The following is a 115,343-nucleotide window of genomic DNA, read 5'->3' as shown; positions in this document are numbered from 1 at the left end:
GGTACGGGGCTGGAGGCCGTCGGCTGGACCCTGGACACCGGCCACCCGGTCGCGCTGTGGCTCGCGGAGGGCCACGGCGAGCGGGACTGCGACCGGGTGTGCGACGAGTTCCACCGTGAGGTGTCCCAACTGCTCGGCGCGCCGAAGTCGGTCGCCGAGATCCCCGAACTGGTGCGGGAGCTGCGGGCCAAGGCTGCCGAGGGCGGCGTCTCCTGGGCCCGTGACCTCGTGCTCCTCTACGACGACCCGGACAACCCGATACCCCAACTCTTCTCCAGCACCACGCAATTGTCGCCCCCATGACGTCCCCCGAGACCGGAAAACGCCCCGCATCCTTCCGTCCGGCTGGCTACTGTCCTAGCGTCGTGAGAGATTGCTAGGGGGACGGGTCCGGGGGAGGGTGGGAAGCGGATGCCGACGCTTGCCGGGAATGCTCTTCCGCGGCCCCTTCGCCCCTGCCCGATGGCCGGCCGGCGACGAGGAGTTCCGACGTGAGCGACTGGCTCATCTACCGTGGCGCGGGGGCTCCGCACGACGGCATCGAGCAGTTACCACCGCCCCCTCCCTGGCGGGATTTCGACGGCGGCCCGCCGGTGGCGCCGCCCGCCGCCCTCGACCACGCCTCCGAGCGCAGGCTCGGCGTGCAGCGCCGCGAGGCCAGCTACCACCGGCCGGGCGAGACCGAGCGCGAGCTGGTCAACGCCGCGCTCTACCTGCGCCGTCCGCTGCTGGTCACCGGCGCCCCGGGCAGCGGCAAGTCCACCCTCGCGCATTCGGTCGCCTACGAGCTGGGCCTGGGCCGGGTGCTGAACTGGTCCATCGTCAGCCGCAGTTCGCTGCGCGACGGGCTGTACGAGTACGACGCCATCGGCCGCCTCCAGGACCTCCAGATCGCCCGCGCCGCCCAGCCGCAGCCCGGCCCCGGCCCGGCCGAGGGACGCCCGCGCACACCGGACGAGCCGGGCGGCGGCATCGGCCGCTACATCCGCCTCGGCCCGCTCGGCACGGCCCTGCTGCCCGCCGAGAAGCCCCGCGTCCTGCTCGTCGACGAGCTGGACAAGAGCGACATCGACCTGCCGAACGACCTGCTCAACGTCCTGGAGGAAGGGGAGTTCAGGATTCCGGAGCTGGAACGGCTGGCCGGATCCGCCCCCGAGGTGCCGGTGCTCAGCGACGACGGCGGCCAGGTCACCGTCCGCGACGGCCGGGTGCGCTGTCGCGCCTTCCCGTTCATCGTCCTGACCAGCAACGGGGAACGGGACTTCCCGGCCCCCCTGCTGCGCCGCTGCATCCATCTGAACATCCCCACGCCGGACCGGGAACGGCTCGCCGACATGGTCCGGGCGCACTTCGGTGAGAGCGCGGCCGCCGACTACGCGTCGCTGATCGACCGCTTCCTGGACCGCGAGCCCGGCGACGTGCGCGCCGTCGACCAGCTGCTCAACGCCATCCACCTGACGCAGAAGGCCGGCTGGGCGGACGAGGACGAGGAGGAGACGCGGCGGCGCCTGACGGCCGAACTGCTGCGGCCCCTGGATCGGACCAGGTGACCCGCGGTGCCGGCCGGCGGACCGGGCTTCGGCCCTCTCGGTGAGATCGTCGCGCGGCTGCGCGCGGCCGGGCTGCCCGCCGACGCCCGCTCCATGGCGGACGCGCTCTGGCTGGCCCGGTGGATCACCCCCGCGCCCTCCGGGGGCGACGAGGAACCCGCCGACGGGACCGTTCCGGCCGCCACGCAGAGGCCAAAACCAGCCACATTCTCCGTGGACCCCCGCAGCCGCGAGCCGGCCCGCGACACGCCGACCCGTACGGAGCCCGCCGCGCGTGACCGCCCCCGCCGCCCGGAGGTGGACCTGCTGCCCGCGCAGGACGACCGTGCCCTCGGCCCCGGCCAGGGGCGGCTGGGCGAGGTCGGCATTCCCGTCGCCTCCGCCTTCCCCGGACTGCTGCCGCTGCAGCGCGCCCTGCGGCCGGTCCAGCGCTACCACCCACCGGTCGCCCCGGCCCGCCAGGAGCTGGACGAGGACGCCACCGCCGACCTCTCCGCACACGCCGAACTGATCATCCCGGTGCTGCGCGGCGTCCGCCGCCGCGCGGCGAGCCTGCGGCTGCTGATGGACGGCTCCTCCTCCATGGCCGTGTGGGAGCAGATGCTGCACGACCTGCGGCAGGTCTGCGAACGGGTCGGCGCCTTCCGCGACGTCACGGTGCACTACCTCCACCCGCACGGCGACGAGGTCGGCGTCGCCGCCGGCCCCGGCCGGGACGCCCCGCTGCGCCCCGCCGACCAACTGCACGACCCCACGGGCCACCACCTCACCCTCGTCGTCAGCGACTGCGCGGGCCCGCTGTGGCGCGACGGACGCATCCAGCGGCTGCTGTACCGCTGGGCGGCCGACGCGCCGCTCGCCGTGGTGCAGCCGCTGCCGCAGCGGATGTGGGCCCGCACCCTGCTCCCGGCCGTCGCGGGCACCCTCGTGCGGCGCCAGGGCCCGTACAGCGCCCTCGGCTTCCGGCCCGCCCGGCGCCGCCGCCGCGCCCCGTCCCCGAGCGGGCACCCGCAGGGCGACGTACGCGAGCGCGCCGTGCCGGTCCTGTCGGCCGCGCCCGCCGCCCTCGGCTCCTGGGCCCGGCTGGCCGCGGCAGAGTCGGGCCTCTCGCTGCGCGGCGCCGCCGCCGTCGTCCGCTGCGACCACGGCCTCGGTACGGACCTCGCCCACCGCGCCGAACGACCCGAACCCGGCCGCCTGGTGAGCGACTTCGAGCAGATCGCCTCCCCGGACGCCCGGCACCTGGCCGTGCACCTGTCGGCCGTACCGCTCGCCCTGCCCGTCATCCAGCTCGTCCAGCGCGCCATGCTGCCCCAGACCGGCCCCGCCGAACTGGCGGAGGTGCTGCTCAGCGGCCTGGTCGAGCAGCTGCCCGACCCGCCGGGCGGGTCCGCCCGTGACGGCGCGGCCGGCGGCCCCTGGTACGAGTTCGCACCCGGCGTACGGGACGAGCTGCTGAGCCGCCTGAGCGCCGGTGAGGCGGCCCTCGTCCTCAAGCACTGCTCCCTGTACATCGAGCGCACGTTCGGCCGCAGTGCCCGGAACTTCCCGGCCGTGGCGGTCGCCATGCTCTCCGGCAGCGGCCGGGAGCCGGCCACCGGGCAGCGTGCCGTGCCCGAGCCGTTCGCGCGGATCTCCGAACGGGTCCTGCGCCGGTTCGAACCGGCCCTCAGGACGCCCGTCCCGCCGCCGTACGCGCCCGACGGGCCCGCCGCCGAGGGCGCCGCGCTGCTGGACCGCTACGAACAGGGCGGCACGGTACGCGACTTGATCGAAGCGGTGCGCCTGCTGCGCGCCGCGACCCGGCAACTGCCCGCCGCGGGCACCGACCTCGCCCGCGCGCTGCTGCACGGCTGGGCGGAGTGGCGGCAGCCGGACGCCCTGGAAGAGGCGGAACGGTCGGTCCGGGCGGCGGCGGAAGCCGTCGGCGGCGACGACCCGGCACGGACGCCGGACGGGGACGGCGACGCACGCGTCAGAGCCCTGATCGTGCTCGCCCGGGTGCGCTACGCCGGCGCGCAGGAACGCGGCGCCGCGGGGTACCCGGACGGTGAACGGAGCGCGCTGGAGGACGCCGCGCGCCACCTGGACGCCGCCTGCGGGCTGATGGGCCTGCTGGACCCCCGCGTATTGGAGAGCATGGTGCTGCGTACCGAAGTGCTGCGGCGGCTGGCCGCGCTGCCCCCGGCCACCGGAGCCGCCGGGCGCCCCGGCGACCCGCTCGACGAGGCCGAGCACGCCCTGACCACCCTCCTCGAACAGTGGCCCAGCGGCGAACAGGTGCCCGGCGAGATCTACGCCGCCCGCGGCGGTGTCCTGCTGGACCAGGCGCGCCGCGCCGCCGGCACGGACACCGGCACCGAGGCGTACACCGGTGCGCTCGCCCTGCGCGCCACCGCCGACCTGGACACCGCCACGGTCCTGCTGCGGCGCAAGGGCGGCACCGCCGACCGCAAGGTCTGCGAGACGCTGCTGGAGCTGGCCCAGGCCCGCTCGCTGCTCGGCGCCGGCACCGGGCCGGACGCCGTCCTGCCCGTCCTCGCACGGGCCCGCGCCCTCGCCCGCGAACTGCGCGACCCGGCCCTGGAGGCGGAGAGCCTGAGCCGTACGGCCGCCGCGCACCGCGCCGTGCACACCCGCACCGGCGACGCCGGCGCCCTGGACAAGGCGATCGAGGCGCTGGCCGCCGCACTGCGCCTGACCACCCCCGACTCGCCCGAACACAGCTCCCTGCTGGCCGAGCGCGGCGCGGCCCTGCTGCTGCGCGCCCGGCTGGAGTCCTCCGGCGAACAGGGCAAACGGCTGGCGAACGAGGCGGTGCACGTCCTGCGCGAAGCGCTCGGCCGGGTCGCCCCGAACGACCCCGAACTGGGCTCCCACCGGCTGCTGTTCGGCCGTGCCCTGCGGCTGCGCCACGACCGGCAGCCCTCGCTGGCCGACCTGCACGAGGCCGACTGGGTCCTGGAGCTGGCCGCGCGCAGCTCGCCCGACCCGGCCGTCGCCGCCGAGGCCTGGCTGGAGGTCGGTGACGTCCAGCTCGCGCTCGACCGGCGCTTCGGCTCCCGGGAGCGGCACGACCGCGCCGCCGCCTGCTACCGCCGGGCCGCGGCCGACGCCGACCGCGCGGGCAGCCCCCTGCTGGCGGCGCGCGCCCACCACCGGCGGGCCGGGGTGCTGGAGGACACGGCCGGACCGCAGGCAGCCCTGGTGGCGTACCGGGAGAGCTGGGAACAGTGGCAGCACGCGTCCGAGGAGAACGGCCCCGAGGCCCGGCGCACGAGGGAGCGGATGCACGCCCTGGTCCCGTCCGAATGACCGGCTGACCCGGCCGGTCCGGGTGTTTCCGTTCCCGGACGCGCGGGAAACACCCGTCCACCCGGACCAGAGGAGAACAGCGTGGCGACAGTCCCCGTCACCGGTACGGCCCCGGCCGCACCGGCCGAGCCGTCCGGCCCGTCGGCCGAGCCACTGCCGGACTTCGGCGGTGTCGATGTGGCCGCGGTGGCCGCAGGGACGGACCACCGGGTGCTGGGGGAGGTGACGGCCCTCCTGCTGCGCACCTGGGTCCCCGCCGAGCGGGCGGTGGCGTACTACGACGACGGCCCGGGGGACCCCGAAGACGACCGCTGAGAGGCGTGCGCCGACCGCGCCTGAGCAGCGGTATCCGGACAACCAGGCCGCGTATCCGGCCAGTTGTCGATGCCCTGTGCATGTCTCCCGGCGGCCGAGCCATGTATGGCGACAGCGGGCCGGCTCCGGGGTGCCCGGATGTCGGACGCGGGCAGGGGGGCGGCGTCGTGGTGTGCCAGAGCCTTGAGCGGGCCGCGATCCCCTTCCGGCAGTTCGTCCTCAAGACGCACAGCCGCTGCAACCTCGCCTGCACCTACTGCTACATCTACACGAGCCCGGACCGCAGCTGGCGCGAGCGCCCGCCGCACGCCCCGCCCGGCACCGTACGCCAGACCGCCCGGCGCATAGCGGAACACGTGCGCGCCCACGGCCTGGACGAGATACGCATCGACCTGCACGGCGGCGAGCCCCTGCTCACCGGCCCGGGGCCGCTCCTCGACCAGGCGGCCGCGCTGCGCGCCGAGCTTCCCGCCGGCTGCCGCGCGCACCTGGGCGTACAGACCAACGGCACCCTCCTCACCCCGGCGGCCCTCGACACCCTGGCCGGCGCGGGCTTCCGTGTCGGCCTCAGCCTGGACGGCGGTACCCCCGGCCTCAACCGCCGCCGCGTCGACCACGCGGGCCGCCCCTCCTGGCCCGCGGCGTCCCGCGCCGCCCGGTTGCTGGCCGGCCGCCCCGGCGTCTTCGCCGGCATCCTGTGCACCGTCGACCTCACCTCCGACCCCGCCCGGGTCTACGGCACGCTGCGCGCACTCGGCCCGCCGATGCTCGACTTCCTCCTCCCGCACGCCAACTGGACCAGCCGCCCGCCGCTGCCGCCCGGCCCGGCGGGCCCCACCCCGTACGGCGACTGGCTGTGCACCGTCTTCGACCTGTGGTGGGCCGAGCGGGAGCCGGCGCCCCGCGTCCGCCTCTTCACCGAGATCATCGGACTGCTGCTGGGCCGCCCCAGCACCAGCGAGGCGGTCGGCCTGTCACCCGTCGTCGCGCTCATCGTCGACACCGACGGCGCCATCGAGCAGGTCGACTCCCTCAAATCGGCGTACGAGGGCGCCGCCGCCACCGGCCTGGACGTCTTCCGCAACAGCTTCGACGAGGCGCTCCGCCACCCCGGGATGACCGCCCGGCGGCTGGGTGCGGACGGCCTGTGCGACCGGTGCCGCGGCTGCGCGCTGATGGCGGTCTGCGGCGGCGGCAACTACGCCCACCGCTACCGGGCCGGCGGCAGCGGCTTCCGTAACCCGTCCGTGTACTGCGCCGACCTGGAACGGGTGATCCGGCACATCGCCGCCCGGCTGGACGCCGAGGTCCGTGCGGGCCGACCGGCCCCACCGGTCCCCGCGCCGACCGCCGTGTCCGTCAACTGGCGTACGGCGAACAAGACCTGACGTGGCGTCGCCGTGCGGGGCGATACTTGGGCTATCGTGCCGAACAGCCAGCTCGCGCCCGCGCGAACCACCGCATACCGAGGAGACGGTCGCATGGTCGATCAGTCCGGTAACACCGGCTCCGCAGAGCACATCACCATCAGCTATGCGGGCTTCAACCGGCCGTGGGCGGCGTGGATTTCGCACCAGCTGGAACAGCTCGGCCACGGCACCACCATGCTGCGCTGGGACCCCCCGGCCGACAGCCCCCTCACCGAGGAGCTGGCCGGTCTGCTCGCGGCCGAGGGCCGCCTGCTGATGGTGCTGGACGACTGGTACTTCAAACTCGGCCCCAAGACGCACGACGAGTGGACGACCGCCCTCCAGGAGGTCGTACCGGACCACGCCGACCGGTTCGCCGCCGTCAGCGTCGCCACCCAGCGGCTGCCCGCCACCGCCTCCGTGCTGCGCCCCGCCGACCTGCGCGACCTGGACGCCGTCGAGGCCAACCGCCGCGTCCTGAACCGCCTCGGCGTCCCGGCCGGCGCCCGCCGCCCCGCCGAGCCCGCCGCCAACGCGCCGCGCTTCCCCAACGACCCGCCCGAGATCTGGAACATCCCCCGCCGCAACAACCGCTTCACCGGCCGCGACACCGCGCTGGAGGAGCTGCACGGCAAGCTGGCGGGCCCGGTGCCCGGCAGCGGCCAGCCGCTGGAGACCCGGATCGCCCTGTACGGCATCTCCGGCGTCGGCAAGAGCCAGATCGCCGCCGAGTACGCCCACCGCTTCGGCAACGACTACGACGTCGTGTGGTGGATCAGCGCCACCAACCGGGGCGCGGCCCGCGAACAGCTCGCCGAGCTGGCCACCCGTCTCGGGCTGCCGGTCGGCCAGGAACTGGGCGACCGCATCCGCGCCGTCCACGAGGCGCTGCGGATCGGCCGCCCGTACCGCCGCTGGCTGCTGATCTTCGACAGCGCCGACGACATGGAGCAGATCGAGGACCTGGTGCCGGACGGCCGCGGCCACGTCCTGATCACCACCCTCACCCGCGACTGGTCCGGCTCCGGCAGCGCCCAGGAGATCGAGGTGCTGCCCTTCGCCCGGATCGAGTCCGTCGCCTACGCACGGCGGCGCGCGCCCCGGCTGACCACCATGGAAGCCGACCTGCTCGCCGACGCCGTGCAGGACCTGCCGCTGCTGCTCGCCCAGACCGCCGCCTGGCTGGACGCCAACCCGATGGCGCCCAAGGAGTACATCGAGCTGATCCGCCGCGGTGAGCCGAGCCTGGTCGGCATCCGCATCTCCACCGACTACCCGATGGCCTTCCAGACCAGTTGGGCCATAACGCTGAACACGCTGCGCGAACGCAGCCCCGCCGCCGTCGAACTGCTCAAACTGTTCGCGTTCTTCGCACCGGACGCGATCCCGGTGCCGATGCTCGCCCGCGCCCGCCGCGGCGACCTGCCCGAATACCTCGCCGACCTCGCCGCCGAGCCCATCGCCTGGAACACCGCCCTGCGCCGGCTCACCGAGTCCACCGCCGTACGCCTGGACTACCAGGTCGCGCAGACCACCACGGACCCCGCCGTGGAGATCGCGCAGATGCACCGGCTCTACCACCGCTTCCTGCGCAGCGACATGGCGGAGGACGAGCGGGACGCGATGTCCGCCACGGCCTGCCGGGTGCTGGCCACCGCCGACCCGCAGAGCCCCTCCGACACCCGGACCTGGGAGCAGTACGCCGCCCTCATCCCGCACCTGGAGCCGGCCGGTGTCCTGGACAGCCCGGAGACCGCCGTTCAGGAACTGCTGCTGAACTGCGTCGAGTACCTGCGGGTCCGCGGCGAGTACCGCATCGGCCTGCGGCTGTGCGAACAGTTCCTCTCCCGCTGGCGCAACCGCATCGCCCCCACCCAGCGCACCATGCTCGTCGTCACCCACCAGCACGCCAACATGCTGCGCAGGCTGGGCCGCTACCGCGAGGCCGAAGCGGTCGGCAGCGCCATCGTCGAGGAACTGGCCGCCGAACGGGAGCCGGGCGACGGCGCGCTGCTGCGCGCCCAGGACGGCCTCGCCGGCACCCTGATGGCGCTGGGGTCCTACGGGCAGGCGCTGGAGATGTTCGAGGCGGTCGTCCGGGGCCGTACGGAACTCCTCGGGCCCGAGGCGCCGCTCACCCTCTCCTCACGCAGCAACCTCGCCTCGGCGCTCAGTGCCCTGGGCCGCTACCAGGACGCCCTCGAACTCTTCGGCGAAGTGCTGCTCGTCTGGGAACGCGAACTGCGCGCCCGCCACCACCTCACCCTCGGCGCCGCCTACTCCTACGCCCGGATGCTGCGCCTGCTCGGCCGCTACACCGACGCACTGTCCCGCCAGGAGCTGAACGTACGGCTCTACCGGCAGATCATGGGCAAGCACACCCCGCTGACCCTGCGCGCCGAGCACAACCTCGCGCTGTGCCTGCGCCGCTCCGGCGCCGTCACCCAGGCCGACGCCCTGATGGGCGACGTCGTCGAGCGCTCCCGCCGGGTGCACGGCCCCCGGCACCCGGAGACGCTCATGATGCAGGCCAACTACGCCACGTTCCTGCGCGAGCACGGCGACCTCGGCAAGGCCAGGGAACTGGGCGAGGAGGCCGCCGAGCGGTACCGCACCCTGGTCGGCGAGGCCCATCCGTTCGCGGTCGGCACGCTCGGCAACACCGGACTGGTGTGCTGGGAGTTCGGCGAGCGGGACAACGCGCTGGCCATCGCTGAGGAGGCGCTCCGGGGCATGACCCGGGCGGTGGGCGCCGACCACCCCTGGACGCTGGGCTGCGCCCTGAACGCCGCCGGCGCCCGCAACCGCGTCGACGACGAGGAGAGCGCCGCACAGCTCAGCCGGGAGACCCTGGAGCGCGCCAAGCGGGTGCTCGGCGACACCCACCCGCTGACGCTCTCCGCCAAGACGGCGCTCGCCGACGACCTGCGGGCGCTGCGGCGCGGCCAGGAAGCCTCCAAGCTGGAGCAGCAGGCCGTACAGCAGCTCAGGGAGACGCTGGGGGCCGAACACCCGCACACCCTCTCCGCCCGCCGCAGGCGCCGCCCGTACTGGGACTTCGAACCCCAGCCGGTCTGACCCCGCCGCACGGAACGGCCCGGGGCCCCGCAGCGAACGTCGGTCGTTCGCGGCGGGGCCCCGGGCCGTCACACCCGTGCGTACGGGTTACGCGTCGAACGCCTCGGCGATCAGCGCGGCCTGCTCGGCCTGGTGGCGCTTGGCGGAACCCACGGCCGGCGACGAGGAGTGCGGCCGCGAGATGCGGCGCAGCCGCTCACCGTGCGGCACGTCGGCGCCGACGGACAGGTCGAGGTGGTCGATCAGGTTCAGACCCAGGAACGGCCACGCACCCTGGTTCGCCGGCTCCTCCTGCACCCACAGGTACTTGCCCGCGTTCGGGTACTTGGCGATCTCCGCCTGGAGCTCCTTGCCGGGCAGCGGGTACAGCCGCTCGATACGGACCAGCGCCGTGTCGAACGCGCCGCGCTTGACCCGCTCCGCCTCCAGGTCGTAGTAGACCTTGCCGGAGCAGAAGACGACCTTGGTGACGTCCGCGGCCTTCGCCGCGTCGTCCGAGATCACCGGACGGAAGCCGCCCGTGGTGAACTCCGCCGTCTTCGACGCCGCGGCCTTCAGACGCAGCATCGACTTCGGGGTGAAGACGACCAGCGGCTTGTGGTGCGGGTTGTGCACCTGCCAGCGCAGCAGGTGGAAGTAGTTCGACGGGAGCGTCGGCATGGCGACGGTCATGTTGTTCTGCGCGCACAGCTGGAGGAAGCGCTCGATACGGGCCGAGGAGTGGTCCGGGCCCTGGCCCTCGTAGCCGTGCGGCAGCAGCAGCGTGACGCCGGAGGTCTGGCCCCACTTCTGCTCCGCCGAGGAGATGAACTCGTCGACGATGGTCTGCGCGCCGTTGACGAAGTCACCGAACTGCGCCTCCCACATGACCAGCGCCTCGGGACGGGCGAGCGAGTAGCCGTACTCGAAGCCCATCGCCGCGTACTCGCTCAGCAGCGAGTCGTAGACGTTGAAGCGCGCCTGGTCCTCGGACAGGTAGAGCAGCGGGGTGTAGTCCTCGCCGGTCTCCCGGTCCACCAGCACCGCGTGGCGCTGGCCGAAGGTGCCGCGGCGGGAGTCCTGGCCCGAGAGGCGGACCGGGGTGCCCTCCATCAGCAGGGAGCCGAAGGCGAGGGTCTCGCCCGTACCCCAGTCGATGGTGTCGTCCTCCACCTGGGCCGCGCGGCGCTGCAACTGCGGCAGCAGGCGCGGGTGGACGGTGACCCGCTCCGGGATGTTGACCTGGGACTCGGCGATCCGCTTGACGACCTCCTGGGAGATCGCGGTGTCCACGGCGACCGGGAACTCGGCCTGCGGCTCCGGCACCTCGGGGGCGGCCGGGGCGGTGGTGGCCTCGCGGACCTCCGTGAAGACCTTCTCCAACTGGCCCTGGAAGTCCTGGAGGGCCTGCTCGGCCTCCTCCAGCGTGATGTCGCCGCGGCCGATCAGCGACTCGGTGTAGAGCTTGCGCACCGAGCGCTTCTTGTCGATCAGGTCGTACATCAGCGGCTGCGTGAAGCCCGGGTTGTCGGTCTCGTTGTGACCGCGGCGCCGGTAGCAGATCAGGTCGATGACGACGTCCTTGTTGAACGCCTGGCGGAACTCGAAGGCGAGCCGCGCGACCCGCACCACGGCCTCCGGGTCGTCACCGTTCACGTGGAAGATCGGCGCCTCGATCATGCGGGCCACGTCCGTGGCGTACATGGAGGAGCGGGCCGACTCCGGCGCGGCGGTGAAGCCGACCTGGTTGTTGATGACGATGTGCACCGTGCCGCCGGTGCGGTAGCCGCGCAGCTGCGACATGTTCAGCGTCTCGGCGACCACACCCTGGCCCGCGAAGGCCGCGTCGCCGTGGAGCTGGACCGGCAGGACGGTGAAGTCCGTGCCGCCCTTGCCGATGATGTCCTGCTTGGCGCGGGCGATGCCCTCGACGATCGGGTCGACCGCTTCGAGGTGCGAGGGGTTGGCGGCCAGCGAGACCTTGATCTGCTCGCCGTCCAGGCCGGTGAAGGTGCCCTCGGCGCCCAGGTGGTACTTCACGTCGCCGGAGCCGTGCATCGACTTCGGGTCGAGGTTGCCCTCGAACTCGCGGAAGATCTGCGCGTACGACTTGCCGACGATGTTGGCGAGCACGTTCAGACGGCCGCGGTGGGCCATGCCGATGACGACCTCGTCCAGGCGCGACTCGGCGGCCGAGTCGATGACCGCGTCCAGCAGCGGGATGACGGACTCGCCGCCCTCCAGGGAGAACCGCTTCTGGCCGACGTACTTCGTCTGGAGGAACGTCTCGAACGCCTCGGCGGAGTTCAGCCGGCGCAGGATGCGCAGCTGCTCCTCGCGCTCCGGCTTGGAGTGCCCGCGCTCGACCCGGTCCTGGATCCACTTGCGCTGCTTGGGGTCCTGGATGTGCATGAACTCGATGCCGGTGGTGCGGCAGTACGAGTCGCGCAGCACGCCCAGGATGTCGCGCAGCTTCATCATGGTCTTGCCGGCGAAGCCGCCGACGGCGAACTCGCGCTCCAGGTCCCACAGCGTCAGCCCGTGCTCGATGATGTCGAGGTCGGGGTGCTTGCGCTGCTCGTACTCCAGCGGGTCGGTGTCGGCCATGACGTGGCCGCGCACCCGGTAGGCGTGGATCAGGTCGAAGACCCGGGCCGCCTTGGTGACGTCGTCGTCGTGGCTGACGTCGATGTCGCGCAGCCAGCGCACCGGCTCGTAGGGGATGCGCAGCGACTTGAAGATGTCGTCGAAGAAGTCGTTCTCGCCGAGCAGCAGCTGGTTCATGATGCGCAGGAACTCGCCGGAGGCGGCGCCCTGGATCACGCGGTGGTCGTACGTGCTGGTCAGCGTCATGACCTTGGCGATGCCCAGCTTGTTCAGGGTGTCCTGCGAGGTGCCCTGGAACTCGGCCGGGTAGTCCATCGCGCCGACGCCGATGATGAGGCCCTGGCCGGGCATCAGGCGGGGCACGGAGTGGACGGTGCCGATGCCGCCCGGGTTGGTCAGCGACGCGGTGACTCCGGTGAAGTCGTCCATCGTCAGCTTGTTGTTGCGGGCGCGGCGGACGATGTCCTCGTACGCCTGCCAGAACTCGAAGAAGCTGAGCGTCTCCGCCTTCTTGATGGCGGCGACGACGAGCTGGCGGTCACCGTTGGGCTTCACCAGGTCGATGGCCAGGCCCAGGTTGACGTGCTCGGGCTTGACCAGGGTCGGCTTGCCGTCCTTCTCCTGGAAGGAGTAGTTCATCGACGGCATGGCCTTGAGGGCCTGCACCATCGCGTACCCGATGAGGTGGGTGAAGGAGACCTTCCCGCCACGGGCGCGCTTGAGGTGGTTGTTGATGACGATGCGGTTGTCGAACAGCAGCTTCACCGGGACGGCGCGCACGGACGTGGCCGTGGGCAGCTCCAGAGAGGCGTTCATGTTCTTCGCCACGGCGGCGGAGGGGCCACGGAGGGTGACCAGTTCCGGGCCTGCGGGCGCCTCGTCGGGCTTCACATCGTCCTTCTTGGCAGCGGGCTTGGCGGTGGGCTGAGCGGGCTTCGCGGGTTCGGCCTTCGCCGGGGCGGCCTTGGCGGGCGCCGGGGCGCTCGCGGCAGGCCGGGCCGGAGCGGCGGGCTGCGCGGCGGCGGGCTGTGGCGCGGCGGGGGCCGCCGGCGTGCTCGGCGCCGCGGGGGCGGCCTGGGCCGTTCCGGCGGCGGGAGTGGCGGGGCTGCCGTCACTCGCCGGGGCCGACGCGGCGGCGCCCGCTCCCGGCTTGTAGTCGGCGAAGAAGTCCCACCAGGCTCGGTCTACCGAGTTCGGGTCCTGGAGGTACTGCTGGTAGATCTCGTCGACGAGCCACTCGTTCGGACCGAACGCGGCAGCAGGGTTCTTACCCTGCCCCTCTTGGTCAGTCGAAGTGCTCGAACTGTTGGGGGACTGTGGCGACACGGCGGCAACCGCCCTCTTCCGCTTCCTAAGGTGGTGGACAGCGGGAATAAAGGCTACGCCTCTCGGGACCTTTGGTGCAGTCCGGGGCCGTCAGTCGTCGTGCACGTCACATTCGGCAAGGGGTTTCGAGGCATGACTCGACGGGAAACACACCAGGTTTGCCTGCGTTCGGGTACGCGGCATCGCCGCCGCACCCACGGAGTGTGTGCTTCCACCACCGACCCTACGACACCCGGCGTCAACCTCGAACGGAGTCGCTTCCCGGAAGGGTGACGCGGATACGGCAGCCGCGCGGCGATTCGGCCACCCGGATCCGTCCCCCGTGCAGATCCACCGCCCAGCGCGCGATCGCCAGGCCCAGCCCCGTACCGCCGTCGCTGCCCGGACCCGACGCCGCCGGGTCGCCCCGGTTGAACCGTTCGAAGACGTGGTGCCGCTCGGATTCCGGGATGCCCGGGCCCTCGTCCTGCACCTCCAGCTCCAGGCCCCCGGGCGTCTCGCCGCCCCGTGCCAGCACCGTGACCCGGCCGTGCCGCGGGCTGTGCTTGATGGCGTTGTCGATCAGGTTCGCCACGACCTGGTGGAGCCGCTCGGCGTCCGCGTACGCGGCCAGTTCCGGCGGCGAGACGTCCAGGTGCAGATGGACGTCCGTACGGGTGTGGGTGCCGGAGCCGGCGAGCCCCCGGAGCGTGGAGGCGCCGCGGCTCATGTTGGCCTCCTTGAGCACCCCCGACAGGTACGGCCACACCTCGAAGCGGCGGGCGTGCAGCGGCACCACGCCGTTGTCCAGCCGCGACAGGTCCAGCAGGTGCTCCACCAGCCGCCCCAGCCGCTCCGTCTGCTTCAGGGCCGTCCGCATCGTCTCCGGATCGGGCTCGCAGACCCCGTCCACCACGTTCTCCAGGACGGCGCGCAGGGCCGCTATCGGGGTGCGCAGCTCGTGCGAGACGTTGGCGACCAACTCCTTGCGGTGGGTGTCCACCGCCTCCAGATCGGCGGCCATCCGGTTGAACGCGTCGGCCAGGTCGCCGAACTCGTCGCGCCGCCCGCCGCGCACCCGCCGGGTGTAGTCGCCGTCCGCCATCGCCCGGGTCACGTCCGTCATGTCGTCCAGCGGCGCCGTCAGACCCTGCGCGACGAACTGGGTGACCAGCAGCGAGGCGATGATCGAGAAGACCGTGATGACCCGCAGCTCGGTGTCGGAGTGGATGGCGACGAACACCAGCAGCGTGGTGATGATCACCGAGACGATGACCAGCGCGCCGAGCGCCGCCTTGACCGAGCGGTACGGGTCCAGCGGGCGCAGCCCCTCCCAGACCCGCCGCCAGAACGGGACCCAGACCCGCTCCCGCAGGGCGGCCGGACCGTCCCGCAGACTCTCCCTGGCCCGGTCGCGGGCCTGGCGTCCGGCCCGCTCCTTCTCGGCGGCCGGCCGGCGGCGGGTGGGGGCCGTCATACCGGCGGGGTCTCCAGCGCGTACCCGACACCGTGCACCGTACGGATGCGCTCCGCACCGATCTTGCGGCGCAGCGCCTTGATGTGGCTGTCGACCGTACGGGTGCCGGAGGCGTCCGCCCAGTCCCACACCTCGGCCAGCAACTGCTCACGGGAGAGCACCGCGCGCGGCGTGTTGGCCAGACACACCAGCAGGTCGAACTCGGTCGGTGTCAGGTGCACGTCGGTGCCGCGCACCCGCACCCGGCGCTGCGCGTGGTCGATCTCCAGCTCGCCCAGGCGCAGGATGCCGCTGCGCGGGGTGTGCGCGGCCAGCGCCGCCCGCTCCACGCGGCGCAGCAGCACATGCACCCGGGCCGCCAGCTCCCGCATGGAGAACGGTTTGGTCATGTAGTCGTCCGCGCCGACCCCGAGACCGACCAGCATGTCCGTCTCGTCGTCCCGCGCGGTGAGCATCATGACGGGCACCGGGCGCCGCGCCTGCACCCGGCGGCACACCTCCAGCCCGTCGAAGCCCGGCAGCATCACGTCCAGGACCAGCAGGTCCGGCTGCCACGCCTCGGCGGTGTCCACCGCGGCCGGGCCGTCGGTGGCCGTCTGCACCTGGAAGCCCTCGGCGCGCAGCCGGGCCGCGATGGCGTCGACGATCGTCGGGTCGTCCTCCACGACGAGGATCCGGCGCTGGGCGCCGGGCGTGGCCGCGGCGGTGCCGCCCTGGGTGGTCTGCGTCTGATCCATCGCCCGCCCCTGCGTGTCCCCGTGCTGCATGGTCGCGTACTGCTGGGCAGCAGCGTAAGGGCAGGGTATGACCATCGGCTACGCGCCCTTGCGCGCGAGGTGCACCACGTCGGGGACGCCTCGGACAACGGGGATCTCTTCGGTACGTACGCCGGTGAACCCGGCATTTCGCAGCGCTTCTTCGAACGCGGACGACGGCTGCGCCGACCACACCGCGAGCACGCCGCCGGGCGTCAGGCGCGCCCGGCAGGCCGCCAGACCGGCGGGGGAGTAGAGGCCGCCGTTGTCCTCCGTGACGGTCCACTCCGGCCCGTTGTCGATGTCCAGGCACAGCGCGTCGAACGTGCGCGGCCCGGCGCCCTCGCGCACGTACGCGACCAGGTCGGCGGCGACGATCTCGGTACGGGGATCGGCGAGCGCCGCCCCGGACACCGCCGACAGCGGCCCGGCACGGTGCCAGTCGATGACCGCGGCCTCCCGCTCCACCACCGTGATCTGGCCCCATCGGGCCTCCTCCGCCGCCCTGACCAGGGAGAACCCGACCCCGAGCCCGCCGATCAGCACACGGTGCGGTGCCTCCGTGCCCCCCAGCTCCGCCAGTGCCGCGTCCACCAGCAGCCGTTCGGACCGCCCGTCCGAGGTGTCCATCAGAAAACACCCGTTGGCGATGATCTCGAAGTGCTCGCCCCGCTGCCGCAGCACCACCTCCCCGTACGGGCCCTCTCGGCGGTCGAGGACCCGCGGTCCGCCGCCGGGCGCGGGCGGGCCGGACACGTGCACGGGGTGGTCGGGCATGGCGTGCGCGGGATGAGACATGGCGGCCATCCTGGCCAACCGGGGCGGGACGGGTCCAACCGGTTTACGGACCGGACCGGGCCGCGCCGCCCGTGACGCAGGTCACGGGCACAGCTCGCTCATGGGTTGAACGTGCAGGCTGTCCCGTACGTAGATCCTCAGTGGCGGACGCCCCGACGGCGCCGACAGCCACGGACGGAAGGGGCCAGCCACCAGTGAGCCGGGTGAACACGGCAGCAGCCTCCGCAAAGACGCCACCCGACGAGGGAGCCCCCACTGCCCGAACGGCCCCTTTCGCGGGAGGCGGGGCCGATGAGGCGGCGCCGCTGGAAGGGGTGCCGCTGGAGGGGGTGCCCAGGCAGGGGGCGAGGGCCGGGGCGGGCGGTGGCGTCGGCGCCGGGGCTGCGGCGGTCGCCCGTCCCGCGCCGGTCTCCGGTGGGGTGCCGTCCGCCGATTCCGTACCGGCTTCCGGGGGTGTGCCACCCGCCGGTTCCGCGCCGGCGACGGGGCCCGTTCCGGTGTCGCGGCCGACGTGGCCCGGCCGGAGCCCGAGCCGGTGGCCCAAGCCCTGGCGCCTGCTCCCCGGCCCCCTCGCCACCCCCTTCACCTTCGGCTACACCCTCCTCCTCGTCGCGACCTCGCTCTTCGCCGAGCACGCCGACCCGGAACTGGTCCACAGCCTGCTCCAGGCCTCCAGTACGGACGTCGAGCACCTGGCGCAGGCGCCCCTGCTGGTGCTCGTCGCCAGCGCCCTGTGGATCGCCGGCGGTCCGACCTCCGCGTACGCCGTCGCCTTCCTGGTCGTCCTGACGGCCCTGGAGCGCCGGGCCGGCGCCCTGCGGACGGCCGCGGTCTTCTTCGGCGGCCACGTGGTCGCGACGCTCGCCACCGAACTCCCGGTCGGTGCCGCGGTCGCCCTCGGCCACCTCCCCGTCGACTCGCTGCAACGCCTCGACTACGGCATCAGCTTCGGCGTGATGGCCTGTACCGGCGCGCTGGCGGGCCTGCTGCCCGGCTGGGTCCGGTGGCCGCTCCTGGCAGGCGTGACCTGGTTCGCCGTCAGCAATCTGCTGCTCTCCGGCGACCCCGTCAGCGACTCGGGCCACTTCCTCGCCCTCGTCCTCGGAACCCTCACCCGGCCCCTCCTGCGACGCTCCCGCGGGCCTCGCCCGGCGGCGATTGACAGTGGGCGTTGCTAGCTTCCTGAGCACGCTTCTCCACGGCTTCACGGGGAGGTGGAGCGAGGGTTGCACCCGGCCGCGGAGGCCGGGGCCCCGCTCCGTCAGGAAGAGGCATCCGTCATGCGCATGATCTTCGTGAACCTGCCGGTCAAGGACATCGCCGTGTCCCGCGAGTTCTTCACCCGCCTCGGCTTCGCCTTCAACCCCGACTTCTCCGACGAGCACACCCTGTGCATGGTCGTCGAGGAGAACATCTGCGTCATGCTCCTCCAGGAGGACCGCTTCCGGGACTTCATCAACGGCGACATCAGCGACGCCGCGAAGACGAAGGAAGTCCTCACGTGTCTGTCCTGCGACAGCCGGGAAGAGGCCGACGCCACCCTGGCCAAGGCGTTGGCCGCCGGCGCGAGTGCGTGGAAGCCGGTGATGGAAGCGGGGCCCATGTACGGCGTCAGCTTCCAGGACCCTGACGGGCACGTCTGGGAGTTCATGCACATGGCTCAGGGCTGAGCGCGCGCGGGCGCGCTTCGCGCGAGGTTTTGTGCTGACGCACGGCTCGCATTGGTTGCCATCTCTCCCCCGGCCGGAGGCTGGGGGAGAGTGACCCCGGAGTGGCCCCGAGCCCCCACCCTCCGGCCCCATCGCGCACGACGCGCACCCCACCAGCCCCCACCAAAGGGCCCGGCAGCGCCACCCCAAGCCCGTCCGGCGATTGAGGACAACAGGAACCCCAGCCACAACGCCGCGAGAGTGATCGCTCACAGCGAACAGGGACCAGGGAACATCCGCGCACCCCCAAGCATTGAGTGGGTATTGCTCAACTTGCCTGCCGAAGGGGAGATCATGGCTTCGACGTCCACCTCGCTCACTCTGCCCGTGCTGCCCCTCGACGACGAGGTCGTGCTGCCCGGCATGGTGGTGCCGCTGGACCTTTCCGAGGCGGACGTACGGGCCGCGGTCGAGGCCGCGCAGTCCGCCGCCTCACCGGGTAACAAGCCGCGCGTGCTTCTTGTGCCGCGGATCGACGGCGCGTACGCGGCGATCGGTGTGCTCGGCCGCGTCGAGCAGGTCGGACGGCTGTCCGACGGCGACCCCGGCGCGCTCATCCGCGGGCTCGGCCGCGTGAAGATCGGCGCCGGGACCACCGGCCCCGGCGCCGCCCTGTGGGTGGAGGGCACCACCGTCGACGAGACGGCGCCCGAGCCCCTGCCCGGGGCGGTCACCGAGCTGGTCAAGGAGTACAAGGCGCTGGCCACCGACTGGCTCAAGAAGCGCGGCGCCTGGCAGGTCGTGGACCGCGTCCAGCAGATCGAGGACGTGTCGCAGCTCGCGGACAACTCCGGTTACTCGCCGTTCCTGAGCACCGAGCAGAAGGTGCGGCTGCTGGAGACCACCGACCCGGTGGCCCGCCTGAAGCAGGCCACCGAAGCGCTGCGCGAGCACCTCGCCGAGCAGGACGTGGCGGAGGCCATCGCCAAGGACGTCCAGGAGGGCGTCGACAAGCAGCAGCGCGAGTTCCTGCTGCGCCGCCAGATGGAGGCCGTCCGCAAGGAGCTGGCCGAGCTGAACGGCGACCCGGAGGACGAGGGCGAGGACTACCGCGCCCGCGTCGAGGCGGCCCGGCTGCCCGAGGACGTCCGCAAGGCGGCCCTCAAGGAGGTCGACAAGCTGGAGCGGTCCAGCGACCAGAGCCCCGAGGGAAGCTGGATCAGGACCTGGCTGGACACGGTGCTGGAGCTGCCGTGGAACGAGCGCACGGAGGACGCGTACGACATCCCCGGCGCCAAGGAGGTCCTGGACGCCGACCACGCCGGTCTGGAGGACGTCAAGGAGCGCATCACCGAGTACCTGGCCGTGCGCAAGCGGCGCGCGGACCGTGGTCCGGGCCTGGTCGGCGGGCCGGCAGCAGGGGCATCGCGCAGCGATTCCGGCAAGGGTGGCGGTGGGCGACGGGCGGGCGGCGCCGTGCTGGCGCTGGTCGGGCCGCCCGGCGTCGGCAAGACGTCGCTGGGCGAGTCCGTGGCCCGTTCCATGGGGCGCAAGTTCGTCCGGGTCGCGCTCGGCGGCGTACGGGACGAGGCGGAGATCCGCGGCCACCGGCGTACGTACGTCGGCGCGCTGCCCGGCCGCATCGTGCGGGCGATCAAGGAGGCCGGCTCGATGAACCCGGTCGTCCTGCTCGACGAGATCGACAAGGTCGGCTCGGACTTCCGGGGCGACCCGGCCGCCGCCCTCCTCGAAGTCCTCGACCCGGCGCAGAACCACACCTTCCGGGACCATTACCTGGAGGTCGAGCTCGACCTGAGCGACGTGGTCTTCCTGGCCACCGCCAACGTCCTGGAGGCCATACCGGAGCCGCTGCTCGACCGCATGGAGCTGGTCCGGCTCGACGGTTACACCCAGGACGAGAAGGTCGTCATCGCCCGCGATCATCTGCTGCCGCGCCAACTGGAGCGGGCCGGGCTGGAGCCCGACGAGGTCACGTTCACGGACGAGGCGCTGCACAAGCTCGCCGGTGAGTACACCCGCGAGGCGGGCGTACGGAACCTGGAGCGGGCCGTCGGGCGGCTGCTGCGCAAGGTCGCGGCCCAGAGCGAACTGGGCGAGCGCGAGCTGCCCTTCACGGTCGGCGTGGACGAACTGCGCCCGCTGATCGGGCGCCCGCACCACACCCCCGAGTCGGCGCAGGACCCCGCCGAACGGCGCACGTCCGTACCCGGCGTGGTCACCGGCCTCGCGGTCACCGGCGCGGGCGGCGACGTGCTGTACGTGGAAGCCTCGCTCGCCGACCCGGAGACCGGCGCGTCCGGGCTCCAGCTCACCGGCCAGTTGGGCGACGTGATGAAGGAGTCCGCGCACATCGCGCTGTCCTTCCTGCGCTCGCACGGCGCGGAACTGGAGCTGCCGGTCGGTGACTTGAAGGAGCGCGGCGTCCACCTGCACGTACCGGCGGGCGCGGTACCGAAGGACGGCCCGAGCGCGGGCGTGACGATGACGACGGCGCTGGCCTCGCTGCTCTCCGGGCGGCAGGTGCGCCCGGACGTGGCGATGACCGGCGAGGTCTCACTGACCGGGCGGGTACTGCCGATCGGCGGCGTCAAGCAGAAGCTGCTCGCGGCGCACCGGGCGGGCATCACGACCGTGGTCATCCCCAAGCGCAACGAGCCGGACCTGGACGACGTCCCCGCCGAGATCCTGGAGAAGCTGGACGTCCACCCGGTCTCCGACGTCCGCCAGGTCCTCGACCTGGCCCTGACCCCGGCCTCGGCCCCGGCCGCCCCGGAGGTCCCGGTCGCGGCGTGACGGACGCGATCGGCCACAGCGGCCCGGAGCCCCTGACACGGGGCGCCGGGCCGCGCGTGTCCCGGTCACCGTGCGTAACGTCGTACTGCGCGACTGCCCGCACATCGCGGCGGTGGGGAGGAGCGCACGGTGACCGTCGAGCTGACCGACAACAGGATCGAGATCGAGATGGCCGACAGCGACGTGCTCAGCCCGGACATGATGTTCGACTGGCTGGAGCGGATGCCCGTCCCCGAGGGCTACAAGGCAGAGATCGTCGAGGGGGCCGTTTTCATGTCGCCGCAAGGGGACAACCACTGGGACATCATCGCCGCGATTCACGATCAATTGAGGTCCCACCACCCGCGGAAGCGAGTGAAGTCCGGTGCCCGCTTGGACTTCCCCGGCCACCTCAACGGTTTCGCTTGCGACGTGGTCGCGCTGCGGGACGGTGCGGAGAAGGACGACAAGGGGCGCTGGCGGTACCAGGACATCGAATTCGTCGCCGAAGTCATCTCCAGGGACACGTCGCGCAACGTCCATGGCCCCAAGAAGGACGCTTACGCCATGGCGGGAGTGCCCGTCCACCTCATTGCCGATCCGTACCTGGGGCAGTGCCACCTTTACACGGCCCCCAAGGACGGCACCTACCGCCTCGGTCCGGCCATCAAGTCCGGCGACCCGGTCGACCTGACCGACACGGTCGTCGGCCTCTCGCTGGACAGGCGGAATCCGGCCGGGAGTGACGGCGCATCGACGCATGAGCCGGGTGACGGCAGCGACCGCGCTTCAAGCTGTCGGACGGGGCGGAGCCGGACGGCGAAGGGCATTGGCGTTATCGGGACGTCGAATTCGTCCTTGAGGTCATCTCTCGTGAAACCGGGCCCTACGATTACGGGCCGAAGAGAGCCGCCTGTGCCGAGGGCCATGTCCCCGTCCACCTGATCGTGGACCCCCGTACACCGCGAAGTGGCACCTCCACGCCCTCCCCGAGAACGGCGCGTACCGGTCGCGGCTGAGCGGGGAATTCGGCGCTCCCGTCGGCCTGACGAGCACGGCACTCGGGCTGACGTTGGAAACCGACGGGTTTCCCCGGGGCTGCCGGCGATGAAGGGGCCCCGGCGGTATCCCGCCCCGGGACCCACCGCCTCATCCGTCAGCCAGCGCCCTCAGCCGCTCGTACGACCCGTTGAACCGGTTCCGGTCGCCGACCGTGGGGCCCGACGACGTGTACTGCCAGACGGTGTGGAAGGCCCAGCCCGCCGGGAGTTCGCCGGCCGAGGAGCCGTAGCGGGGGATCCACAGGGGGTTGACGGAGCCGAAGCCGGCGTAGTTGCCGGTGCACTGTTTCCACCAGGTGGTGGAGGTGTAGATGAGGGCGTCCCTGCCGGTGCGTGCCTTGTAGGTGGCGAAGAAGTCCTTGATCCAGCCGACCAGGCCGGCCGCGCTCTTGCCGTAGCAGGTGGAGCCGTACGGGTTGTACTCCATGTCGAGGGCGCCGGGCAGGGTGCGGCCGTCCTTGGACCAGCCGCCGCCGTGGTCCACGAAGTGGTCGGCCTGGGCGGCGCCGCCGGAGGTGTCCGGGGTGGCGAAGTGGTACGCGCCGCGGATCATGCCGACGTCGTAGGAGCCGTTGTACTGCTGGGCGAAGTACGGGTTGGTGTAGCCGGTGGACTCGGTGGCCTTCACGTAGGCGAAGCGGACCCCGGAGTCCCACAGGGTCTGCCAGGGGACGTTGCCGTTGTGGCTGCTGACGTCGACACCTTCGACGGAGGCGAGGGTGGGCGGTGGCGCCTCGCCCGGCGCGTCGCCCTCGTGGCGGGCGACCTGGGAGCCGGCCCAGTCCAGGCCGGGGTGGGCGGGTTCGGGGACGGCGCCGTACGGGGCGGCGCCGGCGGTGCCCGGCAGCCCGAGGAGGAGGGCGGCGACGGTGAGGAACGTCCCCGCCAGGGCCGCGAAGGAGCGCGGGCGGCGGACGGCGGGGCGGCCGGATCTGTGCACGGGCATACGTGCCTCCGAGCATCTCGGTGAACTGACCTGAGGGGGCCGGCCGGGCGGGCCACGGCGCGCCGCGGGGCGCGCGGAGCCGAACGGGGGGAAACGAGGGGAGTGGCGCGGCCGTACCGGGCTGTGTGGTGTGAGCATGCCAAGAACGTGCCGCTGACGGTACGCGCGTAGATGCACAGGGCAAAGAGGGGAGCCGGGCTTCCGTTGGTCTAATCCTGCGAAATACTGGACAAGCTGCGGCTTCGGCCGCCGCCGCAGGAAACTTTCACGGTACGGAAAGCGGGAGAGGGCGCCGACGTGCACAACACCAGACCCGACAGCGTGGCAGGGACGGACGAACCCGGTGGTGTGGACCAGGTGTTCCTCTCCCTGGAGCGGGAGCTGGCGGTCTTCCTGCGCCGTGCCCGGGCCACCTCCGGCGAGCTGGCCCGGGAGGTGCACCCGGAGCTGGAGGCGGCCGCGTACGGCCTGCTCGTCCGCCTCGCCGACGCGGGGCAGCAGCGCGCCACCGAACTGGCCGGTTACTTCGGCGTGGGCAAGGCGACCATGAGCCGGCAACTGCGCGCCCTGGAGGACCTCGGTCTGATCGACCGCGAGCCGGACCCGGCCGACGGCCGGGCCGTGCTGGTCCGCCTCACCGACGAGGGGCACGACCGGTTCGGCCGGGTACGCAACAGCCGCCGCGCCCAGTACGCGCGGCGGCTCGCCTCCTGGGACCGCCGCGAGGTCGCGGAACTGGCGCGCCTGCTCCACCGGTTGAACGCGGAGCAGGACGCGGAAGAGGGGTGCGGGGCGGCCGCCAGGGGCGAGCGCGGCGGCAAGGGCGGGAACGGCTGAGCGCCGGCGGGCCGGGGGCGGGCGCGCCGCGCCGGGCGGCGGGCGCGGGGGCGGGGGGCCGGCAGGCGCGCCGCGCCGGGCGGGCCCCCGGGGCCGCCCGGGGGGCCCCCGCGCGCGCCGCGGGGCGGGGCCGCGCGCCGGCGCTCAGCCGGCCGTCCGTGGCGGCCGCCTCCTCCGCGGGCGGCCGGCAGCGTGTACGGGACCCTCCGCACGGGCCTCCCCGCACGGGCCTCCCCGCACGGGCCTTCCCGTGCGCGCCTCTCCGTGCAGGACGCTCCGTACCGGCTCTCCGTACGGCTCAGCTCTCCGCATGCAGCCTCAGCGGCAGCCGCCGCAGGCGCCAGGCGCCGGGCTGCCGCAGGCGTTCCTGCTCCTCCAACTGTTCCGGCGTGAGGGCGAGGGCCAGGTCCGGGTAGCGGGTGAGCAGCTTGCCGAAGGCCACCTCGGCCTCCTGCCGGGCGAGGGAGGCACCCAGGCAGTAGTGCATCCCGTGCCCGAAGCCGACGTGATCCTCGGCGCGGCCGGCCGGCTGCCGCGTCAGGTCGAGCCGCTCCGGCCCGGTGTAGTGCCGCGGGTCGTGGTTGGCCGCGACGAGGCTGAACATCAGGGCGTCGCCTTGGCGGACCTGCACACCGGCGACCTCGGTGTCCTCGGTGGCGTACCGCAACTGGGTGGCCTGGATCGGCCCGCACCAGCGCATCAGCTCGTGGACCGCGCGCGACAGCAGCGCCGGGTCCTCGTCGAGCAGCCGCCGCTGGTCGGGGTGGGTGAGCAGGGCGAGGGTGCCGTTGCTGATGAGGTGGGCGGTGGTCTCGTGACCGGCCAGCACCAGGGTCAGGACCATGGTGACCATCTCGACGTCGCTCAGCCGGCCGCCGTCGTCGTCGTGCGCCCGGATGAGCCCGCTGAGCAGGTCGTCCCGCAGGGCACCGCGCCGCTCGTCGATCACCTCGTGGATGTGCGCGATCATCTCCGGCATGGTGGCGCCGATGCGCTTGGGGTTCAGCGAGGCGAGGTCGGTACCGAACCGCCGCCACAGCGTCCGGTCCTCCTCGTCGATGCCGACCAGCTCGCAGATGACCGTGATGGGCAGCGGGTACGCGAAGTGCTCGACGAGGTCGACGACGCCGTCCTCGGCGTGGCCCGGCAACTGCTCCAGCAGCTCGTCGGTGATCCGCTCGACGCGCGGCCGCAAGTCCTGGATACGGCGTGCGGTGAAGGCGCGCGAGACCAGGCGGCGCAGCCGGGTGTGGTCCGGCGGGTCGCTGGTGAGGATGGTGTCGGCGAGGTACGGGGTCAGGCGCTCGGGGATGCCGAACAGCTCCATCAGCCGGGCGCGCGGGTCCTGGCCCACGCCGATACCGGGCACCAGGGTCGGGTTGTTGACGAACCGCGGGTCACGCATCACCTCGCGCACCACGTCGAAGCGGGTCACCAGCCAGATGGGCGAGTCGTCGAGGAACCGGGCGCGGACGAGCGGGGCCTGCTCACGCAGTGCGCCGTAGCCGGTGTACGGGTCGTCCAGCAGTTCCGGTTCCATCAGGTTCGGCTCGCCCGGGTGGAGGCCGACGTAGGAGGGCAGCGTGGTGCCGTCGGTGGTGACCGAAGGGGTGGCGGCCGAAGGGGTGGCGGCCGGGGCGGAAGCGGTCGAGGGGGAGGCGGTGGAGTCGGGCGGGGTGGCCGCTCGGGACTCGGCGGGCGATGTGGTCATCGTGCGTTCTCCTCCTGATCAGGTGTGACCGGGGTCACGGACGGAGCCGGCGCCGTACTTCCTGTCGGCTCAGCTCCTCCAGACGCGCGTAGCGCGTGATGACGGCGGGGGCCGCCGCGGTGAGGGCCTCCGGGTCGGGGTCGCCGGCCGGCTCCAGCGCGGTGCGGACCGTGTGGCACAGCAGGTCGGCCCGCTCCTCCGGAGCGCCCGGAGCGCGGTCGGGAAGCAGCACCTCGGCCTGGACGTAACCGTTGACCGTCGCCATGCAGACGTATATCTGCTGGTCGACGCTGAGGTCTTCGCGCACCAGGCCGTGGGCGCGCAGGGTGGACAGTTGCGAGCGCAGCGTCTCGTGGCTCGCCTCCATCAGTTCCACGAGTTCTTTCTTGGCGACGTCGTTCAGGCGCCCGAGGATGTCGGAGTCGTCGAGGTGGAGGGCGCGCAGCACCGGGTCGTCCATGAAGTCCAGGAGGGACCCGCGCAGCGCCCGGCTGGGCAGGATGCAGCGGTTGTCGGTCCGCATCCGGTCCAACTGCCTGCGGTGGTACGTCGCCTTGGCGCGGAGCACCACGGCCAGCAGCAGCGCGTCCTTGTTCTTCCAGTGCAGGTAGACCGTGCCTTTGCCGACGTCCGCCCGGCGGGCGATCTCGTCGGCGGTCACGCGGCGGTAGCCCCAGGCGAGCAGCAGCTCGCACGCGGCGTCCAGGATGCGCTCGCCCCGTTCCGCGCGTTCGTCGGCCTGCACGGCTCCTCCTGACTGCGTGACCAGATGTCGAAACTGGTCACGTAGTCGAAGCTAGGCCGGACGGCGCCCACCGTGACAGGCCCTTTCCAGCCGTACGGGAGGGCCTGCGGCAACTGCCGCCCCGACCGGCCGGATCACGGCTCGACCAGTACCACCGTCGCGTCGTCCCGGGACTTGCCGCGAGGGAAACGCGCGCCGTGCGGATCGGTGTCCTCCAGTGCCCGCACCCGGTCGACCAGCGCTTGCGGCCCCTCCTTGCGCACCACCGCGAAGCAGTCCGCCCACGTGCCTTCGCCGAACACCTCGACCCATCGTGACGCGCCGTCACTGAGCGCGGTCAGCGCCCGTACTCCGGTGCGTGGCAGGGAGCCGGTGACCGCGCGCGCCGCCACCGCCGGGTCGGCCGCGGCGGTGAAGAACCCGCCCTCGGCGTTGCGCAGCGCTTCCACGGCCGCTCCGTACTCGCGGCCTGCGGCGACGCGTTCGGCGGAGCCGCGTGGCAGGGCCCGTACGGTGTCGCGCAGGGCCTGCACGGCGGGCGGCAGTTCGTCGAGGCGGGTGTCCAGAATCGGCCGTACCGTACCGTCCGGATGCTCGGCGAGCAGGACGGAATCGGACAGCACCAGGTACTCGACGGTGGCCGGCGACCACCGGACGGCCACCACGGTTGCCTGCGGTGTACGGGGGTGAGAAAGGTCACAGCCTGACCGGTGAACTTCGGCCGTCCGGGAGATGGCGGCCGAAAGCACCTCAGGGAGCGTCATATCCCGGAACGAACCGGACAGTTCGAGCATGGCTCCGCCGAGCCGCGCGGTGTACCACGGCACCCCGTGCGTGCAGCCGGTCCCGTCCGGGGGCGGGGTCACGCCGTCCAGGAGGACCATGACTCCGCCCTGGCCGGAGGCGGGCAGGGCGACGGACGCGTAGTCCTCGTTCGGGTGTTGGGGGTCTCCCGGCTCGGTGGCCAGTTCGATGCGCATGGCGGCAAGTCTGCCGCAGCGCGTCCGGTTTCCCGCGGTGTGCGGACTTCGCCGGGCTCCGGGGTGTATCAGCAGGTCAGAGGCGTGAGGTGGGGCTGAAAATCGCGGTCTCCCGGGGTGCGGGCGGGCATCTTTCCAGGAGCCGCACGGTTCTCCAAACCCGCTCGGGGGTTGCGCGAGGTTGCATCCCGGAGCGGCCGTGATCGGAAGTTGATGGTCAACTTCCGATTGATGTTCACTCATTCGAGTGGCCGGGTGTACGTTGCCGGGCCGCTGCGCGATGCCGGTGGAATGGTCGTGGCCCGGATCATGGGAGGCGCCAGCTCACTCGTCGCGACGCGCAGAGCCGGGCTGCTTCCCTCGCGGACGTGTGAATCGCTGCGGTTTTCGCACAGGTACGCGCCGCGAGCGAGAGCGAACCGGGTCCGCGGGACCACACGGTGTGGGCAGGCGAGACAGGAATGCGAGCAGCGGTGCGGAAGAAGCGGCTTCGGGACGGCGCGGTCGGGCCGGGAACACCGGCCGGTTCGTTCTCGGGTACGGCGCCGGGCGCGGGACCGGGCGTGCCGCCGGGGGCCGGTGCGCCTCCCGGGACGGCCACGACGCCCCCTGTGACCGACGCCATGACCGACACGGCCGGCCCGGCGCGCACCCCTGACAACCACCCCGGGAACGCCCCGAAGAAGGCCCCGGCGGTCCCTGCCTCCACCGTCCCTGCCCCCGCTCCCGCCCCGGCCGGCCGGCGCGCGCGCGTGCGCAACCGGCTCGTGGGCGCCGTGGCCGTCGCCGCGCTCGCCGTCCTCGGGGCCGGCGCGCCCGCCGTCGTCTCCGCCCTGGACGACGTCCACGACTCCCAGCAGCTGGTCGACCTGGCCGGCCTGAACGCGCACGCGGTCACCCTCGCCCACTCCCTGGCCGACGAGCGCGACGCGATGACCGAGTACGTCGCGGGCGGCCGCTCCGCCAAGTCCGGCGGCGCCGGGCTCCCGGAGGCCCAGCGGGCCCGGGTGGACCGGCAGATCGCCGAACTGCGGGCCGCGTCCCACGGCGCCGCCGGCGCCACCGAGACGTACCGGGCGGCCGACAAGCTCCTCGCCGCGCTGCCGCAGACCCGCCAGAAGGCGCTGTCCGGGCCGGGCCAGGTCACCGAGACCTTCGGCGCCTACACGGCCGCCGTCCAGGCGCTCGGCGCGCTCTCCGACGCCATCGCCCGCGACCTGCCCGCCCGCGCGAGCGACGTCGCCCCGGACGTACGGGCCCTGCCGCAGCTCGGCCGCGCCACCGACCAGGCCGCCGCGACCCGCGCCCTGCTCGTCCCGGCCCTCGCCGCCGGCGGTCCGCAGGCCCGGCTGACCGCCGCCGCACAGCAGGCGTACGTACGGGAACAGGCCGCGCTGGCCGCGTTCAAGCAGTCCGCGAGCACCAAGGCCCGGGACGCCTACGACCGCACCGTCAACGGCGGCGACGTGAACGCCGCCGACAGCTACCTCGCCAAGCTCACCGACCAGCCCCGCCTGGACGCCGACGACCAGCGGCTGAGCAGCGCCCGCGTGAAGACCGCGCTCACCGCCCGGATCGGCCTGATGCGCGGCGTCGAGGCGTCGATGGCCACCGCCGACATCGACCGGCTGAGCGCGCTGCGCGACGACGACGTGACGGCGATGGAGATCCGTATCGCCCTGGTCGGCGTCTGCCTGCTGCTGGCGGTCGGCGCCAGCGTCTCCGCATGGCGCTCGGTGACCCGGCCGCTCGCGGCGCTGCGGTTGGGCGCCGGGCGGGTGGCGGCCGACCCGGCGGGCGAGCCGCCGGTCACCTTCAAGGGCCGCAACGACGAGTTCGCCGACGCCGTACGGTCCGTCAACGCCCTGCACGCCCAGGTGGGCGAGGCCGCCCGCCGGGCCGCCGAACTGGAGGGCGAACGCGCCCGGCTGGTCGGCGGGCGCAAGCGGCTGGCCGCCGAGCGCGAGGTGCTCCAGGAGGAGCGGGAGTCGCTGCGCCAGGAGGTCGCGGACCTCACCGAGCGGATGGCGGCCCTGCGCACCGGTGTGCACGGCCGGTTCGTCAACCTCGCGCTGCGCACCCTGAACCTCGTCGAGCGCCAGCTGACCGTCATCGAGTCGCTGGAGCAGAAGGAACAGGACCCGGACCGCCTGGAGACCCTCTTCAAGCTGGACCACTTCGCCGCCCGGATGCGGCGCAACAGCGAGAACCTGCTGGTCCTGGCCGGTACGGAGCACAGCGCCGGGCAGCCGGGGCCGGTGCCGCTGCTGGACGTGCTGCGCGCGTCGATCAGCGAGATCGAGCAGTACGAGCGGGTGCGCGTCCAGTCGCTGCCGCCGCACTCCCAGGTCGCCGGGTTCGCCGCCGACGACATCAGCCACCTCGTCGCGGAACTCCTGGAGAACGCCACCGCGTTCTCCCCGCCGGACGCCCATGTCGAGCTGTCCGGCTGGCTGCTGGAGAGCGGCGAGGTCATGCTCTCCGTGCAGGACGAGGGCATAGGGATGACCGCGGACCGGCTGGCGGAGCTGAACGGCCGCCTCGCGGACGGGTCCGGGAGCGGCGACAGCCTGGACACGGCGGACGAGACGCTGGGCCTCGGCCTGTACGTCGTCGTACGGCTCGCCGCCCGCCACGGTGTACGCGTACAACTGCGCGACCAGAAGCAGGGCGGGATCACGGCCGTCGTCGTGCTGCCCGCCGCCATCCTGCCCACCCGCCCCGCGCCGGGCTCCGTCGCGCCTCCGCCGCCCGGCGAGGCCGTCCAGAACCTGCCGGGCTCGGTCGCCGAGGCCAACTCCAACACGCTCCAGACGCGGCTGCCGCGCCTGGAACAGGGCGGTAGGGACGCCGGGCGGCCGCACGCCGGCACGGGCGCGAACGCGGACGACCCCTTGGTCGAGGCGGCGGAACGCGCGGTGGGGGCGGCCACGCCCGAGGCGCCCGCGGGCACCGGTTCGAGCACCGGTCCCGAGGCGTCCATCGGCACCGGTGTGCCCGCCGGTCCCGAGGCGCCCGCAGGCACCGACGTGCCCACCGGCTCCGGGACGCCCGCAGGCACCGCACCGGGTGACGACCCTGTGGCGGGCGACGCCCAGGCGCCCGCGACCAGCCCGTACGGTCCGCGGTCGCCCGGCCCGTACGCCAAGGAGACCGCGGAGCACGACCGGCCCGCGGAAGCGGCGCCCCAGGCGCCCGGAGCGGCACCTTCCGGCGTCGCGGCCCCGGCCTCGGACACGACCGGCGGCCCCGGCACGGCCGTCCCGTACGCCACCGGAACCGGCGAGCACGCCCGGCCCGGCGCCGCACCCGCCGAGGACGAGAGCGCCGACGCACCGCGCCGGCCCCGGTTGACCGACCAGGGCCTGCCCAAGCGCACACCGCGCATCGTGGCGCGGAAGCCGCCCGCCACCCCCCGTACGGGCAACGCGGCGGCCACCGCCGAGTCGCTGCGGGCCCGGCTCGGCGGCTTCCAGCAGGGGGCGCGGGACGGCCGGCGCGACGTCGAGGCCGAGATCGCGGAACGTACAGCGGAGCAGACCATCCCACAGACGGACACCGACGGAGCGGGGGCCCCGGGACAGAGCCACGTTGTCGAGGAGGCACGCGATTGAAGGCGCAAGCGCCGACTGCTTACGGACTGAGCAGTGAGGCACGGAATCTGCACTGGTTGCTGACCAACCTGGTCGACGAGGTGCCGGGCATCCGCTCGGTGGCCGTGGTCTCCTCCGACGGGCTGCTGCTGCTCTCCTCCGACCCGGGAGCGGCCTCGGCGGCCGCCCCGGCCGGACGGCCCGGTGCCCCGGCGGGTCCCCGCGGGTCCAGCGCGGACCTGGCGACCATCGTCTCCGGGCTGGGCAGCCTCACCACGGGTGCCGCCAGGCTGATGGACGGCGGAACGGTCAAGCAGACCATGGTCGCGATGGAGGAGGGCAGCCTCTTCGTCATGTCGGTCAGCGACGGCTCGCTGCTCGGGGTGCACGCCACGCCGGACTGCGACATGAGCGTCATCGCCTACCACATGGCGCTGTTCGTCGGCCGGGCCGGCCACGTCCTGACCCCCGAACTCCGCAGCGAGCTGCGCAAGTCGATGGAGAGCGCCCAGTGAGCACCGCACCCCAGCTCCCGGTACGCGGCGGGGACCGGAAACCCTCGCGCGTGCGCCCGTACTCGCTGACCGGCGGGCGCACCCGCTTCGGCCACGTCCTGCTCGTGGAGACGTTCGTGGCGGCGCTGGACGCTCCCGAGGAGCGGCGGGAGCTGACGTCCGGCGGCTGGGGCGACCGGGTGATGCCGGAGATGCGGGCGATCGTGGAGCTGTGCCGCCGGATGCGTTCGGTGGCGGAGATCTCCGCGCTGCTCAAGATGCCGCTGGGCGTGGTCCGCGTCCTGCTCAGCGACCTCGCCGACCAAGGAAAGATCCGCGTCTACGGCACCGGGCACGGCACCGGCCGGCCGGACCGCGCGCTGCTCGAAAGGGTATTGGGTGGACTTCGCAGGCTCTGACACGATGACGGCCGGTACGGCCGGGGTGGCCGGAGCGCCGCGTGAATCCGCCGGGGCCGGGGCGCCCGCCGTCGACGACGAGGCGGGGCTGCAGAGCTGGCAGACGGATCGTTCCCGCGCCCCCATCGCGACCAAGATCGTGGTGGCGGGCGGCTTCGGCGTGGGCAAGACGACGTTCGTGGGCTCGGTCTCGGAGATCACCCCCCTGCAGACCGAAGCGGTGATGACGCAGGCCAGCGAGGGGACGGACGATCTGTCCGCCACCCCGCACAAGACCACCACCACGGTCGCGATGGACTTCGGGCGGATCACGCTCGACTCCGACCTGGTGCTGTACCTGTTCGGTACGCCGGGGCAGCAGCGGTTCTGGTTCATGTGGGACGACCTGGTGCGCGGCGCGATCGGCGCCGTCGTGATGGCCGACACCCGCCGGCTGGACGACTGCTTCCCCGCGCTCGACTACTTCGAGAGCTGCGGCCTGCCGTACATCGTCGCCGTCAACCACTTCGAGGGGACGGCCGCGTACGCCGTCGAGGACGTGCGCGAGGCGCTGACCGTGCCGCCGCACGTGCCCGTCGTGGTCATGGACGCGCGTCGGCGGATCACGGTCGTCGAGTCGCTGCTCGCCCTCGTCGCCCACGCCCTCGAAGCCACTCCCGAATAGCCCCCGAGCCGCCCCCGTACCGCCGCCCCCCGTATCTGGGAAGAGAGCACCACCATGCGGAAGATACTCATCGTCGGAGCCGGCCAGTCCGGTCTCCAGCTCGCCCTCGGGCTCCAGGCCCAGGGCTATGAGGTCACCCTCATGTCCAACCGCACCGCGGACGAGATCCGCTCCGGCCGGGTCATGTCCACGCAGTGCATGTTCCACACCGCGCTCCAGCACGAGCGCGACCTCGCGCTGAACTTCTGGGAGAGCCAGGCCCCGCGCATCGAGGGCCTCGGCGTCTCGGTGGCCGCCCCCGGAAGCCACGCGGAGCCCGGCGGCACCCAGCGCGCCGTCGACTGGGTCGGCAAGCTGGACGGCTACGCCCAGTCCGTCGACCAGCGCCTGAAGATGGCCGGCTGGATGGAGACCTTCGCACAGCGCGGCGGGCAGTTGGTCATCCACGGGGCCGCCGTCTCCGACCTCGACTTCTTCGCGAGCCGCTACGACCTGACGCTGGTCTCCGCCGGCAAGGGCGAACTGGTGTCGATGTTCGGCCGGGACGCCTCCCGTTCCCCCTACGACGCCCCGCAGCGCGCGCTGTCCGTCGCGTACGTGCACGGCCTGGCCCCCCGCCCCGAGCACCCCGACTTCGACGCGGTGCGCTGCAACCTCGTACCGGGCGTCGGCGAGCTGTTCATCATGCCGACGCTGACCAACTCCGGCCGCGCCGACATCCTCTTCTGGGAGGGCATACCCGGCGGCCCGCTGGACGTCTTCGCGGGCGTGCGGGACCCCGACGAGCACCTGGCGACGACCCTGGAACTCATGGAGCGCTTCACCCCCTGGGAGTACGCGCGCGCCACCAAGGTCGAGCTGACCGACGCCAACGGCACCCTGGCCGGGCGGTACGCCCCCACCGTGCGCAACCCCGTCGGCCGGCTCCCCTCCGGCGGCCTGGTCCTCGGCGTCGCGGACGTCGTCGTCGCCAACGACCCGATCACCGGCCAGGGCTCCAACTCGGCGTCCAAGTGCGCCGCTTCCTACCTCGCCTCCATCATCGAGCACGGCGACCGCCCCTTCGACGCGGAGTGGATGCAGACCGCCTTCGACCGCTACTGGCAGACCGCCCGGCACGTCACCAGGTGGACCAACGCGATGCTGGCGCCGCCGCCCGAGCACGTACTCAACCTGATCGGGGCAGCGGGCCAACTCCAGCCCGTCGCCGACCGCTTCGCGAACGGCTTCAACGACCCGGCGGACTTCGACAACTTCTTCTTCGAGCCGGAGAAGGCGGAGGCGTACCTGGCTTCGGTGACCGGAGCCTGACGGGTCCCTGGCCGGCAACAGGGCGAGGGCGCCCGGCGAACCCTCGGCGCCCCCGCCCTGTGCCTGCCCCGGGCCGAAGCCGGTGAAGAGAACGTCGCGCAGCGCGTCCTCGCCTTCTCCTCTCAGAGAAGAGTTTTCAGCGCTCTGCGGAGTGCGTAGGACGCGAGTGCGGCCAGTGGGACGGCAGTGACGGCCACGAGGAGCCACTGCTGGGCGTAGTGCGTGGCCATGGTGGGGGTCCTGCTGAAGGAGATCATCGGCTTCCACGTGTAGTAGGCCAGGACCATGATCACCTGGGAGAGCGTCGCCCGGGCCACGGCGTGTACGGCGCCGGGGGCGGTGACGCCGAGCACGAAGACGATCACCGCGTACGGGAGGTAGCCGGAGGCCAGGCGGGAAGCGGCGTCGACGGTCATGCCGTCCCCGTCGCCGGCGATGGCGATGTAGGCGGACAGGGCGCCTGCGGCGGTGCCCGTGGCGAGGGTGACGACGGTGCGGGGCAGCCCTCGAAGGAGTGGGCCGCCGGGCCTGGCGGGAGCGGGTACGGGGGCGGTCACGGAGGCGGAGGCATCGGCGGGGGCAGCGATCGGGGGAGCTGTGGGATTCGAAGCCATGGGGCAAGTTCACGGCGGGAATGTGCGCGCACGGTGCCCTCTGGATGACCGATTGGCTGCAAAGGTGTAGGCGTCGTGCAACCGCTCGCCCGCCCGCGTCCGGGTCGTCGTTCCTCCTCGGGGGCGCGTACGGGCGTGCTGCGCCCGTGCCCGCTCGGTCAGGCCGGGCCCGTCGCCGAGCCGTAGCCCGTGTCGCTGCCCGCCGTCGCGTCGTCCGGCAGCGGCGGCGGGGCGTAGGCGCGCAGGGGCGAAGCGCCGCGGTCCGGGCGGACGGCGCCCAGCAGGGGGTTCGACGCGACGGGGGAGACCTTGACCCGGGCGCCGGGGCGGGGCGCCTGGACCACCATGCCGTCGCCCAGGTACATCGCGACGTGCGTGGCACCGGGGAAGTAGATCACCAGGTCGCCCGGGCGCAGCGCCCGCAGCGGTACGTGCGGCAGCCGCCGCCACTGTTCCTGGCTGGTGCGCGGGATGGGACGCCCGGCGTGTGACCATGCCTGCGAGGTGAGGCCGGAGCAGTCGAAGGAGCCGGGGCCCTGCGCTCCCCAGACGTACGGCTTGCCGACCTGCCGGAGGCCGTACCGCACGGCCCGGTCGCCGTGCGCCGACGGTGCCCGGGACCCGCTCAGCTCCCCGGAGGACAGCAGGCTGCGCTGTGCCTCGTCCGTGCCCTGCTGTTCCATCCGGCCCAGTTCGGCGAGCTGGTCCTCGGAGAGCGTGGAGAGCAGTTCCTCGACCTCCTTGAGGCGGCCCTCGACCGCGTCCCGCTGCCGGCGGCGCCGCTCGGTGAGCACCTGCTGCTCGTCCAGCGCGGCGCGTGCCGCCTTCGCCAGCTCGTCGGCCCGCTTCTCGTTGCCGGTGAGCCGGGCGACGGTGGCGGCCTGGCTGCCGGCCGCCTCCTTGAAGAGGTGGCCCTCCTCCAGTACCTCCCGCGGGTCGGCGGAGAGCAGCATGCGCAGGTACGTGGAGAGTCCGGCGGCGGCGCCGCCCTGGTACTGCTGGCGGGCGAGCCGTCCCGCGTCGGCCTGACCGTCGGCGAGCCGGGTCCGGGCCCGGGCCAGCCGGACGTTGAGGTCCTGCGACTCCTTGCGCTGGGCCTTGAGGTCCTCCTCGGTGGCGTTGTACGCCTCGGTGGCCTGCTCGGTCCGCCGGTACAGGTCCTGGAGGCGGGTCAGCAGGCGACGGAGAGACGGGTCCTCGCCGGAGTCGGTTGCTTCAGGGTCCTCGGGTCCGTCCGGTCCGTCCGGTCCGACGGGTGAATCCGGGGCGGCTGGTCCGTCCGGTGTGTCCGGTCCGTCCGGCAGTTCCAGGGCTCCGGTCGCGGCCGGGTCCGGTTCCGGTACGGCGTGCACGGGCGCGGCGGGCAGGGCCAGGGCGACCGCGCCCGCCAGCGCCGTCGCGCAGACCGACCGTACGAGCCGGGACGGCCCCGGCCGCCAAGGTCCCGGCCGCCCCGGGCCGGACCGATCGTGCCCGGCCCGTCCCGGCCCGGACCGCTCCGACGTGCACCGCTGCGACACGAACCCACCTCCGACGGACAGCTACGACTCCGGCGGACCCGCGGTCCGCCGCCCGGTTCGTTCGGATCGTGCCACGGTGGTCGTATCTTCGCCGTGGGGGTGGGGCCACCGGAGCGGTACGGTCACCCGATCGGCGGCCGGGGGCGTGTCCCGGCGCCCGGTGGCGGCACGGACGTGCTGCTGAGGGGCTGTCAGCGCCCGTAATACGCGTCGAAGTTCCTCTGGAACTCCCACCTGCCGAACCGGTCCCAGTTGACGGACCAGGTCATCAGGCCGCGCATGCCGGGCCAGCGGCCGTGGGTCCGGTAGCTGCCGCAGTCGGTGCCCCGGGTGAGGCAGTTGAGGGCCTTGGTGACCTCGGCGGGGGCGGTGTACCCGTTGCCCGCGTACGGGGAGGCGGGCAGGCCGATGGCGACCTGGGACGGCTTGAGCGCGGGGAAGACGTTGTTCTGGTTGCCGGCCACCGGGAAGCCGGTCAGCAGCATGTCGGTCATCGCGATGTGGAAGTCCGCGCTGCCCATGAAGTGGTACTGGTTGTCCAGGCCCATGACCGGGCCGGAGTTGTAGTCCTGTACGTGCAGCAGGGTCAGGTCGTCCCGCAGGGCGTGGACGACGGGCAGGTACGCGCCGGCGCGCGGGTCCTGGCCGCCCCAGGGCCCCGAACCGTAGAACTGGTAGCCGAGCTGGACGAAGAAGGTCTCCGGCGCCATGGTCAGGGTGAACCCGGCGCCGTACCGGGCCTTGAGGGTCTTGACCGCCGAGATCAGGTTGACGATCGAGGGGGTCTTCGGGTGCTTGAAGTCGGTGTCGCCGGTGGCCAGTGAGAGGGAGTGGCCCTCGAAGTCGATGTCCAGACCGTCCAGCCCGTACCGGTCGATGATCGCGCCGACCGACTGGACGAACCGGTCGCGGGCGGCGGCGGTGGTGAGCTGCACCTGCCCGTTCTGCCCGCCGATCGAGATCTGCACCTTCTTGCCCGCGGCCTGCTTCGTTTTGACCGCGGCCGTGAACTCGGCCTCGGTCTCCACGCCCGGACACTCGGTCTTCGGGCAGAGCGAGAAGCGGATGTCGCCGGAGGTGACGGAGGTCGGCTCGCCGAAGGCGAGGTTGACGACGTCCCAACTGTCCGGGACGTCGGCCAGGCGGGTGTACCCGGAGCCGTTGGCGAAGCTCGCGTGGAGGTAGCCGACGAGGGCGTGCTCGGGGAGGGCCTGGGTGCGGGCGGCCGGTGCGGCGGTGGCGGCCGCTGCGGGCGGCGGGCCGGCCTGGGCGGGGGTGACGAACAGGGCCGTGGCGCCGAGGAGACCGGCGGCCGCGGCGGCGAGGGTGGCGGTCAGCGGTCTCCTGGACGGGCCGGGTCCGGGACTGCGGGTACGGCTGCGGCACATGGGGGCTCCTTGTCGACGGCGGTACGGAGGGGACGTACGCGGATGCCGAAGGTGCTGGAGGGGGCCGCCCCTGCGGGGTGGGGCCTTGCCAGGGAGGCGCAGAAGCGGCTCCCCCTGGGCAGGCAGCAAACAGGACTAGACCAGTAGTGTCAATGGTCCGGACCAAGTGGGGGTGGCGGGCGGCCGAGGTTACCGCCCCGTACGGCCGGTGCGCGTCGGCCGTGCGGTCAACGACGCCTCGTCCACGGCCACTTCGGGCCGCCCGGCGGCCGGCCCGCCGGGTCGTACTCGTACTTCCAGCCCCGGGGCAGGCCCAGCCGCCCCACCCGGCCCGGCGCACGCCGGTACAGGTGCACCGTCGGCGGGCGGCCGTCGTCGTTCGGTACCGGGATCTCGTACGTCTTCGGCGGCTGGCCGGTCGCGCCGACGAGGACCGGCAGCACCCGCCCGTCCAGCGGGCCGCCGACGAACGGGGTGTTCTCGCTTCTCACCCCACCAGTCTCACATCGATGGACAGCCCGGTGAAAGCGCAGGTCAGGCCAGCCGGAGCGGAAACGCGCCGGAGTGGCCCCGGCTCACAGGAGATGGGCCGCGTCGGCCACGATCGGCAGGATCCGCCGGGCCAGCTCGCCGACCGGCCCCTCGGCGGTCTCCATCGCCAGCGCCGACCGCGCCACCCGCGCGGCCTGCTCGTCGGTGGCCGCCGTCGCGGTCAGCAGCGCGACGAAGTGGTCGACGAGCCAGTCCCGCAGTTCGTCCAGCGGCGGCTGCTTGTCCTCGTCCAGCCAGATCAGGGAGGCGGCCTCGACGGCCGTGATCCACGTACGGACCGCCATCCGCAGCCGGGGCGAGGGGGACGCGGCGCCGAGGTGGTGCAGGATCTGCTCGGCGGCGGTGCGCCGCACCTCGTCGACGATCGCGGACGTCCGGGCCGTCTCGACGACGCTGCCGCCCTGGAGGAGGGCGCTGAACCCCGCGTCGTGCTCGTCGACGAACGCCAGATAGCGGTCGAGCGCCCGCCCGAGGCGTCGGGTCAGCGGACCGTCCTCCGGCTCGTCGAAGCAGCCCTCCAGTATGTCGGCCGCGCTGCGCAGGGCGGCCTCGTACAACTGCTGTTTGCCGCCGGGGAAGTAGCGGTAGACCAGCGGCCGGGACACCTGCGCGGCGGCCGCCACGTCGTCCAGCGACACGTCCTCGGGGGCACGCTGGGCGAACAGGCTCAGGGCGGCGGTCAGGAGTTGGGAGCGGCGCTGCTCGACGCTGAGCCTGCGGTAGGCGGGTCGGGGTACTGCTGGGGCGGTGCCGCTGCCGTTCATTCCAGCAGCGTAACCGGCCTGCGGGGAAAGCGCCGGGGCGGGTACGGGGGGCCGGGTGCGTCCGCGTGCGCGGTCCGCGTCGCGCCGGTGCGCCCCGGGCCCGCACCGGACCCGGGGCACGCCGGTGCGGCGCCGGGCGCTCCGGCCCGAATCGCCGCCGCGGTCCGGCGGTTACGCCAGCAGCCCCGAACTCTTCCAGAGCTTGCGGCCCACGCCGCGCAGGACGCCGATGTCGTCGAGGAACTCCGTCAGCCGGCCCGCGCCGGACTGCATCACCTCGCGGCGGTGGCCGCTGGCCTTCACCTGGGCGACCGCCTCCCGCCGGTCCAGCCCGACGTTCGTGTAGACCTGCGGGTTGACGAAGGCGATGGAGAAGACGCGGGCCGCCTCGCCGCAGCTGACGCGGGTCAGTTCCTGCTCCCAGCGCGGCGCGGTGACCATCTGGCGGCGCAGTTCCTCGCGGGCGTACCGGACGTGACGGGCCTCCTCGACGACGTGGATGCGGGTGACGCCGCGCACGATCGTCTGGACCCGCTCGTCCGGGAAGGTCAGCCGCTGCATCCAGTCCAGGATCTCCTCGCCGAGCAGCGTGCAGGCGAACGAACCGGGCGTCGTGGAGACCGTCTTGAGGATGCGCGCGAGATTGTGGTTGAGGCGGGAGACGGGGTACGCGGGCGCCTCGCCCTTCTGGATCATGCGCGCGAACATCTTCGAGTGCCGGCACTCGTCGGCTATCTCGGTCAGGGCGTAGCGGACGTGTGCGCTGGTGACGGACTTGTCGTAGATGTGCCGTACCAGTAGCTGCATCAGGATGATCTCGAACCAGATGCCCAGCGAGGCCAGGGAGGCGGCCTCGTGCCGGGACAGCTCCATCCGCTGCTCCTCGGACATCTTCTTCCACATCGGGGTGTCGTAGAGGGACACCAGCTCCGGCGGCCAGAACCACTTGCCCTCTTCCAGGGGCGCGTCCCAGTCGAGTTCGGTGTCCGGGTCGAAGGAGTGCTTCGCGGAGGAGTCGAGCAGTCGTTCCGCCACCTGCTCGCGGTCCTTGAGCAGCCCGAGGGCGTCCCGGAGGACGTCCGGCTCCGTCACGGTGTTCGCTGTCGTCACGGTCGTCATGGCTGTGGCTACCTCGCTCGTGGGTTACCCGCGGTCACGTCTTATGAGACTGCTTGTCAGCAAGCCCGTCAATCCCCTGCGCGCGAATTGTTGACCCGCCGGTAAGTCCGTGTGAGCCTGCCAACGACCGTCTCCGGTACGGGGGCCGGGAAGCGAAGCGAGGAGGCACAGGTGTCGAGCCGCGAGCTGTACACACAGGACCCGGGCGCGGAGCGGTGGACCGTACCGGCGGGCAGTCCGGCCCGTCTGAGCTGGGAGTACGACGACGGCCGCGAGCGGCTGCTGGCCCTCTACCAGAAGGGCAAGGACAAGCAGTGGGACGCCGGCCTGCGCATCGACTGGGCGCAGGAGGTGGACCCGTACGACCCGCTCGGTACCCCGGACGAATCGGTTTCCCTGTACGGCACGCCGTACTGGGACCGGATGTCGGACAAGGAACGCGGTGAACTGCGGCAGCACTACGCGGCCTGGCAGTTCAGCCAGTTCCTGCACGGTGAGCAGGGCGCGATGGTCTGCGCCGCGCGGATCGTGGAGACCGTCCCCGACCTCGACGCGAAGTTCTACTCCGCGACCCAGACCATGGACGAGGCCCGGCACGCCGAGATCTACAGCCGTTTCCTCAAGGACAAGATCGGGATGCTCTACCCGGTCAACGACAACCTCCAGGCGCTCCTGGGCGACACCCTCAGGGACTCCCGCTGGGACATGCCCTACCTCGGGATGCAGGTACTGATCGAGGGCCTCGCGCTGGCCGCCTTCGGCATGATCCGCGACACCACCACCCAGCCGCTCCCCCGGCAGATCCTGACCTATGTCATGCAGGACGAGGCCCGGCACGTCGCCTTCGGGCGGCTGGCACTGCGCGACTACTACAAGCAGCTCTCCGACGCCGAACTGCGCGAACGCGAGGAATTCGTCATCGAGGGCTGCTACTTGATGCGCGACCGGCTGCGCGGCCTGGAAGTCCTGGAGAACTTCGGCGTCCCCCGCCGGGAAGCCGCCGACCTCACCGAGAACTCGGAATTCCTCCACCTCTTCCGCAAACTGCTCTTCAGCCGCATCGTCCCGTGCGTCAAGGACATCGGCCTGTGGGGCGAACGCCTCCAGCGCGCGTACGTGGACATGGGCGTCTTCGACCTCGGTGACTCCAACCTGGATCAGCTGATGGCCCAGGACGAGGAACTGGCCGAACGGCTCGACGCGGAGCGCTTCGCGGAGGAGGAGCGCGCGCGGGCCGGTGAGGTGACGGAGACGATCGCACGGGGGGAGGAAGGGGAAGACGGGGACCCGGCCTGAGAGCGCGGCCCGGCCGCGTACCGCGCCGCGCTGTCAAGGCTGCTCAGTTGGACGGTCAGCGGCGCCCCGAGCGCGCCAGCCACCGGCCGTCGTGGCGGGTCACCTCCACGGGCCGGCCGAAGCACGCCGTCATGCGCTCGCCGGTGAGGACGTCCGCCACCGGGCCCTGTGCCTGCACGCGGCCCTCGCGCAGCAGCAGTGCGTGGCCGATGGCGGGGGAGAGCTCCTCCAAGTGGTGGGTGACGGTGACCGTCGACAGGCCGGGGCGGCCTTCGGCCAGGCGGTGCATGGTGTCGATCAGGTCCTCCCGGGACGGCAGGTCGAGTGCGTTGAACGGCTCGTCCAGGAGGAGCAGCGACGGGTCGGCCATCAGCGCACGGGCGATGAGGAGACGGGCCCGCTGGCCGCCGGAACACACACCGTACGGCCGGTCCGCCAGATCCTTGCACTCCAGCTCGGCCAGCAGTTCGTGCGCGCGCTCACGGGTGGTGTCGTCGTACTTCCCCCAGAGCGGCTGCACGGTGCCGGTCGCACCGGTCAGCACCACGGTGTGGCCGGCCGCGTCCTGAGGCACCTTCTGCGCGCTGGACACCAGGCCGATCGCGGCGCGCAGTTCGCGTACGTCGACGGTGCCGAGGCGGTGGCCGAGCACCTCGACCGCACCGGTCGTGGGGAACATCAGCGCGCCGACCAGCCGCAGGACGGTGGTCTTGCCCGCGCCGTTGGCGCCGAGCAGGGCCCAGTGCTCGCCGGTGCGTACGGTCCAGTCGATGCTGTCGAGGATGACCTGCCCGGTGGTGAGACGGCGGACGCTCGCGTCGTGGAGGGCCGCGACGACCCGGCTTCCGGGGGCCGAGGGGGCTGAAGGGGCCGAGGGGGCTGAAGGGGCCGAGGGAGTGGTGGGGGCGGTGGGGTCCGAGGGCTCCGAGGTGGTCATGGCGGGCAGGCTAGCTGTAGGGGGCAGCTTTGTGGGGGTGGTGTCCGGGGTGTGGACCGGGGGCGGGCCGGGCGGCGCCGGTGGCGTCTCGCGCCGACGCCGGGAGCCGGCCCCGGGCACCCCGGCGGCGCCTCACGCCAGCCCCAGCAGCCCCCGGACCCGGCGGTACTTCACGGTCAGCCGCTCCCGCGTCGCGGCGTCCAGCACCGCGAGCCGCGCCGGGTCCGCGTTGTGCGCCAGGTCCGCTTCCTTGATCAGCAGCGCGCCCGGCGTGGCCAGGATGCGGGCCGTGTACGCCTCGACCGGTTCCCCCGGTCGCTTGGTCACCGCGCGGACCATCGCCTTGGTGCGCGCGGTGAGCGCGGCGCCGGCCAGCCACGCGGGCGTGAGCGCGCCGTCCTCGACCGCGTCGTGCAGCCAGGCTGCGGCAACCTGCTCGTCGCTGCCGCCGCGCGCCCGTACGCCCGCGGCCACCGCCGCGAGGTGCTCCGCGTACGGGCGGCCGGCCTTGTCCGTCTGCCCCTCGTGGGCCCGGCGGGCCAGCGCCTCCACCTCGGTGAGCGTCAGGAGGGCCCGGTCACCGGCCCGCTGTCGGTGTCCCGGCTGTCCTGGACGTGCGTGTCCCGGCTGTCCCATGCGTCCCCCTGCGCATCGTGGCTTCGGCTTTCCGCGCGCTCCCGTGCGTTCCCGTACGCCCCCGTACGTCACCGTAGCGCGGCCCGCATCACCGCGCGGGCGATCGGCGCCGCGCTGCCGCCGCCGCTGATGTCCGCGCGGTCGGCGGCCGCGTCCTCGACGACCACCGCCACGGCCACCGCCGGGTCGGCCGCGCCGTCCTTCTTCGCCCAGGAGACGAACCAGGCGTACGGCGTGCCCTTGTTGTCCACCCCGTGCTGGGCGGTGCCGGTCTTGCCGCCGACCGTGGCGCCGTCGATCGCGGCGCCGGTGCCGGTACCCCGCGTGACCACGCCGGTCATCATCTCCTGGAGGTGCCGCGCGGTGCCGCGGCTCATGGCCCGGTGCAAGGTCTTCTGCCGGGTGACGGAGACCGTGGCGCCGTGCGCGTCGGTCACCTTGTCCACCAGATAGGGGGATCTGACCTCGCCGTCGTTGGCCACGGCCGCGGCGACCATCGCCATCTGGAGCGGGGTGGCCGTCGTGTCGTACTGGCCGATGGCCGAGAGGGCCAGCTGCGCGTCGTCCATGTCGGTGTCGAAGACGCTGCGGGCCGCGGTGGAGGGGATCTTCAGGTCCGCGTCGTTGAAGCCGAACTTCTCCGCGGTCCCGGCCATGCCGTCCAGACCGACGGCCACGCCCAGGCGGGCGAAGACGGTGTTGCAGGAGACCTCGAAGGCGTGCCGCAGCGACGCGTTCGCGCAGCCGCCCGCCTCGTTGGTGAGCCGGGTCGACGTCCCCGGAAGGGTGTACGGGTCCGGAGCGCCGGTGGCCGCGTCGATGTCGGTGACCTTCCGGTGGTCCAGCGCCGCCGCGGCCGTGACCACCTTGAAGGTGGAGCCCGGCGGGTACGTCTGCTTCAGGGCCCGGTTGATCATCGGCTGGCGGTCGCTCCGGTTGAGCCGGTTCCAGGTGTCGGCCACGGACCGCTCGGTGCCGGACAGGTCGTTCGGGTCGTACGACGGCGTGCTGACCAGCGCGAGGATCTTGCCGGTGCGCGGCTGCACGGCGGCCACCGCGCCCTTCTTGCCGCCCAGCCCCTCGAACCCGGCCTGCTGCACCGCCGCGTCGACCGTGCTGACCACGTCCCCGCCCGGCTGCTGCGCGCGGCTGATGTCGGTCCACAGCGGGACCGGCGCGAGCTGCGGGTCGGTGCCGGACAGCACGTCGTCCTCGGCGTTCTCCAGCAGCGAGGTGCCGTAGACCTGGGAGGCATAGCCGGTGACGGGCGCGTACAGCGGCCCCTCGGCGTACGTCCGCTCGTACCGTAGCTGTCCGCCGCTGTCGCGCGAGCCGGTCACCGGCTCGCCGTCGACGAGGATGTCCCCGCGCGGCTGGCTGTAACGGGCCAGCGCGGCGCGCCGGTTGGCGGGATTGTCGTCGTAGCGCCCGGCCTCGAAGACCTGGACGCGGGCGGCGTTCAGGAGCAGCGCCACGAGCAGGATCAGGCAGAAGACGCTGGCGCGGCGGATGTAGCGGTTCACCGGTGGCTGCCTTGGTCGTCGGAGGCGTCTTGGTCATCGGGGGCGTCGGGGGTGTCGTCGCGGTCGTCCTCGGCTCCGCCGCCGCCCCTGTATCCGTATCCGTACGGGAGGTCGTCCTCCTCGCACGGTGGGGCGGAGGCGCCGGTCCGGGCGCCTGCGGGGCCCGCCGCCGCGATCACCCCGGTCTCCGTGGCGTCCGGGTGCGGTCTGCGGGCGCTGTCGCTGACCCGGATGAGCAGCGCCACGATGACCCAGTTGGTGACGACGGACGAGCCGCCCTGGGCGAGGAACGGCATCGCCATGCCGGTCAGCGGGATCAGGCCCATCACGCCGCCCGCGATGACGAAGACCTGGACGGCCAGGAGGGAGGCGAGGCCCACGGCCAGCAGCCGGCCGAACGGGTCGCGCAGCGCCAGTCCGGCCCGGAAGCCGCGGGCCACCAGGAGCGCGTAGAGGAGGAAGAGGGCGGTGAGGCCGGTCAGGCCCAGTTCCTCGCCGTAGGTGGCCAGGATGAAGTCCGACTTCATGGCGAAGCCGATGAGGGCGGAGTGGCCCTCGCCCAGGCCGGTGCCGAGCAGGCCGCCGGCGGCGAAGGCGAACAGCGACTGGGCGAGCTGGCTCGCGCCCCGGCCCGCCGTGATGCTCGCGAACGGGTGCAGCCAGTCCGCGACCCGGCTGTGCACATGCGGTTCGAGGACACCGACGGCGGCGGCACCGGCGGCGGCGAGCAGCAGGCCCACCGCGATCCAGCCGGTGCGGCCGGTGGCCACGTACAGCAGGACGACGAAGACGCCGAAGAAGAGGAGCGAGGTGCCCAGGTCGCGTTCGAGGACCAGGACGCCGACGCTGACCAGCCAGACGGCGACGACCGGGCCGAGCACCCGGCCGGTGGGGAACTGGAGCTTCCACATCCGCTTGCCCGTGTGGGCGAGGGCGTTGCGGTTGGCCGCCAGGTACGCGGCGAAGAAGACGGTGATGAGGATCTTCGCGAACTCGCCGGGCTGGAAGGAGAAGCCCGCCACCCGGATCCAGATCTTGGCCCCGTTCACGGCGGGGAAGAAGATCGGGACGACCATCAGGGCCAGGCCGGCGGCGACCGACACATAGGCGTAGCGCTGGAGAGTGCGGTGGTCCCGCAGCAGCAGGACGACGGCGGCGAACAGGCCGACGCCGAGTGCGGACCAGACGAGCTGGGTGGGGGAGGCCCGGTCCGCGGGCGTCTCCAGGTCGAGCCGGAAGATCAGCAGCAGTCCGAGCCCGTTCAGCAGGATGGCGATGGGGAGCAGCAGGGGGTCGGCGTACGGTGCGCGGAACCTGACGGCGAGGTGACCCAGGAGGGCCAGCGCGGCCAGGCCCGCCCCGTAGCTCGCGGCGTCGCCCGGGACGGCGTTCTGCCGGGCGAGCCCGACGTCGATGTACCCGCAGACGCTGATCAGGACGGCGCCGGCGAGGAGGGCCAGTTCGGTGCCCCGGCGTCCGGGCATCCTCAGGCCCGGTGGGGGAGCGTCCGCCGTGGGTGCGGTCATGACAGGCAACGTAGCAAGCGTTGGGGCTTATGTCCTTTATGTCGGGTTGGGCGGGGTGGGTGTGGTGCGGCGTGGCCGCCGGTCGGTGGGTCGTGTCCGCCGACCGGGGGAGTGGTGGGTGGGCAGGAGTCGCGCGCACGGCTGTGCGCAAGGGGCGTACGGGCGCGGTCGCCCGGAGAGCGGGCCCGGCGGCGCCCCGGGCCGCGGGGGCGGGCGGGCACGATGCCGGGGCCGGGCGGGTACGGTTTCCGCGGCCGTACGGCGTCGGACGGGCCCGGTGGTGTCCGGCCACCTCCCCGGCCGGGCGGGGTGGACGCGTGGAACGGTGCGCGGGTTGCCTCGTTCGCCCGTGACGGAAACGGTGGGCCGCGCACCCCGCGTACGGTTGGCTTTCATCCATGACGCCCGGCAGCTTCACGACCCCGGCGGCGCGTCGTGGCGCGGCGGCCTACTGGCCCGCGAGCAGGGCCGGTTCGCGCGGACCGGGCCGTGCCGCGGCCGCCTCCGGGGAAGCCCCTAGGGGGCGAACAGGGGTTGTTCCGTGATTGCGCGCAATGGCAGTTTGTAAACTCGCCCTCAAGACCACGCGCACACATATACAAGGCTGAGCTCGTCACGCTGGATGCGGCCGACCGGTCCATGGCGCACGTCACATCCGCGAACGCCGAGCGGATGTCCCGGCGTTCGGCAGCCCTTACCGGGGCCCGCCGAGGGCGGGTGACCGTCCCCCTCGACGAAAGGCAGTATTAGCGTCATGACGACTCTCCGTTCCCGGATCATCGCCTGGGCCGGCCGCCTGTATATGGCAAGGACACGGAAGAAGGGCTTCGACCTGTCTCGGATGTCTTTCTTGCCCGAGTCTGTGTTGATGCCGCTGCGGCGGGACGGACTGGACCCGGTGGGCGAGCTGGCCACGGTGCGGGAGAAGGAGCCCATCAGCAAGCTGCCGGTGCCGATCGCCGCCAATGTGTGGCTGGTCACCGGTTACGACGAGGTCAAGGCCGTCCTGGGCAAGGGCAACGCCTTCAGCTCCGACTTCACCAACCTCATCGGGCAGGCCGGCGCCAGCACCGACCAGAACCCCGGCGGCCTCGGTTTCGCCGACCCGCCGGTGCACACCCGGCTGCGCCGTCTGCTGACGCCCGAATTCACCATGCGCCGCCTCAACCGGCTCACGCCCCGTATCCACGAGATCGTGGAGGAGCGGCTGGACGCCATGGAGAAGGCCGGCGCCTCCGGCGACCCGGTCGACCTGGTGGAGATGTTCGCCCTGCCCATTCCCTCGCTGGTCATTTGCGAACTCCTCGGAGTTCCGTACGAGGACCGCGCGGACTTCGAGCGGCTGAGCGCCGCCCGCTTCGACCTTTTCAGCGGCGCCAACGCCTCCTTCGGCGCCATATCGGAATCGCTCTCGTATTTCCGTGAGGTGGTCAAGAAGCAGCGGCAGAACCCGGGCGACGGCCTGCTCGGCATGATCGTCAAGGAACACGGCGACTCGGTCAGCGACGAGGAGCTGGCGGGCCTGGCCGACGGCGTCCTGACCGGCGGCTTCGAGACGACCGCCAGCATGCTCGCGCTGGGCGCCCTGGTGCTCCTCCAGGACGACTCGCACTTCGCGGCCCTCAAGGACGGCGACGAGGCGGCCGACCGCTACGTGGAGGAGCTGCTGCGCTACCTCACCGTCGTGCAGGTGGCCTTCCCCCGGTTCGCGCGCGAGGACCTGGAGATCGCCGGCGTGCCGATCGCCAAGGGCGACGTGGTGCTGTGCTCGCTGAGCGGTGCCGACCGGGACGGCAAGCTGGGCCCCGACATGGAGCGCTTCGACCCGTCCCGCAACGTGCCCTCGCACCTCGCCTTCGGCTACGGCATCCACCGCTGCGTCGGCGCCGAGCTGGCCAAGATGGAGCTGCGCGCCGCCTACCCGGCGCTGGTGCGGCGCTTCCCCGCCATGCGCCTCGCGGTGCGGCCCGAGGAACTGGCGTTCCGCAAGCTGTCGATCGTGTACGGGATCGAGTCGCTGCCGGTCCGCGTCGACGGCTGAGCCGGGTTTTCCGCGCCTTGCACGCTTAGTCGGATTCAGCGCGTTTCCTCCGCTTCACCTGCTTCGCCGGAAGGGCGAGATTCCGCCCTTCCGGTGCAGCGCAATTCACTGCTTCGACAATCGCATATTTCCCGTAAACGACTGTCCGCGACGACCGGGCACCCGGCCGCAAGGCCGAGGGCCCGGTCGTCGCGCTTCGTCTCCCGGCAGGCGGAAGTACTCCGCCCGTCCCCGGTCTCACTCCGCCCGCAGGGCCACCGGCAGGCTCGTGACGCCGCTCAGCAGGTTGGAGTAGTTGCGGCGGGTGTCGCCGCGCAGTTCCACCGAGGCGACGAGCTCGCGCAGACCGGTCAGCATGGCGGCGATCTCCGCCCGGCCGAGGTAGGCGCCGAGGCAGAAGTGCGGGCCGTACCCGAAGGACAGGTGCTTGTTGGGGGTGCGGCCGAGCAGGAACCGCTCCGGGGCGTCGAAGACCTCCTCGTCCATGTTGGCCGAGTCGCTCCACAGCGTGACGACGTCCCCGGCCCTGATCACCTGCCCCTGCCCGCCGACCGGGACGTCCTCCAGGGCCGTACGGCCGAAGTGCAGCGCGGGCGTCGTCCAGCGCAGGATCTCGTCGACGGCGGTGGCGATGTCCGCCTCGCCGCTCTTCAGGGCCCGCCACTGGGCGGGGTGTTCGACGAGGGCGAGCACCCCGCCGGTCATCGACATCCGGCTGGTCTCGTCACCGCCGATGATCAGGCTGTAGCAGTTGACCACGATCTCGTCCATGGTCAGCGGCCGGCCCTCGATGAGACCGGTGGCCAGCACGCTGACCGCGTCGTCACCCGGGTTCCTGCGCCGCTCCTCGGCCAGCGTGCCGAAGTACGCCAGGATGTCGTTGCGCGCCTGCCAGGCCGCGACGGGCGACTGGGCGGCGCCGTCGTTGCCGAGGGCCGTCGCGGTCAGCTCCAGCACCTTCGCGCGGTCCGCCTCGGGCACGCCCATCAGGTCGCAGATCGCGGTGAGCGGGATGTCCGCCGCGACGTCCCGGGCGAAGTCGCACTCCTCGCGGGCCACCGCGTCGCGGAGCAGTGTGCGGGTGGACTGCCTGATGTGGTCCACCACGCCTTCCAGCGCGCGCGGCGAGAACGCCTTGAGCAGAATCTTGCGGATGTCGGCGTGCCGCGGTCCGTCCGTCACCGCGGCCATCATGCCCGCGGCGGAATCCCCGCCCATCAGCAGCGTGGTGAGGACATTTCCCTTCTCGGACGTGAACCGCTTGTCGTCCCGGTAGATTTCGGAGACGTCCGCGTGCCGGGAAACGACCCAGAATCCCGGTGCTCCGCCGACGGAGGGGTGCCAGTAGAACGGCTGCGTCCTGCGCAGGTGGCGCCAGACCTCGCTCAGGTCGTACTCGGCGTGGGTACGCGGGTCCGTCAGGTCCAGCGTCGCTATGTCCCCCGGGCTCAGCATGATGCGGCTGGGCATGGATTCCCCCTGCTCCTTGGGCTCTTCGGCCGGAGTCGCCCAGGCGGCCGCTCCGCATTCGCACAGTAGCAACTCGCCGCGTGGCGGCGGAGGTCGTGGCCGGAGTCCCTGGACGCACTCCGCCGCCGGACTCCGTTTCCCCGCAGCACGTCCGGCCGACGGGTGCGGTAAATCGCCGCGAGGTATTCCCGGGCCATTTCCGCAGCCCCGGTTCCCGTCACCTGCCCGAGCCCTGGGCGACGCCTCTCCGTGGTGTGCTGCCCCGCGCCGGCCGGCGGACTTCGGGGCATCGGCGCCGACGGCGACGAGGGGCGTGACCCGGTGCGCGCCCGGCGGCCGTTGCCGGTGCGGTGCGCCGGTGCCGCCCGCGGGCGGACGGCTCCGCGCCGTGTCCGCCGGGCGTGCGCCGCCGTGCTGTCCACGCCGTCCGCCCGGCCCGTCCGGCCCGTTCGGACCACCCGCTCCCGCTTTCGGTCGCTTCGTCCAACTACCCCCTCTGAGCTGGGACTACGTGGTCGGACGCGACGGCATCAGGCGACATTTCGCCATACGGTGCGCTCAGCGGCGCGTGCTAGCATCCCGGTGTTCGACAGGGCCGGAACAAGGTCGTCAGGATCGTTGGCCGACGGGGGCGCGAATGATGGCAATCGACGAGAGAGCGGACGCGGTGCCCGGCACCGGTGCCCGCTTCGACGGCGCGATCCGGTGTGCGACCGGCCGCCGTACCGCACCACCACGCCGCCCGGCGGCCACCGCCTCGTAGGGCCCCGGACCGCCCCTCCCGACCGGATCACCGACAGCCTTCCCTCCCGTGAGCGGACCGTGCCCTGCCCGGAACGGCAGCGGCCGGCACGCGCACCGGTGCGCGGCGCGGCAGAAAGCAGGAAAGGCCGCTCCGCACCCGCACCGTGCGCCCGTCACGGCTCGACCACCACTGCGGACCACGGAATGTCGCGCCGGGTCCTTTCCGCGGAAGAAGACCGAAGCTCTTCCGGCCCCGCGGGCGGGACACGCACCGACTAGGAGCGGAACCATCCATGACCAGTCAAATCAGCCTCGGGCTGCTGGTGGACCAGGCGTTCTACGGTTCCCCGTACCAGGGCAAGGACGCGTGGCGGGCCGCCGCCGAACTGGGCGCCGAATGGATCTGCATCGTCGAAGAGGCGATGGAAATGGCGCCGGAACGGCTGCTGCAATTCCGCGACGACGCCGACGCGGTGGGCCTGCCCATCAGCCTGACGGCCTGTCACGCATTCGGCCTCAGCGATTTCCGCGACGTCGTGCGGGAATTCCACCTCAAGCGCGCCGAAGCCCATGTCGACCTCACCAGGGAACTGGGCGGCGAGGTCATGAAACTGCTCCTCGGCGACTGGTTCTGGCGCGCCATGTGGCCCGAGGAGGCGCAGTGGCAGTTGCTCGCCGCCTCGGTCCGGCGGCTCGCCGACTACGCCGAGGCGCGCGGCATCGCGCTCAGCGTCAAGCCCGAGCCGATGGAGACCTCCCTGGTCACCGACGTCGACGACCTCGTACGGCTGCTGGACGACGTCGCCTCCCCGGCCCTGCGGGCCAACGTCGACGTCTCCCACCTCGTCGTCGCCGGTGTGGCCGCCTCCGAGGTGGGACGGCTGCCCGGCCGGGTCAACAGCGTCGACTACTCCGACTCCAACGGCACGTACCACGAGCACCTGGTGCCGGGCGAGGGCGTCGCGGACATGGCCGCCTTCACCGACCAACTGCTCGCCGTCGACGCCGCCTGGATCGGCGTCGAGGTCGGCCCGTTCGCCGACCCGGAGAACGCCTACGACAAGGTCGGCCGGGCCATGGCCCGGTCCCGCGACTTCTTCGACACCGCGGCGGCGCGGCGTGTCTGACACCGAAACCCTCCCGGAGGACCCCGTGGCGAACCCCGAAGACAGCGCGTCCATACCCGCGGACCCGCTCCAGCTCGTCCGCCAGGCGTGGCGGGACGTCCTGGGCACCGACGAGGTGCCGCTGGACACCGGCTTCTTCGACGCGGGCGGCAACTCGATGCTGCTGGTGATGCTCAGCGACGAACTGTCCGACCGGACCGGCCGCGAGCTGGAGGTCGCCGAGCTGTTCCGGCACGACACGGTGCGCGCCCAGGCCCGGCTGCTGGACCCGTCGGACGAGCCCGAGCCGCCGGCCCCCGCCGCGGCGGCCCCGGCCGGCCGCGGCCGGCTGCTCGGCAGCGCCCGCCGCGGCCGTACGGACACCGCGGACGCGGCCGGCCCGCAGCAGCCGGAAGGGTCCGCCGCGCGATGAACAGCGAGACCGCCGTAGCGGTGGTGGGCGTCGGCTGCCGGTTCCCGGAGGCCGCCACCCCGGAGGAGTTCTGGAGCAACCTCGACAAGGGCGTGGTCTCGCTCCGCGACATCCCCGCCGAGGAACTGCGCCGCTGCGGTGTGTCACCGGAGACGGCCGCCGCGCCGGGCTTCGTGACCCGGTCCGGCCGGCTCGCCGACCCGGAGCTGTTCGCCGCCGAGTTCTTCGGCCACACCCCCGTCGAGGCCGAGCTGATCGACCCGCAGCAGCGCCTCTTCCTGGAGGCCTGCCGGGACGGCCTGGAGCGCGCCGGGCACCTGCCCAACGGTGAGCACGGGCCGCAGGTCGGCGTGTTCGCCGGGGCGAGCAACAGCACGTACAACACGCTGCTCCAGTACGCCCGCGCCCGTACGGAAGGCCCCGCCGCCTTCGACGACCTGGCCACCCAACTGGGCGGCGGCATCGACTTCATGGCCCCCCGGGTCTCGTACAAGCTCGGTCTGCGCGGCCCGTCCCTGGCCGTGCAGACCGCCTGCTCCTCCTCGCTGACCGCCGTGCACTACGCGGTCCTGAGCCTGCTGTCGGAGGAGTGCGACATCGCCCTGGCGGGCGGCAGCGGACTGTCGTACCCGTCCGTCGGCTACCAGTACCAGCCCGGCGGCGTGCTCTCCGAGGACGGCTTCTGCCGCGCCTTCGACATCCGCTCCACCGGCACCGGCGCGGGCTCCGGCATCGGCGTCGTCGTGCTGCGCCGCCTCGCCGACGCGCTCGCCGACGGCGACCCGGTGCTCGCGGTGATCGGCGGCAGCGCGGTCGGCAACGACGGCGCCCGCCGGCCCGGCTTCACCGCGCCCAGTCCGGACGGCCTGGCCTCGGTCGTCGCCGCCGCGCTCACGGTGGCCGGGACCGACCCGGCGGACCTGCGCTACGCCGAGGCGCACGGCTCCGGCACGCCCCTGGGCGACCAGGTCGAACTGCGCGGCCTGATCGACGGGCTGCGCGCGGCGGGCGCCCGCGCGTCCGACCGCGGCCACTGCGCGCTCGGCACGGTCAAGGCGAACATCGGGCACGCCGGGTCGGCCGCCGGCATCGCCGGGCTGATCAAGGCGATCCACGTCGTGCGCACCGGCCACCTGGTGCCGCACCCGATGTTCGAGCACGCCCGGGACCCCGGCGTGCTCGCCGACAGCCCCTTCCGCGTCCCCACCGAGCTGGAACGGTGCACCGACGCCGGCCGCCGGGTGCTGGTGAACTCGATGGGCCTGGGCGGCGCCAACGCCTGCGTCGTCCTCGCCCCGCCGCCGGAGCCGGTGCGCCCGTCCGCGCCCGCCCGGCCCGTCGTACGGCTCCAGCTCTCCGCCCGGACCCGCACCGAACTCGACGCGCTCTCCCGCAGCCTGGCCGACGAGATCGACCAGGACCGCGCGGCGCCCGGGGACATCGCCCACACCCTGCGCGTCGGACGGCAGGACTTCGCCGAGCGCCGGGTGGTCACGGCGGCCCCCGACCGGCTGGCCGCCGCCCTGCGTCTGCCCCGGCCGCCCGCCGCCCGTACGGTCCGCGCCGCAACGCGCCGCCCCGTCCTGGCCGTCACGGCGGACGGTGAGCGCGCGGAGGCGGTGCGCACCACGCTGCTGGCGGCCCTCGGCAGCCGTACCGAGCAGCACGACACCGTGCCCGCCGCCCTGCCCGCCGACGCCTACCTGATCGTCGTCGGCGAGGGGGAGAGCGGCCCCGGCCGGTACGTGATCCCGGCAGCGGACGGCGCCGGCCCCGGCGACCGGATCGCCGCCGCGCTCGCCGACGCCTGGCTGCACGGCGTCCCGGTGGACGCCCGCGCGCTCGACGACGGGACGGGCCGCCGCGTCCCGCTGCCCACGTACCCGTACACCCGGCGCCGCTGCTCCGCGCTGGACGACTCGGTCTTCACCGTGCCGGGCAGCACCACCACCGAACAGCCCGCGGCCCGCAGTGCGGCTGCCGCGCCCGCCGACGCGCCCACCGGCCTCGAAGGCGAACTGGCCGCCCTCTGGGAGGAACTGTTCGGGATCGACGGCATCGGCCCGCACGACGAGTTCGGCGCCCTCGGCGGCACGTCCCTGCTCGGCCTGCGGATGACGCTGGAGGTGCAGGAGCGGTACGGCACTCTGCTCAACCTCCACCGCACCGGCGGCAGCCGGGCCACCGTCACCCGCGTCGCCGAAGCGATCCGCGGCGCGTCCGGCCGTACGGAGACGCAAGGCGCCGCCGGTGGTACGGCCACCGGCCCCACCACCGGTGAGACGCCCGGCACCCACCCCTCCGACGCCGCCCTCATCGACGCCGACCTCGCCCTCGAACTCCCGCCCCTCGCCCCGCGCGCCACCCCGCCCGGCACCGACGTGCTGCTCACCGGCGCCACCGGCTTCGTCGGCGCCTTCCTCCTGCACGAACTCCTCCAGGACCCCGGCCACCGCGACAGCCGCGTCTACTGCCTGGTCCGCGCCGACGACGAGGACCACGGCCACCGGCGCCTGCGTGAGACCGCCGCACGCTTCCGGCTCCCCGAGCCCGACCCGGAACGCGTCCACGTCGTCCCCGGCGACCTGCGGGACGTCGCCGAGGTGTGCGAGACCTACCGTGACGGCGAACTGGCCCGCCGCACCCGCCACGTCGTGCACTGCGGCGCCCACGTCGTCTTCACCGAGCCGTACGAGGTGCTGCGCCCGGCCAACACCCTGGCCACGTACCACCTCCTCGGCTGGATGCGCCGCCACGGCATCACCGACATCAGTTACATCTCCACCCTCGCCGCCTGCGGCCAGGCCCTCGGCTCCGAAGGCCGGCTGCTGGAGCGCCGGGAGCAGCCCCTGGACCCCGAGGCAGGCGGCTACGGCATCTCCAAGTGGGTCAGCGAACGCCTCCTGGACAAGGCCGAACGGGACGGGATGCGGGTACGGGTCTTCCGCCCCGGCCTGATCGGCGGCGACACCGCCACCGGTGCCTGCAACGACCTGGACATGCTCTGGCGGCTGGTGGCCGCGTGCCTGGCCGTCGGCGCCCACCCGGCGGACGACATGCCGCTGCCGGTGGCACCGATCGATCTGGTGGCCCGCGCGGTCGTCCAGCTCGGCCGGGAGCCCGGCTCGGCGGGCCGCGCGTACCACCTGGTCGGCGAGGAGGCCACCACGTTCGCCGCGCTCTTCGCCGAACTGGGCGCGCTCGGCGCGCCGACCCGCCCCGTCCCGGTCGCCGAGTGGGCGCGGCTGGCCGGCCGGCGGGCGCTGGAGACCGGCGACCCGGTGCTGTCGACGATGGCCCTGTACGAGACCCACGATCTGGACACGCCGCGGGTGGACGTGGAGGGCCGGCTGTGGGGGGAGTGGCTGGACGAGCACGGTCTGGACCCCCGCCTGGACGGCGGGCGGGCCCTTCAGGCCGTACGCCACCTCGCCGAGAACCCCACTTTCGCGGGCTTGTTGACCGATGTGACGGAAGGCGTCTGACCCAGTGACCACCGACGGGACCACCGACGTGTCCACCGATGCGACGACAGCGACGACAGACGGGACGACGAGGGACGACGGACAGGACGACGGACAGGACGACGGGTGGGGCGACGGCCGGCTGGCCGTAGTCGGCGCCGGGGTCATGGGCACCGCGCTGGCCACGCTCGCCGTGGGCCGCGGCCTTCCGGTCCTGCTGATCGACGTGTCCGATGCGCAGTTGGAGCGCGCCCGCGGCACGGTGCGCCGGCAACTGCGGCACGCCCGGCTGCTGGGCAAGCTGCCCAAGGGCCCGGACGGCGAACTGACCCTGAGCACCTCGTACGCGCGGCTGGACACCGCGGCGGCCGTCGTCGAGGCGGTCACCGAGACCACCGACGCCAAGGTCGAGGCGCTGGGCGCCGTCTCGGCGGCGGTACGCCCCGGCACGCTGATCGCCTCCAACACCTCGGCCGTACCGGTCGACGAGCTGGCGGGCTACACCCAGCGCCCGGCGGACGTCGTCGGCACCCACTTCATGAACCCGCCCTACCTGATCCGGGCGGTCGAGGTGATCCGCGGCCCGCGCACCGGCGACGCGGCCATGGCGGCCCTGGACCGGCTGCTGAGCGCCCTGGACCGGGAGGCCGTCGTCGTCGGCGACGGACCCGGCTTCGTCTCCAACCGCATCCTGATGCGGGTGATCAACGACGCGGCCCGGCTGGTCGCCGAGGGCCGCGCCGCCGCCGAGTCCGTGGACCGCGTCTTCACCGGCTGCTTCGGGCACCGTACGGGGCCGCTGGCCACCGCGGACCTGATCGGCCTGGACAACATCGTCGACACCCTCAAGGTGCTGCACGACCGCACCGGCGACGACGGATACCTCGCCTGCGACCTGCTCCTGGACAAGGTGCGGGCCGGCGACTTCGGCCACAAGACCGGCAACGGCTTCTACTCCTACGGAGGAACGCGCGCATGACCACCGTCGACAACCAGGCCGACGCGGCGACCGGGCCCGGCGCCGGAGACGTCCAGCAGCGCCTGGTGGCGTTCCTCGGCTCCCGTACCGGCGGTGACTGGGCCGTGGACCAGGACCTGTTCGCCTCCGGAGCGTTCTCCTCGCTGTTCTCCCTGGAACTGCTCCAGCACGTCGAGCAGGAGTTCCAGGTCACCGTCGAGGGCGACGACCTGACCCTGGACAACTTCCGTACCGTGCCGGCCATCACCGCCCTGGTGCGGCGGCTGCGCGGCGAAGGAGCGGCGGGGCAGTGACGGCACAGGCGACCGCGGACGCCCGCACCGCGCTCGGCGACCTCGTCGGCGACCGCGCCGAGGAGTGGGACCTGGCCGGCCGGATTCCCGGGGAGACGGTACGGGAGGCGTCCCGGCGCGGCCTGCTGTGCGCCCAGGTCGCCGCGGAACACGGCGGCCTGGGCCTGGACAGCCGGGCCAACGGCGAACTGACCGCGCACGCCGGGTCCCTGTGCGGTTCCCTGCGGTCCCTGATGACCTCGCAGGGCATGGCCGCCTGGACCGTGCAGCGCTTCGGCACCGCCGCGCAGCGCGGCACGTTCCTGCCCCGGCTCACCGGAGGAGAGACGGCCGGCGTCGCGTTCTCCGAGAGCGGCGCGGGCAGCGACCTGTCGGCGATGCGCACGGAGATCCGCCGGGACGGTGACACCGTGCACGTCACCGGCGCGAAGGTCTGGGTGACCGGCGCCGCCTACGCGAGCCTGCTGGTGGTCTTCGGGACCTACGGGGACGGGGCCGCCGTCGTCGTGGTGCCCGCCGACGCCCCGGGCGTACGGATCGACCGGGTGCCGGACCCGATGGGCTGCCGGGCCGCCGGCCACGCCGACGTGGACCTCGACGGCGTCCGCGTACCGGCCGGCCACCTGCTGTCCGGCGCCGGCCTGCCGGTCGCCCTGCTCGCCACCGCCGCGCTCACCTACGGGCGGCTCTCGGTCGCCTGGGGCTGCGCGGGCATCCTGCGCGCGTGCCTGGACAGCACGGCGGCGCACACCCGCACCCGGGAACAGTTCGGCAAGCCGCTCGCCGACCACCAGCTCGTCGCCCGGCACCTGGCCGAACTGGCCGTCGCCGAGCAGGTCGCCCTCCGGTGCTGCGAGCACGCCAGCGCCTGCTGGGACGAGAACCGGCCGGAGCTGGGCACCCAGGCCGTCGTCGCCAAGTACGTCGCCTCCCGGGAAGCCACCCGGGGCGCCGCCACGGCCGTCCAGGTGCTGGCCTCCCGCGGCGCCCGCGACGGCCACCCGGTGGCGCGGGCCTACCGCGACGCCAAACTCATGGAGATCATCGAGGGCAGCACGGAGATCAGCCAGCTGCTCCTCGCGGACCACGTACGGACGGGCCGGGGATGACGACGACGGACACGGGCAGCAGCGCGGACACGGCCGTCGGGGTGGGGGCGGTGCACTGCCTCCTGCCCGGCGAGCCGGTGCCCGTCGGGAAGCTGGACGAGATCGCCGGACTGCCGCGCGAGGAGGCCGAGTTCGCGCGCGACTGCGGCATCCGCACGGTCGGCCGGTTCGACGACGGGGCGACGGCCGCGGGGCTCGCCGCCCAGGCCGTACGGGAACTGCGCGCGAAGGACCCGGCCGCCCCGGACCCCGACATCCTGGTGGTCGTCGGCGCCCGCGCCCCCGAGGTGCTGCTCGGCTCCGGTTCCGGCCACGTCGCGCACGAGGCCGGGCTCACCCCGTCGTTCTCCTTCGTCCTGGACGGCCTGGGCTGTACGGGCTCCAGCGCGGCCTGGGCCCTGGCCAGGGACCTCCTCGTCGCCGACCCGGCCCGGCAGTCCGTGATGATCGCGCACGCCAGCCGCCCGGTCGCCCTGGACCGGGTACGCCACCCGGTCACCGTCGTCGGCGACGGCGCCTTCGCCATGACCCTGGTGCGCGGCGGCCGACCCGTACTGCGTGCCCACCGCCAGCACACCGACGGCCGGTTCCACGACCTCCTCCAGGTCGACTACAAGAACGCCCCCTGGTACGAGTGGCGCGAGGAGGTCAGCTCCGCCGACCGCTACCGCTTCGAACTGGCCCTGCACAGCCAGCAGCACCTCAAGCGCCTGGTCGGGCAGGTGCTGGACGACGCGGGTGTGGAGCGGCAGCGGATCGCCGCCACCCTCATGCAGAACGTCACCGCGCCGGCCTTCCAGTTCTACGAGACCCTGCTCGGCCTGCCGGTCCACCCGGTGTGCGGCGAGAACCTCCAGGCGTACGGCCACACCGGCGCCATGGACGTGGTGCTCAACCTCGACCGGCTGCTGGCCCGCGGCGACCTGGCCCCGGGCGACCTCGTCCTCGTCCTGAACAACAGCCCCGTCGCGGCCTGGGCCGTGACCCTCTGGGAGGTATGACCGGCATGGCGGCCACCGAGACGGCGGAGACCGGCACCCCCACGGACGCGGCGGAGGCCGCCGTACGTCCCGCGGTGAAGTGCCTGGTCTGGGACCTGGACAACACCCTGTGGCAGGGGACCCTGCTGGAGCACGACGAACTCGTCCTGCGGCCCGGCGTCCTGGAGACGCTGAAGGCCCTGGACGAGCGTGGCATCCTCCAGTCGGTGGCCAGCCGCAACGAGTACGACGACGCCTGGACCCGGCTGGAGAGCCTCGGCGTCGCCGAGTACTTCGTCCTGCCGCACATCGGCTGGGGCCGCAAGTCCGACGCCGTACGCGCCGTCGCCGAACGGCTGAACTTCGCACAGAACACCCTCGCGTTCATCGACGACCAGCGCACCGAGCGCGCCGAGGTCGCCCACCACCTGCCGGACGTGCGCTGCTACGACGCTCCCGCGGCGGCCGGGCTGCCGGACCTGCCGGACTTCGCGCCCACCGTCACCGCCGACGCCCGCCGCCGCCGGGCCGTGTACCAGGAGAAGTTCCGGCGCGAGACCGCCCAGAGCGAGTTCAACGGCCCGGACGAGGACTTCCTGCGCTCCCTGGACATGCGGATGCGCATCGCCCGCGCCCACGAGGACGACCTCGCCCGCGTCGAGGAACTGACCCTGCGCACCAGCCAGATGAACGCGACCGGCGTGCACTACTCCGACGCCGACCTGCGCGCCCTGCTCACCGACCCGGACCACGAGGTGCTGATCACGACCGTCGAGGACCGCTTCGGCTCGCACGGCGCGGTCGGCGTCGCCCTGCTGGAGCGGCAGCCGGGCCGCTGGCGCCTGAAGCTGCTCGCCACCTCCTGCCGGGTGGTCAACTTCGGCATCGGTACGCAGCTGCTGCGCTGGACCGCCGACCAGGCCACCCGGGCCGGAGTCCACCTGGAGGCCGACTTCCGGCGCACCGACCGCAACCGGATCATGGAGGTCGCGTACCGGTTCGCGGGCTTCGACGCGAAGCCGTGCGCGTGCCAGGAGGACGGCCGGGAGGCGGCTGCCGGAACCCCGGCGGACGTCCAGCGCCTGCACCTGGTCCCGCGGCGGCAGACCGCACCGACGACCCTGACCGTCACCGGCCCCGCCCTGTGGTCCGGCGACGGCACCGGGAAACCGTGGGCATGACGGGCGGGGCCGTGGCGGGCCCCGGCCGGGGCGCCTTCGGACGGCTGTGGGCGTCCACCGCGGTCTCCGCGCTGGGCGACGGCGTACGGCTGACCGCCCTGCCGCTGCTCGCCCTCTCGCTCACCACCGACCCACTGCTGATCTCCCTGGTGACGGTCGCCAACTGGCTGCCGCTGCTGCTGTCGCCGCTGGCCGGAGTCTGGGCGGACCTGGCCGACCGGCGCGCGCTGCTCATCGGCGTCGACCTGATGCGCGCGGCCGCGGTCCTGGCCCTCACGCTGACGGTGGTGACCGGCGTGGTGAGCCTGCCGGTGGTCTGCGCGGTGGCGGCGGTGCTCGGGCTGGGCGAGACGGTGCACATCGTGGCGTCCCAGTCGTACCTGCCGATGGTGGTGGACACCTCCCGGCTCGCCGCCGCCAACGGGCGGCTGCACGTGGCCCAGCTCATCTTCCGCGACTCCGCCGGACAGCCGCTCGGCAGTCTCGCCTTCGTCGCCGGGGCGGGCCTGCCGTTCCTGATCGACGGGGTGTCGTTCCTGTTCGGCGTGGCCCTGCTGGTCACCCTCCCGCGCTCGCCCGGACCGTCCGCCGGGCCCGCCGAGCCGGGCGCCGCGCCGCGATGGCGCACCATGATCCTGGACGGCGTGCGCCTGCTGCGCGCCGACCGGCTGCTGGCCACCCTGGCGGGCATGCTCGGGGCGCTGAACTTCTGCATGGCCGTCACCGGCACCCTCGAAGTCCTCTACGTCGTGCGCTGGCTCGGCCTCCCGGAAGCCGCCTTCGGCGTGTTCCTGGCCGTCGGCGCGCTCGGCGGCATCGTCGGCGGACTGCTCAACGCGCGCTTGGCGGACCGGTTCGGCACCTTCCCGGCGGCCCTCGGCGGCATGGTCCTGATGGGCGTCGCGATGCTGCTGACCGGCCTGGTGCACCACGCGTTCGTCGCGGCCGCCGGCTTCGCCCTGATGGCGCTCGGCGCCGCCGTCTACCAGGCGCTGACCGTCTCCTTCCGCCAGGCCACCACCCCGCCCGACCAGCTCGGCCGGCTCAACGGCGTCTACCGGCTGGTGGGCACCGGCACCATCCCGCTGGGCGCGCTGGCGGGCGGCGCGCTCGCCAAGGCGGTCGAGGTCAACGTCCCGTACACGGCCGCCGGAGCCGTGGTGCTGCTGCTGTTCGCGGTGGTCGCGCGCCCGGTCGTCCGGATGGGGACGGCGCAGGAGCGCTGCGCCGGGGCCCCGGACGCACCGGCGGAGGCCGCCTCGTGAACCGCACGCGCGCCGTCGGCACCCCTCCCGTCCCGCCCACCGAGGACCCCGTACGCCAGGAGCCCGCCTTGGAAGACCGCACCCTCTACCAGTGGTTCGCCGACTCGGCCCGCCGGTGGCCGGACGCCCCGGCCCTCGAACTGGGCGAGCAGACCCTGACCTACGGCGCACTGCACCGCCGGGTGCTGGCCCTGGCGGCCCGCGTCCTCGCCGGGCAGCCCGCGGGCGACGGCCCGGCCCGTCCGCCGGCCCGGATCGCGCTGATCACCACCCGGACCGTGGCCGCGTACGTGGCGTACCTGGCCGTGCAGCGCCTCGGCTCCTGCGCCGTCCCCCTCAACGCCGACCACCCGCTGCCCCGCACCCTCGACATCGCGCGCCGCGCCGGGGTCGGCGCCGTCCTCGTCGGCGAGGAGCACCGCGACACGTTCGCCGGGCTGCCCGCGGACTTCCGGCCGCCGGTGACCGTCGTACCGGACGACGCCGACGGCCTCCCGGAGCCGCCCGCCGACGCCCTGCCCGCCCATCCCGGCGACCCGGAGGCCGAGGCGTACCTGCTGTTCACCTCCGGCTCCACCGGCCGCCCCAAGGGCGTGCCGGTCCGCCACCGCAACGTCTCCCCGTACGTGGCGTACAACATCGCCCGCTACGAGGCGGGACCCGGCTGCCGCATGTCGCAGACGTTCGGCCTGACCTTCGACCCGTCCGTGTACGACCTGTTCGTCGCGTGGGGCTCCGGCGCCACCGTCGTCGTACCGGACAAGGACGAGCTGTACCGGCCCGTGGACTACGTGGTGCGCCGCCGCCTCACCCACTGGTTCTCCGTACCGTCGCTGGTCACCACCGCCGAGCGGTACGGCAACCTGCCGCCCGGCCGGGTCACCACGCTGCGCCACAGTTGCTTCAGCGCCGAGCCGGTCACCGCGCGGCTGACCGCGCGCTGGCACGAGGTCGCGCCCGGCAGTCGTATCCACAACCTGTACGGGCCGACCGAACTGACCATCACCTGCACCGACCACGAACTCGCCGGCGGCGGGACCGCCGCGACGGGCAGTGCCAACGGCACAGTGCCCATCGGACGCCCGTACCCGCACATGGAGGCGGTCCTCCTGGACGAGGCGGGGCGGCCCTGCGACGACGGTGAACTGTGCGTGCGCGGCGCCCAGCGCTTCGACGGCTACCTGGACCCGGCCGACAACGCCGGGCGCTTCGTCCGGTACGAACCCGGCGCGCCCGCCGCCCCGTACGACGGCACCGGACCGCTCACCCGCGACCACTGGTACCGCACCGGCGACCGGGTGCGCCGCGAGGACGGCCTGCTGGTGCACCGCGGCCGGCTGGACAACCAGGTCAAGATCATGGGGCACCGGGTGGAGCTGGGCGAGGTGGAGGCCGCGATGCGGCGCCACCCCGAGGTGACCGAGGCGGCCGTGGTGGCCGTCACGGTCAAGGACGAGGTGCGTCTGCTGGCCGCCTACCTGGGCAAGGAGATACGGGCGCTCGAGTTCGGCCACTGGCTGCGGCAGCACGTGCCGCTGCACATGGTGCCGCGCCGCATCCGGCGCCTGGAGGAGCTGCCGCACAACGACAACGGCAAGCTCGACCGGCAGCGGCTCGCCGAGCTGCTGGCGTGAGGGGCGGCGGTCAGGTGCTCCGGCGTGCCGGGTCGGCGGGGGGTTCCGGGCCGGTGTGCGGGACCGCCGCGCCGATGCGGGGCCGCGCCGTGCTCACCACGGCCGCCACGGCGTCCCGGCGTACGTCCGTGTGGTCGAGCACGTACAGGTCGCCGTGGCGGGACGGGCTGCCGTGGCGGGACGGGGCGCCGCTCCGGTCGGGCAGGCCCGAGAGGTCCAGGGCGGCCAGCCCGCCCAGCGTGGTCCTGCCCAGCTTGACGAAGCACTCCTTGCGGACCCACTGGCGCAGGAAGTACGCGTCGGGGTCGGCGTGTTCGCGCATCGCCGCCCGCTCGGCCGCGCTCAGCACCCGGTCCCCCGCGCCCCGCACGCTGTCCGGCAGCGCCCGCCGCTCGACATCCACGCCGACCGGCTCGTGGCCCACCGCGGCGGCCACCACGCCCGTCGTGTGCGACAGGCTCACGTACACCTGCGGCAGCCCGGCGAGGCCCGGCCTGCCGTGCTCGTCGGAGCCGCAGCCGGGGCAGTGCTGCTCCAGTACGAGGGAGTCCGCCGCCCGGTCCAGCAGCTTGGCGGCGCAGAGCCGCACCAGGACGTGCGCGGCGATGAAGTCGGCCCGCAGCGCCGGGGTGAGGAACGCGTCAGCACGCCGCCGCTCCACGCCGGTGAGCAGCCGCCCGTACGCCGGGACCCACCCCAGCACCTCGTCCGTACCCGCCACCACCGCCGTCGGCTGCCCGTCCGTCCCCGTCACGGAGAGCACCTTTCCAGTGCGGCCACGGCCCGGGCAAGCCACCCCCATCAGCGCATTCGCATCTGTTGAACGGCCCGCTCCAGGCGTCGGCCGACGAGTGGAGGACCAGTGAACGACATGACGCAGGCGACGGTTTCCGCCGAACCCTTCCCGGCACTCTTCGCCCGGCAGGCGGCCCGGACTCCGGACGCCACGGCGCTGGCCTTCGAGGACACCACCCTGTCGTACCGCGAGCTGGACGCGCGGGCCAACCGCCTGGCGCACTGGCTCACCGGGCGGGGCGTGGGCCCGGAGACCCGCGTGGCGCTGGTCCTGCCGCGTTCGGTGGAGCTGGCCGTGGCCCTGCTCGCCGTCCTGAAGGCGGGCGGCGCGTACGTACCCGTCGACCCGGAGTACCCGCGGGCCCGCCGCGCCTTCCTCCTCGACGACACGGCCCCCGTCCTCGTCCTCGACGAGGAGACCCTGCCCCGCGACCTGTCCGGCCACCCCGCGACCGACCCCGGCGCGCGCCTCACGCCCGGCCACGCCGCGTACGTCATCCACACCTCCGGCTCGACGGGCGTGCCCAAGGGCGTCGTCGTCCCGCACGCGGGCCTCGCCGGGCTGGCGGCCGCGCAGGCCGAACGGTTCGCGGTGACGCCCGGGAGCCGGGTCCTGCAGTTCGCGTCACCCAGCTTCGACGCGTCCGTCGCGGAGATCTGCGGCGCCTGGCTGACCGGCGCCACCCTCGTCATGGCGCCCGCCGCCCGCCTGCTGCCCGGCGCGGGCCTCGCCGAACTGGTCGCCGAACAGCGCGTCACCCACGCCACCCTGCCGCCGTCCGTCCTGGCCGCCCTCCCGCCGCACACCACCCTGCCGCAGATCACCGCGCTGGCGGTGGCGGGCGAGGCGTGCCCGCCCGACGTGGCCGAACGCTGGTCGGCCGGACGGCGCCTGGTCAACGCGTACGGCCCGACGGAGACCACGGTCTGCGCGACGGTGAGCGCGCCGCTGTCCGGCCGCGTGGTGCCCGGCCTCGGCACACCGGTCGCCGACGTGCGCCTGTACGTGCTCGACGCGGCGCTGCGCCCCGTCCCGGACGGCGGCACCGGCGAGCTGTACGTCACCGGCACCGGCCTGGCGCGTGGCTACCTCGGCCGCTCCGGGCTGACGGCGGAGCGCTTCGTGGCCTGCCCGTTCGGCCCGGCGGACGCGCGGATGTACCGCACCGGCGACGTGGTGCGCCGCCGGACCGACGGCGCGCTGGAGTTCGTCGGCCGCGCCGACGACCAGGTCAAGGTACGCGGCCACCGCGTCGAGCCGGGCGAGGTCGAGCAGGTGCTCGGCGCCCACCCGGCGGTCGGACAGGCCGTGGTCACCGCCCGCGAGGACCGGCCCGGCGACGCCCGCCTGGTCGGCTACGTCGTACCGGCCGACGGCCCCGCGCCGGACGCCGGGGCCGACGCGCACCAGGTCGGCGAGTGGCAGGAGATGCACGACCTGGTCTACGCCGACGAGGCAAAGGCGCAGGACGACGAGCCGCCGTTCGGCGAGGACTTCGGCGGCTGGAACAGCAGCTACGACGGCACCCCGATCCCCGTCGCGGAGATGCGCGACTGGCGCGCCGAGACCGTCCGGCGCATCCTCGCCCTGAAGCCCCGCCGGGTGCTGGAGACGGGCGTCGGCAGCGGCCTGCTGCTCTCGCAGGTGGCGCCCGCCTGCGAGGCGTACTGGGGAGCGGACTTCTCCGCCCCGGCCGTCGAGCGGCTGCGCCGCCAGGTCGCCGCCGTACCGGAGCTGGCCGGCAAGGTCGAGCTGAGCTGCCGGCCCGCCGACGTGACCGAGGGCCTGCCCACCGGGTACTTCGACACCATCGTGATCAACTCGGTCACCCAGTACTTCCCCAACGCCGCCTACTTCCTGCGCGTCCTGCGCAACGCCGTGGACCTGCTGGCCCCCGGCGGCCGGGTCTTCGTCGGCGACATCCGCAACCGGCGCCTGCTGCGGCTCTTCCGTACGGCCGTCGAACTGCACCGCGCCGGAGCGGACACCGAACCGGGCGCCCTCGGCGCGGCCGTCGACCAGAGCGTCCGCCTGGAGAAGGAACTCCTGGTCGACCCCGACTTCTTCGCCGCACTGCCCGCCGCACTGCCGGACGTGACGGGCGCCGAACTCCAGCTCAAGGGCACCCGCCACCACAACGAGCTGACCCGCCACCGCTACGACGCCGTCCTGTACAAGCGGCCCGCCCGCACGGTCTCCTTCGCCGACGTACCGAGCCTGGTCTGGGGCCGGGACGTCACCGACGCGACCACCCTCGAACAGGCCCTGCGCGGCCGGCCCGGACAGCGGCTGCGCCTGACCGGGGTGCCCAACCCGCGCCTGGCGGGCGAAGCGGCGGCCGAGGCGGCCGTCACGGCGGGCCTGCCGGTGGACGAGGCGCGCTCCCGGCTGGCCGCCCCCGGCACCACCGCCGGAGCCGAACCCGAGCAGCTCACCGGACTGGGCACCCGCCTCGGCCTGTGGGCGGCCGCCACCTGGGCGCCGGACAGCCCGGAAGGCCGATGCCGGTACGACGTCCTGTTCGCACCGCGGGAAGACCTCGCCTCGGCGGCCGCCGTCGGCCTCTGCCGTCCGGCCGGCGACCTCACCGGCCCGCTCGCCGCCCACACCACCGACCCCGGCGCGGCCCTGACCACCGCCGCCCTGGTCACCGCCCTCCACCGGCACCTGCGCGACCGGCTGCCCGCCCACCTCGTCCCGTCCGCCCTCGTCGCGCTGGACACCCTGCCCCTGACCCCCAACGGCAAGGTCGACCGCGCGGCACTGCCCGCGCCCGGCCTGACCCACCTCGGCGACGGAACCGGCGGCCGGGCCCCGCGCACCCCGCGCGAGGGCGTGCTGTGCGAGCTGTACGCCGACGTCCTCGGCGTGCCGCGGGTCGGCATCGACGACAACTTCTTCACCCTGGGCGGCCACTCGCTGCTCGCCACCCGCCTGATCGGCCGCATCCGCACCGCCCTGGACGTGGACCTGCCGATCACCGCCGTGTTCGAGGCGCCCACGGTCGCCGCGCTCGCCGGGCACGTCGACGCCGCCGCCTCCGGGGGCCGCCCGGCCCTGCGGCCGGTCCCGCGCCCCGACGTGCTGCCGCTGTCGTACGCCCAGCGCCGCCTGTGGTTCCTGCACCGGCTGGAGGGGCCGAGCGCCACGTACAACGTCCCGACGGCGCTGCACCTGTCCGGCGAACTGGACCACGAAGCACTGCGCGCCGCGCTGGGCGATCTGCTAGCCCGGCACGAGAGCCTGCGCACGGTCTTCCACGAGACGGCCGACGGCACCCCGCACCAGGTCGTCCTCGGACCGGACGACGTGGCCGGAATGCCGTCCGTGCTCTCCGTGGTGCGGACCGGCCCCGACGACGTACGGCGCCTGCTCCGCGAGGCCACCCGCCACACCTTCGACATCGCCGCCGAACTGCCGCTGCGCGCCACGCTGTTCCGCACCGGGCCCGACGAACACGTGCTGCTCCTGCTGCTGCACCACATCGCGGGTGACGGCTGGTCGGCGGCACCGCTCTCACGCGACCTGGCGGCGGCGTACGACGCGCGCCGCCAGGGCCGGGCCCCGCAGTGGGCCCCGCTGCCGGTCCAGTACGCCGACTACACCCTCTGGCAGCGGGACTTCCTCGGCGACCCGCGGGACCCGTCCAGTGTCCAAGCGCGGGAACTCGATTACTGGAAACGGCAGTTGACCGGCCTCCCCGAGGAGATCGCGCTGCCGTACGACCGCCCGCGCCCCCGGCACGCCACCTACCGGGGCGACGCGCTCGACCTCACCCTGTCCGCCGCACTGCACGCGAACCTGCACGCCCTGGCACGCGACACCGGCACCAGCCTGTTCATGATCGTGCAGGCGGGCCTGGCGGCCCTGCTCACCCGCCTCGGCGCCGGCACCGACATCCCGCTCGGCAGCCCCGTCGCCGGCCGCACCGACCAGGCCCTGGACGACCTGGTGGGCTTCTTCGTCAACACCCTCGTGCTGCGGACGGACACCTCCGGCAACCCGACCTTCCGCGACCTGCTGCGCCGCGTCCGCGACACCGACCTCGCCGCCTGGTCCCACCAGGACCTGCCCTTCGAGCAGCTCGTCGAGGCCCTCAACCCGGTGCGGTCGGCGGGCCGGCAGCCCCTGTTCCAGGTGGTCGCCGCCGTGCAGAACGCCCCCGAGGGCGGCTTCGACCGGCTCGGCGTCCGCACCCGCACCGAGCTGGTCAGCACCGGCACCGCCAAGTACGACCTCTTCCTCAGCCTCTGGGAGCGCCAGGGCCCGCAGGGCGAACCGCGCGGCCTGGACGGCTTCGTCGAGTTCAGCACCGACCTCTTCGACCGCTCCACGGTCGCCACGCTCGCCGCCCGGCTCGTGCGCGTCCTGGAGACGGCCGTCGCCACCCCCGACGTGCCGCTCGCCCACCTCGACGTGCTGACCGGCGAGGAGCACGGGCGGCTACGGCAGGCCGCGTCGGCCGCCCGCCCGGCGGTGCGGCACAGCACCCTGCCCGAACTGTTCGCCGAGCAGGCGGCCCGTACACCGGACGCCACGGCACTGGTCTTCGAGGACGTCTCGCTCACCTACGGCGAGCTGAACGCCCGCGCCAACCGCCTCGCGCACTGGCTGACCGGCCAGGGCGTGGGCCCGGAGACGCTGGTGGCCGTGGCGCTGCCGCGCTCGGCGGAACTGGCGGTCGCGCTGCTCGCCGTCCTGAAGGCGGGCGGCGCCTACGTACCCGTGGACCCGGACTACCCGGCCGAGCGGCGCGCCTTCGTCCTCGCCGACACCGCGCCCGCCCTCGTCCTGGACGCCGCCGCGCTGCGCCGGGACCTGGCGGACCTGTCGGCGTATCCGGACACCGACCCCGCCACCGGCCTGCGCCCGGCCCACCCGGCGTACGTCATCCACACCTCCGGCTCGACGGGCACCCCGAAGGGCGTCGTGGTCTCCCACACCGGCCTCGCCGCGCTGGCCGCCGCGCAGGCCGAGCGGTTCGCGGTGACGGGGGAGAGCCGCGTGCTGCAGTTCGCCTCACCGAGCTTCGACGCGTCGGTCTCCGAGATGTGCGTGACGTGGCTGGCGGGCGCCGCCCTGGTCATGGCGCCGGGGGAGCGGCTGCTGCCGGGAGCCGGCCTGGAGGACCTGCTCGCCGCGCAGCGCGTCACCCACGCCACCCTGCCGCCGTCGGTGCTGGCCGCCCTGCCGCCCCAGGAGACGCTGCCCGGCGTCGTCTCGCTGGTCGTGGCGGGCGAGGCCTGCCCCGTCGACCTCGTGGAACGCTGGTCGGCCGGCCGCCGCATGGTCAACGCGTACGGCCCGACCGAAGCCACCGTGTGCGCCACCGTCGGCGAACCGCTGTCCGGCCGGACGCTGCCCGCGCTGGGCGCGCCGATCGGCGACGTACGGCTGTTCGTGCTCGACGCGCTGCTGCGGCCGGTGCCGGACGGTGGCGCGGGAGAGCTCTACCTCGCGGGCTCCGGTCTGGCCCGCGGCTACCTCGGCCGCTCCGCGCCGACCGCCGAGCGGTTCGTGGCCTGCCCGTTCGGCCCGGCGGGCGCGCGGATGTACCGCACCGGCGACCTGGTACGGCGCCGGAGCGACGGCGAGCTGGAGTTCGTCGGCCGCGTCGACGACCAGGTCAAGGTACGCGGCCACCGCATCGAGCCGGGCGAGGTCGAGCAGGCGCTCGGCGCCCACCCGGCGGTACGGCAGGCCGCCGTGGCGGCGCGCGCCGACCGCACCGGCGACCTCCGCCTGACCGGCTACGTCGTACCCGCCGAGGACGCCGCCCGGCAGACCCTCGCCGCCGACCTCCGCCGCGACCTGCTCGCCCGGCTGCCCGCGTACCTGGTGCCGTCCGTCATCACGGTCCTCGACGCGCTGCCGCTGACCCCGAACGGCAAGGTGGACCGCAAGGCCCTGCCCGCCCCCGACCCGGCCCGCACCGGCGCCGACGCGGGCGGCCGGGCGCCGCGCTCGCCGCAGGAGGAGATCCTGTGCGAGCTGTACGCCGACCTCCTCGGCGTCACGAACGTCGGCATCGACGACAGCTTCTTCGCCCTCGGCGGCCACTCCCTGCTCGCCACCCGCCTGGTCAGCCGCATCCGCGCGGTCCTCGGCGTGGAACTGCCCGTCGCCGCCCTCTTCGAGGCCCCCACCGTCGAAGCCCTGGTCGAACGCCTCGGCCTGTCCACCGCGCGCACCCGCGGCGCCCTGCGGCCCATGCCGCGCCCCGAGGCGCTGCCGCTGTCCTACGCCCAGCGCCGCCTGTGGTTCCAGTACCGCCTCGAAGGCCCCAGCCCCACCTACAACATCCCCCTCATGCTGCGCATCGAGGGCCCGGTGGACGAGGAAGCGCTGCGCGCCGCCCTCGGCGACCTGCTCGCCCGGCACGAGAGCCTGCGCACCGTCTTCCGCGAGACCGGCGGCACCCCGCAGCAGGTCGTCCTCGACCCGGCCGCCGACCCGGCCGCCTTCGACATCCTCACCGTCACCGACGACGTCCCCGGCGACCCGGAGGCGTTCCGTGCGCTCCTCAAGGAAGGCGCCCGGCACCGCTTCGACCTGACCGCCGACCTGCCGCTGCACGTGAAGCTCTTCCGCGTCGGCCCGGACGAGAACGTCCTGCTCCTGCTGCTCCACCACGTCGCCGGTGACGGCTGGTCGATGGCGCCGCTCTCCCGCGACGTGGCGACCGCGTACGACGCGCGCCGCGCCGGACAGGCCCCGCGGTGGGCGCCGCTCCCCGTCCAGTACGCCGACTACACCCTGTGGCAGCGGGACTTCCTCGGCGACCCCGAGGACCCCGGCAGTGTCTACGGACAGCAGATCGCCTACTGGCGCGAGCAACTGGCGGGCCTCCCCGAGGAGATCGCCCTGCCCTTCGACCGCCCGCGGCCGCAGCGCGCCTCCTTCCGCGGCGACTCGATCACCTGGGAGATCCCCGCGCCGCTGCACCAGCGCCTGCACGCCCTCGCGGGCGAGACCGGCACCAGCCTCTACATGGTGCTCCAGGCCGGACTGGCCACCCTGTTCACCCGCCTCGGCGCCGGCACCGACATCCCGCTCGGCAGCCCCGTCGCGGGCCGCACCGACCAGGCCCTCGACGATCACATCGGCTTCTTCGTCAACACCCTCGTGCTGCGTACGGACACCTCCGGCGACCCGACCTTCCGCGCACTGCTCCAGCGCGTACGGAGCACCGCCCTCACCGGCTGGGCCCACCAGGACCTCCCGTTCGAGCAGCTCGTCGAAGCCCTCAACCCGGTCCGCTCGGCGGCCCGCAACTCCCTCTTCCAGACCATGCTCACCCTCGACAACGCGCCCGAAGGCGAGTTCACGCTCGGCGGCCACCCCGCCCGCACCGAGCCCGTCCACGTCGACGCCTCCCGCTTCGACCTGTCCGTCTTCCTGACCGAACGGCGCGGCGCGCACGGCGAACGGCCGGGCATGGACGGCGCGATCGAGTACAGCACCGACCTCTTCGACCGGCGTACGGTCGAGGCGCTGGCCGCCCGGTTCGTCGCCCTGCTCGACGCGGTGACCGCCGACCCCGACCAGCCGCTCGCCCGCCTCGACGTGCTGACCGCCGACGAGCGCGCCCTGCTGCTCGGCGAGGTCAACGCCACCGACCGGCCGCTGCGGCGCACCTCCCTCGCGGCGGCGTTCGAAGCCAGGGCGGCCGAAACACCGGACGCCCCCGCCCTCACCTTCCAGGACACCACCCTCACCTACGCCGAACTGGACGCCCGCGCCGACCGCCTCGCCCGGCACCTGGCCGGCGCGTACGGCGTCGGCGCCGAGAGCCGCGTCGCCGTCCTGCTGGACCGCTCCGCCGACCTGGTCGTCGCGATCCTCGCCGTCCTCAAGGCGGGCGGCGTGTACGTACCGCTCGACAAGCGCTACCCGGCCGCCCGGATGCGGCTGATCGCGGCCGAGACCGAGGCCGTCGTCGTCCTCACCCAGCAGGACCTGCCGGCCGCCGCCTACCTCCCCGGCGTCCCGGCCCTGGCCGTCGACGCCTGGGCGGAGACGGCGACGGACCTGCCGGACCGGGACCCCGCCGGGCCCACGGCGTACGCCGACTCCGTCGCATACGTCATGTACACCTCCGGCTCGACCGGCGCGCCCAAGGGCATCGCCGTCACCCAGGGCGACGTGGTGGCCCTGGCCGCCGACCACTGCTGGGGCGAGGACGGCCCCGACGGCGCCCGGCACACCGTGCTCGGCCACGCCTCCACCGCGTTCGACGCCTCCACCTTCGACCTGTGGGTACCGCTCCTCAACGGCGGCCACCTCGTCATGGCCCCGCCCGGCGACCTCACCCCCGACGACTACCGCACCCTGCTCACCACCCACCACATCACCGCGGTCCTCCTCACCACCGCCCTGTTCAACCTGCTCGCCGAGGAGTGCCCCGGCGCGCTCACGGGCGTCCGGCAGGTCTGGACGGGCGGCGAGGCCGCCTCCCCGTCCGCCGTACAGAAGATCCTCGACGCCTGCCCCGACACCCGCGTCTGCAATGTCTACGGGCCCACCGAGGTCACCATGTCGGCCACGTACCACGCGATGCGCGCACCGCGGCGGATCGCCGGAACCGTCCCCATCGGACGCCCCATGGACAACATGCGTGTCTACGTCCTCGACAGCGCCCTGCGCCCCGTCGCCCCCTCGGTCACCGGCGAACTGTACGTCGGCGGCACCGGCCCCGCCCGCGGCTACCTCAACCGCCCCGGCCTCACCGCCGAACGCTTCGTCGCCGACCCCTTCGGCGCCCCCGGCGCCCGCATGTACCGCACCGGCGACCTGGTCCGCTGGACCGCGGACGGACAACTCGACTACATCGGCCGCGCCGACTCCCAGATCAAGATGCGCGGCTTCCGCATCGAGCTCGGCGAGATCGAGACCGTCCTGGTCTCCCACCCCGCGGTCGCCCGGGCCACCGTCAACCTGCGCGAGCTCACCCCGGGCGACGCCCGCCTGGTCGCCCACCTCGTCCCTGTCTCCAGGGAAGCCTTCGACGCCACCGCCCTCCGCCGCCACCTGCGCGACCGCCTCCCCGCCTACATGGTGCCGACCGCCCTCGTGGCGCTCGACACCCTGCCGCTCACCCCGAACGGCAAGGTGGACCGCAAGGCCCTGCCCGCCCCCGACCCCCGTTCCGAACTCGGCGGCCGCGGTCCCCGCTCCCCGAAGGAAGAGATCCTCTGCGGGCTGTACGCCGACGTGCTGCGCGTCCCCCGCGTCGGCATCGACGACAGCTTCTTCGTCCTCGGCGGCCACTCCCTGATGGCGACCCGCCTGATCAGCCGCATCCGCACCGCCCTCGACGTCGAACTGCCCATCGGCGCTCTCTTCGAGGCCCCCACCGTCGCGGCCCTCGTCCGGCGCATCGACTCCGCCACCGCCCAGACCCGCCCGCCGGTCAAGCCCGCGATCCGCCCGGCCGCCGTCCCCCTCTCCTACGCCCAGCGCCGGCTCTGGTTCCTGCACCGCCTCGAAGGCCCCAGCCCCACCTACAACATCCCGCTCGCCCTGCGCTTCTCCGGCAAACTCGACCACGACGCCCTACGGGCCGCCCTCGGCGACCTCGTCGCCCGGCACGAGAGCCTGCGCACCGTCTTCCCCCGCCGCGCCCGCGCCGCCCAGCAGATCATCCTGCCGCCCGACTCCGGCCGCGACCTGCTCACCGTCGTCGAGACGGACCCCGACGGCCTGGCCCCCGCCCTGCACGAAGCCGCCACCCGCTCCTTCGACATCACCACCGAACACCCCCTGCGGGCCACCCTCTTCGCGACCGGCCCGGACGAGCACGTCCTCCTCCTGCTCCTGCACCACATCGCGGGCGACGGCTGGTCCATGGCACCGCTCTCCCGCGACCTCGCCGCCGCCTACGACGCGCGCAGCGCGGGCGAAGAGCCGCAGTGGTCCCCGCTTCCCGTCCAGTACGCCGACTACACCCTCTGGCAGCAGAACTTCCTCGGCGACCCGGCGGACCCCGACAGCACGTACAACCGGCAACTGGCCTTCTGGCGCACCCAACTCGCCGGCCTCCCCGCCGAAATCCCCCTCCCGCTCGACCACCCCCGCCCGGACGTCACCACCTACCGCGGCGACATGTTCCCCATCCACCTCCCCGCCGACCTCCACCAGGGCCTGCACACCCTGGCCGGCGACACCGGCACCAGCCTCTACATGGTCGTCCAGGCCGGCGTCGCCACCCTCCTCACCCACCTCGGCGCCGGCACCGACATCCCCCTGGGCAGCCCCGTCGCCGGCCGCACCGACCAGGCCCTGGACGACCTCGTCGGCTTCTTCGTCAACACCCTCGTCCTCCGTACGGACACCTCGGGCGACCCCACCTTCCGCGACCTCCTCACCCGCGTCCGCGCCACCGACCTCGCGGCCTGGGCCCACCAGGACCTCCCCTTCGAACAACTCGTCGAAGCCCTCAACCCGGCCCGCTCCACCGCCCGCCACCCCCTCTTCCAGACCCTCCTCACCCTCGACAACGCCCCCGAACGCCACTTCACCCTCGGCGGCCACCACGCCCGCCCCGAACCCGTCGACCTGCACGTCGCCCACTTCGACCTCTCCATCGGCCTCACCGAACAGCGCGCCCCCCAAGGCACCCCGAACGGCCTCGACGGCTTCGTCGAATACAACACGGACCTCTTCGAACGGAAGACGGTGGAGGACCTGGCGGCGTCCCTGATCACCCTGCTCACCGCAGCCGTCACCGCCCCGGACACCCCGCTGTCCGGGCTGCTGCCGTAGCACGTACCCGGCGGCCGGACCCGCGCGCCCGGCCGCTGGGCCCGGTCACCGCGCCCGGCCGCTGGGCCGTCGCTGGGCCCGGCCGCTGGGCCAGACGAAGCAACCGCCCCTGCACGGTCCCCGTGCAGGGGCTACACCTGTCCCCATGCAGACCTTCCTCCCGTACCCCGACTTCGCGGCCTCCGCCGCCGTCCTCGACGCGCGCCGACTCGGCAAGCAGCGGGTGGAAACCCTCCAGGTCCTGCGCGGACTCACCGTCCCCGGCTACGGCTGGCGGCACCACCCGGCCGTCCGCATGTGGGCCGGCTACGAGGAGGCCCTGGTCCGGTACGGCCTCGAAATGTGCCGCGAATGGACCGCCACCGGCCGCCAGGACACCTGCGCCACGACCCTCACCCAGGACTTCACCGCCCACCACCCCCGCGTCCCCGTCCGCACCTACACCGAACTCTCCGAAGCCGGCGACCTCCCGAACTGGCTGGGCGACCCGGCCTTCCACCGCAGCCACCGGTCCGCCCTGGTCACCAAGGCCCCCGAGCACTACCGCACCCTCTTCCCCGACGTCCCGGAAGGCCTGCCGTACGTGTGGCCGTCGTCCGACCGGGGGACGGGGCAGAAGGAGACCTGACCCGGCCGCCGCAGTCACAGCAGACCGAGGGCGACCGCCGAGGCGACCGCGAAGTATCCGGTGTCATTGGGGTGCAGCCCGTCCTCCGACACATAGGACGGACTCGGACGGTCCGGCCGAGCGGGGTCCGCCAGGAGCCGGTCCGCGTCGAGCACCGAGTCGTACGCGCCGGAGTCCCGGATCCAGTCGTTGAGCTGACGGCGGAGACGGTCACCGGCGCTGTCCGCAAAGGGGAAGACGGCACCCCTGACGGGCACCACGGTCATCCCCACGGCCTTGACGCCCCGGTCGTGGGCGAGCTTGACGAGCGCCCGGTGACCGTCGGTCAGCTGCCGGAGCGTGGGCCGGGGGCCGTCGGCCGCACAGGGGCTGCCGGGCATCGCGACGGCCAGGTCGTTGGCGCCCAGGTGGACGAGGGCGGTCCGCACCCCCGGCCGTTGCTCCAGTTCCCGCTCGAAACGGACGGCGGCCCGCTCCCCGAAGCAGGGGGAGGCAGCCAGCAGCCGGCCACCGGCGAGTCCGGCGTTGACCACGCCGGACGGACGGCGGGCACCGGCCAGCCGCTCCGCGAGCTTGTCGGAGAAGCGGCCCTCGGCACCGGGGCTCGCCCCCACACCGTCGACCAGGGAGTCGCCGAAGACCAGTACGGCGTTACGGGACCGGGCAGACCTTACCCGCACATCGACGGCGCTGAGGTAGTACCAGGACCTGACGGACTCGGTGTACGCGCCGCTGCCCACGTCGGCGAGCCGATCACCGTCCGCGCGGTAGGACGTGGCCGTGGTGAAGCGGTGGAAGGTGGCGGGTCCGGTCGGCCCGGCGAACCGCAGGGAGACCGCCAGCTTCTCCAGGTTCGCGACGGTCAGCGGCACCGGGTCGCTCACGGCGTCCTTGCCCGCCGGGACCGTGGTGGCGCGGGAGCCGCCGAAGGTCAGCGGTCGGGTACTGCCCGGCTTGGTCTTGGCACCGCCGTCGGACCGGGCCACGGCGGCCCCGGCGATCCTCAGCGGCCCGCTGCCGTACGCGTTCGACAGCCGGAAGCGCAGCGTGGTCCCGCCGGTGCTGACGCGTACCACCTGCCGTACGGTCTGGTCGTCGAAACCCTCCTCGGACCAGTTGGGTTCCTCGTCCAGGGTGTCGGGGACGGCCTGCTGCATCGAGGCTCCCCAGGTCGCCGTCCAGTGTGGGGCCGCCTGGGCTGCGTGGCCGGGGGATGCGGAGCGGGGGGTGGGGGAGGGAGCGGTGGAGCAGCCTCCGGTGGCGACGAGCACCGCCGCCGTGAGGAGGCCGGCGATCGGCCCCCTGATGAACGTTCGGCACTTGGGCCGCATGATTCTCCTCTCGGCGCGTGCAGCGCATCTCACTGGGGCCGGCACCGGGCATCAGCCCCGGCTGAGCCGCCGCGCCGCCCCGGTATTGAGCCGCCGCATCGCCCCCGTCAGGAAGACCACCGCGACCAGCACCGCCGACGCCGTCAGCACCACCGCCGGGGGCAGCCCTGCCGGCTGCCCTTCGATCCGGATGGCGCCCATGAAGTCGAAGACCGGCAGACCGTTGGCGACCGTGTACCAGAGCGGCAGGTAGACCGCCTGGAAGAGACGGTGCGTACGGCTGAGGGTGCCCAGGGCCAGCGCCAGCGACGGGACGAACAGCGCGCCGGCGGCCCAGCAGGTGACCCCCGTGACGTCACCTTCGACGACCAGCCGGACCAGCGGGCCCAGGCCCACCGCCGCGGTGAGCGTGGCGCCCGCCGCCCACTCCGCGACCACCCTGCGGTACGCCGACGGGTAGGCGCCGAGGATGCCCGCGACACCGTGCTCGTAACGCTGGGTGCCCAGCCGCGACCAGACCAGGACCGGCCAGAGCCAGGACACCGGCAGCATCAGCCGCGTCGCGCCCGGCATCGGCGAGCAGACGCCGAGAAACACCCAGAACCCGGCACCCCACCACCACCATTTCGACACGCCTTGGAGCAGGATGCGCAGCTCACCGCCCCACAGACGCAGCAGGACGCGGCCGGGCCGCGGGGGAGTCCTCAGCACGGCGGCGGAAATCCGCCGGTCACCGGCCGGGCGCGGCATCCCGTCCACGAACACAGCCGGGCCCCCGCCCGCCGCCTGATCCCGCTCTTGCGGGCGCTCGGCCGAGTGCTTGGCGCGAGCCGGGTCGAAGCGGTGGAACCACAGCGCGGGCAGCAGCGCGACGGCCACCGCGATGCCGACGAACGCCAACCGGGCCAGGACATAACCGGCATCCGGCGTGAAGCCGTGCCAGTCGAACACCCGCAGCGGCTCGTCCAGGTACGTCAGACCCAGACTGAACGCGCCGTCCACCTCGGCCCGTTGCGCCAGCATGTCCTCGTACATCGACACGGCGACACCGTTCACACCGATACCGCCCAACGGCAGGCCGGGCCCCTGCCCCCCGACGGCCAGCACCACCCACATGCAGAACCACACGATGTTGCCCAGCCCGCCGCGCAGCAGCGGCAGCGCCTCGAAGAACAGCGCGAAGGCGGCGGCCAACGCCACCAGCGGCACCGCGAGCAACAGAAACGGCCGCCAGAGCGCGACCAGGTCCACACTCCTGTCCTCGCCGCGCACGAGCTGCATCACCAGCGCGGTCAGCGCGAGCACGCCCACCATGGAGGCGAGCACCAGGAGATTGCTCAGGAACTTCCCCGCCAGGTAGGCCCAGGTCCGCACCGGGGTCGCGGCGAGCAACTGTCCCACCCCGGTACGACGGTCGCGCCCGATGGAGTCCCGGACGACGTAGAAGCCGCCGAGCGAAATCCACAGCCCGCAAGCCAGTGCGGTCGCCGTACCGACGTACGCGCTGTTGTAGACGCCGCGGTAGTCACCGAGCTGCATGACGACCCACCTGGCGCCCGAGTCCGGCACCGCCACGTATCCCAGGGCCACGGCGGCGGCCAGCGTCACCCCGTAGGCGGGCCGCCGTACCCGGTCCTTGAAGTCGGCCACCGCCAGACCGGAGAGCACACGCGTCATCGGCTCACACCGCCCGCGCCCACGGCGCGCCCCGGCCGGATGCGGTCGGAACCCCCGTACCCGACCGCTCCGTTGACGACGTGGAGATACGCGTCCTCCAGATCGGGGGCGAGTTGCACGGCGCCCTCATACGGTCGGCCCGGTGACAGCAGACGCACCTTCACGCCCTGCCCGGTACGCACCATCCGGCTGACCACGAACCGCGCCTGCACCTGGGGGACGGCGGCGGGGTCGACCAGTGCCTCCCACACCAGCCCGTCCACCTCGCCCAGCAGCGCCTCCGGCGTGCCGCGGCGCAGCAACCGCCCGGCCGCCACCACCGCGATGTCGGACGCCACCGACTCCACGTCGGAAACGATGTGGGTGGAGAACAGCACCACCTTGTCCGACGCGAGATCGCTGAGCAGATTGCGGAACCGCACCCGCTCCTCCGGATCCAGCCCGGCCGTCGGCTCGTCCACGACGATGACCTGCGGATCGCCGAGCAGCACCTGTGCGATCCCCACCCGGCGCAGCATCCCGCCGGAGTACGTGCCCAGCGGCCGCTTGACCGCCGCGGTCAGATTGACCAGATCCAACAGCTCGTCGATACGAGCCTTGGCCGACTTGGCCGACACCCCCTTGGCGGCAGCCAGGTACATCAGGAACTCGCGCGAGGTGAGATGCGGGTAGACACCAAAATCCTGTGGCAGATATCCGAGCACCCTGCGCAGCCCGTCCGGCCTGGCCACCACGTCGTCCCCGTGAAAGAAGACCCTGCCGCTGGTGGGACGGGTGACGGTGGCGGCGATCCGCATGAGTGAGGACTTACCGGCGCCATTCGGCCCCAGCAGCCCCACCATGCCCGGCCCCAAGTGCAGAGTCATGTCATCGACAGCGCGCTTGCCGCCCCTGTACACCTTGCTGATCCCGGAAAGCTGAAGCACGGTCATTTTCAGCTCCCGCCCCGCAGCCCGGTCTTCCGGCCGTCCCGCAGCACGGTGACGCCCTCGGGCACCTCGACCCGGAACTTGGCATCACAGATCGCGAGGCCACTGCACCCGGCATCGATGTCCAGCACGCCGCCCTTCAACTCCCACGACAGATGCTCACTGCCGGCCGCGGCGTCGAACCAGCGGGTGACCTTGACGTCCCTACGGTCCACCGCGACCAGATCGGTGGCGATCTCATGCGTTCTGACGTCGAGGCTCTTGCCCTGGAAAGGGAAAACCTTCGACTCAGGCGTCGCCTGCGAAGCATCCACCGAACACCCGGCCACCCCCACCCCCAACCCCACGACCACCGCCAGGACGGCCACCATCCGCCCACAGCTCGGCACAGCCACCGCCGGGGCACTGCTCGGCTTGGCCGCCGCCCGGCCACCGTTCCGCTTGACCGCCGCCCGGTCACCGCTCTGCTCAGGCACCACCCGGCCACTTCTTGGCTCAGCCGTCACCTGGCCACCGACCTGCGCAGCCACCACACCGTCGGCCATCTGCTCCGCCCCTCCGAAGAACCACGTTCCGCAACTGGAACGGAGTCTCCCGGCCGGTGCGCAGCCGGCACATCTGCCGAATGGCAGATATCCGTGGCCGGCCGTATCGCCGCTACCGCGCCTTCGCGGCCGGAAGCACGCAGCCGACCCGCCAGCCCTCGTCCCGCGGCCCGGCCCGGAACGATCCGCCCAGCGCGTCGACCCGCTCCGCCAGCCCGGCCAGCCCCGTGCCGCCGCCACTCCGGGTACCGCCTGGCACCCCACCCCCGTCATCGGCGACCGTCACCTCGACCGAGCCCTCGGCGGTACGGCGTACCTCCACCACGACCCGAGTGGCGTGCGGGGCATGCCGCCGGACATTGGTCAACGACTCCAGCACCACGCGGTACGCGGCGTCCTCAGCCTCCCGGGACAGCGTTCCGCCCAGCCCCTCCTCCTGCGACAACTGCGCGCCCGCGCGCGACATCGCCGAAAAACGGCCCACCAGCTCGCCCAGATCGGCCAACCCGTACACCCGGGTCGACGGCGCCTCCGCCCACCCCTTCCCGACCGCCCGCCCGGCCCCATCCACCTGACGCAGGGCCGACACCGTCTGGTCCATCGAATCCAGCGCCCGCAGTCCCGCCCCCTCAATACGCTCGAACAGCTCACGAGCCTCTGTCGGCGCACCCCCGTCCAACTGAGCCGCCTGAGCCTCCAACACCATGCCCGTCACCTCGTGCGCGACGAAGTCGTGCAGGTCCCGCGCGACTTCCAGCCGCTGCTCCCGCAGCGCCTGCGCCACCGCCCGCGCCCGCCGCCCGTCCAGCGATCTCAGGTAGAGCCCGACACCGGCCACACACGCAGCAGGGAAGAACCCCAGCAACACCGCGAAAACCGACTCCCGCCAACCTTGTTCCGGCACATGCAAAGTGATCCGCAACAACAGGCAGACCGTCGCGGCCCCCACCAGCCCGCCGCCCCACAGGACCCGGGGTACGGGCTCCCGCCGCACCACCCGGTACAGCAGAACCCACAAAGCCACCCCCTCAAAGGGAAGCCAGAACCCCACCGGCTTCGGATCGCCGACATACCCGAAGTCCAGCACCAGCGACAGAACGGCGGTGAAACCCGACGCCCGGACGAGGGAGACACGTCCCGTCGGCCGCCCCAGCATCGCGGCCGCCACGGCCACTGCCGCACAGAGCGCCAGGGGAAGCGCGCCGACCGAGGTGCCCAGCGCAGGAAACAACACCATCACCACAAGCACCGCACACCACACGCGGCGCTTACGCCCCGACGATCTCACGTCACCATCCATCCGCCCGAGGCTACGCACCCGACCCGCACCCCCCGGCGCAGCTGCGCCCATCACCTCTTGCCGCGACCCTCCACATACCCCAACTCCCAAGCCCGCACCGCCACCCCCACCCGATTACGCACCCCGAACTTCCGCTGAATGCTGGCCACATGCGTCTTGACCGTCCCGGCCGAAATGAACAGCTCCGCGGCAATATCAGCATTGGTCTTCCCCTCACCCACCAACGCGGCCACCTCGACCTCGCGTCCAGTCAACGGCGAACTCCCCTTCCTCCTCTTCGTGTCAGCCCCCTGAACATGCCGAAGCAACCGCACCGTCACCTCCGGACTGATCAAACTGTCCCCCGACACCGCCGCCCGCACCGCCTCCACCAACAACGCCGGCCCCGCCCGCTTGAGCAGAAACCCCGAAGCCCCGTAACGCAACGCCGGATACACATACTCGTCCAGATCAAACGTGGTCACCACAACCACCCTCGTCTGCCACCCCGACCCACCCCCGGCCAGCAGCCGCGTCACCTCCAACCCGTCCATCCGCGGCATCCGCACATCCACCAACACCACATCCGGCGCCAGCCCCCGCGCCAACTCCACAGCCTCAACCCCGTCCCCCGCCTCCCCGACCACCTCCATGTCCGCCTGGCTCTCCACAATCCGCCGCATCCCACGACGAACCATCTCCTGATCGTCGGCAATCAACACCCGTATGGTCATGGGCGGACATCCTGCCGCACGGGGCGGCACCCCCGTCCGGAGCCCCCGGCCGGGGCCCGAGCACCCGTGTTCGCCCAGCCTCCGAAGCGGGTTCTGCCGGGACCGGGACAGGCCCCCTTGCGGCGGCGCCGTGACAGCGGTCGTCATCGACGTCACCTACGCAGCGCCTGCAGCCGGGTCGGCGAAGGCGCCGCCGGACCACGCGGGGCGCTGCGGTGCCAACCACCGAACCCAGGCAACGAGCAGCGCGGCAGCGTGCCGGGCGATCGGCTCGGTGACCGGTTCACGACCAGGCGGGGAGCGTCCACTTCAGGGCTGGGCGGTTTATCCGGGGAACCATTCCCGTCAGTTCCGGGAGACCGCGCGGTTGGCGGCCCCGGGACGTCACGAGGGCCGCAAGCGGGCGGCGCCGCCCGTCCCCCGGCCGCAGACCGGCAAGCAGTGGACGGACAGTGATCAGGCCCATGACGAGCGTGGCCCGAAGGGGCGCCCGTCAGGGGGCACGCGTCCGGTGCCGCTGCCGCCGGAACCCATGACGGTGCTGAGCGCCCGTCAAGTGGGGTTCGCCTCGCCCACCCATCGAGGCTCGGTGGCTGATCGGGGGGCTGCGGCTGCGCTCGGGTGGCACAGGAAGTGCAACGCCGAGTAACCGTGTTCCTTTCGGCATGCACAAAAAGGCCCAGACCGGCGTTTCCGCTGGTCAGGGCCTTATTTTCCGGTGCCCCCGGCAGGATTCGAACCTGCGCACACGGCTCCGGAGAGCGTGATCCCGCAGTGTCGAAATACTGCTCTGACCTGCACGAATCCTTCGGGAAGATCGCACGCTCCCCCGATCCGCACGCCCCTCACACGATGGCCGTGCGGCGCCATGCCCAGTCCAAGCGGAGAACCCGTCGTCAGGACGTGTTCGATTGGTTTCTGTGCAGCGCCCCGGGAAACACTATGTGCCCCGCTCCCGCATCCGCGCGAAAGAGGTTGAGGCCCGGGGCATCGAGGTTGGCCAGTGTGGTCCATGCCTCCCAAGTGCACTGCCACAACTCTGGTAGGGACGCCGCGTGAACGGCGCCCCGTGACCGACTGGCCACATGATTCCTTGCACGCCACCCACCGCGGCTGTCTCTGCGCCGACTGTTGAGCGGCGGCGATGTGGCTACTTGAAGACGGTGCTCGAGGACCAAGCCGCAGACAACGGGCCCGAGTGCAGACGCGGTCAGACGTTCCGACGCGCTGATATGTGCCAGCAGCTCCGGCCACCGCAGCACGACGACGCTTTCCCAGAGTTCCGGAGGGACGGTGTTGGCGACGTGGTGACTCTCTCCGACAGGGAGATCACGAAGCCGCCGTTCCCCCTCTTGAGTTTGACCGACGTAGCACAGCCCGCCACTGGTGAAGACCCCGTACAGGACAGGCCCGGTCACTGGGGAGCGCCGGCCGTTCGCGCGCGTCAGCAAGTCACCCACCTGATGGGCGAAGGCAAACCGCCGGTCCTGCCACTGAGCGAGGCTCGGTGGATCCGAGACCAGGCGATGAAGGGAGGCGAGCCAGCTCGTGTATGCGTCCTCAAGATCAGTCACATCAGACAGTTTGAGGGTATGCCTGTCCAGGCCAACAGCCCGTTGCCGCCTACACCTTCAGTCTGACGTGACCACAAACCGATGGCTCGGAACGGCAAGCTTCGAGACCATGAAGCCATGTCTCTCCCGACAGAAGCCTTGGCGCGCATCCTGCAGGCAGCGAGAAACGAACTCGGTCAGCTGACTGAACCGCCGCGGGCCAGTGTTCCCGTGGCCCAGGACGACTGGGAGCAGTCCCTGTGGGATTCAGGGCTCTGTGAAGAGGAGTGGCTTCTCGGTGGCCCAATGGATGCGCTGGCGACCGCTGTTTCGGAGGGGAACGCTAAGGATATCAAGAAACGCGCGCTCGACTTTGTGCATGACGTAAAGTCGCGAGAAGAAAATCTGTGGTACTTGGCCGTGCTCAAATCTGGACTCTCGCAGGAAGTACTGCACTTGCGAGAGTGCTTGCATGATTTTGCGATCCAAGTTCTTGATGATGCTGCTTGTGGATTTCCTGATGGCCTGCGGCGTGTGGATGAGCTGCAGGCCAAGTTGGACTCGATCACAAGCGTCACGCCAAGTCTGCCGAGTGAAACGTGCGTTCAGATCTTTGGCGTTGCGCGCGATGAAATCTGTGATCAACGAGGGATATTTTTGCCGTCGCGCCTTCTGGCGAACTATCGGGAGCGTATTGGTGTGCTCTATGAGCGCCTATCTTCTGTGCTTTCCGAGCTGGCGAAGAAGCCACTGGAAGTCGAAAGTGCAGTCGATCTCGCGTGGGCCTATACACAGAGTGGAAGGCCCCTGTTGGTGCTGCGCTCGGCATTCTTTGCTTCGTGCATCGTAAGAAGCGGATTTTCGGCAGACCCGTTTTTCGCAGAGCCGATTAGGCGCCTGAGGGCGCGGACCGACCGAAGCGCGGCTAACCACCAGGGGATCGTTCAAGCCCAGCAGAACCTCAGGAATGCATCAACTGCTCAGCAGCGGGCCTTCTGCATGCTCGACATCTATCGCAGGGTGGTCGAGGGCCAGCTCCGACCTTGTGCATGGACGGTCCTTGAGCTGCGAGGGCGATCTGGAAGACTGCCCGAGATTGCATCATTGCGCGATCAGCTAGTTGCTGATGGGCATCCAGTCCTTCAGGATGCAGCACAGGCGATACTGCCGGCTGTCCGAAACGGAGCCGCTCACGAAGACTTCGAATGGGATGAAGACCGCGAGCTAATTTGTGTAGGCGAGGACACCGCTGCGGTTGAAGATCTTGCTGATGGAATCGAGCGGGCGTACGCATTCATGGTGGGGTTCGACTGTGCATTGATGGCGCTTCGAGCCGAGATGCCAGAACTTGCGCGCTTCCTTGACGAGAGCGATCCGCCGCAGGGAGTCCGTGCGCTGCGCGAGAGGAATGCTCTCAACGCTTTCGGTAGTAGCGGGCTCTCGGTCCACGATTGGTGCTATGAGCGCGGTCGCCTTGAAGTGGTGCTGGACCGCTGGGGGATGGACTCTTTTTATCCTGGTCTTCAGGCGGCAATGTGGACCTCCCGTTTTCTGGAGAATCTAAAAGAAGTCGCTGTAAGTATTCGCGGCTCCGAATCAGTTCCGGTCGTGGTAAGCCGCCCGGCGCTGGATGCTATGTTCCCTGTCTGGGACGAAGCGCGTACCCTCTTCCCGGTGTTGCCTGCCTTCGCCTTCATGCCAGCGGAGTACTCGGTGAGGGTCGCTGGGGGTCGTCATCATGAAGTTGCGTTTGGCGTGGTGCTCCGCATGGCGATTCGGAACACGCTAGTTATGTACTCCTCATTCGAAGAGAGCGGAAAATCCGACGTTCTGGTGCGCCGTCTTGAGCTGGTACTAGTTGCCATTCGGCAAACAAATGTCCTAAGTGGAGATGATCAATGCGTGCGAACGAATGATGTTGAATCGCTCATTTGTCGCCTGACGGAACAGCTTGCAAAGCCGAAGCGAGAAAGGGTTCCGTCAGTTGCTCTCTACCTGCTTCAGAAACTGGCGAACGTGCATGACCGCTTGCCAGATGTGTCGCCAATCCCTGGGCTCTCCGCCGACTCTGGCACTTAGACGGTGTCGGTACTTCAAGGCTCAGCGACTGCATGCGGACAAGGCGTTCGACGTGCCCCACCTGCGGAGATGGCTGTGGGGAAAGCACATCGGCGTGCGCATAGCCCGGAAGGGAATCGAGTCCAGCGAACGATTGGGACGCCGCCGGCGGGTCATCGAGCGCACCCTGTCCTGGCTGTCCGGCTACCGCCGCCTCAGCCCCCGCTTCGAGCGCAACCCCCGCAACTACCTGGCCTTCCTCGGCCTCGCCGCCGCCCTGTGCTGTTACAAACGACTCGTCCGCCTCACCACGTAGGACACGGTTCAAGCGGCACGGAAAGTCGGGCGTGGCCCAAACCTGGGGGCCCTGTGTGGCCACGATATAGCTAGAGAGAAGGTGGAAGTCGGCGAATCCGGCTTCCGTCCTTTCCGTCGGTAGCATGGTAATTCCGGAAATCTCCGCCTAGCGGGCGCGGTGGTGGCGAAGGGGAAGGCTCCTCCTGGAAGGGTAACTCATCGAAGCCCAGTCCGAGCGCGTCGGCGACAGCCAAGTGAAGCTCAAGAAAGGCCTCACGGATAATTCTCCTTGCTTCATCCCGTTCCTCTCTCGGCTGGAGGTAGTCTGGGCATTTCATATCAACTGTGCTGATTGCTCGGTCAACGAACCAATCGTAAATGAAGTCAGTGAGTAGTTCGATTGTGTCATCGCCGACGGACTGTAGATCTGCAACCGCTGCGTGCGTCAGTCCTGCTTCCCGCTCGCATTCACTTCGAGCCTGCTGAATGAAGTCGAGATCAGGGGCGGAAGCCACATGGGCGTGTGCCAGAATCGCAATAGATTCACCCCAGCGATCCAGAGCTGCTCGCAACACACGGTACGCGCCGAGAGTTCTTGCTCGTGCGCCTCCGGAACCTAGATGCGCCTTGTACTGAAGCATCGATAGCCGATCGATCTCCCCCCTGTCGAAGCGAGTGTGGCAATTAGGGCAGAGGGTGATCATGTTGTCGAAGTCATGCGCCCGAGTCTTGGCCCAGGGGGTGATGTGGGCGAGTTCGAGCGTGCTGGCACGACAGGTGGGGATAGCGCACCTGTGCCCGGCCTCGACCAGCAGGTCGCGGGCTAACTGGCGTGGCACTGCGGGGCGGTTGTCAGGCATGGCGGGATCGTAGATGGCAGCACTGACAACAGCTGGCGACGTAGGGGCGCGGGTAACCGCAGCGAGGAGCATGTGGCTCACACGCTCCTCACACGCGAACCGTGAGAGACAACGAGAGAGGGCGGGAGTCAGTGAGACTGACTCCCGCCCTCTTCTGTCGGCATCCGCCCTGGTCACATACCAACTTTGGCAGGTGGTCCGGCGAGTGCCCCCGGCAGGATTCGAACCTGCGCACACGGCTCCGGAGGCCGTTGCTCTATCCCCTGAGCTACGGGGGCGTGTCGGCCGCTGCTTGCGGCGACGGGTAGAACACTACCAGCTCCGACGGGGTGTTCATGAACGGGTTGAGGGAGGGTGGCGTATCGCATGGGGGAGTGGGGGTGGAGGTGGTCGGGGAAAGGTCCCTCGCACGGGGGCGGAAGTGGGGAAAACCCGGACGCAGCCGGAGGTGCGCACCTAGTCTCAAGGTGTGCCTGGCTTGTCCGGCCGGGTCCTTGTGGTCGACGACAACAAGGTCATCCGGCAGTTGATCAGGGTCAATCTCGAGCTGGAGGGCTTCGAGGTCGTGACCGCGGCTGATGGTGCCGAGTGCCTGGACATCGTGCATCGGGTCGCGCCGGATGTGGTGACGCTCGATGTGGTGATGCCCCGGCTCGACGGGTTGCAGACGGCGGCGCGGCTGCGCGCCGATCCGCGGACGCGGGGGATTCCGCTCGCCGTGGTCTCCGGGTGTACGCCGGCGGAGGTGGAGAGCGGGCAGGCGGCGGGGGTGGACGCGTTCCTGGCGAAGCCGTTCGAGCCCATGGACCTCGTGCGTACGGTGCGGCGGCTGATGAGTCGCGGAGGGGAGGAGCCGGGGGCCGAGGGGGCGGATGAGGCGGAGGGTGAGGTGGGCGGAGAGGTGGATGTCGAGGCCGAGACCGAGGCCGATGCCGGTGGGGATGCGGAGTCGGTGGTGCGGCCGGCCGGCTGAGGGGCCGGACGGTGACGGAGGGTGTGGGGCCGCCGGGGTGTCCGGTGGGTGAAACGTGGTGGCGGTGGGGGACCGTTTCTCCCATACGCTGGGGATGTGACCCCCGCTGACTTCTCCCGCGCCGTCCTGCGCGCCGTACGTGGCGCTGTGGCCGCCGGGGAACTCTCCGTGACGGTTCCGGAGCGGGTTGTCGTGCGTGCGCCCATGCCGGGGGAAGGCGGGGGCGGCGAGACCGATCTCGCGTGCAATATCGCGCTGAAGATCGCCAAGGACGCCGGGCGGCCACCGCGCGAGGTGGCGGAGGTGCTGCGGCGGCGGTTGGTGGGGGTGCCCGGGATCGCGGGAGTGGAGATCGCCGGGGCCGGATTCTTGAACGTGACGTTGACCGGGCCCGCCCGCGCCGCGCTCGTGTGGAGCGTGCGGGAGCGGGGAGAGATGGGGGAGCGGGGCGAGCGGGGGGAGTCGCCGGCACCGGGGGCCGGGGGTACGGCGGTGGCTTTGCGGGCTGCGAGGGGAGTGCGGGCCGCGGTGGTGGTCGAGGCGTTGGGGCGGATTCTGCTCGCGGGGGGCGTGGAGGGCCGGAGCGGGGCTGAGGTGGGGGAGCCGCGGGTCGAGGTGATTCGCCCCCGGCCGGTGGAGGTCTCTTTCGAGGGGGGCTCCTCGTACGCGGGGGTTGTGGGCACGGCTTCCGAGGAGGACTCCTCGTACGCGGGAGCTGTGAGCACAGCTTCCGAGGGGGGCTTCTCGTACGTGGGGATTGTGGGCACCGCGGAGGCTGCGGGGGTTCCGGAGGCGTCTGCTGCCGCTGACGCCTCCACTGCCGCCCCCCGGGAATGGCGCGCCCTGACCGCCCGCCTGGGCCCCGACGAAGCCCGCTGGGTGCTGTTGCGGGCCGCGCAGCACGATGTGGTGCGGCTTCCCGAAAAGCCGGTGCAGCGGGAGAGCAACGGGCGGTTCCGGGTGCAGTACGCGTATGCGCGTACGTGTGCGATGACGCGTAACGCCCGGGAGTTGGGCTTCGCGGCCGAGCCGGGGGACGTGGGGGGCGTCGCGGGCGGATGGGGTGTCCGGGAGGTCCGGGAAGTCTGGGCTGCGCTTGCCGAGTACCCCGGCGTCGTCGAGGCCGCCGCGCGGCACCGGGCGCCCGATCGGGTCGCGCGGCATCTGGAAGTGACCGCCGACGCCTGGCTGCGATGTCATGACGTGTGTCCGCCGCTGCCCGTCGGGGAGGAGAAACCCTCGGCCGTGCACCGTGCCCGGCTGGCCCTCGCCGAAGCCGTCGGAACGGTGCTCGCCAACGGCCTGCACCTGCTCGGCATCTCCACGCCCGAACGACTGTGACGAAGCGATCGGCCGAGACCGTCCACGACCGTCCCGGCCGTCCGCGACCGCCGAACGTCTGTGATCCATCCGGCGGCGCCGTACGCGCGGCGACGCCACACCCGTACCCGAGGGGAACCTCCACGCCATGAGCCGCTCCGCACACCCCGCAGGACCCCGTCACGGTGACGTGCTGCCCGAGGGGCACTACACCGCTCCGCCCACCGACCTCAACAGCCTCGACCCGCGGGTGTGGTCCCGTACGGTCGAGCGCTCCGCCGACGGGGTGGTCACCGTGGGCGGGGTGGACGTGACCGCGCTCGCCGAAGAGTTCGGGACGCCTGCCTACTTCCTGGACGAGGACGACTTCCGGGGCCGGTGCCGGGCCTGGAAGGAGGCCTTCGGGGAGGGGGCGGACGTCTTCTACGCCGGGAAGGCCTTCCTCTCGCGGGCCGTGGTGCGGTGGCTGGCGGAAGAAGGGATGAATCTCGACGTGTGCAGTGGCGGGGAGCTGGCCACGGCGCTCGCGGCGGGGATGCCGGCCGAGCGGATCGCGCTGCACGGGAACAACAAGAGCATCGGGGAGATCACCCGAGCCGTGGAGGCGGGGGTCGGGCGGATCGTGCTCGACTCCTTCCAGGAGATCGTGCGGGTGGCGCACGTCGCGGACCGGCTGGGCAAGCGGCAGCGGGTGCAGATCCGGGTGACGGTGGGCGTGGAGGCCCATACGCACGAGTTCATCGCCACCGCGCACGAGGACCAGAAGTTCGGGATCGCGCTGGCCGGCGGGCAGGCCGCGGAGGCCGTACGGCGGGTGCTGAAGCTGGACGGCCTGGAGCTGACCGGCATCCACTCGCACATCGGGTCGCAGATCTTCGACATGGCCGGTTTCGAGGTGTCGGCACGGCGCGTGGTGCAGCTGCTGACCGAGGTACGGGACGAGCACGGCGTCGAGCTGCCGGAGATCGACCTGGGAGGCGGGCTCGGCATCGCGTACACCTCGGACGACGACCCGCGCGAGCCGCACGAGATCGCGAAGGCGCTGGGCGACATCGTGACGCGGGAGTGCGCGGCGGCCGGGCTCGGCGTGCCGCGCCTGTCGGTGGAGCCGGGCCGCGCCATCGTCGGGCCGACCGCCTTTACCCTGTACGAGGTGGGCACGGTCAAGGAGCTGGACGGGCTGCGCACCTACGTCTCCGTCGACGGTGGCATGTCGGACAACATCCGTACGGCCCTGTACGACGCCGAGTACAGCGTGGCGCTGGCCTCGCGCGCCTCGGACGCGCCGCCGATGCTCTCGCGGGTGGTCGGCAAGCACTGCGAGAGCGGCGACATCGTCGTACGGGACGCGTTCCTGCCCGCCGACGTGGCCCCCGGCGACCTGCTCGCCGTGCCCGCGACCGGTGCGTACTGCCGGTCGATGGCGAGCAACTACAACCACGCGCTGCGTCCGCCGGTGGTCGCGGTGCGGGCGGGCGAAGGACGGGTCATCGTCCGGCGTGAGACGGAGGAGGACCTGCTGCGTCTCGACGTCGGGTGAGGACGGTACGGCGGGCAGGCCGCGGAGGACGTGCGGCGGGTAGCGGCGGGAGCTTCCCCCGCCCGCCCGGCGCCGACGGCCCCCGCCCGCCCCGCCCGCGAACCGCCCGCCGCCCGGTGGCGGACGTATCCGCCGGGTGACCGACAATGGTGGAACAGATGTCTCGGCATCCGGACCGGGGCCGGAATTCCCGGTCCGGTGCGTGAGACTGGTGCAGACCGAGCAGGGAAAGCGAAAGAGGTCGGAATGATGCGTACGCGTCCGCTGAAGGTGGCGCTGCTGGGCTGTGGAGTGGTCGGCTCAGAGGTGGCGCGCATCATGACGACGCACGCCGACGACCTCACGGCCCGCATCGGCGCGCCGGTCGAGCTGGCCGGTATCGCGGTGCGCCGCCCGGACCGGGTACGCGCGGGCATTCCCGCCGAGCTGATCACCACGGACGCGAAAGAGCTGGTCAAACGGGATGACATCGACGTGGTCGTCGAGGTCATCGGTGGCATCGAGCCCGCCCGTACGCTGATCACCACCGCGTTCGAGCACGGCGCCAGCGTGGTGTCGGCCAACAAGGCGCTGGTCGCGGCGGACGGTGCCGCGCTGCACGCCGCCGCCGAGGCCAACGGCGCGGACCTGTACTACGAGGCCGCCGTGGCCGGCGCGATCCCGCTGGTCCGGCCGCTGCGCGAGTCGCTGGCCGGCGACAAGGTCAACCGGGTGCTGGGCATCGTCAACGGGACGACGAACTTCATCCTGGACAAGATGGACAGCACGGGGGCGGGGTACTCCGAGGCGCTGGACGAGGCCACGGCGCTCGGGTACGCGGAGGCCGACCCGACGGCCGACGTCGAGGGCTTCGACGCGGCCGCCAAGGCCGCCATCCTGGCCGGTATCGCCTTCCACACCCGGGTGACCATCGACGACGTGCACCGCGAGGGGCTGACCGAGGTCACCGCCTCCGACATCGCCTCCGCCAAGCGGATGGGCTGCACGGTCAAGCTGCTCGCGATCTGCGAGCGGGCCGCCGACGGGGCTTCGGTCACCGCGCGCGTGCACCCGGCGATGATTCCGCTGACCCACCCGCTGGCCTCCGTGCGCGAGGCGTACAACGCGGTGTTCGTCGAGTCCGAGGCCGCCGGCCAGCTGATGTTCTACGGCCCCGGCGCGGGCGGCTCGCCGACCGCCTCCGCGGTCCTCGGCGACCTGGTGGCGGTCTGCCGCAACAAGCTGGCCGAGACCACCGGGCCGGGCGAGTCCGCGTACACGCAACTGCCGGTCGGCCCCATGGGTGACGTGGTCACCCGCTACCACATCAGCCTGGACGTGGCCGACAAGCCCGGTGTGCTCGCCCAGGTCGCCACGGTCTTCGCCGAGCACGGCGTGTCCATCGACACGGTCCGCCAGCAGAGCAAGGACGGGGGTGCCGCCCGCTCCGGAGAGACCGTCGACGGGGGAGAGGCGTCCCTCGTCGTCGTCACGCACCGGGCGGCCGACGCCGCCCTGTCGTCGACCGTCGGCGCGCTGCGCGACCTGGACACCGTCCGGGGCGTCGCCAGCATCATGCGGGTCGAAGGGGAGTAAAGGAACCCATGTCTGCCATTTCCACCGCGAGCCGTCAGTGGCGCGGAATCATCGAGGAGTACCGGGACCGGCTGCCGGTCGGCGAGTCCACCGAGGTCGTCACGCTCCGTGAGGGCGGCACGCCGCTGGTGCCCGCCCAGGTGCTCTCCGAGCGCACGGGCTGTGAGGTGCATCTCAAGGTAGAGGGCGCCAACCCCACCGGGTCCTTCAAGGACCGCGGCATGACGATGGCCATCACCCGGGCGAAGGAGGAAGGCGCGAAGGCCGTCATCTGCGCCTCCACCGGCAACACCTCCGCCTCGGCCGCCGCGTACGCCGTACGGGCCGGGATGGTGTGCGCCGTTCTCGTCCCGCAGGGCAAGATCGCGCTCGGCAAGATGGGCCAGGCGCTGGTGCACGGCGCCAAGATCCTCCAGGTCGACGGGAATTTCGACGACTGTCTGACGCTGGCCCGCGGCCTCTCCGAGCGGTACCCCGTCGCACTTGTGAACTCCGTCAACCCGGTACGGATCGAGGGCCAGAAGACCGCCGCCTTCGAGATCGTCGACATGCTGGGCGACGCGCCGGACCTCCATGTGCTGCCGGTCGGCAACGCGGGCAACATCACCGCGTACTGGAAGGGGTACCAGGAGTACGCCGCCGACGGTATCGCCGCGCGCACCCCGCGCATGTGGGGCTTCCAGGCGTCCGGCAGCGCGCCGATCGTACGTGGCGAAGTCGTCAAGGATCCGCACACGATCGCGACGGCCATCCGGATCGGCAACCCCGCCTCCTGGCAGTTCGCCGAGCGCGCCCGGGACGAGTCCGGCGGCGCCATCGACGAGGTGACCGACCGTCAGATCCTGGCCGCCTACCGGCTGCTGGCCTCCCAGGAGGGTGTCTTCGTTGAGCCCGCCTCGGCCGCCTCGGTGGCCGGTCTGCTCAAGGCGGCCGACGAGGGCAAGGTCGACCCGGGCCAGCGCATCGTCTGCACGGTCACCGGCAACGGCCTCAAGGACCCGGACTGGGCCGTCGCGGGCGCCCCGCAGCCGGTCACCGTCCCGGTCGACGCGGACGCCGCGGCCGAGCGCCTCGGTCTGGCGTAGTACGCCCCCGAAGGATGCGACGCACCCGGCCGCGGTTCCCCGCGGCCGGCTGCGCGCCCCGAACGTGCGACACCGCGCGAAAAGGGGTTACGGAGCCCGCAGGAACCCCGTAACCTCGGACGCAGCAAACCCTGCAAAGGCTGCAAAGGCGTCCCTGGGGCGTGGGCAGCGCGCGACACGCATCGTGCGCCTCCTGTGCGCCCTATGTCGCCACAGAACCTTCCTTCGATAGGCTGGCAGCCAACTCCCCTCCCCACGGCATGTCGCAGTGGTGTGCAGGGCAGGTCAGAACGGTCCCCACGAGCCGGCCGGGCACCCAGGTGCCGCGGCGCTCCGGGGCAGTGCCGCAGCATCACATCAAGGAGAGTCATCGAGCGATGGCCGGTCCAGCGTTCCGCGCCGCCGCCGTCCGGGTGCGCACCCCCGCGACCAGCGCCAATCTCGGTCCCGGCTTCGACGCCCTCGGGCTGTCCCTGGGCCTGTACGACGACGTCGTGGTGCGGGTGGCCGACTCCGGCCTGCACGTCGACATCGCGGGCGAGGGCGCCGAGACCCTGCCGCGCGACGAGAGCCACCTGCTCGTACGGTCCCTGCGCGCCGCCTTCGACCTGCTCGGCGGGCAGCCGCGCGGCCTGGAGATCGTCTGCGCCAACCGCATCCCGCACGGCCGCGGCCTGGGCTCCTCCTCCGCCGCCATCTGCGCGGGCATCATGGCCGCCCGAGCGGTGACCATAGGCGCCGAACAGAAGCTGGACGACGCGGCGCTGCTGGAACTGGCCACCGAGATCGAGGGACATCCGGACAACGTCGCCGCCTGCCTGCTCGGCGGCTTCACGCTGGCCTGGACCGATACCGGATCGGCGCGCGCGATCAGGATGGATCCCGCCGATTCCATCGTTCCGGTGGTCTTCGTACCGGGCAAGCCGGTGCTCACCGAGACCGCGCGGGGCCTGCTGCCGCGGACCGTCCCGCACGTGGACGCGGCGGCCAACGCCGGCCGCGCCGCACTGCTCGTCGAGGCCCTGACCAGGCGCCCCGAGCTGCTGCTGGCCGCGACCGAGGACCGACTTCACCAGGAGTACCGTGCTCCCGCGATGCCCGAGAGCGTGGCCCTGGTGAACCGACTGCGGGCGGACGGCGTCCCCGCGGTCGTCTCCGGCGCGGGCCCGACGGTCCTCGCGCTGGTCCAGGAGGACGCGGCCGACAAGGTCGCCGGCCTCGCGGGCGAGGGGTGGGCGGCCAACCGGCTGGCCCTCGACGCGGCGGGCACCTCGGTGCTGCCGCTCGCCGGGTGATCGACGATTGCCGGTCTTCGAGAGGGGGAATGTTTGTTGGATCCGGTAGTGTTAACCTCAAGTGAGTACGTGACGCCTCTGCGGCGCGGTACTCCGTGTCCCCCATCGGGACCACCTTTCTTCCGGGAGCCTCCCAAACTGCTTGGAGCAGTTGCCTGAGCAGAAGCGAGCACGCTCCGGAATCGGCGTGACGGACATGAGTCACAGACATCTCCTCGCGCCGGAACCATGAACTGATCTCTCCGCCATTTCCGGCGGGACCACCGCCCCGGCCAGGTCCGCGAGTACGGGACCGCAGCCGGACAGCACAACCGGTCGCCGAGCCAGACAGGCCGACGCCCGCTCCAGGGAAGGACCCTTCGTGAGCGACACCACCGATCTGATGGGCGTACGCACCGATGGCAGTGCCACCGCGCCCGCCACGGACGCTCCCGCCGCGCCTGCGCGGCGCCGCCGTTCCGGCACCGGCCTGGACGGCATGGTCCTGGCAGAGCTGCAGCAGGTCGCCTCCAGCCTCGGTATCAAGGGCACCGCGCGGATGCGCAAGAGCCAGCTGATCGAGGTCATCAAGGAGAAGCAGGCCGCCGGCTCCGGTTCCGGCGCCGCCGCCAAGGGCGACGCGCCCGCAGAGACCGAGACCAAGCCCAAGCGCCGGGCGACCTCCAAGGCCCGTACGGGCGAGGACGGCGACGCCAAGGCCGCGGGCAAGGCGGACGACAAGGCCACCGCCGACAAGGGCGCCGGCCAGCAGCAGATCGACATCCCGGGCCAGCCCAGCGACGAGCAGCCGGCCGGCGAGCGCCGCCGGCGTCGCGCCACCGCCGCCGCGGGCAGCCCCGACGGCGCCGGTGAGGCGAAGGCCGAGGGCAAGGCCGAGGCGAAGGCCGACACCCGCACCGACCGGCGCGAGGACGCCAAGGCCGAGGCCGCGGCGGACAACGCCGAGGGCCGCCAGGGCAAGGGCGACCGCCAGGACCGCGGGGACCGCCAGGACCGCGGCCAGAAGGGCGACCGCCAGAACCGCGGTGAGCGGGGCGAGCGCGGGGAGCGGGGCGAACGCGGCCAGCGCGACCGCCGCAACAAGAACAACGACGGTGACGGCGGCAACCAGCAGGGCGGCGGCAACCGCCAGCGCGACAACCGCGACAACCGCCGGGCCGACGAGGACGGCGACGACTTCGAGGGCGGGCGCCGCGGGCGCCGCGGCCGTTACCGGGACCGCCGTGGCCGCCGTGGCCGCGACGAGGGCTTCGGCAACGAGCCGCAGGTGTCCGAGGACGACGTGCTGATCCCCGTCGCGGGCATCCTCGACATCCTCGACAACTACGCGTTCATCCGGACCTCCGGCTACCTGCCCGGCCCGAACGACGTGTACGTCTCGCTCGCCCAGGTCCGCAAGAACGGTCTGCGCAAGGGTGACCACGTCACCGGCGCGGTCCGCCAGCCCCGCGAGGGCGAGCGCCGCGAGAAGTTCAACGCGCTGGTGCGCCTGGACACCGTCAACAGCGTCTCGCCCGAACAGGGCCGCGGCCGCCCGGAGTTCGGCAAGCTGACGCCCCTTTACCCGCAGGAGCGGCTGCGCCTGGAAGGTGAGCCCGGCGCGCTGACGCCGCGCATCATCGACCTGGTCGCGCCGATCGGCAAGGGCCAGCGCGGTCTGATCGTGGCGCCGCCGAAGACCGGCAAGACCATGATCATGCAGGCGATCGCCAACTCGATCACCCGCAACAGCCCCGAGTGCCACCTGATGGTCGTCCTGGTCGACGAGCGTCCGGAAGAGGTCACCGACATGCAGCGGTCGGTCAAGGGCGAGGTCATCTCCTCGACCTTCGACCGCCCGGCCGAGGACCACACCACCGTCGCCGAGCTGGCCATCGAGCGCGCCAAGCGGCTGGTGGAGCTGGGCCACGACGTGGTCGTCCTGCTGGACTCCATCACCCGTCTGGGCCGTGCGTACAACCTCGCCGCCCCGGCGTCGGGCCGCATCCTGTCCGGTGGTGTCGACTCGACCGCGCTGTACCCGCCGAAGAAGTTCTTCGGCGCCGCGCGCAACATCGAGGACGGCGGCTCGCTGACCATCCTGGCCACCGCGCTGGTCGAGACCGGCTCGCGGATGGACGAGGTGATCTTCGAGGAGTTCAAGGGCACCGGCAACATGGAGCTCAAGCTCGACCGGAAGCTCTCGGACAAGCGCATCTTCCCGGCGGTGGACGTGGACGCGTCCAGCACCCGTAAGGAAGAGATCCTGATGGGCAGCGACGAGCTGGCCGTCGTCTGGAAGCTGCGCCGGGTGCTGCACGCCCTGGACCAGCAGCAGGCCATCGAGCTGCTGCTGGACAAGATGAAGCAGACGAAGTCCAACGCGGAGTTCCTGCTCCAGATCCAGAAGACGACGCCCGGTATGGGCAACGGCAACGGCAACGACTGACGCCGGCCCCGTACGAACGGCCCGCCGGCGCCCGTAACGGCGCCGGACACGGCCGTAGCCGCACGGCTGAGCCCTCCCGGTCACATCGGTGACCGGGAGGGCTTCGTGCTGTCGGCGGAAACCCGCAGATTGTTGCCTTGCGCACACGCGCGGCGCTCCCGGAGGCCGTCACTCCGCTTTCCGCCTCCGGGCGAAAGCCCTGGTCACCCCGGTAAAAGTCGACTTTTGGCCGGAGTGCGGGCGGGCCGGTTTCTAAGAATGGCTCTCAATCCCGTTGTGCAACCCTTCCGGTCTGCCCCCCGTCTTTCAAGGAGCAACAAACCGTGGCCGGAGGCTGAACGGTGGCGGCGAGGGGCAGCCGAGAGAACGAGGACTGAGGAGCAGATGGCGGACGACAGCAGGGCCGCGAACCCGGCCAAGAGCCGTTCCCGCGGCATACGTGCCACGGGCCGCCGGCGCAAGGGTCCGACCCGGCGCCGCCGCGCCCTGACGATCACCGTGTGCGCGCTGGTCAGCTGCGTACTGCTCGGTGGCGCGGGACTCGGTTACGTCTACTTCAAACTCAACGGCAACCTGAAGGGCGTCGACATCAACGCCGCCCTGGGCAAGAACCGGCCCAAGGACAACGACGACGGATCGATGGACATCCTCGTCATGGGCTCCGACTCCCGGGCGGGAAAGAACGGGGAGTACGGCACCGACGAGGGCGGCGCCCGCTCCGACACCGCGATGATCGTGCACATCTTCAAGGGCCACAAGAAGGCCAGCGTCGTCAGCGTCCCGCGCGACACCCTGGTCCAGCGCCCCGACTGCACCAAGGACGGCAAGAACGTACCGGGCCAGCGCAAGGCCATGTTCAACACCGCCTTCGAGGTCGGCGGCCCGGCCTGCGCGGTCAAGACCGTCGAGGCGATGAGCGGCATCCGCATGGACCACTTCGTCGAGGTCGACTTCAACGGCTTCAAGAAGCTCATCGACGCCCTGGGCGGCGTGGACATCACCACCACCAAGCCCATCCACGACAACAAGAGCCACCTGAACCTGGAGCCCGGCAAGCACACCCTCAACGGTGAGGACGCCCTCGGCCTCGTACGGACCCGGCACGGCGTGCCCGGCGGCGACGGCAGCGACCTGGGCCGCATCCAGCTCCAGCAGACCTTCATCAAGGCACTGATGAAACAGGTGAAGAGCATCGGGCTGCTCTCCAACCCGACGAAGCTCTACGGCATCGCCGACACCGCCACCAAGGCCATCACCACCGACAGCGACCTGAACTCCGTCAACGCGCTGATGGGGCTCGCCAAGGACATGGGCGGCATCGAGTCGGACCACATCGACATGGTCACGCTGCCCGTCACGTACGACCCGAAGAATCCTTCCCGCGTGCTGCCGCTGGAGAAGCAGTCCCGGCAGGTCTGGGACGCGCTGCGCCAGGACCGGGACATCCCCAAGGAAGCGATCAAGGATTCCGCAGGTGACAAGGGTGGAACGGATAGCTACGTCAAGTAGCGGAACCGTTTCTTCACCTCATGTCCCGCCGCCGTGGACCGCCCGGGAACAAAATCCGGAGCACCCCGGTTTTGGGAGATGAGGCCAGTCCTGGCAGACTGGACCGTCGGCCCCGGTTCACGTGACGCAATCCGCGGAACGACCCGGAGCCCTCCCGAACCTAGGAGATTCCCTTGAAGCGCGACATCCACCCGGAGTACGTCGAGACCCAGGTCAGCTGCACCTGTGGCGCGTCGTTCACCACCCGTAGCACCGTGGCCGGCGGCACCATCCGTGCCGACATCTGCTCCGAGTGCCACCCGTTCTACACGGGCAAGCAGAAGATCCTCGACACCGGTGGCCGTGTGGCCCGCTTCGAGGCCCGCTTCGGCAAGGGCGCCGGCGCCGCCAAGAAGTAGCGACCCGCAAGGCGCCGGTTCCGTCTCGCCCCTGGGAAGGGGCGGCGGACCGGCGTTTTGTCGTCCAGGCCACGGACCCCGCCGGAGGTCCCAGGGGCCCGCGGCCCCGCCGCACACGTGCCGGCAACCGGCAGCCGGGAACCCCCGGATCCCGGAAGACACAGCCAGGTGAGGAACCCCCACGATGTTCGAGGCGGTCGAGGAACTGATCGGCGAGCACGCCGACCTTGAGAAGCGACTGGCCGACCCCGCGGTCCACGCCGACCAGCGCGAGGCCAAGCGGCTCAACAAGCGCTATTTCGAGCTGACCCCGATCATCACGACGTACCGCGCCTGGAAGCAGACCGGCGACGACATCGGTACGGCCCGCGAACTGGCCGCCGACGACCCGGACTTCGCCGACGAGGTCAAGGACCTCGAAGCGCGCCGCGAGGAGCTCACCGAGAAGCTGCGGCTGCTGCTCGTCCCGCGCGACCCCAGCGACGACAAGGACGTCATCCTGGAGGTCAAGGCGGGCGAGGGCGGCGAGGAGTCCGCGCTGTTCGCCGGCGACCTGCTGCGCATGTACCTGCGCTACGCCGAGCGGGTCGGCTGGAAGACCGAGATCCTCGACGCCAACGAGTCCGACCTCGGCGGCTACAAGGACGTCCAGGTCGCCGTGAAGACCAAGGGCGGCAACGGCGCCACCGAGCCCGGCCAGGGCGTGTGGGCCCGCCTGAAGTACGAGGGCGGTGTGCACCGCGTGCAGCGGGTGCCCGCCACCGAGTCCCAGGGCCGTATCCACACCTCGGCGGCCGGCGTGCTCGTCACGCCGGAGGCCGAGGAGGTCGAGGTCGAGATCGGCCCGAACGACCTGCGCATCGACGTCTACCGCTCGTCGGGCCCCGGCGGCCAGTCGGTCAACACCACCGACTCCGCCGTACGCATCACCCACCTGCCCACCGGCATCGTCGTCTCCTGCCAGAACGAGAAGAGCCAGCTCCAGAACAAGGAGCAGGCCCTGCGCATCCTGCGGTCGCGGCTGCTGGCCGCCGCCCAGGAGGAGGCCGAGAAGGAGGCGTCGGACGCCCGGCGCAGCCAGGTCCGCACCGTCGACCGCTCCGAGCGCATCCGGACGTACAACTTCCCGGAGAACCGCATTTCGGACCACCGTGTCGGCTTCAAGGCGTACAACCTGGACCAGGTCCTCGACGGCGAGCTCGATCCGGTCATCCAGGCGTGCGTGGACGCCGACTCGGCCGCCAAGCTGGCCGCCGCCCAGTAAGCCCGTGGAACGCCCGTAAAACGCCCGTAGAACGAGCCGGAGGAACAGCGTGCCGTCGCCTTCCGGGGGTCACGACCCCCAGCGGCCCCGCCGCGGGCCCAACCCCCGCACCGTGCTGCTCGCCGAGGTGGCCCAGGCCACCCAGCGGCTGGCCGACGCCGGCGTACCCTCACCGCGCTTCGACGCCGAGGAACTCGCCGCCCACGTCCACGGCGTCAAGCGCGGTGAACTGCACCGGGTCCCCGACGCGGACTTCGACGCCCGTTACTGGGAGGCCGTCGCCCGCCGCGAGGCCCGCGAGCCGCTCCAGCACATCACCGGCCGGGCCTTCTTCCGCTACCTGGAGCTGCACGTCGGCCCCGGCGTCTTCGTACCCCGCCCGGAGACCGAGTCGGTCGTCGGCTGGGCGATAGACGCGGTACGGGCCATGGACGTCGTCGAACCGCTCATCGTGGACCTGTGCACGGGCTCCGGAGCCATCGCGCTCGCCCTGGCGCAGGAGGTGCCCCGCTCCCGGGTGCACGCCGTCGAGCTGTCCGACGAGGCCATGCAGTGGGCCCGCAAGAACGTCGAGGGGTCCCGCGTCGTTCTCCAGCAGGGCGACGCGCTGACCGCGCTTCCCGAGCTGGACGGCCAGGTGGACCTGGTCATCTCCAACCCGCCGTACATCCCGCTGACCGAGTGGGAGTACGTCGCACCCGAGGCACGCGACCACGACCCCGAGCTCGCGCTGTTCTCGGGCCAGGACGGCCTGGACACCATCCGCGGCATCGAGCGGACCGCGCACCGCCTGCTGCGGCCCGGCGGCGTCGTGGTCATCGAGCACGCCGACACCCAGGGCGGCCAGGTTCCGTGGATCTTCACCGAGGAGCGGGGCTGGGCCGACGCGGCCGACCACCCCGACCTGAACAACCGGCCCCGCTTCGCCACCGCGCGCAGGGCGACGCCATGACGAGCCCGGCCCCCACGAGTCATCTGTACGTTCCGCACGAGGAGGTCCGTTAAATGGCACGGCGATACGACTGCAGCGACGCGACCGACCGCGCGACCGGTCTGCGCGAGGCCGCATCGGCCGTCCGTCGCGGCGAGCTGGTCGTGCTGCCGACCGACACCGTCTACGGCATCGGCGCGGACGCGTTCAGTGCCGAGGCCGTCGGTGACCTGCTGGAGGCCAAGGGGCGCGGGCGCGGCATGCCGTCCCCGGTGCTCGTCGGCTCCCCGAACACCCTCCACGGGCTCGTCACGGACTTCTCCGAGCAGGCATGGGAGCTGGTCGACGCCTTCTGGCCCGGCGCGCTGACCCTGGTCGCCACCCACCAGCCGTCGCTGACCTGGGACCTCGGGGAGACCCGCGGCACGGTCGCGGTCCGCATGCCGCTGCACCCGGTCGCCATCGAGCTGCTGACCGAGTTCGGCCCGATGGCCGTCTCCAGCGCCAACCTCACCGGGCACCCGTCGCCGCAGGACTGCGACGCGGCCCAGGAGATGCTCGGCGACTCCGTCTCCGTCTACCTGGACGGCGGCCCGACCCCCGCCGCCGTGCCGTCCTCGATCGTGGACGTCACCGGGCCGACGCCGCTGCTGCTGCGCGAGGGCGCGATCAGCGCGGAGGAGCTGCGCAAGGTGGCTCCCGGGCTTGAGGTGGCGAATTGATTGCGCCCCTCGGGCGTGGCATAGCGGGACCCGGCGAGGACAGCTACCGCACGTTCCGCATCCTCCACGTCAGCACCGGCAACGTCTGCCGCTCGCCCATCACCGAGCGGCTGCACCGGCACGCCCTCGACCTGCGGCTGGGCGCGGACCGCGGCGGCCTGGTCGTGGAGAGCGCCGGCACCTGGGGCCACGAAGGCGCGCCCATGGAGACCCACGCCGCCACGGTTCTGGCCGACTACGGGGCCGATCCGGCCGACTTCACCGGCCGAGAGCTGCTGGACGAGCACGTCATCCGGGCCGACCTCGTGCTGACCGCCACCCGCGACCACCGCGCCCAGGTCATCTCCATGGGCCACTCGGCGGGGCTGCGCACCTTCACGCTGAAGGAGTTCAACCGCCTCGTACGGGCCATAGACCCGGCCACGCTCCCCGAGCCCGATCCGGCGCTGCCCGGCGGCGGGCTGGTCGAACGCGCCCGCGCCCTGGTCGGCGCCGCGGCGGCGCTGCGCGGCTGGCTGCTGGCACCGAACCCGGAGGCGGACGAGGTCTACGACCCGTACGGCGCGCCCATCACGTTCTTCCGCTCCATCGGCGACGAGATCAACCAGGCCCTGGACCCCGTCGTGACGGCGCTGACGGGGGTTCCGGCGCGCGCTTGAGGGGTCTGGGCGGCCTCCGGGTTGTGCGGGGGTGGGAACGGGGCTTCTAGGGCTCTTGGGGGCTCTTGGGGGTGCTGGGGCTGGGGCTTCGTTCCGGTGTGCTGTGTTCCGGTGCGCTTCGTTCCGGTCCGCTTCGGGTAGGCCCCCGGTGGGGGATGCGGGCAGCCGTCCCGTAAGGCGGGCGGTCCGGCCTCGGTTTGGCCCGGTCCGGCCTCGACTCGGTTCGGCTCGGCTCGGGTGTGCGCGCTTCGGTGTGGCTGCGCTTGGGTAGGCCCCCGGTGGGGGAATGTGCGCGGTCGCCCCGTAAGGCGGGCGGTTCGGCGCGGCCTCGGCTCGGTGCGGCCCGGCCTCGGTTTGGCCCGGGCCGGCCTCGACTCGGTTCGGCTCGGCGCGGGTGTGCGAGCTTCGGTGTGGCTGCGCTTGGGTAGGCCCCCGGTGGGGGAATGTGCGCTGCCGCCCCGTAAGGCGAGCGGCCCCGCCTCCGGCCCGGCTCCGCCCGCCACCCTCCCCCCCACCCGCTCCCTCCACCGCGCCCCAACCCCGCACCGCGCCTACATTGGGACCACGTCCCCGTCCGAGGTCCGGAGCGCGCCATGCCCGCCACCACCACGTCATCCCGGAGCGACATCACGGCTGCCCGGAAGGAGGCGGCCGGGGCAGGGGAGGGGCACGGCGGGTACCCGCCGCCTGCCTGGACGCCCGACTTCGCGGAGCTGCTGGAGCAGGACCCCGAGATCGCCGGGGTGCTGCTCGCCGAGGCGGCCCGGCAGGGGGACGGGCTGCAGCTCGTCGCCGCCGAGAACTTCGCCTCCCGGGCCGTGCTGGCCGCCTTGGGCTCCCCGCTCGCCAACAAGTACGCCGAGGGCTATCCGGGCGCCCGGCACCACGGCGGATGCGAGGTCGTGGATCTCGCCGAGCGGCTCGCCGTGGAACGTGCCAAAGTCCTGTTCGGCGCCGAGCACGCCAACGTCCAGCCGCACTCCGGGTCGTCGGCCGTGCTGGCCGCGTATGCCGCCCTGCTGCGCCCCGGCGACACCGTCCTGGCCATGGCGCTGCCGCACGGCGGACACCTGACGCACGGCTCCCCGGCCAATTTCTCCGGCCGCTGGTTCGACTTCGCCGGGTACGGCGTCGATCCGCACACCGGCCTGCTGGACTACGACGAGGTGCGCGCGCTGGCCCGCCGGCACCGGCCCAAGGCCATCGTCTGCGGGTCGATCTGCTATCCGCGGCATCTGGACTACGCCGCCTTCCGGGAGATCGCCGACGAGGTGGGCGCGTACCTCGTCGCGGACGCTGCCCACCCCATCGGGCTGATCGCCGCGGGCCTGGCGCCCAGCCCGGTGCCGTACGCGGACGTGGTGTGCGCGACCACCCACAAGGTGCTGCGCGGCCCCCGGGGCGGCATGATCCTGTGCGGTGCCGAGCTGGCCGAGCGCATCGACCGGGCGGTCTTCCCGTTCACCCAGGGCGGCGCCCAGATGAACGCGGTCGCCGCCAAGGCCGTCGCCTTCGGCGAGGCCGCCACCGACGCCTTCGCCGCCTACGCGCGGCAGGTCGTCGCCAACGCGCGAGCGCTGGCCGGATCGCTGGCCGAGGAGGGCCTGCCGGTCACCACCGGCGGTACGGACACCCACCTGATCACCGCCGACCCGGCGCCGCTGGGGGCGGACGCCCGTACGGCCAGGGGGCGTTGCGCGGCGGCGGGCATCGTGCTGGACACCTGCGCCCTGCCGTGCCCCGAGGACCCGTCAGGACGCCGCCCGGGGCTGCGGCTGGGGGCTGCCGCCCTGACCACCCAGGGCATGGGCGAGGAGGAGGCGGTGCGGGTCGGCGCGCTGATCGCGGCGGCGGTACGGGAGGACCCGGGGGCCCGCGCGGCGACCATGGCATTGGTCCGGCGCTTTCCCCCATATCCCCATCCGGGCTGAGCTCTGGAACCATGCGCGGGACGGGGGTGTCTTCCCTTACGTTCACGGATAGGGGGCGGACACGCATATGGTGTGTGGCTGTGATGGCCAGCGATACCAATGGGGCAGCCCGTGCGTGAATACCTGCTGACGCTGTGCGTCACGGCCGCGGTCACTTACCTGCTGACCGGGCCGGTACGGAAATTCGCCATCGCGGCCGGCGCGATGCCGGAGATCCGCGCGCGCGACGTGCACCGCGAACCCACCCCGCGCCTCGGCGGCATCGCCATGTTCGGCGGGCTGTGCGCGGGACTGCTGGTCGCGGCCCATCTCAGCAACCTCAAGTCCGTCTTCGAGCACTCCAACGAGCCGCGCGCGCTGCTGTCGGGCGCCGCGCTGATCTGGGTGCTGGGCGTGCTGGACGACAAGTGGGGCGTGGACGCGCTGGTCAAGCTCGGCGGGCAGATGATCGCCGCCGGTGTGATGGTCCTTCAGGGGCTGACGATCCTGTGGATCCCGGTGCCGGGCATCGGCACGGTCTCGCTGAGCCCGTGGCAGGGCACGCTGCTGACGGTGGCTCTGGTCGTCATCACCATCAACGCCGTCAACTTCGTGGACGGCCTGGACGGGCTGGCCTCCGGCATGGTGTGCATCGCCGCCGCGGCGTTCTTCATGTACGCGTACCGGATGTGGTTCGGGTACGGCATCGAGGCGGCCGCGCCCGCGACGCTGTTCTCGGTCGTCCTGATGGGCATGTGCCTGGGCTTCCTGCCGCACAACATGCACCCGGCGCGGATCTTCATGGGCGACTCGGGCTCGATGCTGATCGGGCTGGTCATGGCGGCCGGCGCGGTCTCGGTGACCGGCCAGGTCGACCCGGACCTGCTCAACCTGAAGGCGGGCAGCGTCCGCGAGGCCACCCACGCGATGGTGCCGGTCTACATCCCGCTGCTGCTGCCGCTGACGATCATCGCGGTGCCGGTGGCCGACCTGGTGCTGGCCATCGTGCGCCGTACGTGGAAGGGCCAGTCGCCGTTCGCCGCCGACCGCGGCCACCTGCACCACCGGCTGCTGGAGATCGGCCACTCGCACAGCCGCGCCGTCCTGATCATGTACTTCTGGTCCGCGCTGATCGCCTTCGGCGCCGTGGCGTACTCGGTCAACAACGCGAGTGTGTGGGTCGTGTTGGGCATCGTGCTGCTGAGTGCGATCGGGCTGGTCCTCCTGCTGCTGCCGCGCTTCACGCCGCGCGCGCCGCGCTGGATGGAGTGGATGGTGCCGCCGCGGTACCGGCGCAGCGTGCAGGCGGCGGCCGTCGCCGCGGCCGCCGAGGAGAGCGCGGCGGTCGACGAGGCCGGGCAGCTCGGTGGGGGACGGACGGCGGACGGCGAGAGCGCTCCGGAGCGGGAGCGGCGGCCGGTGCCGGCGGGCGTCAACGGGGCCACCGCGATCGGTGACCGGTCGCGGTTCACCGACCGGCGTAAGGCCGGAAGTCACCGCTGAGGCGAGTTTTCGCTCGTACGAGCGATGCTCGAAAATCCCCTCATTGGGTTACATAGCAGACAGAGTGTCGCCGTGTCGCGCTCCTACGCGCGGATTACTGCTCACGTGTGACGGGTAGCACACCGAGCAGGTAAAGACCTCATCAAATAGTTTGTGATACCGTTCACGAAACCCGGCGACAGAGCCGAAGGACCGAAGTGCGACGGTCTTTCGGCCTCAGGTTCTCCCTCAGGCCGGGTCTACGCTCGTCCTTGACGACACCACCCCCATTTTTTGCCGGAGCGCCGCCATGCAGTCCACTGACGCCCGCCTACTTGCCAATGTCTCCGTACCCTCGCTTGCCACCGGCGCCGTCGGCGTCGTGGTCAGCGCTGTGGTCGCGGGCGGGCCGGGCGCGATCGGTGCTGCCATCGGAACGGCGCTGGTGCTGCTGCTGATGGGGTCGGGTCTGGTGGTTCTCCAGCAGACCGCGAAGCGCCTCCCGGATCTGTTCCAGATGATGGGACTGCTGCTGTACGCGGTGCAGATCCTGGCGGTCGCGGTCTTCATGATCGTCTTCAAGGACACCACGCTCTTCAACGTCAGGGCGTTCGCCTTCACCCTGCTCGCGACCGTCCTGGTGTGGATCGCCTTCCAGGCCCGCAGCTATATGAAGGCAAAGGTTCTCTACGTGAATCCCGAATCCGCCGACTCCGAGAAGGCGGAAACCACGGGGTCGCGGACGTGAGCCGTAGGGCCGGAATAAAAGCCCACGCGAGAGCCTGCTATCGTCCGGTGCCAACTGCGGCGCAGTCGGCGCAGGCGGCTGAGCCTCCAGGTTCCGAGTCAGGGAACCGGTTGCACGTCCGGCCGATGCCTGTGACCCGATCCGGCCCCGCGCCGATCAGCCGCCCCCCAATCCGTAAGACCAGTCCAGTGCCGCACCGTGGCTCAATGCCGCGCCGACACAACGAGGTTGCCGTACCCATGCGCCACGCTGAAGGAGCTCGCGGTGAGTGCTGAAACGATGCTCGCCCTCGACACGGAGTGCCACCTCTTCATCCCGGGGTGTGGCTTCGAGGCCCCGGGCCTTCATTCGTTCGTCTTCGAGCCCCTTTTCACCATCGGTGGCTACGAGTTCAACAAGCCGATGCTGCTGGCCCTGGTCAGCACGGTGATCATCGTGGCGTTCTTCTGGGCCGCCTTCGGCCGCGCCAAGGTGGTGCCCGGCAAGCTGCAGATGATCGGTGAGGCGGGTTACGACTTCGTGCGCCGCGGGCTCGTCTACGACGCGCTCGGCAAGAAGGAGGGCGAGAAGTTCGTCCCCTTCATGGTCGCGCTGTTCTTCTTCGTGTGGATCATGAACCTCTGGTCGATCATCCCGGTCGCCCAGTTCCCGGTGACATCGGTCATCGCGTTCCCCATGGGTCTGGCCCTGGTGGTCTACATCACCTGGCTCGTGCTGACGTTCAAGAGGCAGGGCTTCGTCGGCGGTCTGAAGAACCTCACCGGCTACGACAAGTCGCTCGGCTGGGTCCTCCCGCTGATCATGTTCCTGGAACTGCTGCAGCACCTGATCATCCGGCCCTTCACGCACGCGGTCCGGCTGTTCGCGAACATGTTCGCGGGCCACATGCTCATCCTGATGTTCACCGTCGCCAGCTGGTACCTGCTGAACGGCATCGGCATCGCCTACGCGGGCGTCTCGTTCGTCATGACCATCGTGATGACGGCCTTCGAGCTCTTCATCCAGGCCATTCAGGCGTACATCTTCGTGCTCCTGGCCTGTAACTACATCCAGGGCGCGCTCGCCGAGCACCACTGAGCCCCCAGGAACCCAGCAGTCCCACCAGACGTCCGGTGGCCAACCCCCACCGGTCCATGAAAGAGAAGGAAGACACGGCATGTCCGCGACTCTCGAACTCGCCGCCGGCCTCACTGGCAACGTCGCTTCGATCGGCTACGGCCTCGCCGCCATCGGCCCCGGCGTCGGCGTCGGCATCATCTTCGGCAACGGCACCCAGGCCCTGGCCCGTCAGCCCGAGGCCGCCGGCCTGATCCGCACCAACCAGATCATGGGCTTCGCCTTCTGCGAGGCGCTCGCCCTCATCGGCATCGTCATGGGTTACGCGTACCCGTCGGCCTGATCACGGACCGATCGACGACGCCACTTAGACGGAAGGCATTGATGTGAGCGCCCTGGTGAACATGGCGGCGGAGGTTCCTGAGAACCCCCTCGTCCCGCCGATTCCAGAGCTGGTCATCGGCCTGATCGCTTTCTTCATCGTCTTCGGCTTCCTCGCCAAGAAGCTCCTCCCGAACGTCAACAAGGTTCTGGACGAGCGCCGCGAGAAGATCGAAGGCGGCATCGAGAAGGCGGATGCCCTACAGGCCGAAGCTCAGCAGGTCCTGGAGGACTACCGGTCCCAGCTCGCCGACGCGCGCCACGAGGCCGCCCGGCTGCGCCAGGAGGCGCAGGAGCAGGGAGCGACCCTGATCGCCGAGATGCGTGCCGAGGGCCAGCGGCAGCGCGAGGAGATCATCGCGGCCGGCCACGCCCAGATCGAGGCGGACCGCAAGCAGGCCGCGCAGTCGCTGCGCCAGGACGTGGGCAAGCTCGCCACGGAGCTGGCGGGCAAGCTGGTCGGTGAGTCCCTGGAGGACCACGCCCGCCAGAGCCGGACCATCGACCGCTTCCTCGACGAGCTCGAGGCCAAGGCGGCGTCGGACCCGACGAAGGCAGAGGCCGGCCGATGAATGGAGCGAGCCGCGAGGCACTCGCCTCCGCACGCGAGCAGCTCGACGCGCTGACGGACAACACGTCCGTCGACGCCGCGAAGCTCGCCGAGGAGCTGGCTGCCGTCACCGCTCTGCTCGACCGCGAGGTGTCGCTGCGTCGGGTCCTCACCGACCCGGCGCAGGCCGGCGAGGCCAAGGCCGAGCTGGCCGGGCGTCTGTTCGGCGGCCAGGTCGGCGGCGAGACCGTCGACCTGCTCTCCGGCATGGTCCGCTCCCGCTGGTCGCGCTCGCGCGACCTGGCGGACGCGACCGAGGAGCTGGCGTACGGCGCCGACCTCGTCGCGGCCCAGCGGGCGGGCGCCCTCGACGACGTCGAGGACGAGCTGTTCCGGTTCAGCCGGATCGTCGCCTCGTCGCACGAACTGCGCGCGGCACTGACCGACCGCACCGCGCAGGGCCCGGCCAAGGCCGAGCTGCTGCGCTCGCTGCTGGGCGGCCGGGCCCACCCGGTCACCGAGCGCGTCGTGGTCCGGCTTGTCGCACAGCCGCGGGGCCGTAGCCTGGAAGCAGGGCTGGACGCCCTGTCCAAGCTGGCCGCGGCGCGCCGGGACCGGATGGTCGCCGTGGTCACCTCCGCGGTGCCGCTCGGCGACACCCAGCGGCAGCGCCTCGGCGCGGCCCTGGCGGCGGTGTACGGACGGCAGGTCCACCTGAACCTCGACGTGGACCCCGAGGTCCTCGGCGGAGTCCAGGTCCGGATCGGCGACGAGGTCATCAACGGCAGCATCGCGGCACGCCTCGAAGAGGCGTCCCGGCGGATGGCCGGCTGACCCACCCACCAACTCAAGAAGTAGTACGGCGGCCCGAGTTGGGCCGTGGACGCAGTGACATCACGGGGGCAACCGCCCCTGCCTGCGGCGGGGGACGCACAGCCCCCCGTAAACGACGACGGGCCCAACAAGGAGAGCAGGGAACCCAGATGGCGGAGCTCACGATCCGGCCGGAGGAGATCCGGGACGCGCTGGAGAACTTCGTCCAGGCGTACAAGCCGGACGCGGCCTCGCGCGAGGAGGTCGGGACGGTCAGCGAGGCCGGTGACGGCATCGCGAAGGTCGAGGGTCTTCCCTCGGCGATGGCGAACGAGCTGCTGAAGTTCGAGGACGGCACGCTCGGTCTTGCGCTGAACCTGGAAGAGCGCGAGATCGGTGCGGTGGTCCTCGGTGAGTTCAGCGGTATCGAGGAGGGCCAGCCGGTGCGCCGCACCGGTGAGGTGCTCTCGGTCGCCGTGGGCGAGGGCTACCTCGGCCGCGTCGTCGACCCGCTGGGCAACCCGGTCGACGGCCTCGGCGAGATCGAGTCCGAGGGCCGCCGCGCCCTGGAGCTCCAGGCTCCGGGCGTCATGGTCCGCAAGTCGGTCCACGAGCCGATGCAGACCGGCTACAAGGCCGTCGACTCGATGGTGCCGATCGGCCGTGGCCAGCGTCAGCTGATCATCGGCGACCGCCAGACGGGCAAGACCGCCCTGGCCGTCGACACGATCATCAACCAGCGTGACAACTGGCGCTCCGGCGACCCGAAGAAGCAGGTCCGCTGCATCTACGTCGCCATCGGCCAGAAGGGCTCCACCATCGCGTCCGTGCGCGGCGCGCTGGAGGAGGCCGGTGCCCTGGAGTACACGACCATCGTCGCCGCCCCGGCGTCCGACCCGGCGGGCTTCAAGTACCTGGCGCCCTACACCGGCTCGGCCATCGGCCAGCACTGGATGTACCAGGGCAAGCACGTCCTGATCATCTTCGACGACCTCTCGAAGCAGGCCGACGCCTACCGCGCCGTGTCCCTGCTGCTGCGCCGCCCGCCGGGCCGTGAGGCGTACCCGGGTGACGTCTTCTACCTGCACTCCCGCCTGCTGGAGCGCTGCGCGAAGCTCTCCGACGACCTCGGTGCCGGTTCGATGACGGGTCTGCCGATCGTCGAGACCAAGGCGAACGACGTGTCGGCGTTCATCCCGACCAACGTCATCTCCATCACCGACGGCCAGTGCTTCCTGGAGTCCGACCTGTTCAACGCGGGCCAGCGCCCGGCGCTGAACGTCGGTATCTCCGTCTCCCGCGTCGGTGGCTCCGCCCAGCACAAGGCGATGCGCCAGGTCTCCGGCCGGCTCCGCGTGGACCTCGCCCAGTTCCGTGAGCTGGAGGCGTTCGCCGCCTTCGGTTCCGACCTGGACGCGGCGTCCAAGGCCCAGCTCGCCCGTGGTCAGCGCATGACCGAGCTGCTCAAGCAGGGCCAGTACCAGCCGATGCCCGTCGAGGAGCAGGTCGTCTCCATCTGGGCCGGTACCACCGGCAAGATGGACGACGTCCCGGTCCAGGACATCCGCCGCTTCGAGCGCGAGCTGCTGGATTGGATGGGCCGCGAGAAGAAGGAGCTGCTCACCAGCATCGCCGAGGGCGCCAAGATGTCCGACGACACCATCCAGGCGCTCACCGACACGGTCTCCACCTTCAAGCAGCAGTTCGAGACCTCGGACGGCAAGCTTCTCGGTGAGGACGCTCCGGTCAGCACGAGCAAGTGACGACGGAAGGGACCTGATCCATGGGAGCCAAGCTCCGGGTCTACAAGCGTCGCATCCGCTCCGTCACCGCGACCAAGAAGATCACCAAGGCGATGGAGATGATCGCCGCCTCGCGCATCGTCAAGGCGCAGCGCCAGGTGGCGGCATCGACGCCGTACGCGAGTGAGCTCACCCGCGCGGTGACGGCGGTTGCCACCGGTTCGAACACCAAGCACGCCCTGACGACCGAGGCGGACAACCCGACGCGGGCCGCGGTACTGCTCATCACGAGCGACCGCGGTCTGGCCGGCGGCTACTCCTCCAACGCCATCAAGGCCGCCGAGCAGCTCACCGAGCGGCTCAAGGCCGAGGGCAAGGAGGTCGACACCTACATCGTCGGCCGCAAGGGTGTCTCGTACTACGGCTTCCGTGAGCGCAAGGTCACGGAGTCGTGGACCGGCTTCACCGACAGCCCGACGTACGCGGACGCCAAGGCCGTCGCCGGGCCGCTGATCGCCGCCGTCCAGCAGGACACGGCCGAGGGCGGCGTGGACGAGCTGCACATCGTCTACACCGAGTTCGTCTCGATGATGACGCAGACGCCGGTCGACAACCGGCTGCTGCCGCTCAGCCTCGAAGAGACGGCCGAGGAGGCGCAGGCGTCGTCCAAGGGCGAGATCCTGCCGCTGTTCGACTTCGAGCCGTCGGCGGAGGACGTCCTGGACGCCCTGCTGCCGCGGTACGTGGAGTCGCGCATCTACAACGCGCTGCTCCAGGCCGCCGCCTCCAAGCACGCCGCCACGCGGCGCGCGATGAAGTCGGCGACCGACAACGCGGAAGAACTCATCAAGTCGCTCTCGCGGCTTGCCAACGCGGCCCGCCAGGCCGAAATCACCCAGGAAATCAGCGAGATCGTCGGTGGCGCGAGCGCACTGGCCGACGCGACCGCGGGGAGTGACTGACAACTATGACCACCACTGTTGAGACGGCCACGGCGACGGGCCGCGTCGCGCGGGTCATCGGCCCGGTCGTCGACGTGGAGTTCCCCGTCGACGCGATGCCGGACATCTACAACGCGCTGCACGTCGAGGTCGCCGACCCGGCCGAAGAGGGCAAGCTCAAGACGCTGACCCTGGAGGTCGCCCAGCACCTGGGTGACGGCGTGGTCCGCGCGATCTCGATGCAGCCCACCGACGGTCTGGTCCGCCAGGCCTCGGTGACCGACACCGGCGCGGGTATCACCGTGCCCGTCGGTGACGTCACCAAGGGCAAGGTGTTCAACACCCTCGGCGAGATCCTGAACGTGGACCCGGCCACGGTCGAGGTCAACGAGCGCTGGCCGATCCACCGCAAGGCCCCCAGCTTCGACCAGCTGGAGTCCAAGACCGAGATGTTCGAGACCGGCGTCAAGGTCATCGACCTGCTGACCCCGTACGTCAAGGGCGGCAAGATCGGTCTGTTCGGCGGCGCGGGCGTCGGCAAGACCGTCCTCATCCAGGAAATGATCTACCGCGTGGCCAACAACCACGACGGTGTGTCGGTGTTCGCCGGTGTCGGTGAGCGCACCCGTGAGGGCAACGACCTCATCGAGGAGATGACGGACTCCGGCGTCATCGACAAGACCGCGCTGGTCTTCGGCCAGATGGACGAGCCCCCGGGCACCCGTCTGCGGGTCGCGCTGGCCGGTCTGACGATGGCGGAGTACTTCCGTGACGTCCAGAAGCAGGACGTCCTCTTCTTCATCGACAACATCTTCCGGTACACCCAGGCGGGTTCCGAGGTGTCCACCCTGCTCGGCCGCATGCCGTCCGCGGTGGGTTACCAGCCGAACCTGGCGGACGAGATGGGTCTCCTCCAGGAGCGCATCACCTCGACCCGTGGTCACTCGATCACCTCGATGCAGGCGATCTACGTCCCCGCGGACGACCTGACCGACCCGGCGCCGGCCACCACCTTCGCCCACCTGGACGCCACGACCGTGCTGTCGCGTCCGATCTCGGAGAAGGGCATCTACCCGGCGGTGGACCCGCTGGACTCGACGTCCCGCATCCTGGACCCGCGGTACATCTCGCAGGACCACTACAGCTGTGCCTCGCGGGTCAAGACGATCCTGCAGAAGTACAAGGACCTGCAGGACATCATCGCGATCCTCGGTATCGACGAGCTGGGCGAGGAGGACAAGCTCACCGTCCACCGCGCCCGCCGCATCGAGCGCTTCCTGTCGCAGAACACCCACGTGGCGAAGCAGTTCACCGGTGTCGACGGCTCGGACGTGTCGCTGGACGAGTCCATCGCGGCGTTCAACGCGATCGCCGACGGTGAGTACGACCACTTCCCCGAGCAGGCGTTCTTCATGTGCGGTGGCCTTGAGGACCTGAAGGCGAACGCCAAGGAGCTGGGCGTCTCCTGAGGCCCGGCGCGTTCCGGGGGCGGCCCTGGCCGCCCCCGGCCCGTACGACCACTAGTATTTGACCCAACATCTGCCGCACCCGGCAGGTGGAGACCCGAGGAGCCATCGTGGCTGAGCTGCACGTCGAGTTGGTCGCCGCCGACCGTCAGGTCTGGTCGGGCGAGGCCAGCCTGGTCGTCGCGCGCACCTCGTCGGGCGACATCGGCGTCATGCCGGGGCACCAGCCGCTGCTCGGCGTGCTGGAGTCCGGACCGGTGACGATTCGTACGACCGGCGAGGGCGGGGACGGCACCGTCGTCGCCGCCGTGCACGGCGGCTTCATCTCGTTCGCCGACAACAAGCTGTCTCTGCTCGCGGAGATCGCCGAGCTGTCGGACGAGATCGATGTCCAACGCGCGGAGCGGGCCTTGGAGCGGGCGAAGTCGGAGGCCGACGCGGCCGCCGAGCGCCGCGCCGATGTCCGGCTGCGTGCGGTGGCGGGCGTGCACTGAAGCCCTCCACCGACGAGTTCGTCCCTCAGCCGCGGGCTGCGCTGGAATTCTCCAGGGCGGCCCGCGGCTGAGGCAATGCAGGTGCGTTTTCCCCCTCGCGCCCGAACCGGCGCGCGGGTCCCCCCATCGAGGCGAGGAGGTCGGTTCGGATGGTCCTCGCTCTGCTCGTGAGCGGCGCGGTCGTCGTACTGGTGCTGCTGGGGCTCTTCGTCTTCGGTCTACGGCGACGGCTCATCCAGCGCTCCGGCGGCACCTTCGACTGCAGCCTGCGCTGGAACGTGCCCGACGAGGAGGCCGAGCCCAGCGGCAAAGGCTGGATCTACGGTGTCGCCCGCTACAACGGTGACCGGGTGGAGTGGTTCCGCGTCTTCTCCTACGCGCCCCGCCCCCGCCGTCAACTGGAACGCTTCGCCATCGAGGTGCTGGAGCGCCGTACCCCGCAGGGCGAGGAAGAGCTGGCCCTGCTCTCCGACTCCGTCGTGCTCGCCTGCCGCCACCGCGGTACGAGGCTGGAGCTGGCCATGAGCGAGGACGCCCTGACCGGTTTTCTGGCGTGGCTGGAGGCGGCGCCTCCCGGGCAGAGAGTGAATGTGGCCTAGGGCCCCGAGGCCCGGCCGTCGGTCGGCTGCTGAACGGCCGGAAGGCCGGGAAGGCGGGGGCGACGCCGCCTCCCCGGCCGGTCCGGGGGTGGTGAGCCGGGTTACTTCAGGCCGCTGTCGATGGCCGTCATCAGTTCGCCGTCGGCCGTGTCACCGCTGAACTCCCAGAAGAACGCGCCGCCCAGTCCCTGCTGCTTGGCGTAGTTCATCTTGCCGACGATGGTCGCCGGGGTGTCGTAGCTCCACCAGTTGCTGCCGCAGCGGGCGTAGGCGGTGCCGGCGACGGTTCCGGTGGACGGACAGCTCGCCTTGAGGATCTTGTAGTCCTCGATGCCCGCCTCGTACTTGCCGGGGGCCGGCCCGGTGGCGGTGCCGCCGGGGGCGTCCTGGGTGACGCCGGTCCAGCCGCGTCCGTAGAAGCCGATGCCGATCAGCAGCTTCTTCGCGGGGACGCCCTTGGCCTTGAGCTTCTGCAGGGCCGCGTCGGTGGTGAAGCCCTGCTTGGGAAGGCCGGGGTACGACGTCAGGGGCGAGTGGGGGGCGGTGGGGCCGGTCTTGTCCCAGGCGCCGAAGAAGTCGTACGTCATGACGTTGTACCAGTCGGCGTACTGCGAGCCGCCGCCGTAGTCGGCCGCGTCGATCTTGCCGCCGTCCGAGCCGTCGGCGGTGATCGCGGCGGTGACCAGCTGCTTGCCGAACTTGGCACGCATCGCCTTCATCATCTCGGCGAACGCCGCCGGACCGCTGGTGTCGCAGGTCAGACCGCAGGCGTTGGGGTACTCCCAGTCCAGGTCGATGCCGTCGAAGAGGCCGGCCCAGCGCGGGTCGTTGACCAGTTGGTAGCAGGAGTCGGCGAACGCCGCCGGGTTCTTGACGGCGTCGGGGAAGCCGCCGGACCAGGTCCAGCCGCCGAAGGACCACAGGAGCTTGATGTTCGGGTACTTCGCCTTGAGCTTCTTGAGCTGGTTGAAGTTGCCGCGCAGCGGCTGGTCCCAGGTGTCGGCGACGCCGTCCACGCTCTGGTCGGCGGTGTACGCCTTGTCGGTGGCCGCGTAGGCGTCGCCGATGGTGCACCGGCCGCCCTGGACGTTGCCGAACGCGTAGTTGATGTGCGTCAGCTTGCTCGCGGAGCCCGAGGTGACCAGGTTCTTCACGTGGTAGTTGCGGTCGTAGACGCCCCACTCGGTGAAGTAGCCCAGCTTGACCGCGTCGACCGGCTGTCCGCCGCCGCCGGTGGTGCGGACGGTGGTGGCGGCACTGGCCGGGCCGGTCTGGTCGGCGGTGTCGCGGGCGACGACGGTGTAGGTGTAGTCGGTGCCCTTGGTCAGGCCGCTGTCGGTGTAGGCGAGCTTTTCGACGGTGGCGACCTTCGTGCCGTTCCGCAGCACGTCGTAGTTCTTGACGCCCTTGTCGTCGGTGGCGGCGGTCCAGGTCAGCCGTACGGAGGTGTCGGTGACGTCGCCGGCGACGGGCTTGCCGGGCGCGGACGGCGGGGTGTCACCGGGCTGTCCGCCGCCGGTGGTGCGGACGGTGGTGGGCTCGCTGGCGGGGCCGGTCTGGTCGGCGGTGTCGCGGGCGACGACGGTGTAGGTGTAGTCGGTGCCCTTGGTCAGGCCGCTGTCGGTGTAGGCGAGCTTTTCGACGGT

General features: G+C 72.0%; 82 protein-coding genes, 1 tRNA gene and 3 pseudogenes (1 of these 86 cut by a window edge). 57 read left to right on the top strand and 29 right to left on the bottom strand.

The window, feature by feature from the left end; genetic code table 11:
• The 6 genes from AB0A97_RS09090 to fxsT all read left to right on the top strand — a co-directional run.
• Positions 1 to 303: the end of a trypsin-like peptidase domain-containing protein gene (locus AB0A97_RS09090; RefSeq protein ID WP_361146639.1), read on the top strand. 1,971 nt of this gene lie to the left of the window's left edge; the window shows 303 of its 2,274 coding nt (coding positions 1,972-2,274); the start codon falls outside the window, past its left edge; its stop codon occupies positions 301 to 303.
• Between the two features lie 188 nt (positions 304 to 491).
• Positions 492 to 1,550: a MoxR family ATPase gene (locus AB0A97_RS09085; protein WP_361146636.1), complete on the top strand. Its 1,059-nt coding sequence runs from the start codon at positions 492 to 494 to the stop codon at positions 1,548 to 1,550.
• Between the two features lie 6 nt (positions 1,551 to 1,556).
• Positions 1,557 to 4,865: an SAV_2336 N-terminal domain-related protein gene (locus AB0A97_RS09080; RefSeq protein WP_361146633.1), complete on the top strand. Its 3,309-nt coding sequence runs from the start codon at positions 1,557 to 1,559 to the stop codon at positions 4,863 to 4,865.
• Positions 4,866 to 4,946: 81 nt separating this feature from the next.
• Positions 4,947 to 5,180: a YxD-tail cyclophane-containing RiPP peptide gene (locus AB0A97_RS09075; protein ID WP_361146632.1), complete on the top strand. Its 234-nt coding sequence runs from the start codon at positions 4,947 to 4,949 to the stop codon at positions 5,178 to 5,180.
• Between the two features lie 167 nt (positions 5,181 to 5,347).
• Positions 5,348 to 6,568: an FxsB family cyclophane-forming radical SAM/SPASM peptide maturase gene (locus tag AB0A97_RS09070; RefSeq protein ID WP_361146629.1), complete on the top strand. Its 1,221-nt coding sequence runs from the start codon at positions 5,348 to 5,350 to the stop codon at positions 6,566 to 6,568.
• A 93-nt stretch (positions 6,569 to 6,661) separates the two neighbouring features.
• Positions 6,662 to 9,667: an FxSxx-COOH system tetratricopeptide repeat protein gene (fxsT, locus tag AB0A97_RS09065; protein WP_361146626.1), complete on the top strand. Its 3,006-nt coding sequence runs from the start codon at positions 6,662 to 6,664 to the stop codon at positions 9,665 to 9,667.
• Positions 9,668 to 9,754: 87 nt separating this feature from the next.
• On the opposite strand, the gene AB0A97_RS09060 is transcribed toward fxsT, so the two are convergent.
• From AB0A97_RS09060 to AB0A97_RS09045, 4 genes are all read right to left on the bottom strand, one after another.
• Positions 9,755 to 13,579, bottom strand: coding sequence for a multifunctional oxoglutarate decarboxylase/oxoglutarate dehydrogenase thiamine pyrophosphate-binding subunit/dihydrolipoyllysine-residue succinyltransferase subunit (locus tag AB0A97_RS09060; protein WP_361146623.1), 3,825 nt, complete (start codon positions 13,577 to 13,579; stop codon positions 9,755 to 9,757).
• Between the two features lie 238 nt (positions 13,580 to 13,817).
• Positions 13,818 to 15,035, bottom strand: a complete 1,218-nt coding sequence (locus AB0A97_RS09055; RefSeq protein WP_361146620.1) for an ATP-binding protein — start codon at positions 15,033 to 15,035, stop codon at positions 13,818 to 13,820.
• The gene (locus tag AB0A97_RS09050; protein ID WP_031001263.1) at positions 15,032 to 15,772 is read right to left on the bottom strand and encodes a response regulator transcription factor; all 741 of its coding nucleotides are present in this window, start codon (positions 15,770 to 15,772) and stop codon (positions 15,032 to 15,034) included. Before AB0A97_RS09050 ends, AB0A97_RS09055 begins: the two co-directional genes overlap by 4 nt.
• A gap of 78 nt (positions 15,773 to 15,850) precedes the next feature.
• Positions 15,851 to 16,567 (bottom strand): spermidine synthase, encoded by a 717-nt coding sequence (locus AB0A97_RS09045; protein WP_361147363.1) that lies wholly within the window; start codon positions 16,565 to 16,567, stop codon positions 15,851 to 15,853.
• Positions 16,568 to 17,007: 440 nt separating this feature from the next.
• On the opposite strand from AB0A97_RS09045, the gene AB0A97_RS09040 reads away from it, so the two are divergent.
• From AB0A97_RS09040 to AB0A97_RS09025, 4 genes and pseudogenes are all read left to right on the top strand, one after another.
• Positions 17,008 to 17,766 (top strand): rhomboid-like protein, encoded by a 759-nt coding sequence (locus tag AB0A97_RS09040; protein ID WP_361147361.1) that lies wholly within the window; start codon positions 17,008 to 17,010, stop codon positions 17,764 to 17,766.
• A 102-nt stretch (positions 17,767 to 17,868) separates the two neighbouring features.
• Positions 17,869 to 18,258, top strand: coding sequence for a VOC family protein (locus AB0A97_RS09035; RefSeq protein ID WP_361146618.1), 390 nt, complete (start codon positions 17,869 to 17,871; stop codon positions 18,256 to 18,258).
• Between the two features lie 333 nt (positions 18,259 to 18,591).
• The gene (gene lon, locus AB0A97_RS09030; protein WP_361146615.1) at positions 18,592 to 21,051 is read left to right on the top strand and encodes an endopeptidase La; all 2,460 of its coding nucleotides are present in this window, start codon (positions 18,592 to 18,594) and stop codon (positions 21,049 to 21,051) included.
• Positions 21,052 to 21,219: 168 nt separating this feature from the next.
• Positions 21,220 to 21,750, top strand: a pseudogene (locus AB0A97_RS09025) (Uma2 family endonuclease); the annotation flags it as partial.
• A 429-nt stretch (positions 21,751 to 22,179) separates the two neighbouring features.
• Here the strand turns inward: AB0A97_RS09025 and AB0A97_RS09020 are convergent.
• Entirely contained in the window at positions 22,180 to 23,037 is an 858-nt protein-coding gene (locus AB0A97_RS09020; RefSeq protein ID WP_361146613.1) for a lysozyme, read from the bottom strand.
• A gap of 297 nt (positions 23,038 to 23,334) precedes the next feature.
• Between AB0A97_RS09020 and AB0A97_RS09015 the strand changes: the two genes are divergently transcribed.
• Positions 23,335 to 23,874: a MarR family transcriptional regulator gene (locus AB0A97_RS09015; RefSeq protein WP_361146610.1), complete on the top strand. Its 540-nt coding sequence runs from the start codon at positions 23,335 to 23,337 to the stop codon at positions 23,872 to 23,874.
• A 298-nt stretch (positions 23,875 to 24,172) separates the two neighbouring features.
• Here the strand turns inward: AB0A97_RS09015 and AB0A97_RS09010 are convergent, their stop codons facing one another.
• From AB0A97_RS09010 to AB0A97_RS09000, 3 genes are all read right to left on the bottom strand, one after another.
• Positions 24,173 to 25,585, bottom strand: coding sequence for a cytochrome P450 (locus AB0A97_RS09010; RefSeq protein ID WP_361146607.1), 1,413 nt, complete (start codon positions 25,583 to 25,585; stop codon positions 24,173 to 24,175).
• Between the two features lie 34 nt (positions 25,586 to 25,619).
• A complete protein-coding gene (locus tag AB0A97_RS09005) occupies positions 25,620 to 26,330 on the bottom strand; it encodes a helix-turn-helix domain-containing protein (protein WP_361146604.1) in 711 nt (236 codons plus the stop codon).
• A 134-nt stretch (positions 26,331 to 26,464) separates the two neighbouring features.
• Entirely contained in the window at positions 26,465 to 27,310 is an 846-nt protein-coding gene (locus tag AB0A97_RS09000) for a hypothetical protein (protein ID WP_361146602.1), read from the bottom strand.
• Between the two features lie 611 nt (positions 27,311 to 27,921).
• Between AB0A97_RS09000 and AB0A97_RS08995 the strand changes: the two genes are divergently transcribed.
• Genes AB0A97_RS08995 through AB0A97_RS08975 form a run of 5 tightly spaced genes read left to right on the top strand, consistent with a single transcriptional unit; the run spans position 27,922 to position 33,791 of the window.
• Positions 27,922 to 30,924, top strand: coding sequence for a nitrate- and nitrite sensing domain-containing protein (locus AB0A97_RS08995; RefSeq protein WP_361146599.1), 3,003 nt, complete (start codon positions 27,922 to 27,924; stop codon positions 30,922 to 30,924).
• Entirely contained in the window at positions 30,921 to 31,418 is a 498-nt protein-coding gene (locus AB0A97_RS08990) for a roadblock/LC7 domain-containing protein (protein ID WP_361146597.1), read from the top strand. Before AB0A97_RS08995 ends, AB0A97_RS08990 begins: the two co-directional genes overlap by 4 nt.
• Positions 31,415 to 31,816: a DUF742 domain-containing protein gene (locus AB0A97_RS08985; RefSeq protein WP_361146594.1), complete on the top strand. Its 402-nt coding sequence runs from the start codon at positions 31,415 to 31,417 to the stop codon at positions 31,814 to 31,816. Before AB0A97_RS08990 ends, AB0A97_RS08985 begins: the two co-directional genes overlap by 4 nt.
• Before the next feature lie 4 nt (positions 31,817 to 31,820).
• Positions 31,821 to 32,480: an ATP/GTP-binding protein gene (locus AB0A97_RS08980; RefSeq protein ID WP_361146591.1), complete on the top strand. Its 660-nt coding sequence runs from the start codon at positions 31,821 to 31,823 to the stop codon at positions 32,478 to 32,480.
• Positions 32,481 to 32,534: 54 nt separating this feature from the next.
• The gene (locus AB0A97_RS08975) at positions 32,535 to 33,791 is read left to right on the top strand and encodes a styrene monooxygenase/indole monooxygenase family protein (protein WP_361146588.1); all 1,257 of its coding nucleotides are present in this window, start codon (positions 32,535 to 32,537) and stop codon (positions 33,789 to 33,791) included.
• A 122-nt stretch (positions 33,792 to 33,913) separates the two neighbouring features.
• Here AB0A97_RS08975 and AB0A97_RS08970 read toward each other — a convergent pair whose 3' ends face one another.
• From AB0A97_RS08970 to AB0A97_RS08945, 6 genes and pseudogenes are all read right to left on the bottom strand, one after another.
• Complete coding sequence (locus AB0A97_RS08970; RefSeq protein ID WP_361146585.1) at positions 33,914 to 34,405, bottom strand: hypothetical protein; 492 nt, start codon at positions 34,403 to 34,405, stop codon at positions 33,914 to 33,916.
• A gap of 158 nt (positions 34,406 to 34,563) precedes the next feature.
• Positions 34,564 to 35,925, bottom strand: coding sequence for an NlpC/P60 family protein (locus AB0A97_RS08965; protein ID WP_361146582.1), 1,362 nt, complete (start codon positions 35,923 to 35,925; stop codon positions 34,564 to 34,566).
• A gap of 191 nt (positions 35,926 to 36,116) precedes the next feature.
• Positions 36,117 to 37,133 (bottom strand): annotated as a pseudogene (locus tag AB0A97_RS08960) (chitinase); the annotation flags it as partial.
• Positions 37,134 to 37,540: 407 nt separating this feature from the next.
• Positions 37,541 to 37,804: a hypothetical protein gene (locus AB0A97_RS08955; RefSeq protein ID WP_361146579.1), complete on the bottom strand. Its 264-nt coding sequence runs from the start codon at positions 37,802 to 37,804 to the stop codon at positions 37,541 to 37,543.
• 84 nt (positions 37,805 to 37,888) lie between these two features.
• On the bottom strand, positions 37,889 to 38,629 hold the full coding sequence (locus tag AB0A97_RS08950) for a helix-turn-helix domain-containing protein (RefSeq protein WP_361146576.1): 741 nt from the start codon (positions 38,627 to 38,629) through the stop codon (positions 37,889 to 37,891).
• 171 nt (positions 38,630 to 38,800) lie between these two features.
• A complete protein-coding gene (locus tag AB0A97_RS08945; protein WP_361146573.1) occupies positions 38,801 to 39,748 on the bottom strand; it encodes a diiron oxygenase in 948 nt (315 codons plus the stop codon).
• A 171-nt stretch (positions 39,749 to 39,919) separates the two neighbouring features.
• Between AB0A97_RS08945 and AB0A97_RS08940 the strand changes: the two genes are divergently transcribed.
• On the top strand, positions 39,920 to 41,044 hold the full coding sequence (locus AB0A97_RS08940) for a ferritin-like domain-containing protein (protein WP_361146571.1): 1,125 nt from the start codon (positions 39,920 to 39,922) through the stop codon (positions 41,042 to 41,044).
• Between the two features lie 55 nt (positions 41,045 to 41,099).
• Here AB0A97_RS08940 and AB0A97_RS08935 read toward each other — a convergent pair whose 3' ends face one another.
• The 4 genes from AB0A97_RS08935 to AB0A97_RS08920 all read right to left on the bottom strand — a co-directional run bounded on the left by AB0A97_RS08935 (position 41,100) and on the right by AB0A97_RS08920 (position 45,666).
• Entirely contained in the window at positions 41,100 to 41,981 is an 882-nt protein-coding gene (locus AB0A97_RS08935) for an ATP-binding cassette domain-containing protein (protein WP_361146569.1), read from the bottom strand.
• 132 nt (positions 41,982 to 42,113) lie between these two features.
• Positions 42,114 to 42,617 (bottom strand): HD domain-containing protein, encoded by a 504-nt coding sequence (locus AB0A97_RS08930; protein ID WP_361146566.1) that lies wholly within the window; start codon positions 42,615 to 42,617, stop codon positions 42,114 to 42,116.
• A gap of 68 nt (positions 42,618 to 42,685) precedes the next feature.
• Positions 42,686 to 44,140 carry a penicillin-binding transpeptidase domain-containing protein gene (locus AB0A97_RS08925; RefSeq protein ID WP_361146564.1) on the bottom strand — a complete coding sequence of 485 codons (1,455 nt, stop codon included), beginning with the start codon at positions 44,138 to 44,140 and terminating at the stop codon, positions 42,686 to 42,688.
• A complete protein-coding gene (locus AB0A97_RS08920) occupies positions 44,137 to 45,666 on the bottom strand; it encodes an FtsW/RodA/SpoVE family cell cycle protein (protein WP_361146562.1) in 1,530 nt (509 codons plus the stop codon). Before AB0A97_RS08920 ends, AB0A97_RS08925 begins: the two co-directional genes overlap by 4 nt.
• A gap of 802 nt (positions 45,667 to 46,468) precedes the next feature.
• Between AB0A97_RS08920 and AB0A97_RS08915 the strand changes: the two genes are divergently transcribed.
• Positions 46,469 to 47,707 (top strand): cytochrome P450, encoded by a 1,239-nt coding sequence (locus AB0A97_RS08915; RefSeq protein WP_361147360.1) that lies wholly within the window; start codon positions 46,469 to 46,471, stop codon positions 47,705 to 47,707.
• A 237-nt stretch (positions 47,708 to 47,944) separates the two neighbouring features.
• Here AB0A97_RS08915 and AB0A97_RS08910 read toward each other — a convergent pair whose 3' ends face one another.
• A complete protein-coding gene (locus tag AB0A97_RS08910) occupies positions 47,945 to 49,177 on the bottom strand; it encodes a cytochrome P450 (protein ID WP_361146559.1) in 1,233 nt (410 codons plus the stop codon).
• A 1,037-nt stretch (positions 49,178 to 50,214) separates the two neighbouring features.
• On the opposite strand from AB0A97_RS08910, the gene AB0A97_RS08905 reads away from it, so the two are divergent.
• The 10 genes from AB0A97_RS08905 to AB0A97_RS08860 all read left to right on the top strand — a co-directional run bounded on the left by AB0A97_RS08905 (position 50,215) and on the right by AB0A97_RS08860 (position 62,365).
• Positions 50,215 to 51,048 carry a sugar phosphate isomerase/epimerase family protein gene (locus AB0A97_RS08905; RefSeq protein WP_361146556.1) on the top strand — a complete coding sequence of 278 codons (834 nt, stop codon included), beginning with the start codon at positions 50,215 to 50,217 and terminating at the stop codon, positions 51,046 to 51,048.
• On the top strand, positions 51,041 to 51,460 hold the full coding sequence (locus tag AB0A97_RS08900) for an acyl carrier protein (RefSeq protein WP_361146553.1): 420 nt from the start codon (positions 51,041 to 51,043) through the stop codon (positions 51,458 to 51,460). Before AB0A97_RS08905 ends, AB0A97_RS08900 begins: the two co-directional genes overlap by 8 nt.
• Positions 51,457 to 54,945, top strand: a complete 3,489-nt coding sequence (locus AB0A97_RS08895) for a thioester reductase domain-containing protein (RefSeq protein ID WP_361146551.1) — start codon at positions 51,457 to 51,459, stop codon at positions 54,943 to 54,945. The genes AB0A97_RS08900 and AB0A97_RS08895 overlap by 4 nt, the downstream gene beginning before the upstream one ends.
• Before the next feature lie 121 nt (positions 54,946 to 55,066).
• Positions 55,067 to 55,903, top strand: a complete 837-nt coding sequence (locus tag AB0A97_RS08890; RefSeq protein WP_361147357.1) for a 3-hydroxyacyl-CoA dehydrogenase family protein — start codon at positions 55,067 to 55,069, stop codon at positions 55,901 to 55,903.
• Positions 55,900 to 56,196 (top strand): acyl carrier protein, encoded by a 297-nt coding sequence (locus tag AB0A97_RS08885; protein WP_361146548.1) that lies wholly within the window; start codon positions 55,900 to 55,902, stop codon positions 56,194 to 56,196. Before AB0A97_RS08890 ends, AB0A97_RS08885 begins: the two co-directional genes overlap by 4 nt.
• Entirely contained in the window at positions 56,193 to 57,305 is a 1,113-nt protein-coding gene (locus AB0A97_RS08880) for an acyl-CoA dehydrogenase family protein (protein ID WP_361146545.1), read from the top strand. Before AB0A97_RS08885 ends, AB0A97_RS08880 begins: the two co-directional genes overlap by 4 nt.
• The gene (locus AB0A97_RS08875) at positions 57,302 to 58,306 is read left to right on the top strand and encodes a 3-oxoacyl-[acyl-carrier-protein] synthase III C-terminal domain-containing protein (protein WP_361146543.1); all 1,005 of its coding nucleotides are present in this window, start codon (positions 57,302 to 57,304) and stop codon (positions 58,304 to 58,306) included. The genes AB0A97_RS08880 and AB0A97_RS08875 overlap by 4 nt, the downstream gene beginning before the upstream one ends.
• Positions 58,303 to 59,466 carry an HAD-IIIC family phosphatase gene (locus AB0A97_RS08870; RefSeq protein WP_361146540.1) on the top strand — a complete coding sequence of 388 codons (1,164 nt, stop codon included), beginning with the start codon at positions 58,303 to 58,305 and terminating at the stop codon, positions 59,464 to 59,466. The genes AB0A97_RS08875 and AB0A97_RS08870 overlap by 4 nt, the downstream gene beginning before the upstream one ends.
• Complete coding sequence (locus AB0A97_RS08865) at positions 59,463 to 60,731, top strand: MFS transporter (RefSeq protein ID WP_361146537.1); 1,269 nt, start codon at positions 59,463 to 59,465, stop codon at positions 60,729 to 60,731. The genes AB0A97_RS08870 and AB0A97_RS08865 overlap by 4 nt, the downstream gene beginning before the upstream one ends.
• A complete protein-coding gene (locus AB0A97_RS08860; RefSeq protein ID WP_361146535.1) occupies positions 60,728 to 62,365 on the top strand; it encodes an amino acid adenylation domain-containing protein in 1,638 nt (545 codons plus the stop codon). Before AB0A97_RS08865 ends, AB0A97_RS08860 begins: the two co-directional genes overlap by 4 nt.
• A gap of 10 nt (positions 62,366 to 62,375) precedes the next feature.
• On the opposite strand, the gene AB0A97_RS08855 is transcribed toward AB0A97_RS08860, so the two are convergent.
• Positions 62,376 to 63,119, bottom strand: coding sequence for a 4'-phosphopantetheinyl transferase superfamily protein (locus AB0A97_RS08855; protein WP_361146532.1), 744 nt, complete (start codon positions 63,117 to 63,119; stop codon positions 62,376 to 62,378).
• Between the two features lie 117 nt (positions 63,120 to 63,236).
• Between AB0A97_RS08855 and AB0A97_RS08850 the strand changes: the two genes are divergently transcribed.
• Together AB0A97_RS08850 and AB0A97_RS08845 are read left to right on the top strand one after the other, a co-directional pair.
• The gene (locus tag AB0A97_RS08850; RefSeq protein WP_361147354.1) at positions 63,237 to 73,925 is read left to right on the top strand and encodes an amino acid adenylation domain-containing protein; all 10,689 of its coding nucleotides are present in this window, start codon (positions 63,237 to 63,239) and stop codon (positions 73,923 to 73,925) included.
• Between the two features lie 145 nt (positions 73,926 to 74,070).
• The gene (locus AB0A97_RS08845) at positions 74,071 to 74,553 is read left to right on the top strand and encodes an MSMEG_6728 family protein (protein ID WP_361146529.1); all 483 of its coding nucleotides are present in this window, start codon (positions 74,071 to 74,073) and stop codon (positions 74,551 to 74,553) included.
• A 14-nt stretch (positions 74,554 to 74,567) separates the two neighbouring features.
• Here AB0A97_RS08845 and AB0A97_RS08840 read toward each other — a convergent pair whose 3' ends face one another.
• From AB0A97_RS08840 to AB0A97_RS08815, 6 genes are all read right to left on the bottom strand, one after another.
• Entirely contained in the window at positions 74,568 to 75,710 is a 1,143-nt protein-coding gene (locus tag AB0A97_RS08840; RefSeq protein ID WP_361146526.1) for a GDSL-type esterase/lipase family protein, read from the bottom strand.
• 225 nt (positions 75,711 to 75,935) lie between these two features.
• The gene (locus tag AB0A97_RS08835; RefSeq protein WP_361146523.1) at positions 75,936 to 77,561 is read right to left on the bottom strand and encodes an ABC transporter permease; all 1,626 of its coding nucleotides are present in this window, start codon (positions 77,559 to 77,561) and stop codon (positions 75,936 to 75,938) included.
• The gene (locus AB0A97_RS08830) at positions 77,558 to 78,487 is read right to left on the bottom strand and encodes an ABC transporter ATP-binding protein (RefSeq protein WP_361147351.1); all 930 of its coding nucleotides are present in this window, start codon (positions 78,485 to 78,487) and stop codon (positions 77,558 to 77,560) included. The genes AB0A97_RS08835 and AB0A97_RS08830 overlap by 4 nt, the downstream gene beginning before the upstream one ends.
• 8 nt (positions 78,488 to 78,495) lie before the next feature.
• Positions 78,496 to 79,035, bottom strand: coding sequence for a hypothetical protein (locus AB0A97_RS08825; RefSeq protein ID WP_361146520.1), 540 nt, complete (start codon positions 79,033 to 79,035; stop codon positions 78,496 to 78,498).
• Positions 79,036 to 79,147: 112 nt separating this feature from the next.
• On the bottom strand, positions 79,148 to 80,335 hold the full coding sequence (locus AB0A97_RS08820) for an ATP-binding protein (RefSeq protein WP_361146517.1): 1,188 nt from the start codon (positions 80,333 to 80,335) through the stop codon (positions 79,148 to 79,150).
• A gap of 50 nt (positions 80,336 to 80,385) precedes the next feature.
• On the bottom strand, positions 80,386 to 81,048 hold the full coding sequence (locus AB0A97_RS08815) for a response regulator transcription factor (protein ID WP_361146514.1): 663 nt from the start codon (positions 81,046 to 81,048) through the stop codon (positions 80,386 to 80,388).
• A 1,691-nt stretch (positions 81,049 to 82,739) separates the two neighbouring features.
• Between AB0A97_RS08815 and AB0A97_RS08810 the strand changes: the two genes are divergently transcribed.
• Both AB0A97_RS08810 and AB0A97_RS08805 read left to right on the top strand, forming a co-directional pair.
• Complete coding sequence (locus tag AB0A97_RS08810; RefSeq protein ID WP_361146511.1) at positions 82,740 to 84,680, top strand: hypothetical protein; 1,941 nt, start codon at positions 82,740 to 82,742, stop codon at positions 84,678 to 84,680.
• A 97-nt stretch (positions 84,681 to 84,777) separates the two neighbouring features.
• Positions 84,778 to 84,975: pseudogene (locus tag AB0A97_RS08805) on the top strand (IS5/IS1182 family transposase); the annotation flags it as partial.
• A 70-nt stretch (positions 84,976 to 85,045) separates the two neighbouring features.
• On the opposite strand, the gene AB0A97_RS08800 reads toward AB0A97_RS08805, so the two are convergent.
• Positions 85,046 to 85,816: an HNH endonuclease signature motif containing protein gene (locus tag AB0A97_RS08800; RefSeq protein ID WP_361146509.1), complete on the bottom strand. Its 771-nt coding sequence runs from the start codon at positions 85,814 to 85,816 to the stop codon at positions 85,046 to 85,048.
• Between the two features lie 206 nt (positions 85,817 to 86,022).
• A tRNA-Arg gene (locus tag AB0A97_RS08795) sits at positions 86,023 to 86,094 on the bottom strand.
• A gap of 191 nt (positions 86,095 to 86,285) precedes the next feature.
• Between AB0A97_RS08795 and AB0A97_RS08790 the strand changes: the two genes are divergently transcribed.
• The 25 genes from AB0A97_RS08790 to AB0A97_RS08670 all read left to right on the top strand — a co-directional run bounded on the left by AB0A97_RS08790 (position 86,286) and on the right by AB0A97_RS08670 (position 113,697).
• On the top strand, positions 86,286 to 86,789 hold the full coding sequence (locus AB0A97_RS08790) for a response regulator (protein ID WP_361146506.1): 504 nt from the start codon (positions 86,286 to 86,288) through the stop codon (positions 86,787 to 86,789).
• A gap of 96 nt (positions 86,790 to 86,885) precedes the next feature.
• Positions 86,886 to 88,130, top strand: coding sequence for an ArgS-related anticodon-binding protein NrtL (nrtL, locus tag AB0A97_RS08785; protein ID WP_361146504.1), 1,245 nt, complete (start codon positions 86,886 to 86,888; stop codon positions 88,128 to 88,130).
• 127 nt (positions 88,131 to 88,257) lie between these two features.
• Positions 88,258 to 89,649 carry a diaminopimelate decarboxylase gene (gene lysA, locus AB0A97_RS08780; RefSeq protein ID WP_361146501.1) on the top strand — a complete coding sequence of 464 codons (1,392 nt, stop codon included), beginning with the start codon at positions 88,258 to 88,260 and terminating at the stop codon, positions 89,647 to 89,649.
• 246 nt (positions 89,650 to 89,895) lie between these two features.
• Positions 89,896 to 91,224 carry a homoserine dehydrogenase gene (locus AB0A97_RS08775; RefSeq protein ID WP_361146498.1) on the top strand — a complete coding sequence of 443 codons (1,329 nt, stop codon included), beginning with the start codon at positions 89,896 to 89,898 and terminating at the stop codon, positions 91,222 to 91,224.
• 8 nt (positions 91,225 to 91,232) lie between these two features.
• The gene (thrC, locus tag AB0A97_RS08770) at positions 91,233 to 92,309 is read left to right on the top strand and encodes a threonine synthase (RefSeq protein WP_361146495.1); all 1,077 of its coding nucleotides are present in this window, start codon (positions 91,233 to 91,235) and stop codon (positions 92,307 to 92,309) included.
• A 377-nt stretch (positions 92,310 to 92,686) separates the two neighbouring features.
• Positions 92,687 to 93,604 carry a homoserine kinase gene (thrB, locus tag AB0A97_RS08765; RefSeq protein ID WP_361146492.1) on the top strand — a complete coding sequence of 306 codons (918 nt, stop codon included), beginning with the start codon at positions 92,687 to 92,689 and terminating at the stop codon, positions 93,602 to 93,604.
• Positions 93,605 to 93,965: 361 nt separating this feature from the next.
• Positions 93,966 to 96,032, top strand: a complete 2,067-nt coding sequence (rho, locus tag AB0A97_RS08760) for a transcription termination factor Rho (protein ID WP_361146489.1) — start codon at positions 93,966 to 93,968, stop codon at positions 96,030 to 96,032.
• A 384-nt stretch (positions 96,033 to 96,416) separates the two neighbouring features.
• Complete coding sequence (locus AB0A97_RS08755) at positions 96,417 to 97,541, top strand: LCP family protein (RefSeq protein WP_361146486.1); 1,125 nt, start codon at positions 96,417 to 96,419, stop codon at positions 97,539 to 97,541.
• A gap of 173 nt (positions 97,542 to 97,714) precedes the next feature.
• Positions 97,715 to 97,939 carry a 50S ribosomal protein L31 gene (gene rpmE / locus AB0A97_RS08750; RefSeq protein WP_030017736.1) on the top strand — a complete coding sequence of 75 codons (225 nt, stop codon included), beginning with the start codon at positions 97,715 to 97,717 and terminating at the stop codon, positions 97,937 to 97,939.
• Between the two features lie 184 nt (positions 97,940 to 98,123).
• Positions 98,124 to 99,203, top strand: coding sequence for a peptide chain release factor 1 (gene prfA / locus AB0A97_RS08745; protein WP_361146483.1), 1,080 nt, complete (start codon positions 98,124 to 98,126; stop codon positions 99,201 to 99,203).
• A 112-nt stretch (positions 99,204 to 99,315) separates the two neighbouring features.
• The gene (gene prmC, locus AB0A97_RS08740) at positions 99,316 to 100,155 is read left to right on the top strand and encodes a peptide chain release factor N(5)-glutamine methyltransferase (protein ID WP_030017734.1); all 840 of its coding nucleotides are present in this window, start codon (positions 99,316 to 99,318) and stop codon (positions 100,153 to 100,155) included.
• A gap of 53 nt (positions 100,156 to 100,208) precedes the next feature.
• The gene (locus tag AB0A97_RS08735; RefSeq protein ID WP_030017733.1) at positions 100,209 to 100,856 is read left to right on the top strand and encodes an L-threonylcarbamoyladenylate synthase; all 648 of its coding nucleotides are present in this window, start codon (positions 100,209 to 100,211) and stop codon (positions 100,854 to 100,856) included.
• Complete coding sequence (locus AB0A97_RS08730) at positions 100,853 to 101,515, top strand: low molecular weight phosphatase family protein (RefSeq protein WP_030017732.1); 663 nt, start codon at positions 100,853 to 100,855, stop codon at positions 101,513 to 101,515. Before AB0A97_RS08735 ends, AB0A97_RS08730 begins: the two co-directional genes overlap by 4 nt.
• 593 nt (positions 101,516 to 102,108) lie before the next feature.
• On the top strand, positions 102,109 to 103,446 hold the full coding sequence (gene glyA / locus AB0A97_RS08725) for a serine hydroxymethyltransferase (RefSeq protein ID WP_361146480.1): 1,338 nt from the start codon (positions 102,109 to 102,111) through the stop codon (positions 103,444 to 103,446).
• Between the two features lie 99 nt (positions 103,447 to 103,545).
• Positions 103,546 to 104,928: an MraY family glycosyltransferase gene (locus tag AB0A97_RS08720; RefSeq protein ID WP_361146477.1), complete on the top strand. Its 1,383-nt coding sequence runs from the start codon at positions 103,546 to 103,548 to the stop codon at positions 104,926 to 104,928.
• 289 nt (positions 104,929 to 105,217) lie between these two features.
• Positions 105,218 to 105,655: a hypothetical protein gene (locus AB0A97_RS08715; RefSeq protein WP_361146474.1), complete on the top strand. Its 438-nt coding sequence runs from the start codon at positions 105,218 to 105,220 to the stop codon at positions 105,653 to 105,655.
• A 279-nt stretch (positions 105,656 to 105,934) separates the two neighbouring features.
• On the top strand, positions 105,935 to 106,732 hold the full coding sequence (gene atpB / locus AB0A97_RS08710; RefSeq protein ID WP_030022193.1) for a F0F1 ATP synthase subunit A: 798 nt from the start codon (positions 105,935 to 105,937) through the stop codon (positions 106,730 to 106,732).
• A 79-nt stretch (positions 106,733 to 106,811) separates the two neighbouring features.
• Entirely contained in the window at positions 106,812 to 107,054 is a 243-nt protein-coding gene (gene atpE, locus AB0A97_RS08705) for an ATP synthase F0 subunit C (RefSeq protein WP_030595669.1), read from the top strand.
• A gap of 43 nt (positions 107,055 to 107,097) precedes the next feature.
• Positions 107,098 to 107,664 (top strand): F0F1 ATP synthase subunit B, encoded by a 567-nt coding sequence (locus tag AB0A97_RS08700; protein WP_361146471.1) that lies wholly within the window; start codon positions 107,098 to 107,100, stop codon positions 107,662 to 107,664.
• A complete protein-coding gene (locus tag AB0A97_RS08695; protein WP_361146468.1) occupies positions 107,661 to 108,476 on the top strand; it encodes a F0F1 ATP synthase subunit delta in 816 nt (271 codons plus the stop codon). Before AB0A97_RS08700 ends, AB0A97_RS08695 begins: the two co-directional genes overlap by 4 nt.
• 149 nt (positions 108,477 to 108,625) lie before the next feature.
• Positions 108,626 to 110,218: a F0F1 ATP synthase subunit alpha gene (gene atpA / locus AB0A97_RS08690; RefSeq protein ID WP_361146467.1), complete on the top strand. Its 1,593-nt coding sequence runs from the start codon at positions 108,626 to 108,628 to the stop codon at positions 110,216 to 110,218.
• 20 nt (positions 110,219 to 110,238) lie between these two features.
• Positions 110,239 to 111,159 (top strand): F0F1 ATP synthase subunit gamma, encoded by a 921-nt coding sequence (locus AB0A97_RS08685; protein WP_361146464.1) that lies wholly within the window; start codon positions 110,239 to 110,241, stop codon positions 111,157 to 111,159.
• 5 nt (positions 111,160 to 111,164) lie between these two features.
• A complete protein-coding gene (atpD, locus tag AB0A97_RS08680) occupies positions 111,165 to 112,607 on the top strand; it encodes a F0F1 ATP synthase subunit beta (protein ID WP_361146461.1) in 1,443 nt (480 codons plus the stop codon).
• Positions 112,608 to 112,714: 107 nt separating this feature from the next.
• Entirely contained in the window at positions 112,715 to 113,098 is a 384-nt protein-coding gene (locus tag AB0A97_RS08675; RefSeq protein ID WP_223735126.1) for a F0F1 ATP synthase subunit epsilon, read from the top strand.
• A 149-nt stretch (positions 113,099 to 113,247) separates the two neighbouring features.
• A complete protein-coding gene (locus AB0A97_RS08670; protein ID WP_030022185.1) occupies positions 113,248 to 113,697 on the top strand; it encodes a DUF2550 domain-containing protein in 450 nt (149 codons plus the stop codon).
• A gap of 101 nt (positions 113,698 to 113,798) precedes the next feature.
• On the opposite strand, the gene AB0A97_RS08665 is transcribed toward AB0A97_RS08670, so the two are convergent.
• Positions 113,799 to 115,343 (bottom strand): glycosyl hydrolase family 18 protein (locus tag AB0A97_RS08665; protein ID WP_361146457.1); only part of this gene is annotated, 1,545 nt, incomplete at its 5' end.

It is taken from the genome of Streptomyces sp. NPDC045470 (assembly GCF_040646595.1).
Taxonomy (GTDB): domain Bacteria; phylum Actinomycetota; class Actinomycetes; order Streptomycetales; family Streptomycetaceae; genus Streptomyces.
The sequence above is the reverse complement of the archived record's forward strand: the minus strand, read 5'-3'. Positions and strand labels throughout refer to the sequence as shown.

Excerpts from the sequence above, each read along its gene's own strand:
- fxsT (WP_361146626.1), top strand. The coding sequence starts at position 6,662 with ATGGTCGATCAGTCCGGTAACACCGGCTCCGCAGAGCACATCACCATC.
- AB0A97_RS09055 (WP_361146620.1), bottom strand. The coding sequence starts at position 15,035 with ATGACGGCCCCCACCCGCCGCCGGCCGGCCGCCGAGAAGGAGCGGGCC.
- AB0A97_RS09050 (WP_031001263.1), bottom strand. The coding sequence starts at position 15,772 with ATGGATCAGACGCAGACCACCCAGGGCGGCACCGCCGCGGCCACGCCC.
- AB0A97_RS09045 (WP_361147363.1), bottom strand. The coding sequence starts at position 16,567 with ATGCCCGACCACCCCGTGCACGTGTCCGGCCCGCCCGCGCCCGGCGGC.
- AB0A97_RS09035 (WP_361146618.1), top strand. The coding sequence starts at position 17,869 with ATGCGCATGATCTTCGTGAACCTGCCGGTCAAGGACATCGCCGTGTCC.
- lon (WP_361146615.1), top strand. The coding sequence starts at position 18,592 with ATGGCTTCGACGTCCACCTCGCTCACTCTGCCCGTGCTGCCCCTCGAC.
- AB0A97_RS09020 (WP_361146613.1), bottom strand. The coding sequence starts at position 23,037 with ATGCCCGTGCACAGATCCGGCCGCCCCGCCGTCCGCCGCCCGCGCTCC.
- AB0A97_RS09010 (WP_361146607.1), bottom strand. The coding sequence starts at position 25,585 with ATGACCACATCGCCCGCCGAGTCCCGAGCGGCCACCCCGCCCGACTCC.
- AB0A97_RS09000 (WP_361146602.1), bottom strand. The coding sequence starts at position 27,310 with ATGCGCATCGAACTGGCCACCGAGCCGGGAGACCCCCAACACCCGAAC.
- AB0A97_RS08980 (WP_361146591.1), top strand. The coding sequence starts at position 31,821 with ATGACGGCCGGTACGGCCGGGGTGGCCGGAGCGCCGCGTGAATCCGCC.
- AB0A97_RS08975 (WP_361146588.1), top strand. The coding sequence starts at position 32,535 with ATGCGGAAGATACTCATCGTCGGAGCCGGCCAGTCCGGTCTCCAGCTC.
- AB0A97_RS08970 (WP_361146585.1), bottom strand. The coding sequence starts at position 34,405 with ATGGCTTCGAATCCCACAGCTCCCCCGATCGCTGCCCCCGCCGATGCC.
- AB0A97_RS08950 (WP_361146576.1), bottom strand. The coding sequence starts at position 38,629 with ATGAACGGCAGCGGCACCGCCCCAGCAGTACCCCGACCCGCCTACCGC.
- AB0A97_RS08945 (WP_361146573.1), bottom strand. The coding sequence starts at position 39,748 with ATGACGACCGTGACGACAGCGAACACCGTGACGGAGCCGGACGTCCTC.
- AB0A97_RS08935 (WP_361146569.1), bottom strand. The coding sequence starts at position 41,981 with ATGACCACCTCGGAGCCCTCGGACCCCACCGCCCCCACCACTCCCTCG.
- AB0A97_RS08930 (WP_361146566.1), bottom strand. The coding sequence starts at position 42,617 with ATGGGACAGCCGGGACACGCACGTCCAGGACAGCCGGGACACCGACAG.
- AB0A97_RS08920 (WP_361146562.1), bottom strand. The coding sequence starts at position 45,666 with ATGACCGCACCCACGGCGGACGCTCCCCCACCGGGCCTGAGGATGCCC.
- AB0A97_RS08915 (WP_361147360.1), top strand. The coding sequence starts at position 46,469 with ATGGCAAGGACACGGAAGAAGGGCTTCGACCTGTCTCGGATGTCTTTC.
- AB0A97_RS08910 (WP_361146559.1), bottom strand. The coding sequence starts at position 49,177 with ATGCCCAGCCGCATCATGCTGAGCCCGGGGGACATAGCGACGCTGGAC.
- AB0A97_RS08905 (WP_361146556.1), top strand. The coding sequence starts at position 50,215 with ATGACCAGTCAAATCAGCCTCGGGCTGCTGGTGGACCAGGCGTTCTAC.
- AB0A97_RS08895 (WP_361146551.1), top strand. The coding sequence starts at position 51,457 with ATGAACAGCGAGACCGCCGTAGCGGTGGTGGGCGTCGGCTGCCGGTTC.
- AB0A97_RS08885 (WP_361146548.1), top strand. The coding sequence starts at position 55,900 with ATGACCACCGTCGACAACCAGGCCGACGCGGCGACCGGGCCCGGCGCC.
- AB0A97_RS08875 (WP_361146543.1), top strand. The coding sequence starts at position 57,302 with ATGACGACGACGGACACGGGCAGCAGCGCGGACACGGCCGTCGGGGTG.
- AB0A97_RS08870 (WP_361146540.1), top strand. The coding sequence starts at position 58,303 with ATGACCGGCATGGCGGCCACCGAGACGGCGGAGACCGGCACCCCCACG.
- AB0A97_RS08865 (WP_361146537.1), top strand. The coding sequence starts at position 59,463 with ATGACGGGCGGGGCCGTGGCGGGCCCCGGCCGGGGCGCCTTCGGACGG.
- AB0A97_RS08850 (WP_361147354.1), top strand. The coding sequence starts at position 63,237 with ATGACGCAGGCGACGGTTTCCGCCGAACCCTTCCCGGCACTCTTCGCC.
- AB0A97_RS08845 (WP_361146529.1), top strand. The coding sequence starts at position 74,071 with ATGCAGACCTTCCTCCCGTACCCCGACTTCGCGGCCTCCGCCGCCGTC.
- AB0A97_RS08840 (WP_361146526.1), bottom strand. The coding sequence starts at position 75,710 with ATGCAGCAGGCCGTCCCCGACACCCTGGACGAGGAACCCAACTGGTCC.
- AB0A97_RS08835 (WP_361146523.1), bottom strand. The coding sequence starts at position 77,561 with ATGACGCGTGTGCTCTCCGGTCTGGCGGTGGCCGACTTCAAGGACCGG.
- AB0A97_RS08825 (WP_361146520.1), bottom strand. The coding sequence starts at position 79,035 with ATGGCCGACGGTGTGGTGGCTGCGCAGGTCGGTGGCCAGGTGACGGCT.
- AB0A97_RS08820 (WP_361146517.1), bottom strand. The coding sequence starts at position 80,335 with ATGGATGGTGACGTGAGATCGTCGGGGCGTAAGCGCCGCGTGTGGTGT.
- AB0A97_RS08815 (WP_361146514.1), bottom strand. The coding sequence starts at position 81,048 with ATGACCATACGGGTGTTGATTGCCGACGATCAGGAGATGGTTCGTCGT.
- AB0A97_RS08810 (WP_361146511.1), top strand. The coding sequence starts at position 82,740 with ATGTCTCTCCCGACAGAAGCCTTGGCGCGCATCCTGCAGGCAGCGAGA.
- AB0A97_RS08800 (WP_361146509.1), bottom strand. The coding sequence starts at position 85,816 with ATGCCTGACAACCGCCCCGCAGTGCCACGCCAGTTAGCCCGCGACCTG.
- lysA (WP_361146501.1), top strand. The coding sequence starts at position 88,258 with ATGAGCCGCTCCGCACACCCCGCAGGACCCCGTCACGGTGACGTGCTG.
- AB0A97_RS08775 (WP_361146498.1), top strand. The coding sequence starts at position 89,896 with ATGATGCGTACGCGTCCGCTGAAGGTGGCGCTGCTGGGCTGTGGAGTG.
- thrC (WP_361146495.1), top strand. The coding sequence starts at position 91,233 with ATGTCTGCCATTTCCACCGCGAGCCGTCAGTGGCGCGGAATCATCGAG.
- thrB (WP_361146492.1), top strand. The coding sequence starts at position 92,687 with ATGGCCGGTCCAGCGTTCCGCGCCGCCGCCGTCCGGGTGCGCACCCCC.
- AB0A97_RS08755 (WP_361146486.1), top strand. The coding sequence starts at position 96,417 with ATGGCGGACGACAGCAGGGCCGCGAACCCGGCCAAGAGCCGTTCCCGC.
- prfA (WP_361146483.1), top strand. The coding sequence starts at position 98,124 with ATGTTCGAGGCGGTCGAGGAACTGATCGGCGAGCACGCCGACCTTGAG.
- AB0A97_RS08735 (WP_030017733.1), top strand. The coding sequence starts at position 100,209 with ATGGCACGGCGATACGACTGCAGCGACGCGACCGACCGCGCGACCGGT.
- glyA (WP_361146480.1), top strand. The coding sequence starts at position 102,109 with ATGCCCGCCACCACCACGTCATCCCGGAGCGACATCACGGCTGCCCGG.
- AB0A97_RS08720 (WP_361146477.1), top strand. The coding sequence starts at position 103,546 with ATGGGGCAGCCCGTGCGTGAATACCTGCTGACGCTGTGCGTCACGGCC.
- AB0A97_RS08715 (WP_361146474.1), top strand. The coding sequence starts at position 105,218 with ATGCAGTCCACTGACGCCCGCCTACTTGCCAATGTCTCCGTACCCTCG.
- atpB (WP_030022193.1), top strand. The coding sequence starts at position 105,935 with ATGCTCGCCCTCGACACGGAGTGCCACCTCTTCATCCCGGGGTGTGGC.
- atpE (WP_030595669.1), top strand. The coding sequence starts at position 106,812 with ATGTCCGCGACTCTCGAACTCGCCGCCGGCCTCACTGGCAACGTCGCT.
- AB0A97_RS08695 (WP_361146468.1), top strand. The coding sequence starts at position 107,661 with ATGAATGGAGCGAGCCGCGAGGCACTCGCCTCCGCACGCGAGCAGCTC.
- atpA (WP_361146467.1), top strand. The coding sequence starts at position 108,626 with ATGGCGGAGCTCACGATCCGGCCGGAGGAGATCCGGGACGCGCTGGAG.
- AB0A97_RS08685 (WP_361146464.1), top strand. The coding sequence starts at position 110,239 with ATGGGAGCCAAGCTCCGGGTCTACAAGCGTCGCATCCGCTCCGTCACC.
- atpD (WP_361146461.1), top strand. The coding sequence starts at position 111,165 with ATGACCACCACTGTTGAGACGGCCACGGCGACGGGCCGCGTCGCGCGG.
- AB0A97_RS08670 (WP_030022185.1), top strand. The coding sequence starts at position 113,248 with ATGGTCCTCGCTCTGCTCGTGAGCGGCGCGGTCGTCGTACTGGTGCTG.